Source organism: Methylibium sp. Root1272, from assembly GCF_001425905.1.
Lineage (GTDB): Bacteria > Pseudomonadota > Gammaproteobacteria > Burkholderiales > Burkholderiaceae_C > Methylibium.
Genome location: NZ_LMDY01000002.1, coordinates 1 through 109,915, shown reverse-complemented (window position 1 = coordinate 109,915; position 109,915 = coordinate 1). Strand labels below are relative to the sequence as shown.

The window sequence follows — 109,915 nt, the reverse complement described above, 5'->3', positions numbered from 1 at the left end:
GGCGCTTCGAGGTGGCGCTGGAGCCGTTGGCCGAGCCGCAGCGCCACGGCCGCGAGGCGGCCGAGTTTCGCGTGGCCGGGCACGCCGGCAGCACGCCGCGCGCGCTGGCCAAGGTGGCCTCGGGCGGCGAGCTGTCGCGCATCGCGCTGGCGATCGCCGTCACCACCAGCGAGCTCGGCGAGACCGGCACGCTGATCTTCGACGAGATCGACGCCGGCGTCGGCGGCAGCGTGGCCGACGCCGTGGGGCAGCTGATGCGCCGCCTGGGCCGCGACCGGCAGGTGCTGTGCGTGACCCACCTGCCGCAGGTGGCCGCCTGCGCCGACCACCACTGCGTGGTCAGCAAGGCCGCGCAGGGCGGCAGCACGCGCAGCCAGGTCGACCCGGTCACCGGCGAGGCGCGGGTGCAGGAGATCGCCCGCATGCTGGGCGGCGGCGCGGCCGGCGGCACCAGCCTGGCCCACGCGCAGGCGTTGCTGGCCGCCGCGACATCGGCGGCGCCGGCCGCGGCCGGTGGTGGTGGCCGCAAGCGGCAGCGCGCATGAGCCAGGACACCGTGGCACCGGCCCTGCCCGACGCACCGCGCGAGGTGGTGCTGGTCACCGGCATCTCCGGCTCAGGCAAGTCGGTGGCCTTGCATGCACTGGAGGACGCCGGCTTCTACTGCGTCGACAACCTGCCGCCCGAGCTGCTGCCGCAGTTCCTGCGCCTGGAGCAGGCCCGCACCGACGGCGCGATGCGCCGCATCGCGGTGGCGGTCGACGTGCGCAGCGCCCACTCGCTGCCGGCGCTGCTGCCGAGCCTGTTGCAGCTGGGGAGCGAGGGCGTGAAGGTGCGCGCGATCTTCCTCGACGCCAGCACGCATGCGCTGGTGCGGCGCTTCTCCGAGACGCGGCGCCGGCACCCGCTCAGCACCGGCGCGCCCGGCGAAGCGCTCGACCAGCACCGCGCGCTGACCGACGCGATCGAGCTCGAGCGCGAGCTGCTCGCCGACCTGCGCGAGGCCTCGACCGTGCTCGACACCAGCCAGCTGCGCGCGGCCCAGCTGCGCGCCTGGGTGCGGCAGCTGGTGCAGGCGCCGGCCGGCGCGCTGACGCTGGTGTTCGAGTCCTTCGCCTTCAAGCACGGCGTGCCGCTCGACGCCGACCTGGTGTACGACGTCCGCGTGCTGCCCAATCCGCACTACATCGACGAGCTGCGCCCGCTGACCGGCCGCGACGCGCCGGTCGCCGATTACCTGCAGCAGCAGCCCGAGGTGGGCGAGATGCTGGGGCAGATCGAGGCCTTCCTGGTGCGCTGGCTGCCCGCGTTCGAGCAGGACCAGCGCGCCTACCTCACCGTCGCGATCGGCTGCACCGGCGGCCAGCACCGCTCTGTCTACTTCGTCGAGCAGCTCGCCCGGCGCTTCCGCGGCCGCGGCGCGACGCTGGTGCGCCACCGCGAGCTCGACGCGCTCTGACGCCGCCCGGTCGGCCATCCCGCTTTCCGGCACCCCTCGGCCGCCTTCTCGATGACGGACACCCCCTCCTCTTTCTCCTTCGAACTGCCGCTGTTTCCGCTGCAGTCGGTACTCTTCCCCGGCGGCCTGCTGGGCCTGAAGGTGTTCGAGGCGCGCTACCTCGACCTGGTGGGCGAATGCCTGCGCGAGCGCAAGCCCTTCGGCGTGGTGGCGCTGAAGAAGGGCAGCGAGGTGCGCGGCAACGGCGCGCCCGGGGACGTGGCGCTGGAGGTGATCGGCTGCCTGGCCGAACTGATCGACGTCGACAGCCCGCAATCGGGCATCCTGCAGGTGCGCTGCCGCGGCAGCCATCGCTTCGAGACGGCCGGCACCTCGCAGCAGGCCAACCACCTGTGGGTCGCTCAGGCCCGGCTGCTGCCCGACGACGAGACCGTGCTGCCGTCCGAAGAGCTGGTCGGTTCGGCCCAGGGCCTCGCGAACGCGATCGCCACGCTCAAGCAGCAGGGCAACGTGCCGTTTCTGGAGCCCTACCGCTTCGAGGACGCCGGCTGGATCGCCAACCGCTGGTGCGAGATCCTGCCGATCTCGGTGGCCGCCAAGCAGAAGCTGATGGAGCTGCCCGATCCGCTGGTGCGGCTCAAGCTGGTCGACGAGTTCCTGCGCAGCAAGGGCGTGGTCGGCTAGGTGTCCGTCGCTCACCCGCAGCACGCGATGCCGATCGAGCCTCCCGAGCCCGAGCCGCCGGCGCGCGAGGCCGCGCTGGCGATGGCGCCGGCGCAGTTCCGCGCGCTCGGCCACGCACTGGTCGATCGCATCGCCGACATGATGGCCGCGCTGCCGCAGCGCCCGGTGAGCCACGGCGAGACCCCGGCCGAGCTGCGTGCCCTGGTCGGCGACGGCCCGCTGCCCACCGGCGGGGCCGACCCGGCCGCGCTGCTCGATGGCGCGGCGACGCTGCTGTTCGAGCACTCGCTGCGCAGCAGCCACCCGCGCTTTCACGGCTACATCGCCGCGTCGCCGGCACCGATCGGCGTGCTGGCCGAGTTGCTGGCGGCGGCGCTGAACGCCAACGTCGCGCTCTGGCACGCCGCGCCGGTGGCGAGCGAGATCGAGGCCCAGACCGTGCGCTGGCTGGCCGAACTGGTGGGCTACCCGGCCGGCTGCGGCGGCCTGCTGACGAGCGGCGGCAACCTGGCCAACCTGGTGGCGCTGCTGGCGGCACGGCGCGCGGCACGCCCGGCGGTGCGCGAGCAGGGCCTGTGCGGCGCGCCGCCGCTCGCGGTCTACGCGTCGACGCAGACGCATGCCTGGCTGCACAAGGCGGTCGACATCGCCGGCCTCGGGCTGCAGGCGGTGCGCTGGATTCCGACCGACGCGCGGCAGCGCCTCGACGTCGACGCGCTCGGCGCACGGATCGAGGCCGACCTCGCCGCCGGCGTGCAGCCGCTGATGGCGGTGGGCACGGCCGGCACCGTGAGCACCGGCGCGATCGACCCGCTGCCGGCGATGGCCGCACTGTGCCGTCGGCATGGCCTGTGGTTCCACGTCGACGGCGCCTATGGCGCGCCGGCGGCCTGCCTGGGCGACGCCGCACCAGCCGACCTGCCGGGCCTGCGCGAGGCCGATTCGGTGGCGCTCGACCCGCACAAGTGGCTCTACGCGCCGATCGAGGCCGGCTGCGTGCTGGTGCGCGAGCCGCGCCACCTGCTCGATGCCTTCAGCCAGCGCCCGTCCTACTACGGCGCGCCGCGCGACGACGAGGGCGTGAACTTCCACGAGCTCGGGCCGCAGAACACGCGCGGCTTCCGCGCGCTGAAGGTCTGGCTCGCGCTGCGCATGGCCGGCCGCGACGGCTACCGCCGGATGATCGGCGACGACATCGCGCTGGCCCGGCGGCTGCACGAGCGCGTGCAGGCCACGCCGCGGCTCGAGGCCGGCCCGGGCGGCCTGAGCATCGCGACGCTGCGCTACCGGCCCGAGCCCCGCGGCGCCCATGACGACGCCGCGCTCGACGCGCTGAACCGCCGCCTGCTCGAGCGCCTGCAGCAGGACGGCCGCGCCTGGCTCAGCCCGGCCGTGGTGGACGGCCGCTTCTGGTTGCGCGCCTGCATCGTCAACTTCGGCACCGGCGCGGCCGAGGTGGACGCGCTGCCCGCGCTGGTGCTGGAGCTCGGCGACGCGCTGGGCGCCGGCGCCTGAGTTCGCCCGAGCATGGCCGCCCGGCACGGAGCTTGCGCCGCCCCGCGTCCATGAACACGACCGATCGCAACGACGACGACGACGTCACCCGCCACTCCGCCTTCGAGGACGCGATGGCGCTGCTGCTGGGCACGTCGGCGATGGCGCTGGGGATCGCGATGTTCCAGCAGGCCGGGCTGCTGGCCGGCGGCACCGCGGGCCTGGCCTTCCTGCTGCACTACGCGACCGGCTGGCCCTTCGGCGCACTGTTCTTCGCGATCAACCTGCCGTTCTACTGGCTCGCCTGGCGCCACCTCGGCCACGCCTTCACCTTGAAGACCTTCGTCGCCGTGGCGCTGCTGTCGGTCCAGAGCGAGTTGTTGCCGCGCTGGATCGGCTTCGCGCCGCTGCAGCCGCTGTACGCCGCGCTGATGGGTGGCACGCTGATCGGCATGGGCATGCTCGCGTTGTTCCGCCACCAGGCCAGCGTGGGAGGCATCGGCATCGTCGCCGTGGTGCTGCAGCAGCAGCGCGGCTGGCGCGCCGGCCAGCTGCAGATGGCGCTCGACTGCAGCATCGTCGCGCTCGCGTTCGCGGTCGTCGCGCCCCGGCAGGTGCTGCTGTCGGTGGCCGGCGCGGTGGCGCTGAACCTGGTGCTGGCCATCAACCACCGGCCAGGACGCTACGTGGCCCGCTGAGCCGGTTTGCATCTGGCTGACAAGCACGGGCTCCGGCTCGCCGCCCGTCTTCGCGAGGAGGTCCGAAGTGCCGTGCCAAGCCCTTGCCACGCAAGGCCTTTTCGGCGCTTGTAGGTGATTCACCGGCACGCCAAACCGACTTTCACCTGGGGTCGACGGCCGAGGCGCCGACTCAAGCGCCCGCATCGATCCACCGACATCAGAAGGGTCAGCCGTCTGCCTCGATGCCTTTCCCCAGGGTTGCAGGCCGGCCCGTCCATGGGGCGCACCACCGGTGCGATCGAGGAGTTGGAATGAACCTGAGCCACCTGAGAGTCAAGACCAAGCTGATGCTGGGATTCGCGCTGCTCGCCGCTGTGGTGCTGCTGGTGTCCGGGCTGTCGCTGCGCTCTCTGGGCAACGCCAACGAGCGCTTCACCGCCTATCTGGAGGGCGTGGGGAACCGCGAACACCTCGCGGTCGACATCCGTGGCGCCGCGACGCGGCGCGCCATCGCCGCCCGCAACCTGGTGCTCGTGACGCTGCCGGCCGACCGGGACGCCGAGAAGCTGGCCGTGACCCAGGCCCACGAAGACGTGCAGGCCTCGATCGCCAAGCTGAAGCAGGTCGTCGTCGCGGCCTCCTCCGACGCCACCGACCGCGACCGCGCGCTGCTGGCGGCGATCGAGAAGGTCGAGGCCAGCTACGGCCCGGTGGCGCTGGAGATCGTCGGTATGGCGCTCGACGGTCGCCGTGACCAGGCCGTGACGAAGATGAACGCCGAGTGCCGGCCCTTGCTGGCGGCGCTGCTGCGGTCCACGCGCGACTTCATCGAGTACGAACAGGCCCAGGCGCAGGCCCACGTCCAGACCGCCGAGCAGGGCTATGCGAGCGACCGTGCGGTGCTGATCGGCACCTGCCTGGCCGCCGCGCTGGCCGCGATGGCGATGGGCTGGCTGCTGAGCAACGCGGTGACCCGCCCGTTGACCCGCGCGGTGCATCTGGCCGAAGCCGTGGCGGCCGGCGACCTGAGCACGAACATCATCGTCGACCGCCACGACGAGACCGGCCAGCTGCTCGCCGCACTGAAGAAGATGAACGAGAGCCTGGTCACGATGGTGGACCGCGTGCGCCAGTCGGCGGACGGCATCGCGACCGCCTCGGCACAGATCGCGACCGGCAACCAGGACCTGTCCAGCCGCACCGAGCAGCAGGCCAGCGCGCTGCAGGAGACCGCGGCCTCGATGCAGGAAATGACCTCGACGGTCCAGCAGAACGCCGACAGCTCGCGCCAGGCCAGCCAGCTCGCCAGCTCGGCGGCCGACGTGGCCGGCCGCGGCGGCCAGGTGGTGGAGCGCGTCGTCGCGACGATGGGCGAGATCACCGAGTCGAGCCGCAAGATCGCCGACATCATCGGCGTGATCGACGGCATCGCGTTCCAGACCAACATCCTGGCGCTCAACGCCGCGGTGGAAGCGGCGCGCGCCGGCGAGCAGGGCCGCGGCTTCGCGGTGGTGGCGAGCGAAGTGCGCAACCTGGCGCAACGCAGCGCGCAGGCCGCCAAGGAGATCAAGGGCCTGATCGGCGACAGCGTCGACAAGGTGCAGGCCGGCAGCCAGCTGGTCGGCGAGGCCGGCAGCACGATGAACGACATCGTGCTGCAGGTGAGTCGCGTGACCGACCTGATGGCGGAGATCAACGCCTCGACCAGCGAGCAGAGCACCGGCATCGTGCAGGTCAACCAGGCCGTCGCGTCGATCGACCAGGGCACCCAGCAGAACGCCGCGCTGGTGGAGGAGAGCGCCGCCGCCGCCGAGAGCCTGAAGCAGCAGGCCGCCGGCTTGCTGGAAGTGATCTCCGTGTTCCGTACCGGCGCCGGCCGAGCGGCCCACGCCTGAGCGACCGGGGCCCGCCCCGGCCCTCAAGCCCCGAGGTGCAGCGCCGATAACCCGGCAAGGGACGCAGTCGACCGGCCCATGCCGTGCCGGTGACTGCCATCGCTCACCTCACCACGAGAGATCATGCCGACGGAACTCCTTTCCGACCCAGGACGTCGCGCACTGGCGCGCATCCGGCACTTCGTCCACCTGCACGAACAGGAACTGCTGGATCTGGACGACTTCTTCTCGCAGGCGCTGCCGGTGCTGGCCGAGGGCCTGGGCTGCGACCGCGTCAGCGTGTGGACCTATTCGCAGCGCGGACCGCAACAGGCGCTGCACTGCGAGCGGCTGCACCACGCGGGCCACGACGCCACGCCGCTGCCGCCGCTGATCGAGCAGGAGCACCCCGACTACTTCCGCGAACTCGACCGCTGGGGCATCCTGAGCGCGAGCGACGCACCGAGCCATCCGGCCCTGCACTCGATGCGCGAGACTTACCTGCAGCCCAACGACATCCACTCGCTGCTCGACGTGCCCTTCGCCGTCAACGGCCGGCGCACCGGGCTGCTGTGCGGCGAGCAGACCGGCGCGCCGGTCGAATGGTCCGCGGCGCAGATCTCGCTGATGCGCCAGGCCGGCGTGATCGGCAGCCTCTTCATGCACCGCCTGCAACGGCGAGGCCAACGGTCCGACCCGCTGCGGTTTGCGGGCTGAGGCGCCGAAGCGGCGCTCTGCGTGCCACCGACCTTGAGCGAGCACGGCTGACCCAGGCGCATCAGGCGTCGCGCCGCAACGTCCGCAGCACCTGCTCATGCAGGGCCTCGGCGGCAGCCGAGCGCTGCGAGGCCTTGCTGCGCACCAATGACACCTCGATCGCCGGCAGTGCCGGCAGGCCGTGGCGGGCCTGCAGCACCAGCAGGCCGGGCGGCACGCTGCAGCGCGTCAGCACCGCCACGGCCAGCCCGCTTTCCACCGCCGCCAGGTGCCCGGCGAGGCTGGAGCTGTTGTAGACGATGCGGTGGGCGCGCCGCTGCGCCATCAGCGCGGCCAGCGCCTCGCGGCGGGCGCGGCTGCCGGGCTCGTACACCGCCACCGGCAGCGGTTCGCGCCGCCAGGCCTCGTGCTGCACCGCGCCCACCCAGACCAGCATCTCCTGGAACAGCAGCGTGCCGCGCTGCGGCCGGTCGCGCGTGACCACCGCCAGGTCGAGCTCGCCGCGCTGCACCTTGGGGATCAGCGCGGTGGACTGCTCGCACACCAGCGTGATCTCGACGCCGGCATACCGCGTCGCGAAGCTGCGCAGCACCGGCGTGAGGTAGGTCGCGGCATAGTCGTCCGGCACGCCCAGGCTCACGCGCCCGGAGATCGCCGGGCCGCGCACGGCGGCCAGCGTCTCGGCGTGCAGCTCGAGCATCCGACGGGCGTGGCCCAGCAGTTCGACACCGGTCGGCGTGAGATCCAGGTGCCGCGGGCCGCGGGCGAGGACCGGCCGGCCGACGGCGTCCTCCAGTTTCTTGAGCTGCATGCTCAGCGCCGATTGCGAGCGGTGCAGCTGCGGCGCGGCCGCGGTCAGCGAGCCGGCGTCGACCACGGTCACGAAGGCGCGCAGCCAGTCGAGCTGCAGATCGGCAGTGGCGGGCATGGTCCGTCTCCAGCATTCGAAAAGCGAATGCTAAATCTTAGAACTATGCGCTTTACCGAAGAACGCGGCGTCGGCACAGTGCCGCGATGTCGACCCTGATGCCGTCCGGCCCTGCCGCCGCCCTCCCCGCACCGGCCGCCGCAGCGGCGGCGCGGGCGCGCCAGGGCACGGCGCTCATGGTCGCAGGCGGGCTCCTGCTCGGCACGCTGGGCGTGTTCGTCGAGGAAGGCGGCCAGGATCCGCTGACCACCGTGTGGTTCCGCTGCGCCTTCGGTGCGCTGGCGCTGCTGCTGTGGGGCGTGCTGAGCGGCCGCTGCGGCGAGCTGCGCCTGCGTGGCAGGGCGCTGGGCGCGGCACTCGCCGCCGGCGGGCTGATGATCCTGAACTGGGCGCTGTTCTTCGGTGCGATCACACGCACCTCGATCGGTGTGGCCACCGTCGTGTTCCACGTGCAGCCGCTGTGGGTGATGGCGCTCGGCGCCTGGCTGCTGCACGAGCCGGTGTCGCGGCGGCAGGCCGCGGCCGGGCTGCTGGCCCTGCTGGGTCTCGTGCTGGCCACCGGGCTGTTCGACGACGGTGCGGCCCTCGGCGCCACGAGCCGCACCGCCGACTACGGCTGGGGCCTGGCGATGTGCCTGGGCGGCTCGCTCAGCTACGCCGGCGTCACGCTGATCGCCCAGCGCGCGCAGGCGGTCGGTTCGTTCGCGCTAGCGTGGTGGCAGTGCCTGGTGGGCATGCTGCTGCTGGCGTGGTGGCCGATGCTGCATGGCTGGCCTTCGGCCGGTGCGGCCTGGGCCTGGCCGGCCGGCCTGGGTGTCGTGCATACCGGGCTGGCCTATGTGCTGCTGTACGCCGGGATGGCGCGGCTGCCGACCGGCCGCATCGCGGTGCTGCAGTTCGTCTACCCGGCCGCCGCGGTACTGATCGACTGGGCGGTGTACGGCCGCGCGCTGGAGCCGCTGCAGATCGCCGGCGTGGCGCTGATGGGGTTGGCGCTGGCCAGCCTGCGTCGCAGCGCCTGAGCCGGCGGGCACGGGCGCTGGGACCTCCCTCCCGCTATTCGAGCTTGGCGCGTTCCTCGCCCACTGCCATCGTCTGCGGCAGCTTCTTCCAGCTGCCGGCCCGGATCTCGTCGTGCGTCAGGCGTCGGACCTCCACCTCGCCGAGGCCGCGGATGCCGAGCTTGCGGGCCGCCGCGAAGCTGAGGTCGATCACGCGGCCGTCGATGAAGGGCCCGCGATCGTTGACGCGGACCACCACCTGCCGGCCGTTGACGCGGTTGCGCACCACCGCGTAGCTGGGCAGCGGCATGGTCTTGTGGGCCGCCGTCATGCCGTGCATGTCGTAGACCTCGCCGTTGGCGGTGCGGCGCCCGTGGAAGGGCTCGCCGTACCAGGAGGCCACGCCGGTCTCGAACCACGGCACGTCGCTGTCGTAGGGCTCGTAGGTCTCGCCGCGGATCACGTACGGATGGTTCGGCGCGCCCTGGCGGATGCGCTCGACGCGCGGGACGGCATCCACCGACGGCGCAGGCGCCGGCTTGGCGACGCGTGGAGCCTGGGCCGGCGGCGGCGCCGGGGCCGGACTGGCTGCGGGCTCGACCGGCGGCGCCGGCGGCGGCGTGCCCCCGGGCAGGCGGATCGTGCCGCAGCCGACGACCAGCACGGCCGCCGCCGTGGTCAGGCCCAGACGCAGGCCGCGCAGCACGGCCGACGGCGGAGCGATGCGAATGCAGTTCACCATGTCCGCTGATGTCGGCGGGTGGCGGCTGCGCTTGCGTGTCAAAAGGCCGGCATCGCGCCGTCGACGACCCGCGGGAGCCCTTTCGCGTCGAGTCCGTCACGATCCACCGGGGCCGGGCGACGCCCCCGTCCGACGGGCCGCCTGACATCGTGTTTCAGCGCCGGGGCCGGAGGGTTGTAACCTTTGGGTTTCGCCAACCTGCTCAGACAACACAACACGGATGTCCGGTTCATGAAACCCGTTGCATTTGATCCCTATGGAAGAAGGCGCTCGCGCTGGCGCCTGCCCCGCTGGCTGGTGTTGCTGCTGGTCGGCATCGCGATCGGCGCGGGAGGCGTTGTGCTGATCCAGGAGCGCTACCTGCCGCCGCGGCTGTCGGCCAGCGCGTCGACCGCGCTGCAGGCCTCGTTCAACAAGGCCGAGGCCGAGCGCCTGCGCCTGCAGGGCGCGCTCGCCGACACCACCAAGCAGCTCGAGGCCGCCGTGGCCGACAAGAAGGGCCTGGCCGACGAACTGGGCGCCAGCCGCGACACCGCCGAGCGCCTGCGCAAGGACGTGGCCGCCGTGGTGGCCTCGCTGCCGCCCGACCCGCGCGGCGGGACGGTCGAGGTGCGGGCCGGGCGCTTCAACGTCGACGGCTCGGCACTGGCCTACGACGTGATCCTCACGCGCGACCGCGCCACGGCCGGCAAGCCGCTCGCCGGCGTGATGCAGTTCATCGTGGCCGGCGAGACCGCGCGCGGCACCGAGACCACGATCAGCCTGAAGCCGGTCGCGATCTCGGTGGGCAGCCACGAGAGCCTGCGCGGCAGCGTGCCGATGCCGGAGGGCTTCAAGCCGCGTCAGACCACGATCAACGTGCTCGACCGCCCCGACGGCAAGCTGCTGGGCATGCGCGTGATGTACGTGAAGTAGCCATCGGCCGCCACGGCGGCCGCGGCTCAGCCGCGCGCCGCTTCGGGCAGCTCGAGCTTGACTTCGAGGACCTCGAGGTTGTCCTGCTTCTGCAGGTGGACCTTGATGTCCTCCGGCTTGATCGACACGTACTTCGAGATCACCGCCACCAGCTCGCGCTGCAGCGCCTCGAGGTAGTCGGGCCGGCTGCCGCCGCGCCCGCTGCGTTCGTGGGCCAGGATGATCTGCAGCCGCTCCTTGGCGACGCTGGCGGTCTTCTTCTTTTCTCCGAGCAGGAAGGAAAGCAGGGACATCGGTTCACCTCCCTCCGAACACACGCTTGAAGAAGCCGGGCCGGTCGGCCTCGACGAAGCGCATCGGCGGGTTCTCGCCGCGGAAGCGGCGTACCACGTCCTTGTACGCCTCGGACACCGGCGTGCCGCGCATGTAGATCGCCGGCACGCCCTGGTTGGACGCGTCGAGCACCGTCTCCGACTCGGGGATCACGCCGATCAGGTCGATGCGCAGGATCTCCTGGATGTCCTCCAGCGAGAGCATCTGTCCGCCCACCACGCGGTTCGGGTTGTAGCGCGTGATCAGCAGGTGCTCCTTGATCGGCTCCTTGCCTTCGATCGCCCGCTTGGTCTTCGACGACAGCATGCCGAGGATGCGGTCGGAGTCGCGCACCGACGAGACCTCGGGGTTGGTGACGATCAGCGCCTCGTCGGCGAAGTGCATCGCCATCAGCGCGCCGGTCTCGATGCCCGCCGGCGAGTCGCAGACGATGTACTCGAAGCCCATGTCGGCCAGTTCCTTCAGCACGCGCTCGACGCCGTCCTTGGTCAGCGCTTCCTTGTCGCGGGTCTGGGACGCGGCCAGCACGAACAGGTTGTCGCTCTGCTTGTCCTTGATCAGCGCCTGGTTCAGGTTGGCTTCGTTGTGGATGACGTTGATGAGGTCATACACCACGCGGCGCTCGCAGCCCATGATCAGGTCGAGGTTGCGCAGGCCGACGTCGAAGTCGATCACGGCCGTCTTGTGGCCTTGCAGCGCCAGTCCGGATGCAAAGCTGGCGCTGGTGGTCGTCTTGCCCACGCCTCCCTTGCCGGAGGTCACGACGATGATTCTGGCCATCGGTATCAGATCCTTTCAGAAGATGGGGAGCTTCAGGCCTTCAGGGCCTCGAGCAGGAGCTTGTCGCCTTGCAGCTTCACCTGGGCCGGCTTGCCCAGCACCTCGGCGGGCAAGGGGGTTTCGGTGGTGCGGTAGGTGCCCGCGATGGAGATCAGCTGCGGCTCCATGCAGGTGGCGAAGATGCGGGCGTCGGCATTGCCGCGCGCGCCGGCGATCGCCCGGCCGCGCAGCGGCCCGTAGACATGGATGTTGCCGTCGGCGATGACCTCGGCGCCGACGTTCACCGCCGCCAGCACCACCAGGTCGCAGCCCTTGGCGTAGACCTGCTGGCCCGAGCGCAAGGGCCGGTCGACGATCATCGTGCCGGGACCGGCGACCGGCACCTCGCGGATGATCTCGGTCAGCGTGACCGGCGGTGCCGCGGGCACCGGCGATGGTGCGCGCGCCGGTGGGGCGGGGTTCGCGCCGGCCGGCGCTTCCACCAGCCCGGCCGACAGCGCATCGGCCATCTGCGCCTCGTTGCCGCCCCGCACGGCGAGCGGCAGCATCTGGCGCTCGCGCAGCAGTTCGATCAGCGCCGGGAAATCGATCGCGGCGTCGGCCTCGCGCACCTGCGACAGATCGATCACCACCGGATCGCGCTCGAACAGCCCCGGCGTGTCGGCGATCCGCTCGTCCAGTTCGCGCGCCAGCGCGGCCCGGTCGGTGGTCTTCAGGATCACCGCGACCAGCATCAGCGCGGCACTCTTCAACTCGAAGCTGGCAGAGCTGCCGGTTCTCTGGTCGACGGTCATGGGGCGGGCGGGGGGAAGAAGCGCGACAAAGATCACAGTGTATCGGGCGACCGGTGCATTGCGGCACTGCAACGGGGGCGTTTCAGCGCCCTCACCGCTTCAGCACCGGCGCCAGCGCCACGCCGGTGTGCGTGCCCGCGGCCACCACCTGCTCCGGCGTGCCCGCCGCCACCACCCGACCGCCACCGGCGCCGCCCTCGGGACCGAGGTCGAGCACCCAGTCGGCCTCGGCGATCACGTCGAGGTCGTGCTCGATCACCACCACGCTGTGGCCGCCGTCGACCAGCCGGTGCAGCACGCGGATCAGCTTCTCGACATCGGCCATGTGAAGGCCCACGGTCGGCTCGTCCAGCACGTACAGCGTGTGAGGCGCCTTCTGGCCGCGGCGCCCGACTTCGTCGCGCACCTTGCTGAGCTCGGTGACGAGCTTGATGCGCTGCGCCTCGCCACCACTCAGCGTGGGCGAGGGCTGGCCCAGCGTCAGGTAGCCCAGGCCCACGTCCTTCAGCAGTTGCAGCGGGTGGGCGATGGCCGGCATCGACGCGAAGAAGTCGACCGCCTCGTCCACCTCCATCTGCAGCACGTCGCCGATGCTTTTCCCCCGCCAGGTGACGGCCAGCGTCTCCGGGTTGAAGCGGGCGCCATGGCACAGATCGCAAGGCACCTTGACGTCGGGCAGGAAGGCCATCTCGATGGTGCGCAGGCCCTGGCCCTCGCAGCCCGGGCAGCGGCCCTCGCCGGTGTTGAAGCTGAAGCGACCGGCAGCGTAGCCGCGCGCCTTGGCCTCCAGCGTCTCGGTGAAGAGGCGGCGGATCGTGTCCCAGAAACCGATGTAGGTGGCCGGGCAGGAGCGCGGCGTCTTGCCGATCGGCGTCTGATCGACCTCGAGCACACGGTCGATCGTCTCGAAGCCTTCGAGCTGGCTGCAACCCACCCAGGCCGGTCGCTTGCCGGCGGCCAGCGCATCGCGGCCGGCCTTGGTGGCCTTCATCGCCACCGCTGCATGCACGTTGACCAGCAGCACATCGCGCGCGACGGTGCTCTTGCCCGAGCCGGACACGCCGGTCACCGCGACCAGCCGCCCGACCGGCACGCCGACGTCGAGACCGGCCAGGTTGTGCAGCGTGGCGCCGCGCAGCGTGAGCCAGGGTACGCCCGGCGGCACCGCGCGCCGCGCCTGCAGCGGGTGACGCATCGGGTGCTCGAGCAGGCGGCCGGTCAGCGACTCGGGCGCGCGCAGCAGGTCGGCGGCGGTGCCCTGCGCCACCAGCCGGCCGCCGCGCTTGCCAGCGCCAGGGCCGATGTCGATGATGTGGTCGGCGCGGCGGATGGTGTCCTCGTCGTGCTCCACCACCACCAGCGTGTTGCCCTGCGAGCCCAGCGTGTGCAGCGCGTCGAGCAGCACGCGGTTGTCGCGCGGGTGCAGGCCGATGGTGGGCTCGTCGAGCACGTAGCACACGCCCTGCAGGTTGCTGCCCAGCTGCGCGGCGAGGCGGATGCGCTGCGCCTCGCCGCCGCTCAGCGTGGGCGCGGCACGGTCGAGCGTCAGATAGCCCAGGCCGACCTGGTCGAGGAAGCTCAGCCGCGAGCGGATCTCGGCGATCACGTCGCGTGCGATCGTCGCCTCGCGGCCGTCGAGCTTCTGCGTCTCGATCCAGCGGCGCGCGTCGTTGACCGCGCGCGCCGCCACCTGGGCAATCGACTGTTCACTCCCCGCCCCGTGGCCGAAGCGCACCGCCAGCGACACCGGGTTCAGGCGCGCGCCATGGCAGCTGCCGCAGGGCGCGTCGGCCACGTCCTCGATCTCGGGTTCGGCGAAGGTCTTCTCGCGCCCGCCGGTGTCGTCGTCGCGGACCGAATCGTCGAGCGCCTTGCGCTGCTCGCGCGTGAGCGTGAGGCCGGTGCCCACGCAGTCGGGGCACCAGCCGTGCTTGCTGTTGTACGAGAACATGCGCGGGTCCAGCTCGGGATAGCTGGTGCCGCAGGCGGGGCAGGCGCGCTTGGTGGAGAACACCTTGACGCGACCGATGCGGTGCGTCGGCGCGCCGGCCGCCATCGCCGCCTTCAGGCCGTCCAGCGGCCCCAGCAGGTGCACGACGCCCTTGCCGAGCTCCAGCGTCTTCGCGAGCAGCGCGCGCAGTCCTGCCTCGTTGTCGGGCGTGACGACGATGTCACCGACCGGCAGCTCCAGCGTGTGCTCCTTGAAGCGGTCGATGCGCGGCCACGGCGAGGTCTTCAGGAACTCGCCGTCGACCCGCAGGTGGGTGTGGCCGCGCTGCGCGGCCCACTTCGCGAGGTCGGTGTAGACGCCCTTGCGGTTCACCACCAGCGGCGCGAGCAGGCCGATGTGCTGGCCCTTGTAGTCGCGCAGCAGCTGCGCGGCGATCGACTCCGGCGTCTGCGGTCGCACCGCCACACTGGCGTCGGCCGTGCACTTGGGACAGTACTGCGTGCCGAGCTTGACGTAAAGCAGGCGCAGGAAGTGGTAGACCTCGGTGGTGGTGGCGACGGTGCTCTTGCGGCCGCCGCGGCTCAGGCGCTGCTCGATCGCGACCGTGGGCGGGATGCCATACACCGCGTCGACCTCCGGCCGGCCGGCCGGCTGCACGATGCTGCGCGCGTAGGCATTGAGGCTCTCGAGATAGCGGCGCTGGCCCTCGTTGAAGAGGATGTCGAAGGCCAGCGTGCTCTTGCCCGAACCGGAGACACCGGTGACCACGCTGAACTTGCCGCGCGGGATGTCGACCGACAGGCCCTTGAGGTTGTGCTCCCGGGCGTTGACGATCTGGATCGCGTTGGCCGCGCCGCTGGCCTCGCGTTCGCGCCGGGCGCGTCGCGCCTCGGTCAGCAGTGACTGCAGCGGCAGCCCCTCCTCGACCGCGAGGCCGCCCTGCCCGAGGCTCTTCTCGTAGTCGCGCAGCGCTGCGCCGGTGTGCGAGGTGGGGTGCAGCTTCACATCGTCGGGCGTGCCGAAGCACACCAGCCCGCCGCCGGCCTCGCCGCCCTCGGGTCCCAGGTCGACCAGCCAGTCGGCGGCGCGGATCACGTCGAGGTTGTGCTCGATCACCAGCAACGAATGCCCGGCCTCCAGCAGCTTGCGGAAGGCACGCATCAGCTTGGCGATGTCGTCGAAGTGCAGGCCGGTGGTCGGCTCGTCGAACAGGAACAGCGTGCCCTTCTTCGCCACCGCCTGGCGCGAGCTGCTGCCGTTCTTCGCGGCCTCGGCCAGGAAGCCGGCGAGCTTCAGGCGCTGAGCCTCGCCACCGCTCAGCGTGGGCACCGGCTGGCCGAGCTTCACGTAGTCGAGGCCCACGTCGGCCAGCGGCTGCAGCGCACGCAGCACCTCGCGATCGTCGGCGAAGTAGCGCACCGCGTCGGCGATGGTCAGTTCCAGCACCTCGCTCACGTCGAAGGACTTGCCGCCGCGCTCGACCTTCACCTCCAGCAGCTCGGCGCGGAAGCGCTTGCCGTCGCAGTCGGGGCAGCGCAGGTAGACGTCGGACAGGAACTGCATCTCCACGTGTTCGAAGCCCGAGCCGCCGCAGGTCGGGCAGCGGCCATCCCCCGCATTGAAGCTGAACATGCCCGCGCCGTAGCCGCGCTGCCGCGCCAGCGGCGCCTCGGCGAAGATGTTGCGCAGCGTGTCGAAGGCACCGACGTAGCTGGCCGGGTTGGAGCGCGCGGTCTTGCCGATCGGGCTCTGGTCGACGAACACCGCATCGCTCAGCCAGTCGGCGCCGAGCAAGCGGTCATGCGCGCCCGGCGTCTCGGTGGCCTTGCCGAAGTGGCGCGCCAGCGCGGGGAACAGCAGGTCCTGGATCAGCGTGCTCTTGCCCGAACCGGAAACACCGGTCACCACCACCAGGCGTTGCAGCGGGAACTCGACCGTGATGTCGCGCAGGTTGTGCTCGCGCGCGCCCTCGACGATGAGACGCGGCGTGCCGTCGGTCACCAGGCGCTTGAGACCCAGGCCGATGCTGCGGCGCGCGCCGAGGTAGGCGCCGGTCATCGTGTCGGCGCGTTTCAGGTCCTCGGGCGTGCCGTCGAACACGATGCGCCCGCCCTGGGTGCCGGGGCCCGGGCCCATGTCGAGCACGCGGTCGGCGGCCAGCATCACGGCCGGGTCGTGCTCCACCACCACCAGCGTGTTGCCGGCGTCGCGCAGCCGGTGCATGGCCTGCACGATGCGGTTCATGTCGCGCGGGTGCAGGCCGATCGACGGCTCGTCCAGCACGAACAGCGTGTTGACCAGCGAGGTGCCGAGCGCGGTGGTGAGGTTGATGCGCTGCACCTCGCCGCCGCTCAGCGTGCGGCTCTGGCGGTCGAGCGTGAGGTAGCCGATGCCGACGTCGCACAGGTACTTGAGCCGCGTGCGCACCTCGTCCTGCAGCAGCTCCAGCGCGTCGTCGAGCATCGTGCTCGGCAAGGTGAGGTCGTCGAAGAAGCGCCGCAGCCGCTCGATCGGCAGCAGCATCAGGTCGTGCAGGCTCAGGCCCGGCAGTGCCTCCAGCTGATCGCGTGACCAGGCGACGCCGAGCGGCAGGAAGCGCTGAGCCGCCGGCAACGCCGCATCGGCGCCCTCCTTCGTGCCGATGCGCCACTGCAGCGACTCCAGCTTCAGGCGCGCGCCGCCACAGGTCGGGCACGGCGTATAGCTGCGGTACTTGGACAAGAGCACGCGGATGTGCATCTTGTAGGCCTTGCTCTCCAGGTACTCGAAGAAGCGCTTGATGCCGTACCACTGCTTGTTCCAGTGGCCCTTCCAGTTGGGCGTGCCGTCGAGCACCCAGTCCCGCTGCGCTTCGCTGAGCTGGCTCCAGGCGGTGTCGCGCGGGATGCCCGCCTCGCCGGCGTACTTCAGCAGGTCGGCCTGGATCTCCTTCCAGGCCGGCGTCTGGATGGTCTTGACGACGCCGGTGCGCAGCGTCTTGCGGTGGTCCGGCATCACCAGGCCCCAGTCGACGCCGATCACGCGGCCGAAGCCGCGGCAGGTCTCGCAGGCGCCGAAGGCCGAGTTGAACGAGAACATCGACGGCTGCGGGTGGCTGTAGCGCAGCTCGCTGTCGGGGCTGTGCAGGCCGGAGGAAAAGCGCCAGAGCGCACCCGGCCCCACCCTCACCCCTGCCCTCTCCCGCCCCTGCGGGAGAGGGAGTCGATGCATACACGTTGACCCGCCCGCCGCCACGCTTGAGCGACACCTCCAGCGCCTCGACGACGCGCGACTTCTCGGTGCCTTCCAGACGGAAGCGGTCGGCCACCACGTCGAGCAGCTTGCGCGGCCCGGTCGGCGTGGCGATCTCGCGCTCGGCCTGCACGCGCGTGTAGCCGCTCGCGGCGAGCCATTGCTCCACGTCGGCTGCGGTCGCGCTTGCCGGCAACTCGACCGGGAAGGTGATGACGAGGCGCTGGCCGGGTGCGGCGCGCTGCTGCAACTCGCGGTAGATCGACTCCGGATCGTCCTCGCGCACCGGCTTCGCGGTCTGCCGGTCGAACAACTGCGCGGCGCGCGCGAACAGCAGCTTCAGGTGGTCGTTCAGCTCGGTCATCGTGCCGACCGTGGAGCGCGAGGTGCGCACCGGGTTGGTCTGGTCGATCGCGATGGCCGGCGGCACGCCCTCCACGTGGTCGACCGCCGGGCGGTCCATGCGGTCGAGGAACTGGCGCGCATAGGCGCTGAAGGTCTCGACGTAGCGGCGCTGGCCCTCGGCGTACAGCGTGTCGAACACCAGGCTGGACTTGCCCGAGCCGCTGGGCCCGGTGACGACCGTCAGTTCTCCCGTGTGGAGGTCCAGATCGAGGTTCTTCAGGTTGTGCTGGCGTGCGCCGCGAATGCGGATCACGCCGGGAGGACGTTGACCGTTCGACATGGGGGTCCCGGAGGGTGAGGCCGAAGATTCTGGCAGTCACCGTCGCGGACCGTGCGGCACGCCGGCTTGTCGCAGCCGGGCCTGGGGGCTTGCCAGCCAAGTACGGCCCGAAAAGAAAAACGGCGCGCTGCCGAGGCAGCGCGCCGTTCAACCCGGAGTGCGGAGCGGGTCAGTACCCGCTGGACGAGGCGGCCGGAGCGGCCGGCGGCGGCACCTCGATGCCGTGCTTCTCTCCGCTCAGGTCGATGTCACCGCCGCTCTTCATCAGCACGTACATGGCGACGGCCGCGAAGGCGATGAATCCGAGTGCGATCTTCCACATGGTCTTGGGCTCCTCAGTCCTTGGCGTAGATGTCGACGTCCTTGGTCTCGCGGACGAAGAACAGGCCCACGACGAAGGTGATGCCGGCAATGATGATCGGGTACCAGAGGCCGTTGTACATGTTGCCGGTCTGCGCCACGATCGCGAAGGCGGTGGTGGGCAGCAGGCCGCCGAACCAGCCGTTGCCGATATGGTACGGCAGGCTCATCGAGGTGTAGCGGATGCGGGTCGGGAACATCTCGACCAGCATCGCGGCGATCGGCCCGTAGACCATGGTGACGTAGATCACCAGGATCACCAGGATGCCGACGATCAGCGGCTTGTTCATCTTCGCCGGATCGGCCTTGGCGGGGTAGCCGGCGGCCTTCAGCGTTTCAGCGACGGACTTCTTGAACTCGGCGTCCTTCGCCTTCGCCTCGTCGGGCGGGAGGCCCTTGGAGCTGTAGCTCTGGATGACGGTCTCGCCGACCGTGATGGTCGCGGGCGTGCCCGCGGCGTGGGCCACGTTGTCGTAGCTCACCGAACCGGCGGCCAGCACCTGCTTGGCGATGTCGCAGGAGCTGGTGAACTTGACGGTGCCGGTCGGGTTGAACTGGAACGAGCACTCGGCCGGATCGGCGTGCACCAGCACCTTGTTCTTCGCCTGGGCGGCGGCGAGGTCGGGGTTGGCCGCCCCGGTGAGCGCCTTGAACAGCGGGAAGAAGGTCAGCGCGGCGATCAGGCAGCCGGCCAGGATGATGGGCTTGCGGCCGATCTTGTCCGACAGCGAGCCGAAGACGATGAAGAACGGCGTGCCGATCAGCAGCGAGATCGCGATCATGATGTTCGCGGTGGCGCCATCGACCTTCAGCGACTGCGTCAGGAAGAACAGCGCGTAGAACTGGCCCGTGTACCAGACCACGGCCTGGCCGGCGGTCAGGCCGATCAGCGCCAGGATCACGATCTTCAGGTTCTTCCACTGGCCGAAGGATTCGGTCAGCGGCGCCTTGGAGGTCTTGCCCTCTTCCTTCATCTTCTTGAAGGCGGGCGACTCGTTCATGCTCAAGCGGATCCACACGCTGATCGCGAGCAGGAAGATCGAGAGCAGGAAAGGCACACGCCAGCCCCAGTCGGCGAACGCCGCTTCGCCGATCATCGTGCGGGTGCCGAGGATCACCATCAGCGACAGGAACAGGCCCAGCGTCGCCGTGGTCTGGATCCACGAGGTGTAGGCGCCGCGCTTGCCGTGCGGCGCATGCTCGGCCACGTAGGTGGCGGCACCGCCGTACTCACCGCCGAGCGCCAGACCCTGCAGCAGGCGCAGACCGATCAGGATGACCGGTGCGGCCACGCCGATCGCGGCGTAGTTGGGCAGGATGCCGACGATGAAGGTCGACAGGCCCATGATCAGGATGGTGACCAGGAAGGTGTACTTCCGGCCGATCATGTCGCCCAGACGGCCGAAGAAGATCGCGCCGAACGGTCGCACGATGAAGCCGGCGGCAAACGCCAGCAGCGCGAAGATGAACGCCGAGCCGGCGTCCAGCCCTGCGAAGAACTGCTTGGCGATGATGGCCGCCAGCGATCCGTACAGATAGAAGTCGTACCACTCGAAAACGGTTCCGAGCGAGGAAGCGAAGATGACCTTCTTTTCCTCAGCGGTCATCGGGCGCGCAGCAGCGCTACTGGGTAGAACGGCAGCCATGGGTTGTCTCCTCCATTGAGCTTGGTCGGTCGCCACGGAATGCAGCGTGCCCCGGAGGATGACGGTCGGCTCTGACCCGCTTCTGACGCGAAACCAACCGCAACTGACAACCCGAGGGTGAACCCGCGGCTTTATTTTTGCGATGTGAGAACAGTTCCGAAATTTCTATGGGGGGTTTCACCGAACTCGCTGAACGCCGTCTCCCACGGCGACCGCCGCGCTCCAGCGCTGCTCGAAACCCTCCGCACCGCGCAGGCCGTCAGCCACCATGTCCAGTGCGTCGAAACCCCAGAACAGGCGCGACGGCGCGGCGGCCTCCGGCCCGTGCCCCGGCAGTTCGAGCGTGGGCACCCCGAAGACGCCGCGCGCGATGGCAGCATCGGTGTTGGCCCGCAATTCCTGCTTCACCGTGTCGGAGCGTGGATCACGTGCGGGTTGCAGGCGTGCCTCGAGCTCGGCGAGCCGCCGGGGTTCATCGACCACCGCCCCGCCCGTCCACACGTGGCGCAGCACCGCCTCGCACTGGTGTCGATTCGCCAAGCCGCCCTGACCGCACGCGACCAGCAGGCGCAGCAAGGGCAGCGGGTTGAACGGATGGACCGCCGGCATCTGCAGCTCGATGCCATGGCGGTGCGCCAACCACAGCACCTGGCGGTAGGTCCAGTCGCGCTTCGGGCCGATCTCGGCCGGGCCGAGCTGGCCCCAGCGCTGCAGCAGGCCGGCGAACAGCACCGGCCGGTAATCGACCACGTAGCTGCAGCCTTCGAGCGCCTGCGGCAGGCGCTCGAAGGCGAGATGGGCGTAGGGCGAGATCGGGTCGAACCAGAAGGTGATCGGTGTCATCCTGCAGACTCCTCCGGCTTGCGCCGCTGATCGAGTTGCAGCCAGACGGCACGCTTGCCGGCATCGTCGAGGCGCGACCAGATGGCGATCTCGTCGATCGTCCGGTAGCAGCCCTCACACCAGCCGCTGGCCGCATCGATGCGGCAGATGTCGATGCACGGCGAGGCCACCGGTGATACGTCGTCTTCGATCGGCGTCGAGCTCATGACTGCACCACGTCGGCCACCGGCGCGGCCGTCAGCTGTTCCAGCGCCTGAGGGCTCAGCGCGAACACGCCATTGGGATGGCCGGCCGCCGCCCACACCTCCGCAAAGCGGAACAGTTCGCGGTCGATCAGCGTGACGCAGGGCGAGGCGTGGCCGATCGGCGACACGCCGCCGATCGAGTAGCCGGTGCGCGCCTTCACGAAGTCGGCGTCGGCCCGACCGACCGGACCGACCAGCGCGGCCACCTTCTTCTCGTCGACGCGCCGGTCGCCGGACGTCACGACCAGCACCGCCACATCGTCGGCGCGACGCCGGAAGATCACGCTCTTGGCGATCTGGCCGAGTGCGATGCCCAGCGCATCGGCCGCCTCCTGCGAGGTGCGGGCGGCCACGTCGAGCCAGCGCGGCGTGTGCGCGTGGCCGCGCTCGGCCAGCAGCTGCGTGACACGGCGGAAGCCTTCGGGCCGCTGGTCCAGCGATGCGTGGTCGCTCATGCCGGCACCGCCCGCTTTGCCAGCACCGCGTTCGCCACCCGCGATACCGGCTTGCGACCCAGCACGCCGGAAATGTGGGCTGCGGTGTCCACGAGTGCATCGAGATCGATGCCGGTGTCGATGCCCAGCCCGTGCAACAGGAAGACCACGTCCTCGGTCGCGACATTGCCGGTCGCGCCCTTCGCGTAAGGGCAGCCACCGAGGCCGGCGACGCTGGCGTCGAAGCGGTACACGCCGAGTTCGAGGCAGGCGTAGATGTTCGCCAGCGCCTGGCCATAGGTGTCGTGGAAATGGCCGCTCACCTCGGCGAGCGGGTAGTGCTTCAGCGCACGCTCCATCGCCGCCTGCACCCGCCGTGGCGTGCCGACGCCGATGGTGTCGGCCACGCCGACATGCTGCACGCCGATGCCCTGCATCAGTCGCACCACCTGCTCGACGCGGTCGGGCGACACCTCGCCTTCGTAGGGGCAGGCGAGCGCGCAGGAGATCGCGCCGCGCACCTTGATGCCGGCCTCGCGCGCCGCGGCGACGACCGGCGCGAAGCGCTCGATCGATTCGGCGATGCCGCAATTGATGTTCTTCTGGCTGAAGGCCTCGCTCGCGGCACCGAACACGACGACCTCGTCGGGCCACTCCTTGCGGTCCGGCCGCAGCGCCGCCTCGAGCCCCTTCAGGTTCGGCACCAGGACGCTGTAGCGCACGCCGGGCCGGCGGCGCAGGCCGGCCAGGACCTGCGCGTTGTCGGCCATCTGCGGCACCCATTTCGGGCTGACGAAGCTGGTGACCTCGATCTCGCGCAATCCGGCGGACTGCAGCCGATGCACCAATTCGATCTTGTGCTCTGCAGCGACCGGCTGCTTCTCGTTCTGCAGACCGTCCCGCGGACCGACGTCGACCAGCGTCACCCGGCTCGGCAACATGTGTGGTTCCTCACAAACATTTGACGGTGCATTTCGGTGCACTGACGGGCACCCCGTGAACGAGCGGACCGCTCTCCCCATTGTGCGGGATGGGCGTGACGACACCGGTAACGCACCATGCTCTCAACTTCCGGGGTTCGCCGCGATGTCCACCACCTTCACCCGCCTTCAGCTCGCCACCCGCATCCACTTCACGCTGCTGCGCACGCTGGGCGAAGGCATCGACGTGGCCCGCATGCTGCGTCAGCGCCACTACGCCGACGAGGTGGCGAGCGTGTGCCGCAGCCTCAGCGACTACGCCCTGCATGAACTGGCCGATCGCTTCGAGGACGCCACCGCCGCCGAAGACATCAAGATCCACATGGAAGTGGCTGCGCGAGAAACGCGCGCGGCGCTGGCGCAGATCCCGCGCCGTGCGCCGGTCGCGCAGCAGGAACTCGCGTGGTCGCAGGACACCAGCGGCTTCGGTCTGAGCCGTCCGCTCCCTGCACTGGACAGCGTGCCGGCGCGCAGCAGCCGATTCTCGCCCTCGAACTGGCTGGGCATCGGCCGCGATCGCCAGGACAGCACCGCCCCCTGAGGACGCCGACCGGCTCATGCGGTGGCGGTGCCGGCCGTCGCCGGCTCGAAATCCAGCAGCGCCTCGCCTTCGGCGACCTGCTCGCCGGCAGCGAAGCGCAGGCCCTTGACGACGCCGTCGCTCGGTGCGTTCAGGGTGTGCTCCATCTTCATCGCCTCCATCACGGCCAGGGCCTGACCGCGTCGTACACGTTCGCCGGCACCCACCAGGAAGCCCACCACCTTGCCGGGCATCGGTGCCGTCAGGCGGCCGCCCTCGGCAGCGGCATCGCCCGCGTGGGCGAGCACGTCCACCTCGCGAACCCAGGCCGATCCGTCGGGCGTGAACAGGGCCACGTTCTCGCCGACCGCATAGGCCGACAGGACCAGCCGGCGCTCGCCGAGCAGCACGTCGTGGCGATCGCCGTCGAGCGGCCTCGCTTCGAAGGCATGCGCCGTCGCGTCGACCTGCAGCTGCATCGCACCGTCTCGCGATCGATGCAGCGATGCGCGCAGGTGCGCGCCGGCGTGGTCGATCTCGAAGCGCCGCAGCGCGCTGCCGTGCAGGCGCCAGCCATCGCGGCGTGACCACGGGTCGGCGTCTTCGCCGACACGCTCCTGCGCGAGGGCGTGCGCGACGACGCCGGCAGCAACCAGCGCCGGCGCCAGCGCCGGCGCATCGAACAGCAGCGCGCGCTCGCGCTCGATCAGTCCGGTGTCGAGATCGGCCCCGGCGAACGACGGGCTGCCGACCACGCGGCGCAGGAAGGCCACGTTGTGCTGCGGCCCGACCAGATGGGTGTGCGCGAGCGCCCGGTCCATGCGCGCGAGCGCCTGCTCGCGGTCCCGGCCCCAGACGATGAGCTTCGCGACCATCGAGTCGTAGTGCGGCGTGATCGCGTCGCCTTCGCCGACACCGGCGTCGATCCGCACCGCGGCCGGTTCGGCGCCGGCTTGCGCCCCGCCGGCCGTGCGCTCGAAGGCCACATGCGCCGGCCAGCGCAGCACCTGCAGCCGGCCGGTCGACGGCAGGAAATTCGCATCGGGGTTCTCGGCGCAGATGCGCGCCTCGATCGCATGGCCGTGGATCCGCAGCTCGTGCTGTTGCAGCGGCAAGGGCTCGCCGGCGGCGACGCGCAACTGCCACTCGACGAGGTCGAGCCCGGTGATCGCCTCGGTCACCGGATGCTCGACCTGCAGCCGCGTGTTCATCTCCATGAAATAGAAGCGGCCGTCGGGCTCGGCGATGAACTCCACCGTGCCGGCCCCGACGTAGCCGACCGCCTGCGCGGCCGCCACCGCCGCCTCGCCCATCGCGCGACGGCGCGCCTCGGTCATGCCGGGCGCCGGCGCCTCCTCGAGCAGCTTCTGGTGGCGGCGCTGCACCGAGCAGTCCCGTTCGAACAGGTAGACGCAGTGGCCGTGGGTGTCGCCGAACACCTGGATCTCGATGTGCCGCGGCTTCTGCAGGTAGCGCTCGACCAGCACGGCATCGTCGCCGAAGCTGCCGAGGGCCTCGCGCTGGCAGGAGGCGAGGGCTGCATCGAACGCCGATTCTTCGGTCACCACGCGCATGCCCTTGCCGCCGCCGCCGGCGCTGGCCTTGATCAGCACCGGGTAGCCGATGCGAGCGGCTTCGCGCCGCAGCAGCGCCGGGTCCTGGTCGGCGCCGTGGTAGCCGGGCACGAGCGGCACCCGGGCCGCTTCCATCAGGCGCTTGGACTCGGCCTTCAGGCCCATGGCGCGGATGGCTGACGGGGTGGGGCCGATGAAGACGATGCCGGCCGCGGCGCAGGCCTCGGCGAAGCCGTCGTTCTCGCTGAGGAAGCCGTAGCCCGGGTGCACCGCCTGCGCGCCGGTCGCGATCGCCGCCTCGAGGATGCGGTCGGCGCGCAGGTAGCTGTCGCGCGGTGCGGCGCCGCCGATGCGGACCGCTTCGTCGCAGGCCTTGACGTGCCGCGCGTTCGCGTCGGCATCGGAGTACACGGCGACGGTCGCGATGCCCAGGCGGCGCGCGCTCGTGGCCACGCGGCAGGCGATCTCACCGCGGTTCGCGATCAGGATCTTCTTGAACATCTTGCCCCCGCGGCTCGATCGCCTGCACGCGCTCCGCGCGCCAGGCSATCTGACTTCGTCGCTGCGCCGCTTCGCGGCTGGTCACCSCGRTTCGCGATCAGGATCTTCTTGAACATCAGCGGAACTCCGTCGCCGTGGCCGACGCCGCACCGAGCAGCATCTTCAGCCGTGCCCACACCCGCGCCAGGAACTTCGACAGCACCCACACGAGGATCAGCATGCCGACGAAGGCCACCGCCACGCCGACGATCGCCAGCACCGGGTGCTCGAACGCGAGCCACAGCATCGACGGCACCGCCAGATCACCCAGCAGCGACATGCCGATGTTCGAGAACGGCTCGGGCGAGGTGTTGACCGCCGCGCGCGTGGTCGCCTTGGCGACGTGGCTGGTCGCGGCCAGCGTGCCGCCCAGCAGTGCCGCCAGCGCCGCGGCGGTGGCGTGGTCGGCGCCGAACACCGAGGCGGCCAGCGCCGCGCCGGCGGGGATGCGGATGGCGGTATGGATCAGGTCCCACAGCGAATCGAGCCCGGGGATCTTGTCGGCGAAGAACTCGACGAACAGCATGAAGCCGCTGCCCGCCAGCATGGCCGGGTGCTGCAGCAGTTGCAGGCCGGGCGGCAGTTGCACCCAGCCGGCATAACCCACCAGCCCGGTGATCGCCAGCACCGCGTAGAGCCGCAGGCCGCTGGCCCAGCCCAGCGCGGCGGCCAATGCGATCAGGTGGGTGGTGTCGAGCGCATTCACGGACGGCAGTTCCATCGTCTCGCTCACCCCTGCCAGTGCGGCTTGCGCCTGCCGAGAAAGGCCTGCACGCCCTCGCGGCCGTCGTCCGATGCGCGCGCGTCGGCGATGAACTCGACGGTGCGCCCGATCAGCGCTGCGTCGAGCGGCTGAGCCGTGATCTCGTGCAGCAGGCGCTTGCAGGTGGTCAGCGCCTGCGGGCTGGCGGCGAGCAGCGCCTCGACGAGCGCCTGCACACCCGCATCCAGCCTCTCGGCAGGCACGGCTTCGTGCACCAGGCCCAACCGCAGCGCCGTCGCGGCATCGAAGCGTTCCGCCGTGAGCATGTAGCGCTGCGCTGCGCGTGCGCCCATCGCGCGGACCACGTAGGGGCCGATCGTCGCCGGCACCAGCCCGAGCTTCACCTCGCTGAGGCAGAACTGCGCCGTGTCCACCGCCACCGCGAGATCGCAGGCCGCCACCAGGCCCACGCCGCCGGCATAGGCATCGCCCTGCACGCGCGCGATCGTCGGCTTGCGGCAGGCGGCGATGCTGCGCAGCATCTCGGCGAGGCCGGCCGCATCATCGAGGTTCTGCGCGCGCGTGTAGTCCGCCATGCGGCGCATCCAGTGCAGGTCGGCGCCGGCGCAGAAGGCCGGCCCCTCGGCGGCCAGCACGACGACGCGCACCGCGTCGTCGGCGTCGAGCGCGCGGAAGGCCTGCGTCAGCGCGGTGATCACCTCGTCGTTGAAGGCGTTGCGCACGTCGGGGCGGCACAGCGTCACCTGCGCCACGGCGGCGGCCGGTCGGCTCAGGCGGACGGTCGTGTCGGAGCTCATGCGGCGTGACCCTGGCTGTGCGGCATCGCGGCGCCCTCCATCACATGCGGAACACGCCGAACTTCGCGTCGGGGATCGGCGCGTTCAGGCTGGCGCTCAGGCCGAGCGCGAGCACGCGGCGCGTGTCCGCGGGATCGATGACGCCATCGTCCCACAGCCGGGCGCTGGCGTAGTAGGGGTGACCCTGGGTCTCGTACTGTGCGAGCAGCGGCGCCTTGAAGGCCGACTCGTCCTCGGCCGACCAGGTGCCGCCCTTGGCCTCGATGCCGTCGCGCTTCACGGTGGCCAGCACGCTGGCGGCCTGCTCGCCGCCCATCACCGAGATGCGCGCGTTGGGCCACATCCACAGGAAGCGCGGCGAATAGGCGCGGCCGCACATGCCGTAGTTGCCCGCGCCGAAACTGCCGCCGATGATCACGGTGAACTTGGGCACGTTGGCGCAGGCCACCGCAGTGACCATCTTCGCGCCGGCGCGTGCAATGCCTTCGTTCTCGACCTTGCGGCCGACCATGAAGCCGGTGATGTTCTGCAGGAACACCAGCGGAATCTTGCGCTGGCAGCACAGCTCGATGAAATGCGCGCCCTTGTTGGCACTCTCGGAGAACAGGATGCCGTTGTTCGCCACGATGCCGACCGGCAGGCCCTCGATGTGTGCGAACCCGGTCACCAGCGTGGCGCCGTAGCGCGCCTTGAACTCGTCGAACTCGCTGCCGTCGACGATGCGGGCAATGACCTCGCGCACGTCGAAGGGCTTGCGCGTGTCGGTCGGGATCACGCCCAGCAGTTCGGCCGCGTCGTAGCCCGGCGCCACCGGCTCGCGCTGCATCGGCGCCTGCGGCTTGCGATGGTTGAGGTGGCCGACGATCTGGCGCGCCAGCGCCAGCGCATGGGTGTCGTTGCGCGCCAGGTGGTCGGCCACGCCCGACAGTCGGGTGTGGACATCGCCCCCGCCCAGGTCCTCGGCCGTCACCACCTCGCCGGTCGCGGCCTTCACCAGCGGCGGGCCGCCGAGGAAGATCGTGCCCTGGTTCTGCACGATGATGGTCTCGTCGCTCATCGCCGGTACGTAGGCGCCGCCGGCGGTGCAGGAGCCCATCACCACGGCGATCTGCGGGATGCCGTCGGCGCTCATCGTCGCCTGGTTGTAGAAGATGCGACCGAAGTGGTCGCGGTCCGGGAACACCTCGTCCTGGTTCGGCAGGTTGGCGCCGCCGCTGTCGACCAGGTAGAGGCAGGGCAGCCGGTTCTGCTGCGCGATCTCCTGCGCGCGCAGGTGCTTCTTCACGGTCAGCGGGTAGTAGGTGCCGCCCTTGACGGTGGCGTCGTTGCACACGATCACGCACTCGACGCCGGCGACACGGCCGATGCCGGCAATCACGCCGGCGCACGGCGCCGCATCGCTGCCGTCGACGTCGCGATAGACGCCCATCGCCGCCAGCGGGGCGATCTCGAGGAAGGGCGTGTCCGGGTCCAGCAGCAGCTCGACCCGCTCGCGCGGCAGCAGCTTGCCGCGCGCCACGTGCCGCGCGCGCGCGGTCTCGCCGCCACCCAGCGCGATCTGTGCGAGCTTCGCGCGCAGGTCGTCGACGCCGCGGCGCATCGCGGCCGCATTGGCCTTGAACTCGTCGCTGCGCGGATCGAGGCGGGACACCAGGGTCGACATCGCGGAACTCCTTCGGCCAGGGGTCAGGCCGACTCGGCGAACAGTTCGCGGCCGATCAGCATGCGCCGGATCTCCGAGGTGCCGGCACCGATCTCGTAGAGCTTGGCGTCGCGCCACAGCCGCCCGGCCGGGTACTCGTTGATGTAGCCGTTGCCGCCCAGCACCTGGATGGCCTCGCCGGCCATCCAGGTGGCCTTCTCGGCGGCGTAGAGGATGGCGCCGGCCGCGTCCTTGCGCAGCGAACGGCTGTGGTCGGCGCGATCGCAGGCCTGGCCGACGGCGTAGACGTAGGCACGGCAGGCCGAGAAGGTGGTGTACATGTCGGCCAGCTTGCCCTGCATCAGCTGGAACTCGCCGATGCTCTGGCCGAACTGCTTGCGGTCGTGCACATAGGGCAGCACCAGGTCCATGCAGGCGGCCATGATGCCCAGCGGCCCGGCCGACAGCACCGCGCGCTCGTAGTCCAGGCCGCTCATCAGCACCTTGACGCCGCCACCCTCGAGGCCCAGCACGTTGTCGACCGGCACCTCGCAGTCCTCGAAGAACACCGGGTAGGTGTTGGAGCCGCGCATGCCCAGCTTGTCGAGCTTGCTGCCGAAGCTCAGGCCCTTGAAACCCTTTTCGACGATGAGGGCCGTCACGCCCTTGGCGCCGGCCTCGGGCTCGGTCTTGGCATAGACCACCATCGTGTCGGCGTCGCCGCCGTTGGTGATCCACATCTTGGCGCCGTTCAGCACGTAGCGGTCGCCGCGGCGCTCGGCGCGCAGCTTCATGCTGACCACGTCGGAGCCGGCGTTGGGCTCGCTCATCGCCAGCGCGCCGACATGCTCGCCGGACACCAGCTTCGGCAGGTAGCGGCGCTTCTGCGCGTCGCTGCCATTGCGGTGCAGCTGGTTGATGCAGAGGTTGGAATGCGCGCCGTAGGACAGGCCCACGGCCGCGGAGGCGCGCGAGATCTCCTCCATCGCCACCATGTGCGCCAGGTAGCCCAGGCCGGTGCCGCCGTAGGCCTCGTCCACCGTCATGCCGTGCACGCCCAGGTGGCCGAGCTTGCGCCAGAGGTCGGCAGGGAACAGGTTGTCGCGGTCGATGTCGGCCGCGCGCGGTGCGATCTCCTGCTGGGCGAAGTCGCGCACGCTGTCGCGCAGCATGACCAGCGTGTCGCCGAGGTCGATATCGAGGCCGGTAAAGCTGGACATGGCGGTCGCCTCCGTGACGGCGGAAGCTCGGTGCGACGGGCCGGGGCTCGCGCATTCATGAGTTCCGCTCAATATTGACAATCATCGCCTGCCGACCCGATCGAGCCTTCAGGAAATCAGCGTTCAGTCTAGGTGGTCGACACGATCGAATCAAGTATTAATTGAGCTTTACTCAACATTAACGATCCCCGACAATCCCGCCTGCCCTCCTCCACGCCCCTGCAACCGCGCCGATGAACAGTCCGCCCGCTCTCGCTCCTCCACGCCGACGCGCGCCGGCCAGCGCCAAGTCCGAGCAGCGCGTGCGCGACATCCTGCGCGTCGGCCGCGACGTGTTCTCCGAACGCGGCTACGAGCACGCCACGACGACCGAGATCGCACAGCGCCTGGGCATCTCCGAAGCCACCGTCTTCACCTACTTCCATGGCAAGCGCGAGCTGTGCACGCGCGTGATCGAAGACTGGTACGACGAGATCATCGCCGTCATCGAGGCCGGCCTGCCACGCCAGCGCGACACGCGCGCGCAGCTCGAGTTCTTTGTGCGGACCCATCTGCGGCTGTTCCTGACGCAGGGCACCGGGCTGTGCGCGCTGGTGCTGTCGGAAGGCCGCTCGAAAGGGCAGGAAGCCCTGGGCGACGCCTTCGCGCCACTGCAGCGCCGCTACACCGCGCCGCTGATGGACCTGCTGGCGCGTGGCCAGGCCAGCGGCGAGATCCGCCGTGACGTGCCGCTGCGCCTGCTGCGCACCATGGTGCTCGGGCCGATGGAACACCTGTTGTGGGAGGCCGTGCTGCAGCAAAGGCCGATGGACGCCGACGAGACGGCGAGCGGGCTGCTCACGGTGCTCTACCCGGCCATCCAGGCACCGAAGGCCGAATTGGCCGCGTTGCGGCGTCTGCGCGCCGACATCGAGCTCGCGCTGCAGGGGGCCGGCAGCGCGAGCGCCTGACGGCGCCACCGCTCAGAACGGCCCGCTCGCGAGCCAGCGCTCCAGCTGCCCCCGCCGGTCGTTGCCCCAGAACAGCTCGCCGTCGACGATGAAGGACGGCGCACCGAACAGGCCCGCCGCGATCGCGGCGTCGTTCTCGGCCTTCAGCTTTGCCTTCCAGACCGGGTCGCCCCAGGCAGCCTCGGCCGCGTCGGCGTCGAGCCCGGCTTCGGCACACAGCGCCTTCAGCTGTGCCGGCACGTCGAGCGCCACGCCACGCGTGAAGTAGGCGCGCAGCCCGGCATGCGCCCAGGCCGCTGCTCGCGCGGGGTCGCGGTCGGCGAGCCACCAGAACACGCGCGCGGCGTTCTGCGTCGGGATCGGGAACGGCTCGGGCAACCGGTACGGCACGCCCTCGAAGCGCGCCGATCGCTGGAAATCGACCAGCGCGTACTCGCGCTTGACCGGGTAGGACACCGGACTCTTCAGCTCGGCCGCCTGGAAGGTGGCACCGAGCAGGATGGCGTGCCAGCGCACGGTGCGGCCGTGGCGCGCGGCCACCGCCTCGACCCACTCGCTGGCGATGTAGGAGTAGGGCGAGGAGAAGTCGAAATAGAACTCGACCGGGCTCCTCGCGTTCATCGCCACACCGCCGTGGTGCCGCCGGCGCGCGCCCCCCCGATCACTTGTACAGCACCTGCGGCAGCCACAGGCCGATCGCCGGGAACTGGTACAGCAGGATGATCGCGATGACCTGGATGCCCATGAAGGGCAGCATGCCGGCGAAGATCTGGTTCAGCGTCACGTGCTTCGGTGCCACGCCCTTCAGGTAGAACGCCGCCATCGCCACCGGCGGGCTCAGGAAGGCCGTCTGCAGGTTCAGGGCCACCAGCAGGCCGAAGAACAGCGGGTCGACCCCGAAGTTGTCGAGCAGCGGGATGAAGATGGGCATGAAGATCACGATGATCTCGGTCCACTCCAGCGGCCAGCCCAGCACGAAGATGATCACCTGACTCAGCACGAGGAACTGGGTCTTGGTGAGGTTCATGCCCAGCACCCAGTTCTCGACCAGTTCCTGGCCGCCCAGCAGCGCGAAGGCCGCCGAGAAGATGGCCGAGCCGACGAACAGCCAGCACACCATCGCGCTGGTCTTGGCGGTGAGGAAGACGCTCTCCTTCACCACCGTGAAGTTGAGCTGCCGATAGGCTCCCGCGAGGAGGAAGCCTCCAAGCGCACCGACCGCCGCAGCCTCGGTGGGCGTCGCCAGGCCGAAGACGATCGAGCCCAGCACCGCGATGATCAGCACCAGCAGCGGGAAGAAGCTCGACAGCAGCATCTTGAAGACTTCGAGCCGGTTGAAGCTGAGCAGCGAGTAGTAAGCCAGCATCGCCACCGCCCCCACCGCCAGGCCGATCCAGTAGCCCTGCGGCGCCGGCTTGGTAGTCGACGCGGCATCGCCCGCGGCGGCGGCGGCGGTAGCGGCGGCGGGAGGCGTGGCCACGGGGGACGCAGCGTCGGACGCCGTCGCCGGAGGCGTTTCCAGCGCGGCCCCGCTGGCCGACTCTGCCGCAGCAGCCGCGGGCGGCTCCTGCAGACCTCCGGACGACGGTGGCTCCTGCAGCCCGCTGCCCTCTTCGCTCGGCGGGGGCTGCAAGCCGCCCGTGCCTTCCGATTCGGTGGCGCTGCCGGCACCCATCTGTTGCAGTTCCGAGAAATCGTCGGCCGGTGCGACGCGGGTCACGGTCTGGTAGCTCCAGAGCGACACGGCAGCGAACAGGATCAACGGCAGCAGCGCGATGGTCAGTTGCTTGAGCAGGAAACCCGTGCTCACGGCCTGGTTGCGCTTGCCCTTCAAGGCGCCCAGCAACCACGGCAGCGCACGGCCCTCGCCGCTGGCGCCCGCGCTCTGCAGCGGCTTGGGCAGTGGCACGAAGCGCTGAGCGGCCGTCAGCGGGGGCATCAGCGCCGGCTTGATCTTGGCGAGGATGATCACGTAGAGGATGTACAGGCCGGCCAGCATGATCCCGGGGAAGAAAGCTCCGGCATACAACTGCACCACCGACACGCCGGCGGTCGCGCCGTAGACGATCAGCAGCACCGACGGCGGGATCAGGATGCCCAGGCAGCCGCCGGCGGTGATGGCCCCGGCCGAGACCCGCACGTCGTAGCCGCCGCGCAGCATCTGCGGCAGCGCCAGCAGGCCCATCAGCGTGACGACCGCCCCCACGATGCCGGTCGCGGTGGCGAACACCGCGCAGGTCACCAGCGTGGCGACCGCCAGCGAGCCGGGCACCCGCGCCAGGGCCAGGTGCAGGCTGCGGAACAGCTTCTCGATCAGGTTGGCCCGCTCGACCAGGTAGCCCATGAACACGAACAGCGGGATCGAGATCAGCACGTCGTTGCTCATCACCGCGAAGGCGCGCTGCACCATCAGGTCGAGCGTCTGCTTCATCGCGCCGCCCGTCGTCTGCCCGCCGGAGTGGTAGGCGAAGAAGGCGAACAGCATGCCCATGCCCATCAGCGTGAAGGCGGTGGGAAAGCCCAGCATGATGGCCACGACCACCAGCGACAGCATCAGCAGGCCGTAGTGGCCGTTGGTCATGGTGTCGACGCTCAGCACCATGCCCATCGCCGCCGCGATGATGATGGCCATCAGCGTGAAGCCGAACCACAGTTCCTTGCGCAGCTTCATGACTTGCCGCCTTCCTTGACGACGAACTTGTCGAGCGCTTCGATGTCGGCGTCTTTCACGTGCACCATTTCCTTGAGCTTGTCGACGTCGACCTCCTCGACGTCTTCTTCGCGCGATGGCCAATCGCCGTCACGCAGGCAGATCACGCAGCGCACGATCTCCACCAGGCCCTGCAGCAGCAGCACGCCACCGGCGAAGGGGATCACGAACTTGAAGGGATAGACCGGCAACGGATCGGCGTTGAAGGTCTGCTCGCGGATGGAGAGCGAATCGTTGAAGTAGAACCAGCCGGCCCAGGTGAGCGCCACGATGCCCGGCAGGAAGAACACGAAGTAGAGGACCAGGTCGATCGTGGCCTGGGTGCGCGGCCGGAAGAAGCCGTAGAGCACGTCGCCGCGCACGTGGCCCGCCTTGCTCAGCGTGTACGCGCCGGCGCACATGAAGAGCACGCCGTACAGCATGATCTGGGCGTCGAGCACCCAGGCATGGGGCTTGTTGAGCACGTAGCGGGAGAACACCTCCCAGCTGATCAGCATGGTCAGGCCCACCACCGCCCAGGCAAACAGCTTGCCGATCCAGGTGGAGAAGCGGTCGATCGCCAGCAGCAGGTTCTGCATCAGGCTTCCTAGAAAAAAACGTCCGGACAAACGAGCGGGGGCGCCGCTGCGCGGCGCCCCCGGATTGTCGCTTCGATCGCGAGGGCGCTCAGGCCTTCTTGGCGCTGAAATAGTGGTTGTAGGCCATCTTGAAGTCAACCGTGTAGTCGTTCCACCATTGGCCGGCGCGCGCGGCGAAGGCCTTCTGCGAATCGATCACCTTCTGGAACAGCGCGTTCTCGCCGCCCTTCTTGGCGATGATCTTGTCCCAGGCGGCGAGCTGCGCGCGCAGGATCGCATCGGGCGTCTTGTAGAACTTGACGCCGGCCTTCTTCAGCTCGGCGTAGTCGAGCGAATTGCGGTGCGCGGCCTTCCAGCTCATGTCGGCACTGGCGGCCTGCACGCCGTAGTCGACGATCGCCTTGAGCTCGGCCGGCAGTGCCTCGAGCTTGCCCTTGTTGAACAGGATCTCGAACTGCTCGCCGCTCTGGTGGAAGCTCTGCAGCATGCAGTTCTTCACCACGTCGGGGAAGCCGAGCAGGCGGTCGGAGCTGGCGTTGTTGAACTCGGCGCCGTCGATCAGGCCGCGGTCCAGCGCCGGCACGATCTCGCCGCCCGGCAGCGGGTTCACCGCCGCGCCCATGTCGGTGTACATGTCCACCGCCAGGCCGACGGTGCGGAACTTGGTGCCCTTGATGTCCTCGAGCTTGCCGATCGGCTTCTTGAACCAGCCGAAAGGCTGCGTCGGCATCGGGCCGTACAGGAAGGACACGACGTCCATGTTCAGGCTCTTGTAGATCTCGGCCAGCAGCTCCTTGCCGCCGCCGTAGTTGTGCCAGGCCAGCAGCATGTTGGGGTCCATGCCGAACGACGGGCCCGATCCCCACAGCGCCAGCGCCGAGTTCTTGCCGTAGTGGTAGGCCACGACGCCGTGCCCGCCGTCGAGCGTGCCCTTGTTGACCGCTTCCAGGAGCTGGAAGGCCGGCACCACCGAACCCGCCGGCAGCACCTCGATCTTCAGGCGGCCACCGGCCATGTTGTTGACCTTGGTGGCGAAGTCCTGCGCGTACTCGTGGAAGATGTCCTTCGAGGGCCAGGTGCTCTGGAAGCGCAGCGAGGTCGTCTGGGCGACCGACACCATCGGGGCAGCCATCGCGGTGGCGCCGACGGCACCTGCGGAAGCCTTCTTGAGGAATCGACGACGTTGCGGGGCGGTCTTCTGGGTCATGGGCATCTCCTGATTGGGCACGAAACGACGGGTTCTCGACAGCGAACCCGGGTCTGTTTGAAAGCTTGCCGATGGTAAGGAGCGGCCTCGCAGGGCGCCGCTGTCGTTAACCCCATACGTAGTTCCCGCAACGCAGCCGGGCCGTCCGCGCACAGGAAAAGGGCGTACCTCAGCCTGGGCCGCGGGCAGTCGCGAGGCGCGCCGCGAGCAGTACGAACAGCCCGCCGCCGAGCCCCTGCAGCGCCCGCCGCAGCGATGGCGCGACGCGGCCCCGCACCCGATCCGTCAGCAGGGCGACGAGCAGCAGCCAGCTCACGCCGCTCAGGTTGAACAGCAGGCCCAGCAGCAGGAAGGCCGGCAGCGGTCGGCCCGCGTGCACGTCGACGAACTGCGGCACGAAGGCCAGAAAGAACAGCCCGACCTTGGGGTTCAGAAGGTTGGTCAGCAGCCCGGCGGTGAACGACTGGCGCAGCGTCGGGAGCGGCGCCACCGCCTGGTCCGGTGCCACGGCCGTGGCACCGGACCCACGCCACGCCGCGCGCAGCATCTGCAGGCCCAGCCACGCCAGGTAGAGGGCGCCGGCCCACTTGAGCCCGTCGAAGGCCCAGCGCGATGCGGCCAGCACCGCCGCCACGCCCAGCGCCGCCGCGACCGCATGGCCCATGCAGCCGAGCCCGATGCCGAAGGCGCCCGCCACGCCATGGCGCCAGCCGCCGCGCGCGCTGCGGCTCATGACGTACAGCGTGTCGGCGCCGGGCGTGAGGTTGAGCACCAGGCTGGTCAGCATGAACAGCCCGAGGTCGTGGATGCCGAGGGCGATCAAGGCAACTCGACCGCCAGCGCCGTGGCCTCGCCGCCGCCGATGCACAGCGCCGCCACGCCGCGCTTGAGGCCGCGCCGTCGCAGCGCGCCGAGCAGCGTCACCACGATGCGGGCGCCCGACGCGCCGATCGGGTGGCCCAGCGCACACGCCCCACCGTGCACGTTGACCCGCTCGTGCGGCAGCTCGAAATCGGCCATCGCTGCCATCGTCACCGCAGCGAAGGCCTCGTTGATCTCCCACAGTTCCACGTCCTGCACGGCCCAACCGGTCTTCTGCAGCACCTTGCGGATCGCACCGGCCGGCGCGGTGGAGAACCAGGCTGGCGCCTGCGCATGCACCGCATGCGCGCGCACCACGGCGATGGGTGCGAGGCCGCGCGCGAGGGCGGTGGAGGCACGCATCAGCACCAGCGCCGCGGCGCCGTCGGAGATGCTCGACGAGGTGGCGGCGGTGATCGTGCCGTCCTTGCCGAAGGCCGGCTTCAGCGCCGCGATCTTGTCGAGCTTGGCCTTGAAGGGCTGCTCGTCGCGGTCGACCGCCACGTCGCCCGCCCGGCCGGCCAGCGTGACCGGCGCGATCTCCCAGTCGAAGCTGCCGTCGTTGTGGGCTGCGATCGCGCGCTGCGTCGACGCCACCGCGAAGGCGTCCATCGCCTCGCGCCGGAAACCGTAGGAGCCGACGCACTGCTCGGCGAACACGCCCATCGACTTGCCGCGCTCGTAGGCGTCCTCCAGGCCGTCGAGCGCCATGTGGTCATAGAGCACCGCCGCGCCGTACTTGAGGCCCTTGCGCACGAAGCTCAGGTGCGGCGCATTGGTCATGCTTTCCATGCCGCCGGCCACCACGATTTCGGCCGAGCCGGCCACCAGCATGTCGTGGCCGAACATCATCGCGCGCATGCCGGAGCCGCACATCTTCGACAGGGTCACCGCACCGGCCGCATCCGGCAGGCCGGCCTTGCGCGCCGCCTGGCGGGCCGGGGCCTGGCCCTGGCCCGCCATCAGGCAGTTGCCCATCAGCACCTCGTCGACCGCATCGCCCGGCACGCCGGCGCGCTCGACCGCGGCACGGATCGCGACGGCGCCCAGCTCCCAGGCCGCCAGCGGCGCCAGGTCGCCGAGCAGCCCGCCGATCGGCGTGCGCGCAGCCGACACGATCACGACCGGATCATCGTTGGACATGGCAAGGCTCCTTCACAAGATCAGATGGGGTTGTGGCCCAGTTGAGTGGTCGCCGATGCCGGATGCAGCGACACCGCCTCGGCGTCGAGGCTGCCGAAGCCCAGCCCCAGCGGCCGGCGGAAGCGCTTGTGCGGATCGTAGGGGAAGACGTCGTGCACGTAGCCGCCGGCGATGCGGTCCTTGCGGCCCTGCCAGAACGCCGGGTCCAGCAGTTCGGCGTGGTGCTGCATGAACACCTCGCGCACCGTCGGGTTGCCGAGCAGGAAGGGACCGAAGGTCTCGGGGAACACGTCCTTCGGGCCGACCGAGTACCAGACGTCGCCCGACATCTCTTCCTCCTCGTTGCGCGGCTCGGGCACCTTGCGGAAGTTGCAGTCGGTCAGGTACTCGATCTCGTCGTAGTCATAGAACACCACCTTGCCGTGGCGCGTGACGCCGAAGTTCTTCCACAGCATGTCGCCGGGGAAGATGTTGGCCGCCACCAGGTCCTTGATGGCGTTGCCGTACTCGATGACGGCGTGCTTCATCTGCTCGGACGTGGCCTCCTGCAGGTAGATGTTGAGCGGGATCATGCGCCGCTCGATGTACAGGTGCTTGAGCACCAGGCTGTCCCCCTCCTCCTCCAGCAGGCTGGGGCAGAAGTGGCGGATCTCCTCGATCAGCTCGGGCTCGAAGCGCTGGCGCGGGAAGGCCACGTTGCTGTACTCCAGCGAGTCGGCCATGCGGCCGACGCGGTCGTGCGTCTTCACCAGCTGGTACTTGCTCTGGATCAGTTCGCGCGAGGTGTCCTTCTGCGGCGGATAGAAGTCCTTGATGACCTTGAAGACGAATGGGAAGCTCGGCAGGTCGAACACCAGCATCACCATGCCCTTGATGCCGGGGGCGATGCGGAAGCTGTCCGAAGAGTGGCGCAGGTGATAGAGGAAGTCGCGGTAGAACTGGTTCTTGCCCTGCTTCTGCAGGCCCAGCGCGTTGTACAGCTCCCAGCGCGGCTTGCGCGGCATCAGCGAGCGCAGGAACTGCACGTAGGCCGACGGGATCTCCATGTCGACCAGGAAGTAGGCGCGCGCGAAGCTGAACAGCAGCAGCAGTTCGTCCTCGCCGAACAGTGCGGTGTCGATCGTCAGCAGCTCGCGCGAGTTGTGCAGCACCGGCAGCGCGAAGCCGGTCTCGCGGAAGCCGTTGATCACCTTGCCGACGATGTAGGCGCCCTTGTTGCGGAAGAACAGCGAGGCCAGCACCTGGATCTGGAAGTTGGCGCTGAGCTTGACGTCGCCGAACTGGTTACGAAACGCCTGCAGCACGTAATCGATGTCGCGCCCCAGGTCCTCGAACTCTCGTTGGAGCTGGTAGTTGTCGACGATGCGCAGCAGCGTCTCGCGCAGCCCCTCGGCCGAGCCCGGGCGACTGGGGTAGTAGGCACGGTAGGTCGGCAGCGAGGCCGGTTCCTCGTTCTCGATGTATTCGGTGCTGACCGCCGGGCGCACGAAGATGAAGTCGTTGCGGAAGTAGCTGCGGTGCAGGATCTTCGTCGTGACCGAGTTGAAGAAGGTCTCGGCCAGCTCGGGCTGGTGGTGGTTGATCAGCAGGCCGATGTAGTACAGCTTCACCTGCTGCCAGGTCTCCTCGGACAGCGAGCTGGCGCGGAACTCGTTCTCCAGCCGCTCCGCGGCCTCGTCGACGCGCAGGTCGTAGAACTCGATGCGCTCGCGCTGCGCGCGCTGCTGGCCGTGCCAGTCGGCCATCTCGAAGCGCTGCTTGGCCTCGGCGCTGGTCTGGCGGAACAGCTTGTAGTGGCGGTTGAAACCGTCGAGCAGCGCCTGGGCGATGTCGAAGGCGCGCGGGTCGTTCAGGGTCGTGACGAAGGCGCTGCCGGCCATCAGGCGACCCCCCGGGCGTCGTAGCGCGCCTTCACCGTGGCGAGCGCCCGTGCGTAGGCGGGGGCCACCGCGTCGGCGTTGTCGACCGTCATCGTCAGGTCCTCGAGCAGGCCGTTGTGCAGGCCGTAGAACCAGCCGTGGATGACGACCTGCTGGCTGCGCTGCCAGGCGTCCTGCACGACCGTGGTACTGCACAGGTTCAGCGCCTGCTCGACGACGTTGAGCTCGCACAGCGCGTTGACGCGGTCGACCTCGCGCACCGTGTCGAGCCAGGCGTTGTGCTTGTTGCGCACGTCCTGCACATGGCGCAGCCAGTTGTCGGCCACGCCGACGCGGCGGTTGGCCAGCGCCGCGGCCACGCCGCCGCAGCCGGAGTGGCCGACCACGATCAGGTGCTGCACCTTCAGCATGTCGATCGCGAACTGCACGACCGACAGGCAGTTGAGGTCGGAATGCACCACCACGTTGGCGACGTTGCGGTGCACGAACAGCTCGCCGGGCAGCAGGCCGACCAGGTCGTTGGCCGGCACCCGGCTGTCGGCACAGCCGATCCACAGGTACTGCGGCGACTGCTGCTTGAGCAGCCGCGAGAAGAAGCCGGGTTCGCGCACCTCGGTCTGCTTGGCCCACTCGCGGTTGTTGTCGAACAGCTCTTTCAGGTCGGTGGTCATGCGTCGGCTCCTCGTTTGCCTCAATTTTACGCAGGCGCCCCGTGACGCGTCGGCGACCGACCTGTCCCGGCGTTTGCGTTAACGTGCCACCGGACTTCACGGCGGCGCGGCGCGCCCGACCTGCGATGAACGCACTCGAACACCAGCTCGGCTATCCGTTCGGCGACGACCTGCCGGCGCTGGGCAGCACCCTCGATGTCGCCCCCGGCGTGAAATGGGTGCGGATGCGGCTGCCCTTCGCGTTGGACCACATCAACCTCTGGCTGCTGCGCGACCGGGTCGAGGGCCCGGACGGCCCGGTGGAGGGCTGGGCCATCGTCGACTGCGGCATCGGCGACGACACCACCCGCGCCGCCTGGGAGCAGGTGTTCGCAGACCACCTGGGCGGCCTGCCGGTGCTGCGCGTGATCGTGACCCACATGCATCCGGACCACATCGGGCTGGCCGACTGGCTGACGACGCGCTGGAGCGTGCTCGGGCGCGACTGCCCGCTGTGGATCAGCGCGACCGACTGGAACGCGGCACGGATCGCCTGCCGCAGCACCACCGGCGTCGGCGGCGACGAGGCGGCGAACCACTTCGCGCGCCATGGCGTCACCGACGCCGACGCGCTCCAGAAGATCCGCCGGCGCTCCAATTACTACGCCTCGATGGTGCCGTCGGTGCCGCAGCGCTACCACCGTCTGCTCGACGGCGAGACGCTGCGCGTCGGCGACCACGGCTGGCGCTGCCACGTCGGCTACGGCCATGCGCCGGAGCACATCGCGCTGCACTGCGAGGCGCTCGGCGTGCTGATCTCGGGCGACATGGTGCTGCCGCGCATCAGCACCAACGTCAGCGTGCTCGACTTCGAACCCGAGGCCGACCCACTGCGGCTCTACCTCGAGTCGATCGAGCGGATGCGCGCGCTGCCGCCCGACACCCTGGTGCTGCCGGCCCATGGCCGCCCCTTCACCGGCCTGCACACCCGCGTCGACCAGCTGCGCGATCACCATGCCGAGCGCTTCGCCGACGTGCTGACTGCCTGCGCTGCCGCCCCGAAGACGGCCACCGAGCTGCTGCCGGTGCTGTTCAAGCGCCCGCTCGACCTGCACCAGACCACCTTCGCGCTCGGCGAGGCCATCGCCCACCTGCACGCGCTGTGGTTCGACGGGCGGCTGGTGCGTCAGGTGGACCACGTGAGTGGCGTCTACCGCTTCGCCGTCACCGGCTGACGGGAACGGCCCGACCCGCACCGCCCGTCAGGTGCCGCCGCCGCGGTAGGCGCTGAACACGTCGCGCAGCGCGGGCACCGCCGGGGACGCCAGCTGCGACAGCGAGCGTTCGATCTCGTTGAGGTGGCGGCGCATCTCGGTCGCGGCGGCGCCCGCCCCGTCGCGCTCCAGGCCCGCCAGCAGGCGGCGGTGGCTGTGCGCCACGCACATCGGCTCGCCCGGCGCCTTGTACAGCGCCATCAGCAGCGAGGTGGTCGGCAGCAGTTCCTCCAGCAGCCGCAGGAAGATCGGGTTGCCGCTCAGGCGCGCGAGCTCGAGGTGGAAGCGGCCGGACAGGCGGATCGCCTCCTGCTTGTTCTGCGAGCGCGTCGCGCGCTCCTCCGCCGCCACCAGCGCGCGCAACTCGGCCAGTTGCGCCGCGCTCAGCTTGCCGGCGAGGCGGCGCACCACCTCGCACTCGACGACACGGCGGGCGTCGAACACGTGCTCGCCGTCGCGCCGTGTCGGCTCGGGCACGCGGGCGCCGCGGTTGGGCTGCAGCGTGATGATGCCGTCCTGCGCCAGCTGATGCAGCGCCTGGCGCACCACCGTGCGAGAGACCGCGAAGGCCTGCGCCAGCTCTTCTTCGCGCAACCGCGTGCCGGGTGGCAGGCGCTGGTCGATCACCGCGGCGTAGACGGCCTCGTAGACGCGATCGGTCGGCATGGCCGGCGGCGGCACGTCGGAGCCGGCACCGGCGACGCGTCGCTTCGTCATGCGGACGAGCGCGGGCCGCGTCAGGTGGCGCGCCGGCCGCCGCGGCGGCGCAGCGCGGCCGCGCCGGCCAGCGCCAATCCGACCACCAGCAGCGAGATGCCGGTGGTCACCGTGCCCAGCGCGTAGATCGACGGCGTGGTGACGGTGGTGGTCAGGCCCTGCAGTTCCAGCGGCAGCGTGTTGAGGTCGCCGATCGCCTGCGACGAGCGCGCGATCTCGTCCCAGCTCAGCGTGAAGCCGAACATGCCGATGCCGACCACCGATGGCCCGATCAGCGGCAGCACCACGTGGCGGAAGGTCTGCCATGGCGTCGCGCCCTGGTCGCGCGCGGCTTCCTCGTAGGCCGGGTTGAAGCGGTTGAACACCGCGAACATGATCAGCAGGCCGAACGGCAGCGTCCAGGTCAGGTGGGCGCCGAGGCCGGAGGTGTAGAGGCCCAGCGAGGTGGTGTAGCTCTCGAGCGTGGCGGTCGCGCCGACGGCCTCCAGCAACCACTTGATGCCGCCGTCGAGCAGCCGGAACTGCAGGCCGATGCCGAGCGACACGATGATCGACGGCATGATCAGGCTGGCCACGGTCACGTAGAACAGCGCGTCGGCACCGACCAGCCGCTTGCGGAAGGCCAACCCGGCGGTCAGCGCCAGCAGCACCGTGAGCAGCATCACCACCGCGCCGAGCGCGAGCGAGCGGCGCAGCGCGGCGCCGATGTCGACCACGCCCAGGCCCTTCCACAGCTCGTGGTACCAGTGCAACGACAACCCGCGCATCGGCAGCGTCAGGCCGCCCTCCGGGCCCTGGAAGCTCAGCACGAAGATCGTGATCACCGGCCCGTAGAGGAACAGCACGAACAGGCCGAACACGAGGGCCAGCGGCCAGAAGCCTCTCGAGCGGCGGTCGCGGTTCATCTCAAAGTTCCTTGCGCAGATTCACCAGCCGCGTCAGCGCGACGATGATCATCAGCACCACCGCCAGCAGCACCACGGCGTTGGCCGCGGCCAGCGGGAACTGCAGGTAGGAGGTCTGGACCTGGATCACCTTGCCGACCGAGGCGATCTGCTGGCCGCCCATCACGCCGACGGTCACGAAGTCGCCCATCACGATGGTGATGACGAAGATCGAGCCGATCAGGATGCCGGTGCGCGACAGCGGCACGATCACGTTCCACAGCGTCTGCCAGCCGCTGGCGCCGCAGTCGTCGGCGGCCTCGAGCAGCGATCGGTCGATGCGCATCATCGAATTGAAGATCGGCACCAGCATGAACATCGTGTACAGGTGCACGAAGGCCAGCACCACCGAGAACTCCGAGAACAGCAGCCAGTCGACCGGCTTGTCGACCAGACCCAGCCCCATCAACCCCTGGTTGACCAGCCCGTTGCGGCCGAGCAGCGGCACCCACGAGATCATGCGGATGACGTTGCTGGTCCAGAACGGGATGGTGCAGATGACGAACAGCAGCGTCTGCATGCCCGGCGAGCGCACGTGGAAGGCCAGGAAATAGGCGATCGTGAAGCCGATCAGCAGCGCGGCAGCCCAGGTCAGCAGCGAGAAACGCAGCGTCGACCAGTAGGTCTTCAGCGTCACGCAGGGCTCGGCCAGGTTGCTGCAGCCCTCGAAGATCGACACGTAGTTCTGGCCGGTGAAGCCGGGGATCAGCTCGTAGTCGCTGGTCGGCCAGAAGCTCACCGCGCCGATCAGCAGCAGCGGCGCGATGAAGAAGAACGCGAACACCGCCCCGAACGGCAGCGCCTGCAGCCAAGCGGGCGGCCCCCCTCCGAGCGCCCCGGACTTCATACCGGCGCTCCCCTGCGACGCGCAAGGCGAGCGCAGCGATGCCGTCCCCCCAGCGGACGCCGCGGATCCGGCTCTGCCGGTCCGCCAGCGGCGCCCTAAAGGCACTGAAAGGGCCTCTTCGTGGCCCTTGGGGGAGCGGCGTCAGCCGCAACGGGGGGGAGCGTCATCACGCCGCGACAAATTCGTTCCACTTCTGGACCATGTAGGTGTTCTCGTCCATCAGCGCGTTCCAGCAGGCGATGCCGCCCATGCGCTGCTCGTAGGAGCCGCCGTCGCGCTTGCTGCCGGCCTTGGCGAGCAGGTCGCCGTTGGGCGACTTGATGTCCTTCTCGGCCGCCTTGCCTTCCATCCAGTAGGCCCACTCGTAGGCTTCCATCTTGGCCTTGGCGGTTTCCAGCACGGCGCTGTAGTAGCCCTGGCGGTTCAGGTAGGCGCCGGCCCAGCCGTCGAGGAACCAGTTGATGAACTCATAGGTGGCGTCGAGCTTCTTGCCGCTGGCCGTGGCCGGTACGCCGAAGCCGGCTGCCCAGGCGCGGTAGCCCTCCTTCAGCGGCTGGAACACGCAGTCGATGCCCTTGGTGCGCACCGCGGTCACGGCCGGCGACCACATCGACTGGATCACCACCTCGCCGGAGGCCATCAGGTTGACCGACTCGTTGAAGTCCTTCCACAGCGAGCGGAACTGGCCGGCCTTCTTCGCCTCGATCAGCGTCTTGATCGTGAGGTCGATCTCCTTCTTGGTCATGTTGCCCTTGTCGGGGTACTTGTAGAGCCCCTTGGCCTCCACGACCATCGCCGCGTCCATGATGCCGATCGACGGGATGTTCAGGATCGCGGCCTTGCCCTTGAACTCCGGGTTCAGCAACTCGGCCCAGCTTTCGATCGGGCGCTTGATCAGGTCGGGCCGGATGCCCAGCGTGTCGGCGTTGTAGACCGTGGGGATCAGGCTCATGAACTGCGTCGGCGCCTTGGCGAACACCTTGCTCTTCTCGCCTTCCAGGTAGATCACCTTCTTCGGCGCCGTGCCCTGGTCACCGACCGCCTTGCCGCCCACCACGCCGGTGGTGAACAGCGTGGTGATCTTGTCGGCGTTCTTGATGCGCTTGGTGTCGATGCCCTTCAGGTTGCCGGTCGGCACGATCTTCTTCAGCGAGAAGTACTCGGTGTCGATCAGGTCGAAGCTGTTCGGCGAAGTCACCGCGCGCTTGGTCACCTCGTCGGTGTTGACGGCGATGTACTGGATGGTGATGCCGGTGTCGGCCTTGAACTTCTCGGCGATGGCCTTGTCCTGGTTCACCGCGGTGCCCAGGTAGCGCAGCGTGATCTTCTCCTGCGCGTGGATGGCGGGGAAGATGCCGGTGGCGAGGATGCCGGCGGTGCCCTGGAGCAGTTGGCGGCGACGGAATTCGGACATGGTGGCTTCTCCTGGGGATGAAGGGGGGCCGCTCAGGCGGCCAGCGGATGGACGTCGGCGGCGTCCCAGTGGGCGCAGGCGCTGTCGCCGGGCCGCCAGGGCTGGGCCTCGAAGGCCGCCTCAGGCAGCACGACGTTGAACTCCTCGACCGTCGGGCTGTGCAGCGTCAGCAGCACGTAGGTGCCCTGGTACTCGGTGGCACGCACGGTGGCCGGCAGCACCGTGTCGCCGGCCGGCAGCGGCTCGCGGCTCAGGCGCGTCTTGTCGGCGCGCACGGCCACCAGGCCGCGCGAGGAAGGAATGACGTTGTGCCCGCCCATGAAGCGCGCCACGAACTCGCTGCGCGGCGCGTTGAACACGCTGTGCGGCGAGCCGTCCTGCTCGATGCGGCCCTGGCTCATCACCACCACCTGGTCGGCCAGCGCCATCGCCTCCTCCTGCGAGTGCGTGACGTGGATGAAGGTCATGCCCAGCGAGGTCTGCCAGCCCTTGAGCTCGGCGCGCATCTTGATGCGCAGGAAAGGATCGAGCGCCGACAGCGGCTCGTCGAGCAGCAGCACCTTGGGTTCGGTGATCAGCGCGCGCGCCAGCGCCACGCGCTGCTGCTGGCCACCCGACAGCTCGGCCGGCTTGCGGTGCGCCAGGTGGCCCAGCGACACGCGCTCCAGCAGGTCGGCCGCCTTCTTCTGCCGCGCGGCCTTGTCGACGCCGCGCATCTTCAGGCTGAAGGCCACGTTGTCGAGCGCGCTCAGGTGCGGGAACAGCGCATAACTCTGGAACATCATCGCCGTGCCGCGCTCGGACGCCGGCAGGTTGGTGATGTTGCGGCCGCCGAGCACGATGTCGCCCTCGCTCGCCAGCTCGTGGCCGGCGATCATGCGCAGCGTGGAGGTCTTGCCGCAGCCCGAGGGCCCGAGCAGGCAGCAGTAGCTGCCGGCGGCGATCTTCAGGTCGATCCCGGCTACGGCGACCGCGTCGCCGTAGCGCTTGACCAGGTGAACGAGTTCCAGGTCGGTGCGTGGGTTCATGGCGCAGCCGGCACGCAAAGCATGTGCCAGCCGACGCGTCGACCCCGCCGCCGCGGCCCTGCCGGACGCGACGCCCGGGTGCGGTCCTTGCTCGCACCCCGCAAGGCGCGGGGCGAGCCGCCGTGACCAACCGCAAGCGCGCACCATCGCTGGTCCGCCCCGCGCGTTTTGTATGCAAAACGCACTGATCTTGTTCACGAGACGACGACCATGAAGCTGCTGCTCATCAACCCCAACAGCTCCGCCGGCATGACCGCGGGCATCGCCGACGCGGCGCGCGCGGTGGCCGCCGCCGGCACCGAGGTGATCGCCACCCAGCCCGGCTTCGGGCCGGCCTCGATCGAGGGCCATTACGACGAGGTGTTCGCTGCCGCCGGCGTGGCCGAGCAAGTGCGGCAGGCCGCGCCGCTGGCGCCCGACGCGGTGCTGATCGCCTGCTTCGGCGACCCCGGCCTCGACGCGGCCCGCGAAGCCACCGACGCACCGGTGCTGGGCACCGCCGAGGCGGCCTTCCACGTCGCGTCGATGCTGGCGACCGGCTTCTCGGTCGTCACGACGATGACGCGCACCTGCGTGATCGCCGAGCACCTGGTGCTGAAGTACGGCTTCGAGCGGCGCTGCCGCGGCATCCACGGCACCGACATCCCGGTGCTCGCGCTCGAGGACGCCGGCGACGAAGTGCTGGCGCAGATCGAGGCGAGCGCGCGCGCCGCGCTGGCGCAGGACCGCAGCGGCGCCATCGTGCTGGGCTGCGCCGGCATGGCCGGGCTGTGCGGCACGCTGCAGCAGCGCCTGGGCGTGCCGGTGATCGACGGCGTGGCCGCCGCAGTCAAGCTGGCCGAGGCCCTGGTGGGCCTGGGGCTGCGCACCAGCAAGCACGGCGACTACGCGACGCCGCTGCCCAAGCTCTACCGGGGCTGGGCCGGGCCTCTGGGCTGGTAGCCCTGTCGCCCGGCGGCCGGCGCGACGACCCGTCCGAGCGTCAGTCGAACGCCGGCACCATCTCGTGGCGCAGCGCGCCGCGTGCGGTGTCGAGATCGGGGATGACGGAGCGCACCACGTCCCAGAAGCGCGGGCTGTGGTTCATCTCGCGCAGGTGGGCGAGCTCGTGAGCGACGACGTAGTCGATGGTCGGCAGCGCGAAGTGGATCAGGCGCCAGTTCAGCCGCACCGAGCCGTCGGCGCTGGCGCTGCCCCAGCGCGTCTGGGCGGAGCTGAGCGCCAGCCGCCGCACCTGCACCTTCAGGCGCGGCGCGAAGTGGGTGCAGCGCTCCTCGAACAGGCGTTTCGCCTGGCGCTGCAGCCAGGCCTGCACCACGTCGCGGATCTGCTCGGGCGCCGCGCCGTGCGGCAGGCCGATGTGCAGCGTGAGCCGCGGCACGCCGGGCAGCGCCGCCGCGTCGCTGTTGAGCACCGCGCCGGTGGCGCGCGGGTCGAGCACGAGGATCAGGGTCTCGCCGAGGAAAGGCAGGCTGGCGCCGTCGCGCCACTCGATGCGTGCGGCCGCGTGCTTTTGCGCCCGCTCGTGCTGCTCGACCAGCTTGGCCTGGATCCAGGCCGCCTTCTCGCGCAGCGCGGCGTCGATCTCGCCGCGGCCGACCCAGCGCGGCGCTCGCACGCTCAGCCCCTCGGCCGAGACCACCATGCCGATCGAGCGGCGCCGTGCGCGCTGGAATTCATAGGCGACGACGGCGCGGCCGAGGTCGATCTCGCGCGAGGCACGCGGGTGACGGAACAGCGGCGGGCTCAGCGCCGGCCCGGGCGGTCTGGCGGGCGACGGCGGCGCAGCCGGCACGCTGAGGCGGGGCGCCGGCTCCGGCGCCGCCAGCGCGGCCGCCTGCGGCGCGGCGGATGCGGCAGGCTCGTCCTGCGCGAACAGCGGCAGGTCGAGCTGGCGAAAAGGGGCGTTGGGGTCGGCCACGGCGGCCCGGCGCGTCATGGGGGGCGAGTATAGAAGCCGACCATGGCGCCGCGCCTCCCGCCGGAACTCATCGCGCCGCGGTGGTGGCCGGGTAGGCCTCGGGATCGATGCGGCGCATCTCGGCCTCGATCCACGCCTCCACTTCGCGCATCAGTTCGTCGGGCTGACGGCCGGCGGAGGGAATGGGGGTGCCGATCACGACGTCGATCACGCCGGGCCGCAACACGAAGCTCTTGCGCGGCCAGCACTTCGCGGAGCTCACCGCGATCGGCACCACCGGTGTGCCGGTCGTCACCGCGAGCCGCGTGCCGCCGCTCTTGTAGACGCCCTGGTCACCGCGTGGCGTGCGCGTGCCTTCGGGGAACATGATGACCCAGTTGCCATGGGCCATGTACTTGCGGCCCTGCTCGGCCACGCGGTTCCAGGCTTCGGTGCGCTTGCTGCGGTCGATGTGGATCATGTCGAGCCGACCGATGGCCCAGCCGAAGAAGGGGATGTAGAGCAGCTCGCGCTTGAACACGTAGCACAGCGGGTGCGACATCAGCGTCGGGAACGCGAAGGTCTCCCAGGTGCTCTGGTGCTTGGGCAGCAGGATCACCGGCGAGAGCCGGTCGGCCGGGAGCCGCTCCATGCCCTGCACGCGGTAGCGCACGCCGCAGATCGCCTTGGCGCCCCAGATCGACAGGCGCAGCCAGCTGATGCAGACCCAGTACACCGGATCGCCGCGCACGAAGATCGACAGCAGCAGCGCCGCGATCGCGATCGGCACCACCGTGATCGCCAGCCACGCGATGAAGACCGCGGAGCGCAGCACCGCCACCAAGCGGCTCACCGGACCACCTTCGTGCTGCGCACTCCGGTATTCGCCCTTGGGGCGGCCCGGCGGGCTCATGCCCCCAACGCCCCGGGGTTGCTGTCGGGCACCTCGACCGTGCCGCGCGCGATGGCCCGCTCGTGGCGTTCGCGCTGCACGATGAACTCCGCTGCGGTCGCCAGGTCGGCATGCACCACGGTGCCGGGCACGTGGCGCACGATGTCGGCGATCTGCGCGTCGGTGAGGCCCGCGCACTTGCCGGTGCGCACCAGGTGGGTCTCGCAGCCGACCGCCTGGGCCGCCTGAAGATCGCGCAGGCTGTCGCCGATGGCGGGCACCTTCGACAGCTCCACGCCGTAGCGATCGCCGATCTGCGTGAACAGGCCGGGCAGCGGCTTGCGGCAGGCGCAGGCCTCGTCGGGCGCGTGCGGGCAGAAAAACACCGCGTCGACGCGCCCCCCCACCTGAGCCAGCCCGAGATTCATCTTCGCGTGCATCGCGTTGAGCGTCGACATGTCGAACAGCCCGCGGCCCAGGCCCGACTGGTTGGTGGCGATCACCACGTGCCAGCCGGCATGGTTGAGCCGCGCGATGCCTTCCAGTGCACCCGGCAAGGCCTGCCATTCTTCGGCCGACTTGATGTAGTCGTCGCTGTCGACGTTGATGGTGCCGTCGCGATCGAGGATGACGAGCTTGGGGGGCTGCATGTCAGCTCGCCAGCTTGGAGAGGTCGGCCACGCGGTTCATCGCGGCATGCAGCGTGGCCAGCAGACCGAGCCGATTGGCGCGCAGCGCCGGGTCATCGGCGTTGACCATCACGCCGTCGAAGAAGGCGTCGACCGGCGCCTTCAGCGCAGCGAGCGACTGCAGCGAGGCCGCGTGGTCGCCGCGCGCGAAGGCGGCATCGGCCGCAGGCTTCACCGCCGCCAGCGCCTGTGCCAGTGCGGCCTCGGCCGGCTCCTTCAGCAACGCCGCGTCGACCTTCGGCTCCACCGCACCCTCGACCTTCTTCAGGATGTTGCCGACCCGCTTGTTCGCCGCGGCGAGCGCCGGCGCCTCGGGCAGCGCCGCGAAGGCCCGCACTGCCGCCAGGCGCTGCGCCACCTCGCTCAGCCGCTGAGGGCGCAGCGAGAGCACGGCGTCGACTTCCTGCGCGCGGTAGCCCTGCTCGCGCAGGCTGCCGGCGAGGCGGTCGAAGATGAAATCGGCCAGCGCCGCCGACGGATCGGCGATCAGCGCGCCGAACGCCGGCGAGGCCGTCTTCAGCAGCGCATCGACGTCGAGCGGCAAGGCCTTCTCGCTCAGCATGCGGATCACCCCCAGCGCATGCCGCCGCAACGCGAACGGATCCTTGTCGCCGGTCGGCAGCTGGCCGATGCCGAACAGGCCGACCAGCGTTTCCAGCTTGTCGGCCAGCGCGACCACGGTGCCGACCTCGTTGCGCGGCAGTTCGTCGCCGGCGAAGCGCGGGCGGTAATGGTCCTCGATCGCGAACGCGATGTCGTCGCCCAGGCCGTCGTGCTGCGCGTAGTAGCGGCCCATCGTGCCCTGCAACTCCGGGAACTCGCCCACCATGTCGGTCAGCAGGTCGGCCTTGGCCAGCAGCGCGGCCTGGTCGGCCTTGGCCGCCAGCGCCTCGCCGCCGAGCTGGCTGCCGATCGCCCGCGCGATGGCCCGCACGCGCTCGACGCGTTCGCCCTGGGTGCCGAGCTTGCCGTGGTAGACGACCTTGTCCAGGCCAGCCACGCGATCGGCGAGACGCTTCTTGCGGTCCTGGTCGAAGAAGAACTTGGCGTCCGCCAGCCGCGGGCGCACCACCCGCTCGTTGCCACCGACCACGGCGCTGGCGTCGTCCGGACTGATGTTGCTGACGATCAGGAACTTGTGGGTGAGCCGGCCCGCCGCGTCGAGCAGCGGGAAGTACTTCTGGTTGGCCTTCATCGTGAGGATCAGGCATTCCGGCGGCACCGCCAGGAAGCTTTCCTCGAACTGCCCGAGCAGCACGTTGGGCCGCTCGACCAGCGCGGTCACCTCGTCCAGCAGCGCCGCGTCGTCGATCGGCACCAGGCCTTCCTTCGACGCCGCGGCCTGCAGCTGGCGCGCGATCTCGCCGTGGCGCGCCGCGAAGCTGGCGATCACCGCGCCCTGGTCCTGCAACTGCTGCGCGTAGTGGTCGGCGTGCTGCAGCACCACCGGATCCATCTGCGCCTCGAAGCGGTGGCCGTGCGTCTCGCGGCGCGACTCGAGCCCGAGCGCGGCCACCGGCACCAGGTCGGCGCCGTGCAAGGCCACCAGGCCGTGGGCCGGGCGCACGAACTGCACGCTGGCCCAGCCCGGCAACTCGCCGGTCTCGAGCTGGTAGCTCATCAGCTTGGGGATCGGCAGCTTCGCCAGCGCCTCGAGCAGCGCCTTCTGCAGCCCGACGGCCAGCATCGCGCCCGGCACCAGGCTGTCGAAGAACAGCGCCTCGGCCTTGCCGTCCGGGCGGCGCTCCAGCCGCGGCAGTGCCAAGGCATCGGCGCCCAGCGCGGCGAGCTTCTTCAGCAGCGCCGGCGTCGGCTGGCCGTCGGCCGTCAGGCCCACGCTCACCGGCATCAGCTTCTGCGACACCGCCTTGTCGGGCGCAGCCGGCAGCACCGCACTGATGTGCGCCGCCAGCCGCCGCGGCGAGGCAAAGGGCGTGGTGGCCGAGTGCTCGGTGGCCAGGCCCTGGGCCTTCAGGCTCTCGGCCAGCGTGTGGGCGAAGGACTCGCCGAGCTTCTTCAGCGCCTTCGGCGGCAATTCCTCGACGAACAGCTCGACGAGCAGGTTCTTGGTGTCGCTCATGCCCGGGCCGCCTCTTCCGCGTTCGCGGCCTTGGCCGGCTTGCGGGCGGCTTCGCCCGCCTTCTCGATCTCGGCCACCCACTCGCGCGGCGCCATCGGGTAGCCCAGCCGCGCGCGGCTGTCGACGTAGCTCTGCGCGACCGCGCGCGCCAGGTTGCGGATGCGGCCGATGTAGGCGGCCCGCTCGGTGACGCTGATCGCACCGCGCGCGTCGAGCAGGTTGAAGGTGTGCGCGGCCTTCAGCACCTGCTCGTAGGCCGGCAGCGCGAGCTGCTGCGTCATCAGCTGCTGCGCGTTACCCTCGTGGGCCGTGAACGCGGTCAGCAGGAAATCGACGTTGCTGTGCTCGAAGTTGTAGGCGCTCTGCTCCTGCTCGTTCTGCAGGTAGACGTCGCCGTACGTCAGCCCCTCGGTCCACTGCAGCTTGTAGACGTTGTCGACGCCCTGCAGGTACATCGCCAGGCGCTCCAGGCCGTAGGTGATCTCGCCGGTGATCGGCCGGCAGTCGATGCCGCCGACCTGCTGGAAGTAGGTGAACTGCGTGACTTCCATGCCGTTGAGCCAGACCTCCCATCCCAGGCCCCAGGCGCCCAGCGTCGGATTCTCCCAGTCGTCCTCGACGAAGCGGATGTCGTTGACCTTCAGGTCGAAGCCCAGCGCCTCGAGCGAGCCGAGGTAGAGCTCCAGGATGTTGCTCGGTGCCGGCTTGAGCACCACCTGGTACTGGTAGTAGTGCTGCAGGCGGTTGGGGTTCTCGCCGTAGCGGCCGTCCTTCGGCCGCCGCGACGGCTGCACGTACGCCGCCTTCCAGGGCTCGGGGCCCAGCGCGCGCAGGAAGGTGGCGGTGTGGCTGGTGCCGGCGCCGACCTCCATGTCGTAGGGCTGCAGCAGGGCGCAGCCCTGGTCGGCCCAGTACTGCTGAAGACGCAGGATGATTTGCTGGAAGCTCAGCATCGTGATGAGGTGGGAGGTGGGGCCGAGGCGCACGCGCCGGGCCGGACCCCGGATTCTAGGTGGCGCCTCCGCGCCCGGCCCCGGCGGCTCAGTGCATGCGGCGCTCGGTCAGCCGCATTTGCAGGCCGACCGGGAACATCGTGAAGGCCATGCGCTCCTGCGGTGGTGCGCCGCTCGCGGTGCCGACGTACTGCAGCTCGAAGTTGCGCGCCAGCATCGCCAGCACCATCTTCATCTCCAGCAGCGCAAGGTAGCGGCCGGGGCACAGGCGCGGACCGGCGCCGAACGGCATCGACGCCTTCTGCGTGGCCCGTTGAGCGCCGTCGTGCCAGCGGCCCGGCCGGAAGTCGGCCACGTCCTCGGCCAGCCGGGCATCGAGCGCCGCGCGCCGCATCAGGCAGAACACCACCGCGCCGGGCGGCAGGCGAAAGCCGGCCAGCGCGGTCTCGCGGTTGGCCTCCATGAACAGCAGCGGGGCCACCGGCTTGAGGCGCATCGCCTCGCTGACACTGGCCTCGATCGAGGCCAGGCCGCGCGCGGCGTCGAAGCTCGGCGGCAGCAGCGCGTCGCCGAGCGCGGCATCCACCTCGGCGACGAGGGCCTGCCAGTCGTCGGGGTGCTCGTGCAGCAACCAGATCGCCCAGCTCAGCGTGTTGGCGGTGGTGTCCTCGCCGGCCAGCAACACGGTCAGCACGTTGCCGGCCAGTTCTTCCTCGGTCAGCGCGCTGCCGTCGACATCCTGGGCGGCCAGCATCGCCTCCAGCAAGTCGGACGGGCGCTCGCGGCGCGACGGGTCGTCCTGCAGGCGCTGCCGCGCCGCGCGGATGAAGCCGCGCACCGCCTCGTGCACGTGGGCCAGATGGCGGTCGTGCTCGCGGTCGATCGGCAGCCTCAGGTAGCGCCAGTACGCAAAGGGCAGGTTGATGCGACGGAACAGCATCGGGAACAGCTTGTCCAGATGCTGCTGCAGCGGATGCGGCGCCTCGAGGGTGTTGACGTCGGCGCCGAAGGCCAGGCCGGCGGTCACGTCGACCGTGTAGCGCATCAGCGAAGCCTGCAGGTCGATGGGCTCGCCACGCCGCGCCGCCTGGCGCCACGACGCCATCAGGCGCTCGGTCACCCGCAGCAGCGAGGGATAGAAGCGCTTCAGGTGGCCGGGGTCGAAGGCGCCCATCACCAGCCGGCGCTGGCGCCGCCAGTCGTCGCCCTCGGCGGAGAACACGCCGTGACCGCCGGTCTCGCGGATCACCGCCTCGATCGGGCGCATGCGCCGCCAGGTGTCGGGTCGGTCGCGCAGCGCGCCGGCGATCGTCTGCGCGTCGGAGATCACCAGGACCTCGCGCCGGCCGAGGCGCAGCCGGTAGGTCGGGCCATGGTGTTCGGCCCAGGCCTCGAACTGCTGGTGCAGGCGCGGCAGGTCGAACTGCAGCAGGTTGCCGATCAGCGGCCAGCCACGCGGCCCCGGCAACTCGGCCACCGACCGCAGCGGCGCTGCGGCCGCAGGGCCGGCACGGACATCGGCATCGGTTTCGGTCGGCATGCGCATCGTCTCTCCACGGTCAGCGGACCGCCAGAGTGTGCGCGAAGCCGACCGGAGAGCCTCGCCTCAGAACGGAACCATCGCCTGCAGCCGCAGCGTGGCGCGGGGAGCCGCTCCACCGGTGCCGAACAGCAGGCCGGCCTCCACTTCCGGGTCCTCGTCGTCGTCGCCAAGCCGGGCGAACACCGCCGGGCCGAGGATGTGCGATTGCTGCGATCGCGGCGCCCAGTGGTCCCAGCGCCCCAGGTGCCCGAAGCCCTGGGCGCCCCAGTCCACGGCCGAATCGCCATGCACGCGCACCTGCCATTGGTAGCCGAACTCGGTGGGCGTGCCCCCTTCGTCGGCATGCAGGCGGCGCTCGAACAGCAGGTTCAGGTTGCCCTGCACCGCGCCCCAGCTCGCCTGCAGCAGCGGCCCGTAGCGCAGTTCGTAGCCTTCGGAGGACTCGCGCTCGCGTTCGACCTCGATCAGCAGGCCGATCTCGTAGGGCTGCTCGCCGGTGTCGGTGAACTGGAAGCGGTTCTCCCATTCGAGCGAATGCACGCGGGTCGACTCGCCGAGTTCTCGCCCGAAGTTGACCGTGGCCTCGCTCGACCACCACGGCGTGAAGCCGTACTCGACGCCGAGCTTGCCACCCCAGAAGCTGCGTCCGTGGCGGTCCTGGGCGATGCCGGCCTTGCTGTCGATCTCGCGCTCGCCGTGCTCGACGACCGGGCTGAAGATGTAGTCGGCCGGGTCGGCATGGGCCGCCGAGCCCACGAACGCAGAGATCAGTACCGCAGAAAACTTCAAGCGCAAGGTCATGGGAATTTCTCCTGACTTTGCACTGTAGTCGCGCCCCGGGGCGCCGCGCACCGCAGCAGTGCGCCGTTCAGCCGCGGTTCAGACCCGATTCAGATTCAGGCCGGATCACCCTCGCAACTGCGGCGCCCACGCCACACCGCAAGGGCCACGATCGCCAAAGCCAGACCCAGCGGCGGCCACAGCCCGAAGCGCCCGGCCCACCACGCGAAGGGCGTGAGCCCGCTGCGGCCCTGCACCGTGCCCTCGAGCACGCCGCGTGTGTGCGGCGCCAGCCAGTGGGTGACCTTGCCGCGATGATCGATGATCACCGTGGCGCCGGTGTTGGTGGCGCGGATCATCGGCCGCTGCAGCTCGAGCGAGCGCATCCGCGAGATCTGCAGATGCTGGTCGATCGCGACCGATTCGCCGAACCAGGCGATGTTGCTGACGTTGGCCAGCACGGTCGGTGCGTCGCCCCCCGCGCCGTAACGCGCCGCGAGCTCCTCGCCGAACAGGTCTTCGTAGCAGATGTTAGGCGCCACCCGCTCGCCCTTCACGGCGAACGACGGGGCCACCAGCGGCCCGCGGTTGAAGTCGCCGAGCGGCATGTTCATCAGGTCGACGAACCAGCGGAAGCCGAGCGGGATGAACTCGCCGAACGGCACGAGGTGGTGCTTGTCGTAGCGGTAGACCCCGCCGGGCGCAGCGGCCGCCTCGCGCGACAGGCCGGCGACCGAGTTGGTGTAGCCGGCCTGCGGGTCGCCCAGTGGCAGGCCGACCAGGGCCGCCCGCTCACCATCGGCGAAAGCCGCGCGCAGCCCGTCCCACAAGCCCTCGGGCAGCTGCGAGGGCAGCAGCGGGATGGCGGTTTCCGGCGCGATAACGAGGTCGGCACGCGCTTCGACCATCGCCCGCAGCGTCCACACCAGGTCTTCGGGTTGGCGCTCGGGCGCGAACTTCTCGTCCTGCGCCACGTTGCCCTGCAGCAGCGCGACCGACAGCGTGCCGGTAGGTTCAGTGAAGTGCCGCGGCAGCGCCGTCGGCAGCCACCACAGCGCCAGCGCGACGCCCGCCAGCACCCAGCGCGTCCGCCCTGGCGCGGCGAGCGCGGCCGCGGCCAGCGCAGCGAGGCCCGCCGACACCGCGCCGATGCCGTAGACGCCGAGCCAGGGCGCCAGCCCGGCGAGCGCGCTGTCGCTGTGCGCATAGCCGGCCGCGACCCAGGGGAAGCCGGTGAAGATCACGCCGCGCGCCAGTTCGGCCAGCAGCCACAGCACGGCGAACAGCACCGCGCCGCCCCAGGGGTTGCCGGGCCGCCAGCGCTGCCACGTGGCCATCGCCGCGGCGACGTAGAGCGACAGGAAGGCGCACAGCAGCCCGATCGCCGCCACCGCCAGCCAGGCCGGCAGACCGCCGTAGCGGTGCAGGCTGATGAACAGCCACCAGGTGCCGCCGACCAGCCAGGCGATCGAGAAGCTGCCGCCCAGCCAGGCCGCGCGCGCCGGCGTCCGCGCCGCGCCGACCCGCCACGCCAGCCAGGCCACGGCCGCCAGCTGCAGCCAGCCGGCCTCGTGCGGCGCGAACGCGAAGGCGTGCAGGCCGCCGGCCGCCGCCATCAGCAGCAGGTCGGCCCACAGGGGCCACGGCGCCCCGCGCGCGCCTGCGGCGGACGGGGCGGACAGCGGGTTCAAGCCTCGGGCGGCGACGCCGGCGGCGGGCCGTCCGCGCGGGTGACCTTGAACCAGCGCACCGCGCCGCCGCGCGCCAGCATCACGGCGAAGCGCAGCCCGCCGACATCGACCGTCTCGCCGCGGCGCATCACGCGGCCGAGTTCGTGCGCCACCAGGCCGCCGATGGTGTCGAAGTCGTCCTCCGGCAGCGCCGTGTCGAACACGGCGTTGACCTCGGCGATGCCGGCGTCGCCGGCGACGCGCTGGCTGCCGTCGGCCAGCGTGAACACGCCGGAGTCGTGGTCCTTCTCGTCGAACTCGTCCTCGATCTCGCCGACGATCTCCTCGAGCACGTCCTCGATGGTGATCAGGCCGGCGGTCTTGCCGAACTCGTCGATCACGATCGCCAGGTGGTTGCGGTTGGAGCGGAAGTCGCGCAGCAGCTCGTTCAGGCCCTTGGTCTCGGGCACGAACACCGCCGGGCGCAGCAGCGCGCGCAGGTTCAGCTCGGGCGCCCGGTGCAGCTTGAGCAGGTCCTTGGCCATCAGGATGCCGATGACGTTGTCGCGCTCGCCGTCGTACACCGGGAAGCGCGAGTGGCCGGTGTCGATCACCACCTCCAGCAACTCGTCGTAGGGCGCGTCGATGTCCAGAAGGTCCATCCGCGGCGCCGCCACCATCACGTCGCCGGCGGTCATGTCGGCCATGCGCAGCACGCCCTCGAGCATGATGCGCGACTCAGGTTCGATCAGCTCGCGCAACTCGGCGTCGGCCAGCGTCTCGATCAGTTCGTCCTTGGAATCCGGGCCGGGCGAAAGGAACTCGACGACGCGTTCGAACAGGCTGCGTTTGTCGCCCGCCTTGACGGCGTGGGGCGCGGCCTTGTCGCCTGCACGGGCAGGTCGACCTGGTTGAGGCTCGGACACGGGCGGTGCCAAGAGTGGAGGTCCTTCAAGAATACCCCAGCGCCATGACGGGCTCGCGCTGCAGCTACCATCTCGCCCCCGGTCGGGCCTGCGGCTTGCTTGACAGCCCCGGGTCCTTGATCGACAGTCGCCCACCCTCATGTGTGTGAGTCTCCTCACACGGCCGAGCGTCCACCATGTCACTGATACCCGCCACGATCCTCACGGGCTTTCTCGGCTCCGGCAAGACCACCCTGCTCAAGCGCGTGCTCTCCGAGGCCCACGGCCAGAAGATCGCCGTGATCGAGAACGAGTTCGGCGAGGAGAACATCGACAACGACATCCTCGTGACCGACAGCAAGGAGCAGATCGTCCAGATGAGCAACGGCTGCATCTGCTGCACGATCCGCGAGGACCTGCGCGCCACGCTGACCGACCTGGCCGCGAAGAAGCGCAAGGGCGAGCTCGACTTCGACCGCATCGTGATCGAGACCACCGGCCTGGCCGACCCCGGCCCGGTCGCGCAGACCTTCTTCATGGACGACGAGATTGCCGAGAGCTACCTGCTCGACTCGATCCTGACGCTGGTCGATGCCAAGCACGCCGGCCAGCAGCTCGATGACCGGCAGGAAGCGCGCCGCCAGGTGGGCTTTGCCGACCAGATCTTCCTGTCCAAGACCGACCTGGTCGCCAAGGACGAGACCGACGCGCTGATCCACCGCCTCAAGCACATGAACCCGCGCGCGCCGCTGCAGGCGGTGCACTTCGGCGAGGTCCCGCTGAAGGACGTGTTCGACCTGCGCGGCTTCAACCTGAACGCCAAGCTCGACATCGACCCCGACTTCCTGAAGGCCGACGACCACGAGCACCACGACCATGATCACGGCGAACACTGCGACCACCCGTCGCACGCGCACGGCCATCACCACGCGCATGACGACGACGTGAAGAGCTTCGTGTTCCGCTCGAACCGCCCGTTCAATCCGGCCAAGCTGGAGGACTTCCTGGGCACCATGGTCAACGTCTACGGCCCGCGGATGCTGCGCTACAAGGGCGTGCTGCGGGTGCAGGGCTTCGACAAGAAGGTCATCTTCCAGGGTGTCCACCAGCTGATGGGCAGCGACGTGGGCCCGCTATGGGCCGCCGGGGAGACCCGGGGCAGCAAGATGGTGTTCATCGGCATCGACCTGCCGAAGGACGTCTTCCTCCAGGGGCTGGAGCAATGTCTGGCCTGAAGCGGCCCCTGGTGCCCGGCGCGGCACGTGGCATCGACACCACGTCGCTACAATGCGCGGCGCTTGACCCGGGCACGGCATCCACAGAGCATGCCCGGGTGAGGAAGACGTGAAGCCGCCGTGAGGAGATCCCCGCTGTGAGCAAGACCCCGGCCAAGGCCGCCCCCCGCCCCACCGCCAAGAAGGCGGCAGCATCGCCGCCCGCCAAGAAAGCGGCAGCGTCGCCCCCCGCCAAGAAGGGCGTTGCGGCGAAAACGCCCACGAAGGCGGCGGTGAAGCGCCCGCCGCCGGCCAAGTCCGCCGTCAAGCAAGCTCCGAAGAAGACCGCCGCTCCGGCTGCCGCCGCCAAGACTCCGAAGCGGGCTCCCGCCCCGCCCCCTCCTGCCGTGAAGGCAGCTGCCAAGCCGGCAGCGCCCCTCCTTGATAAGAAAGCGACGCCCCCGTCCGTGAGCCAGCCGATCCCTCCCAAAGCGCCCCCTCCACAGGCACCGGCGAAGCCGGTCACCCGGCTGCGCGCTTCCAAGTCCGTGGCCGCCCCGGCCGACATCCATCCGCCGTCGATCCCTCTGCCCCCCCCGAACCGGCCGCCGCCCAGCAATGTCATCGACCTGCCGCGCCCGCCGCGCAAGATCGACCCGAAGCTCGCCAATGTCTGGAAAACCAAGGCCGGACGTGACCTGACCGAGGATGAACTGCTGTCGATGCCCGACAGCGAGTACATGAACGACAAGCAGCTGGAGTTCTTCCGGACCCGGCTGATGCAGCAGCGCAACGACCTGCTCGACAACGCCGGCGAGACCACGGAGCACCTCCGCGAGGACACGTCGATCGTGCCCGATCCGGCCGACCGGGCGACGATCGAGGAAGAGCACGCGCTGGAGCTGCGCACCCGCGACCGCGAACGCAAGTTGCTGAAGAAGATCTCGCAGTCGATCGCCCGCATCGAGGCCGGCGACTACGGCTTCTGCGACGAGACCGGCGAGCCCATCGGACTGGGCCGCCTGCTCGCCCGGCCGACTGCGACGCTCTCGCTCGAGGCGCAACAGCGTCGCGAGATGAAGCAGAAGATGTTCGGCGACTGAGCGAACCCTCCCCTCGTTCTTCCTTCCCGAACCCGAGCTCGCTGCCGCAATGGCCGACATCGAACCCGATCCCAAGGCCGGAGGCACCAGCTTCTTCCGCAAGGTGGTGAAGTTCGTCGCCAACCCGGCGACGGACTGGACCGAGCTCAACACGCCCGGCGGGACCGAGGAGCCTCTGCAGAGCGGCTACGCCAAGAGCGAGCTCAAGGCGATGATCGAGCGCAAGCGGCGCAATGATTTTGTGCGCAAGCGCGAGTTCGACATGCTGCGCAAGATCCGCCGCGAAGGCCTGCCGGCCGATGGCCTGGCCGGCCTGCAGATCTCCGACCTGGACGACTCCGACCAGTCGCGCTCCAACAGCGTGGCGCGCCCGGACGACGCGGCGGTCAAGGCCAAGATCGACGAGATCGAGCAGCAGATGGAAGGCGAGGTGATCGCCCGCCGCGCCAACCCGACCAAGCCCCCGGGGTTCTACACCGCCTCGACCGTGCAGGGCACGCTCGACGAGCAGGCCGCACCGATGAACGAGCCGTTCAACGTCGACGGCGCGGCAGCGGCGCCCCCGCCCGATGCGGACCCCGTCAGCGTGCCGTCGATCCCGGTGCTCGACGCCGCCGTCACGACACCGCCGCAAGACGGCCACATTGCCTGGGACGCGGCCCCCGCCGCCGCCCCGGCCTCACCGCCGGCGCCGGCCATGGCGCCGACGGCCTCCGGCGCACCCACTGCTGCGCCCGCGGCACCTCCCGCGGTACACCTGGGGCGGCCGGGCATGTCCGATTTCGGCAACCCGTTCGCCGTCGAGGTCAACGAGATCGCCCACGATCCCGAGCTCGACGAGGCGGTGATTTCCTTCGCCAATGCCGAGTTCGAGGGCTGCGAGCGCTCGATCCGCGGTCTCATCTCGGATGACGGCGAACGCTCGAACCACGCGGAGACCTGGCTCGTGCTGTTCGACCTGTACCGCGCCACCGGGCAGCAGCCGCCGTTCGAGAGCCTGGCGCTCGACTACGTGCAACGCTTCGGCTGGTCGGCGCCGCAGTGGTTCTCGATCCCCCAACTGGTGGCCGCCGAGAACGCGGCAGCCGCCAGCAGCGGGCCGGCAGCTCGCAGCGAGGGCCACATCGGCTGGGCGGCACCGGCACGGCTCGATGGCGAAGGCGTCGCGCAGCTGCGCGCCAGGACGCTGCAGCTGCCCATGCCGTGGGTGATCGACTGGAGCCCGCTGCGCGCGATCGACGCCCAGGCGTGCGGCGAGTTGAGCCAGCTGATGCACCACTGGGGCACGCAGAAGCTGCAGATGCGCTGGATCGGCGCCGAGCAGCTGCTCTCGGTGCTGGCCGAGGCCGCGCCCACCGGCGTGCGCGATGCCGACCCGGCCTACTGGCTGCTGCGCCTGGCGACGCTGAGGCTGTGCAACCGGCCCGACCAGTTCGACGAGATCGCGATCGACTACTGCGTGACCTACGAGGTGTCGCCGCCGTCGTGGGAGTCGTCGTTGTGCGTCGTCAAGATGGCCGATGCCGGCGGCATGACCCTCGCGTCGCGCTCGATGGTGACCAGCGACGCGACGAGCGGCTTCGCGGAGTCTCAGGTGCTCGAGGAGGCCGGCGGCGTGCGCACCGCAGCGGTCGACCTGTCGGGCCAGCTGGTCGGCGACATTGGCAGCGTGCTGCAGCGGCTCGAATCCCAGCTCGGCAACTCCACGGTCGTCAGCGTCAACTGCGCGCGACTGATCCGCATGGATTTTGTGGCGGCCGGCGACCTGCTCAACTGGGTGCTGCACCGCCGCAACGAGAACCGCCTCGTCCATTTCGAAGACGCCCACCGCCTGCTCGGCCTGTTCTTCAACGCGATGGGCATCAACGAGCATGCGCGCGTGAAGGTGCGCAACATCTGAGCGTCACGCCCGTCGGGCGGCTCGAACGCAGTCCGGCGCCACGGATCGATGCGCGCCGGCTCCCGGGCTTGAAGCCCCCGCTCCTGCCTTCAACTGCTTCCCCATGGATTCCTACCACGGCACCACCATCCTCAGCGTGCGCCGCGGCCGCGAGGTCGCCCTCGGCGGCGACGGCCAGGTGACGCTCGGCAGCATCGTCGTCAAGGCCTCGGCGCGCAAGGTACGCCGGCTCTACAAGGAGCAGGTGCTGGCGGGATTTGCCGGCGCGACGGCCGACGCCTTCACGCTGTTCGAGCGCTTCGAGGGCAAGCTCGAGAAGCACCAGGGCAACCTCGTGCGCGCCGCGATCGACCTGACCCGCGACTGGCGCACCGACCGCGTGCTGCGCCGGCTCGAGGCCATGCTGGCGGTGGCCGACCGCGACACCTCGCTGATCATCACCGGCAACGGCGACGTCCTGGAGCCGGAACACGGCATCGTCGCGATCGGCTCGGGCGGCGCATACGCCCAGGCCGCGGCGCGTGCGCTGCTGGAGCACACCACGCTCGGCCCGGCGGAGATGGTCAAGAAGTCGCTCGAGATCGCCGGCGACCTGTGCATCTACACCAACCAGCACCACACGATCGAGGTGCTGACCGACGCGGAGCCTGTCAGCAAGTGAGCGCGATGACCCCGCAGGAGATCGTGTCCGAGCTGGACCGCCACATCGTCGGCCAGCAGGACGCCAAGCGCGCCGTCGCGATCGCGCTGCGCAACCGCTGGCGCCGCCAGCAGGTGGACGACAAGCTGCGCCCGGAGATCACGCCGAAGAACATCCTGATGATCGGCCCGACCGGCGTCGGCAAGACCGAGATCGCCCGCCGGCTCGCGAAACTGGCCGACGCGCCCTTCATCAAGGTGGAAGCGACCAAGTTCACCGAGGTCGGCTACGTCGGCAAGGATGTCGACTCGATCATCCGCGATCTGGTCGACCTGGCCGTCAAGCAGACGCGCGAGGCCGCGATCCGGGCCCACCGCGCCCGCGCCGAGGACGCCGCCGAGGAACGCATCCTCGACGTGCTGCTGCCGCCGCCCGCCCACGCCAGCGCCGGCTTCGGGCTGAGCACCGCCTCGCCGGCCCCCGCCCCGGCCGACAGCACGGCGCGCCAGACCTTCCGCAAGCGCCTGCGCGAGGGCACGCTCGACGACAAGGAGATCGAACTCGAACTCGCCGAACCGCGCCCCGCCGTCGAACTGCTGGGCCCGCCCGGCATGGAAGACATGGCCGAGCAGCTCAAGGGCATGTTCGCCAGCCTGGGCCAGACGCGGCGCAAGACACGCAAGCTCAAGATCGCCGAGGCGCTGAAGCTGCTGGTCGACGAGGAGGCGGCCAAGCTGGTCAACGAGGACGAGATCAAGACGCAGGCGCTGGCCAGCGCCGAGCAGAACGGCATCGTCTTCATCGACGAGATCGACAAGGTCACGTCGCGCGGCGACGGCGCCAGCGGCGCCGAGGTCTCGCGCCAGGGCGTGCAGCGCGACCTGCTGCCGCTGGTCGAAGGCACGACGGTCAGCACCAAGCACGGCACGGTCAAGACCGATCACATCCTGTTCATCGCGTCGGGCGCCTTCCACCTGGCGCGCCCGAGCGACCTGATCCCGGAGTTGCAGGGCCGCTTTCCGATCCGTGTGGAGCTGGGTTCGCTGCGGGTCGAGGACTTCGAGGCGATCCTGACGCAGACCCACGCCAGCCTGGTGCGCCAGTACCAGGCGCTGCTGGGTACCGAGGGTGTCACGCTCGACTTCCGGCCCGAGGGCGTGCGCCGGCTGGCGCAGATCGCCTTCGACGTCAACGAGCGCACCGAGAACATCGGCGCGCGCCGTCTGTCGACGGTGATGGAGCGCCTGCTCGACGAGGTGAGCTTCGACGCGCCGAACCTGGGCGGCCAGACGATCGCGATCGACGCGGCCTACGTGGACCGCAAGCTCGGGGCGCTGGCGATCGACGAGGACCTGTCCCGCTTCATCCTCTGAGCACCCCCAGGGCCGGCCTGCGCCCAGCCCGCCCCCCCGCGGGTCTCAAGGAAACCTGGGGCGGCCCGGCGTTTCCTTGAGACCCGGACGGCTCAGCCGCGCTGCGCGGCGATGGTCAGCAGGCCGTCGAAGATCAGGGTGTCGATCAGTTCGTGATCGATCGTCAGCGCGGGCACCACCTTCCAGCCCGCGCCGCCGGTGACGATGCACAGCGGTGGCTCGCCGCAGCGCTGCTGCAGATGGCGGTGCATGCGCTCGATCGCGCCGGCGATGGCGAAGTTGCCGCCACTGGTCAGCGCGTCGCTGGTGTTGGTCGGGAACTCGCGCACCTCCCCGGTAGGCACCCGCAGGCCGGCCGTGCCGGCTTCCAGCGCGCGCAGCATGATGCCGTGGCCGGGCAGGATGAGCCCGCCGAGGAAACGGCCGTCGGCATCGAGCGCGTCGACCGTGACCGCCGTGCCGGCCATCACCACCAGCACCGGCCGGCGCGCGCCGGCGGCGAGCACGCGCGCGCGGGCACCGATCAGCGCCACCCAGCGGTCGCTGCCCAGGCGCATCGGGTGGTCGTAGCCGTTGGTCACGCCGGCCTCGGCCGCGCCCGGCACCACCCAGCGCGGCGCCACGTCCCACAGCTCCAGTTGCTCCTCGACGCGGTGGCGCACCGAGTCGCTGGCGACGCAGCAGCCGAGCACATGGCGCGGTGGCGGCGCCAGGCCGGCCCATTCGGTCTCGCCGAGCTGGTCGATGGTCTCGAGGAAACGCGCACCGTGGGCCACGGGCTCGCTGCCGGGCACGGGCGAGGGATACAACGCCCACTTCAGACGCGTGTTGCCGATGTCGATCGCGAGCAGGGTCATGGCCGAGGCGGGCTTCGTCGTCAGTGGGTGCTGGAACCGGGCTTGGTGTCTTCTTCGACGATGGTATTGCCCAGGCCCAGCAGTTCGCGGGCACGCCGCAATCGGCTCAGCGCCTCGAGGGGCCGGCGCGCCTCGACCAGGGCGCGCTCGATCTGCCAGACCAGGCCGATCAGTTCGTAGCGATCGCGCGCACGGCCGACGCGCAGCACCGTGAGCGAGCTGCTGACCGGGCCGTCCATCAGCAAGGTGCCGATCAGCAGGCTGCGCACCTCGGCGAGCAATGGCTCCTCGTCGATGGGCGCCGGCTTCGGTTCGTCGCGCAGCACGCCGCCGTCCGCGGCGCGCTGGGCAAGCTGCGACGGCCCCGGCGTCAGCCGGGGCGTGGTGGTCCGATGCGATGCGGCCGTGCGTGGCGGCGGCTGGTACAGCGGCGCGGCGAACTTTACTCGGGCGGGCCGCACGGGCAGCGCTTCGGCGCTGGCGGCCGGCAGCACGAGCGGCACCGGCACGCTGTCCTCGAAACTCGGCTCGGTCCGTATCGCGCCGCCGCCGACCGCGGCGTCCGCAACCTTGGCCACCTCCGGCGTCTCCGGCACCTCGACCCCCAGCACCACGTCGTGGAACACGGCCAGGTCCAGATCGGCGCGATCCGTCGGTGGCGGATCGGCGACCGTCGCGTCCGCTGGCGCAGACTCGGGCGCATCCTCGGAGATGGCCTCGGGCTCGGCCGCGAAGGGCTCCGGCGGCGCCTGGAGGTCGACCAATCCGGCAGCCACCAGCTCGTCGAAGCAATTCGGCGCCGCCCCGGCCTTCAGCGCCAGCGCGAGCACCTCGTCCCGCTGGCGCTTGCCGTCGACGAGCAGCAGCACTGTGCGGTGGCGCTGGCTGAACGTGCGCGTGCGCTGGCGCAGTTCTTCGTGACCCAGAGCGGTCTTGACGGGGGGCGGTGGCGTCGAACTCATCGAGGACCAGGTTGGTCGCGAATTGTGGCTCGGTTCTTCGGCGGTTCGCTGCCTGCCGAGGCGCGAAGGTCCGACGGAGCGTGGTTTGTAGGCGCCGTCCGACAGTGCGTCGCTACGGCGGCCGATGGCGACCGCCCCGGCGCGCCGCCACCATGCTGGCGCTGGAGGGAGCTGGCAGCCGCCGCGACCAGCAAGGAGATCGACATGACCACCCGTACATCCGGCGTCTCTCGCGGCAGCCGCCCCGCGCCCGACCGTCGCGGCGGCATGCCGGCATGGCTGCACCGTGTCACCGCCGCCATCGGCGCGCTCTCCATCGGTCTGTTGTCGGCGTTCGTGATCGCCGTCGGTGGCTCGCGCCCCACCGAGGCGTCCCCCGGGATGAAGGAAGGAACACCGACGCCGAGCGGCGAACTTGCGCGTTGCGGCGAGCACTCCGACAAGGCGGAGCGGCATTGGTGTCTGGCGCGATGGACGGCAAATGCCCCGGCGGCCCTGTCCACCGGGCTGTAGGCCTCGTCCTACAGCGGCCCGCTCTGTCGGCCGATTGCCGCTCGGGCCATGCTGACCGACGATCTTTCCAACGGCCCGGCGTCCCGGGCGATGCCGGAGCTGCGTGATGGCGAGCGATGACGAGTGGGTGGCGGACGTACGGCGTTGGTGCCAGCGTGGCGGAATCGACGGCTCGGCCAGCGGCACGTCGCCGCGTGGCGACGACAGCGACCATGCGATGCTCGGCTACGAGGCCGCGCTGCCTCCGCTGCAGGCCCGACATTGGCCCGACGCTGCGTTCAGCAAGAAGGGCGAGGGCTCGGCTTGATGCAGAGCGTGGCCCCTGCGCAGCGCAGCGCCCAGTGGACCGCGCTGCGCGACGCAGCGAAACGTCGCTGGTGCGCGTTGCCGCCGGCGCTGCGTGCACACCGCGCGCTGATCGTGCTGGGCTTGAGCCTCGCAGCGGTGTTCCTGATCGCCTTCTATGCCGTCGTCGACGGCGCTGTGCAGCGCAGCAGTGCCGCACAGCAGGTGCACGATGCTGGTTCCCGGCCGATTTATTTGCGTTCAGCCTCGGGCAACCCCTAGTGTCTGCGCCATTCTGAGTCAGGCGGGTCCACCCGAACGAGATCGGTCAGGGTCTGTCCTAGGTACTCGGTACCTCACGTCGGGACTACAAAAGAGTCGGGGAGCGCTACGGAGCAAACCCAAAGCTGTACCCACTCATTCCAACTACGGAGACGACGATGAAAGTTTCTAAGCATTCGGGTTGGCGCCTGATGCGCCCCCTCGGATTGGCGCTGCTCGCGGTACCTGCAGTCGTGCAAGCGAATGCGGACGTCGAGAAGAACATTGCCAATTCCAAGAACTGGGCAATGCAGGCTGGTGACATGTTCAACCAGCGCTACAGCAAGCTCGACCAGATCAACAAGGGCAACGTCGGCAAGATGCAGGTCGCGTGGACCTTCTCCACCGGCGTGCTGCGCGGCCACGAAGGCTCGCCGCTGGTCATCGACGGCACGATGTACCTGCACTCGCCGTTCCCGAACAAGGTGTTCGCGATCGACCTGAACACCCAGAAGATTCTCTGGAAGTACGAGCCGAAGCAGGATCCGGCGGTCATCCCGCAGATGTGCTGCGACACCGTGAACCGCGGTCTGGCCTATGCCGAAGGCAAGGTCATCCTGCAGCAGGCCGACTCCAACCTCGTGGCCCTGGACGCCAAGTCGGGCAAGGTGGTGTGGAGCGTGAAGAACGGTGATCCGAAGCTCGGCGCCGTGAACACCAACGCCCCGCACGTCTTCAAGGACAAGGTCATCACCGGCATCTCCGGCGGTGAGTGGGGTGTGCGCGGCTTCATCGCCGCCTACAACCTGAAGGACGGCAAGCCGGCGTGGAAGGGCTACAGCGTGGGCCCCGACGCCGAGATGCTGATCGACCCGGCCAAGACCACCACCTGGACCGACGGCAAGGTCGCTCCGGTGGGCGCCGACTCGTCGCTGAAGACCTGGAAGGGCGATCAGTGGAAGATCGGTGGCGGCACCACCTGGGGCTGGTACAGCTACGACAAGGCGCTGAACGCCATGTACTACGGCACCGGCAACCCGTCGACCTGGAACCCGAGCCAACGCCCGGGTGACAACAAGTGGTCGATGTCGATCTGGTCGCGTGATGTCGATTCCGGCAAGGTCAACTGGGTCTACCAGATGACGCCGTTCGACGAGTGGGACTTCGACGGCATCAACGAGATGATCCTCGCGGACATCAATGTGAAGGGCAAGCCGACCAAGGCGCTGGTGCACTTCGACCGCAACGGCTTCGCGTACACGCTGGATCGCACCAATGGTGCGCTGCTCGTGGCCGAGAAGTACGACCCGAAGGTGAACTGGGCGACCCACGTCGACATGAAGACCGGCCGTCCCCAGGTCGTGAAGCAGTACTCGACGGCCCAGAACGGCCCCGACGTCAACACCAAGGGCGTCTGCCCGGCGGCGTTGGGCTCGAAGGACCAGCAGCCGGCCTCGTTCGACCCGAACACCAAGCTGTTCTACGTGCCGACGAACCACGTCTGCATGGACTACGAGCCGTTCAAGGTCGAGTACACCGCGGGCCAGCCGTACGTCGGCGCGACGCTGTCGATGTTCCCGGCTCCGGGCAGCCATGGTGGCATGGGTAACTACATCACCTGGGATGCGGGCACCGGCAAGATCGTGCAGAGCAAGGCCGAGAAGTTCTCGGTGTGGAGCGGTTCGCTCAACACCGCGGGCGGCCTGAGCTGCTACGGCACGCTCGAGGGCTACCTGAAGTGCGTCGATGCCAAGGACATCAGCAAGGAACTGTTCAAGTTCAAGACCCCGTCCGGCATCATCGGCAACGTGTTCACCTACGAGCACAAGGGCAAGCAGTACCTGGGCGTGTTCTCGGGCATCGGCGGCTGGGCCGGCATCGGCATGGCAGCGGGTCTCGAGAAGGACCAGGACGGCCTGGGTGCTGTGGGCGGCTACAAGGAGCTGAACCAGTACACGGAACTCGGCGGCTCGCTGACGGTCTTTGCACTGCCGAACTGATCTGCAAGCGTTAGCTTCGTGATGGGGCATGAGCCCCTCACGAAAGGTGTGTTGCGGGGATGGTGAACGGTCAACGCTCGCCATCCCCTTGTCGTTCAATGAGAGTCTTTTACTTCCCTGAGTTGATCATGATGTTCCGACTGAATAGCCTGCTTGTCTCTTTTGCTGCCGTTGCCCTGGGCAGCGTGGCCCCGTTGGCGTCCGCGCAGGACAAGCCGCTCTACAAGGTCGTCGATGGCTACAAGGTCGATGCCAACACGATGAAGGGTTTCCGCACCTGGCGTGCCGCCGCCTGCGACCGTTGCCACGGCGCGAACCAGGAAGGCATGGTCGGCCCGTCGCTTATTGCCAGCCTCAAGACCTTGAGCAAGGAAGATTTCGTCAAGACGGTCCGTGACGGCCGTCTCGACAAGGGCATGCAGAGCTTCGGCAGCAGCCCGCAGGTGATGGACAACATCGATCACCTCTACGCGTACCTCAAGGGCCGTTCGGACGGTGCCATCACCCGTTCCAAGGTCGAAGAGATCCAATGACGCGCACCGCACGACGCGAAGCCGTCGCCGCCGGCGTGCTGGCCCTGGCCGCGCTGACCGGCGCGGCCTTGCCGGCCGTCGCGCAGGAGGCGCCGCCGCCGCGCAAGGCCTTCCGCGTCTGCCAGGACCCGAACAACCTGCCGTTTTCCAGCCTCGACGGGCAGGGCTACGAGAACAAGATCGCCGAACTGTTCGCCAAGGAACTCGGCCTGCCGGTCGAGTACTACTCGTTCCCGCAGCGGCTGGCCTTCGTGCGCAACACGCTGCGCTACAAGCTGCCGGGCGAGGATTTCCGCTGCGACATCATCATGGGCGTGCCGGCCGGCTATGACCAGGTATCGGCCACCAAGCCGTACTACCGATCGACCTATGCGCTGGTCTACGCGCCGGGCAAGGGTCTCGATGGTGTGAAGTCGATCGACGACTTTCTCGCACTCGATCGCGCGCAACTCCAGAAGCTGCGCATCGGCCTCTACGACCGCTCGCCGGCATCGGAGTGGCTGAACAAGCACCAGTTGGTCGAGCAGGGCGTGCCCTACCAGATCATGAACGCGGACCCGAAGCAGTATCCGGGGGAGATCATCGAGAAGGACCTCGCGAGCGGCAAGATCGATGCCGCCATCGTGTGGGGGCCGATCGGCGGCTACTTCGCGAAGAAGGTGCAGCAGCCGCAGCTGGTGGTCGTGCCGATGCGCTCGGAGCCGGGCGTCAAGTTCGATTTCCCGATGGCGATGGGCGTGCGCTATGGCGAACGCGAGTGGAAGCAGCAGATCGAGACGCTGATCGAGAAGCTGCGACCCGAGATCACGGCTATCCTGCGCGACTTCAACGTGCCGTTGCTCGACAACGACCCGGCCGCGACCGCGCGGCAGTGAGCCGTCCATCCCGCCGCCGAGTGCAGTCGCAGGCTCCATGCGTCGGATTCCCCACCTCCTCGCAGCGGGTTTGCTGCTGGGCCTCGGCCTGCCGCTCGACGTGCGGGCCGACATCGACCGGGCCGCCCTGATCCGGCTCGCGCCGAGCGTGGTGAAGATCGAGGCCGTCAGCCCGTCGGGGGGCTTCCAGCTGGGTTCCGGCGTGATCGTCGGCCCCGGCAAGGTGGTGACCAATTGCCATGTGACGCGCCATGCCGAACGCGTACAGGTGGTCAAGGGTGGCGTGCGCTGGAGGGCCAACCTGCAGGCCGCCGACATGCTGCGCGACCTGTGCCTGCTGCGAGTGCCGCGACTGGAGGGCGATGCCGTCACGATCGCACGCGCGGCGACGCTGCAGCCCGGTCAGCAGGTGCTGGCCATGGGCTACACCGGCGGCGTGGGCATCCAGCTCAGCGAGGGTGACGTGGTGGCGTTGCACCGCTGGTCCGGCAGCCAGATCGTGCAGAGCAGCAACTGGTTCAGCTCCGGCGCGAGCGGCGGCGGCCTGTTCAATGCGGACGGCGCGCTGGTGGGCATTCTGACCTTCCGGCTGCGCGGCGGCGCCAAGCACTACTTCGCCGCGCCGGCCGACTGGCTGCTCGCGCAGTTGAACGACGAGCTGCCCTACAACGCCGTGGCCCCACTGCCCGGCAAGAGCTTCTGGGAACAGCCGGACGCCGAGCAGCCCTACTTCCTGCAGGCGGCCGCGCTCGAGCAAAGCCAGCGGTGGACCGCCCTCGCCGAGCTCGCCGAACGCTGGCAGCAGGAGATCGGCGACGATCCGGAGGCGCCCTACGTGCTCGGCGTCGCGTTCGAGGCCCTGCACCAACCCGAGCCCTCCATCCGCGCCTTCCGGCGCAGCGTGGAGATCGATCCGAACTACGACCGCAGCTGGGCTCGGCTCGCCCAGGCCTACAAGCGGCAGGGCCAGTTGCGCGAATCACGACATGCCGTGGCGCGCCTCGCCACGCTCGACCCGAAACAGGCCCGCGAACTCGCGGCCGAACTGGAGAAACCATGATTCCGGCGCAAGCCCCCTTCCAGCGCAGCGCTCTCGCCACGCTGCTGCTGTCGGCGATCGTCTGCACGACGACGCTTCCCACCCTCGCCGCCGATCCGAGCGAGTTCTCGCGCGCGGAGAAACTGGTGTTCGTCGAGCACCAACTGGCCAACGTCAAGGCCCCCGCCTCGATACGCTACACCTTCGTGAAATCGGGCTCGCTCGAGCCGGGCTTCGAGGACGAGGTGCGCATCGACGTGAAACGCAAGGGCAAGGTGTGCTGCACGGTGCAGGGCAGTTTCCTCAGCGGCGAACGCAAGATGAAGTTGCCGGAGATCGAGGAGGCCCAGGCCAACCCGGTGATCCTGTACTTCCTCGAGCGCGACATCCGCGAGATGGAGCGCCTGACCAAGGGCAAGTCGGGCTACTTCCGCAAGCGCATCCGCATGACGATGGTCGACGAGGCGAAGGTGCGCGACACCAAGGTCAGCTACGACGGCCGGGAGGTCGATGCGCAGGAGGTGAGTCTCAACCCATACGAAAGCGATCCGCTGCGCGCCCGCTTCGAGAAGTATGCGCAGAAGCGCTATACCTTCGTGCTGGCCAGCGGTGTGCCCGGCGGCGTGTACCAGGTGCGGACCGCACTCCCCGGCGCGCTGCCGAGCGACGCGCCGGTGCTCGAGGAAGTCATGACCCTCGCCGGCCCGGTGGCCGTCGACAAGCAACCCAGCAAGAAGTGATGCCCATGAAACTCCTCTCCTCCCTGCGTCGCCCGGCCTCGCTGCGGTCGGCCGCTGCGGCCTGCGCTCTGCTGTCCGTCGCCGCGACGCCCGCCGCTGCGCACGACTACCCGACCGCCGATCGCGTGGTGTACGTCCAGGAATGCATGAAGCAGAACCCCGGGCACCACTACGAGATGCTCAACAAGTGCTCCTGCGTGCTGGACAAGCTGGCGAGCCAGATCTCCTTCGACGACTTCACGACCATGAGCACCGCCACCAATGCCAACAGCATGGGCGGCGAGCGTGGCAACAGCATCCGGGACGTCGAGGCGATGCAGGTCGAGATCAAGCGCTTCCGTGAACTGCAGGCGGCCGCGCGCAAGAGCTGCTTCTTCGACGTCGGCATCAAGGAGTAGGCCGTCTTTGCGCGGAGCCGGCCGGCGCGACGGTCATCCCACGGAGTCCGCCGCGCGCTGCGCCGTGCAGCGGTGGTGCTGCTGGCCGGCGCGTCCGTCTGCGCAGTCCGCGCGGCGGCGCTCGATCCCATCGCTCCGGGCGTCTACCTGCACCGCGGCGTGCTGGAAGACTGGGGCGCCACCAACCAGGGTGATGTCTCGAACAGCGGCATCGTGGTCGGCAGTCGCTGCGTTGCCGTCATCGACACGGGCGGCAGCGCGGCGGTCGGCCAGCGCCTGCTGGCCGCCGTGCGGAACGTGACGCCGCTGCCGGTGTGCTACGTGATCAACACCCACGCGCACCCGGACCATGTGCTCGGCAACAGCGTGTTCGCGGATGCCGCGCGGCCGGCCGATCAGGCGGCACCGCAGTTCGTCGGCCACCGGCGCCTGCCGGCCGCGCTGGCTGCACGCGGACCGTTCTACCTGAACGCGCTGAAGCGCGACTTCGGTGCCGACTTCGCCGACGGCGCCCGCATCGTGCCCCCGACCCGGCTGGTCGACGACACGCTCGAACTCGACCTCGGCGGGCGTCGCCTCAGCCTGCGCGCCTGGCCGACTGCCCACACCGATGCCGACCTCAGCGTGCTGGACGAGACCAGCGGCACGCTCTTCCTCGGCGACCTGCTGTTCGTCGACCACACGCCGGTGGTCGACGGGCGGCTCAAGGGCTGGCTGGCGGCGCTGGCGCAACTGCGCGGTTGGCAGGGCATCGTCACCGTCGTGCCGGGCCACGGCGCGCCGAGCCGGGCCTGGCCGGCGGCGCTCGATGCCGAGCAGGCCTACCTGACCCGGCTGCAGTCCGATGTGCGCGCGGCCCTCAAGGCCGGGCTGACGCTGCCGCAGGCGGTGGCCCGCATCGCCCCCGATCGGCCCGACTGGAGGCTGCTGGACGTCTTTCACGCCCGCAACGTGACCGCGGCCTACGCCGAGCTGGAGTGGGAAGACTGAAGACCGCAGCCGCGGGAGGCCTCAGCGCGGCGAACCATCGCGGACCAGCAAGGGCCGCAGGCCCCACAGGCCGAGCAGCGGCCCGAGACCGAGCCACGGCAGCAGCAGCGAAAGATCGTAGTGCTGCGCCAGCGCCACGAAGCCCTGGATGCTCAGGATCGAGATCGAGAAGCCGATGCAGTTGACCAGCGTCAGCACGCTGCCGACCGCCTCGCGCGGGGCATGCGTCGCCGTCAGCGCCGAGAACTGCGGCGAATCACCCGCCACGCTGATGCCCCACACCAGCAGCCAGGCCGCGAACACCGCATCGGGTGCGGCCATCGCGAGCGGCGTCAGCACGCAGCACAGGCCGCTCAGCGCCAGTTGCATCGCGGCCACGCGCGCACTGCCGTGGCGCTGCGCCAGCCAGCCACCCGCGACGCACCCGATCGCGCCTGCGCCGATGACAGCGAACGCACCCACCGAGATGGCGGCCCCGTGGAGCCGCGTGGCCAGCAGCGCCGGCAGCAGCACCCACAGCGTGTAGAGCTCCCACATGTGACCGAAGTAGCCGAGCACCGGCGCGCGCAGCCGGCGATCCACCAGCACGGCACCGAAGGCGCGCCACTGCAGGCGCGTGGACCGCGGCAGATGGTCGCTTTCGGGCACCCACCGCCACACCATCCATCCGCCCAGCACCGCGAGCGTCGACACCCCCAGCATCACCTGCTGCCACGGCCAGTGCGCACCCATGGCCCGTAGCGCGTGCGGCGACGCCGTGCCCAGCACCAGCGCGCCGATCAACCAACCCAACGCGCGGCCGAGCCCCTGCGGGTACCAGCCCGCGGCGATCTTCATGCCCACCGGGTAGATGCCGGCAAGGGCGAAGCCGGTCAAGGCCCGCAGCACCCACAGCGTCGGCAGGTCCAGCGCGCCGGGCGGCCAGGCCACGGGAGCGGCGTTGCACAGCGCGCCTGCGATCGCGCACAGCAGGAACACGAGCCGCGGCGAGTGGCGGTCGGCTACCGATCCCAGCGCGAACACCAGCGTGCCGGCGATGAAGCCCAGTTGCACCGCAGAGGTCAGGGAACCGACGGCCGCCGGCGCCAGCCCGAGCGCGTGCTGCAGGTCGGGCATCACGGCGTTGACGGCGAACCACAGCGAGGTGCTCGCGAACTGGGCGGCCACGATGACCGGCAGCACGTGGCGGGGAGCGATCGGCATGGCGCGACCTTATTACACGGTCGGGCCGGCGTCGACCCGCTCGCAGACGGACGGAGGCGACACGCCACAGACGTCGCCTCGCTCAGGCCGCAGAATGCCGTCATGACGACGACAACGACGACGCCTCCCCCGGACGACGGCCCTCGGCGCTACACCGATGCGCAGGCCGCCCTCGACGCCGCGCGCGGCCTCTACGACGCCAGTCTGGCGCGGCTGCGCGACCACCTGCAGCGCTTCCTGGCAGGCGAGGACTTCCCGCAGCGGGTGCGCGCCTGCTACCCCCGCGTGGCCGTCCACGTCGACACCGTGGCGCGGGCCGACACGCCGCTCGCCTACGGCTTCGTCGCCGGCCCGGGCCGCTACGAGACCACGCTGACGAGGCCCGATCTGTTCGGTGACTACTACCTCGAGCAGTTTCGCCTGCTGCTGCGCAACCACGGCGTCGCGCTGGAGATCGGCAGCAGCACGCAGCCGATCCCGGTGCACTTCTCGTTCGCCGAGCACGACCATGTGGAGGGCACGCTGACGCCCGAACGGCGCACGCTGATGCGCGACCTGTTCGACCTGCCCGACCTGGGCGCGATGGACGACGGCATCGCCAACGGCACGCACGAACCGGCGCCCGACGCCAGCGGCGCGGCGGTGCACCCGCTGGCGCTGTTCACCGCGGCGCGCGTCGACTACTCGCTGCACCGGCTGCGCCACTACACCGGCACCACGCCAGAACATTTCCAGAACTTCGTGCTGTTCACGAACTACCAGTTCTACATCGACGAGTTCATCAAGCTCGGCCACGAACTGATGCACCTGCCCCGCGGCCAGGCCTCGCTGTTCGAGGGTGGCAGCGGCGACGGGCAGGACGACGGCTACGTGGCCTTCGTCGAGCCCGGCAACGTGGTGATGCGGCGCAGCGGCTGCACGCTGGAGGCCGGCGACTTTCTGGGTACGCCGCCGCCGCGGCTGCCGCAGATGCCCGCCTACCACCTGGTGCGCCACGACCGCGCCGGCATCACGATGGTGAACATCGGCGTGGGCCCCAGCAACGCCAAGACCATCACCGACCACATCGCCGTGCTGCGCCCGCACGCCTGGATCATGCTGGGCCACTGCGCCGGCCTGCGCACCACGCAGCAACTCGGCGACTACGTGCTGGCCCACGGCTATGTGCGCGAGGACCATGTGCTCGACGAGGAGTTGCCGCTGTGGGTGCCGATCCCGCCTCTGGCGGAGATCCAGGTGGCGCTGGAAGCCGCGGTGGCCGACGTGACCCAGCTCGAGCGCAGCGAACTCAAGCGCGTGATGCGCACCGGCACCGTCGCCAGCACCGACAACCGCAACTGGGAGCTGCTGCCCTTTCACCACAGCCACAGCACGCCGGAACGCCGCTTCAGCCAGAGCCGTGCGATCGCGCTCGACATGGAGAGCGCCACCATCGCCGCCAACGGCTTCCGCTTCCGCGTGCCCTACGGCACGCTGCTGTGCGTGAGCGACAAGCCGCTGCACGGCGAGATCAAGCTGCCCGGCATGGCCAACCACTTCTACCGCGAGCGCGTGAACCAGCACCTGCGCATCGGGTTGCGGGCGGTCGAGCTGCTGCGGCGCAACGGCATCGACCAGCTGCACAGCCGCAAGCTGAGGAGCTTTGCGGAGGTGGCGTTTCAGTGAGCGCTGGGGCGGCGGAGCCCCGACGCTCGAGGTGCCCAGCGCTCCAGCGAGGTCGAGGGGTCAGGTCGTCGTGACGTCGTAGGTCGTCGTGACGCCGTTGACGGTGAGAACGACACGGAAGGTGTTGGCACTCAACCGCGTGACCGAGGCCTCGCCATTGCTCGCATAGACATAGGCAGCGCCAGAGGTCGCGCCGAAGTCGTCGAACAGCACGTTCCATGTGCCATTGCCACAGTCGCACTGGTGGCTACCGTTCGCAAGGCCAGCGCTGTAGCTCGCGTCGTTGCCCCACACGTAGCCCCCGAGGGTGGTGATGCACGACACGCTGCTCGTTCCCGGCGTGCAAACCGAAGAGCCCGTCAAGGCCGTGTTCGGCGCGTTCGTGCCCGTCACGGTCACGTTACTGAAGTCGAGGTCGTATTCGGTCACCGTGCTCGATACCACGGTTGGAGAAATGACGCTGCTGCCGGTGAAGGCGTAGCCGGCGTTGGCGCACGCGTTGTAGGTGTAGTTGAAACCCGCACCGTTCGTCGCGAACGTGATGGTGCCGCTTCCGCCCGGGCAAGCATAGGGCGAAGTGGACGCGTCGAGCACGCCGGGTGCCATTTCGACCAGTTGCTGTGCGGCAGCTGCCTCGTCGGAGAGCTGATAGGTGAGCACCATCTCCTGCGCCAACGAAATGGCCGTCGGTTGATTCTGCTGCAGGGTCAAGGACGGATCACTGAGGCCCGCCGCCGGCCGCGGTGGAGCATTCGTTCCCGAATCACCGCCACCGCCACCGCCGCCGCCACCGCCGCATGCGGTCAACAAAACGACCAGGCCACAAGCCGCCAGCGTAACGACACGAGCCTCAGGGTTCAACTTGGAGAGCGCTTTGAGCATGGTGTGATGGTTCCGTCTCGATAGGGGTCAGCATGCGATCTTAGTGGCTTCCAGCGCGCGCAAGGACAGATGTCCTCCCGCGTCTGCGGGCCTCCAACGCGCTAGGGCCCGATCAAGCGTGAAGTCTGTGGCACCCGCCCGATGTCGCCCTGGAGATGAGCCGACGGCCGCACACAAAGTTCCATGGCCCGCTTGTGGCTTGCCGATCGATCTTCTACGCTCGGGCCATCCCACTCGATGCCGATCCGGCCGAAGGAGAGTGCCATGCCGCAGGGGATGAACGCACTGGACCCGCACGCGATCCGCACGGTCGCCCTGATCGGCGCCGTCGCTGCCGGCAAGACCACGCTCGTCGAGGCGCTGCTGCACCGGGCCGGGGCGATCGGTGTCCCCGGCAGCGTGGAGCGCGGCAGCACCGTCAGCGATCACGACCCGCTGGAACGACAGTTCCAGCATTCGCTGAACACCTCGCTCGTGCACCTGCGGCACCGCGACACGCGCATCCATCTCATCGACGCCCCCGGCCATCCTGACTTCAGCGGACCGGCGCTGGCAGCGCTGGAGGCCGTCGAGACTGCCGCGATCTTGATCGATGCCGCCAGCGGCGTGGACGCCGGCACGCAGCGCCTGATGGAAACGGCCGCAAGCCGCGGCCTGTGCCGGCTCGTGATCGTCAACAAGATCGACGCGCAGGATGTCGATCTGGCGGCGCTGGTCGAGCAGTTGCGCGCCACCTTCGGCAAGGAATGCCTGCCGCTGAACCTGCCGGCGCGCGGAGGCAGCGAGGTGGTCGACTGCTTCTTCCGCCCCGAGGCCGCGGCCGGGCACGAAGCGGACTTCTCCTCGGTCGCCGCGGCCCACCGCGCGCTGGTCGAGCAGGTGGTGGAGATCGATGCGGCGCTCGTCGAGCGCTACCTGGAGAGCGGCGACGTCGATCCGCGCGAACTGCACGCGCCGCTCGAACAGGCGCTGCGCGAGGGGCACCTGATCCCGATCTGCTTCGTCTCTGCCCGCCACGGCGCCGGCGTGAGCGAACTGCTCGACATCCTCACCGCACTCATGCCGAACCCGGCCGAAGGCAACCCGCCGCGCTTCCTGCGCGGCGAGGGCGCGCAGGCGACGCCCATCACCGCGCGGCCCGACCCGGCACTGCACGTGCTGGCGCACGTGTTCAAGCTGACCGTCGATCCGTACGTCGGCAAGCTCGGCATCTTCCGCATCCACCAAGGCACCGTCACCAGCGACAGCCAGCTCTACGTGGGCGATGGCCGCAAGCCTTTCAAGGTCGGGCACCTGTTCCTGTTGCAGGGCAAGAGCCTGATCGAGGTGGAACGGGCTGGGCCGGGAGAACTGTGCGCAGTGGCCAAGGTCGACGACATCCACTTCGACGCGGTGCTGCACGACGCTGCCGAGGACGACCACATCCACCTGGCGCCGCTCGACTTTCCGGTGCCGGTGCACGGCCTGGCCATCGAGCCGCAGCGCCATGGGGACGAGCAACGGGTGTGGGACATCCTGCAGAAGCTGGTGGCCGAAGACCCATGCCTGCGCATCGAACAGGTCGCGGCGACGCACGAGACGGTGGTCTGGGGCCTGGGCGAGCTGCACCTGCGGGCGCTGCTGATGCGCCTGCGTGAATTGCACCGACTCGAGGTGACGACCCGACCACCGCGGATCGCGTACCGCGAGACCGTCACCGCGCCGGCCGCCGGCCAGCACCGCCACAAGAAGCAGACCGGCGGCGCCGGGCAGTTCGGCGAAGTGCACCTGCGCATCGAGCCGCTGCCGCGCGGGGCCGGCTTCGAGTTCATCGACGCCGTGAAGGGTGGCGCGATCCCGTCGAGCTTCATGCCGGCGGTCGAGAAGGGCGTGCGCCAGGCCATGGCCGAAGGCGTGATCGCCGGCTACCCGGTGCTCGACGTGCGCGTGGTGGTGCACGACGGCAAGCACCACAGCGTCGACAGCAAGGAGATCGCGTTCGTGACCGCGGCGCGCAAGGCCTTCGTCGCCGCGGCACGCGCGGCACAGCCGATCGTGCTGGAGCCGGTGGTCGACGTGGAGATCACCGCCCCCGAGACCCACATGGGCGACCTGACCGGCGACCTGGCATCACGACGCGGGCAGGTGATCGGCAGCAACGCGGCCCGACCGGGGCAGATGGTGGTGCGGGCGCTGCTGCCCTTGTCGGAACTGGCGAACTACCAGTCGCGCCTCCATGCGCTGACCGGCGGCCAGGGACGCTACATCCTGCGCTTCAGCCACTACCAGGCGGCGCCGGCGGGCGTGCAGCAGGCGCTGGCGGCGGCGCACGTCGGGGAAGAGGTGTGAGGCCGGGCAGCGCGGCGTAGCCGCAGGCAGTGCTTCTCCCGGCGGGCCGGCGTGACGGCGGTGCGACGCTCGCCGACCGTTCATCGACCGCAGACGGCACTTCGTCCGGTTGCCATCCAGCACCCCACGGAATGCGTGACATGCTTCATGGGCACGCGCGGCGCCACCACCCATACTGCTTGCAAGCGGATCCGCGGCCTGCCATGAGGCGGCGGCTCTCCGACCAACGAATTCGAGTCGGCCTGCGCTATCCAGGCCTTCAAGCCAGCGAACCGGAACGGGAAAGTCACATGCGACGATTCACTTTCAAGCGACAGTCGGGCTTCACGCTCATCGAGGTGATGATCGTCGTCGCGATCATCGGCATCCTGGCAGCGATCGCGTATCCGAGCTATCGCGACTACATCCTGCGCGGACGACTGGTCGACGGGACCAATGGTCTCGCGTCGATGCGCGCCGAGATGGAGCGCCATTTCCAGGACAACCGGACCTACGCGACGGTCGGCGCCTTCACCACGCCCTGCGCACGTGCTGCCGCGGCGCGGACGTTCGGCAACTTCGTGGTGAGCTGTTCCGCGGGTCCGACAGCGACGACCTACACGCTGCTCGCGACCGGCAACGGTCCGGTGGTCAATTTCGGCTTCACCGTCACCGAGGCCGATGTGCGTGCGACCACGACGACTGTCACCGGCTGGACCACGGGTGGCGCCTGCTGGCTCGTCAAGAAGGGGCAGTGCTGATGCTTCCGGGCCGCCGCGCTCGCGGCTTCACGCTGGTGGAGCTGATGGTCTCGGTCACATTGCTGGCGATCCTGCTGGCTGTTGCGGCCCCGTCGTTCGCGAGTTGGATCCGCAACACGCGCGTACGCACCACGACCCAGGTACTGCAGGACGGCCTGCGGCTGGCGCAGGCCGAGGCCGTGCGGCGCAATCGGACCGTGAGTTTCTTCCTGACCAACGTCGCGAACCCCACAGCAACCTCGGCCGCTGCAGCCAACGGCAGCAACTGGGGCGTCCGCACGCTGACGCTGATCACCGGCGAGACGGCAGAACTCGTTCGCAGCGGTGCGCTGGCCGGCGTGGTCGCGGGCGTCAACATCACCGGGCCCAGTGCGGTGTGCTTCAACGCCGCCGGCCAGCAGGTGGCGAATGCGACCGAGGGCTGCGCCATCGATCCCACCTCACCCACGGTGACCTATGACGTCGCGCACGGCAGTGCCGTGGCAGGGGTCGACCGGTCGCTGCGTGTCACCGCTTCGTTGGGGGGTCGCGTGCGCATGTGCGATCCTGCCAAGACCCTGTCCGCCACCAATCCCGATGGGTGTTGAGTGATGAATCTCTTCGTGAAACCCTCTTCTCCCCCGCGACCGTCACAACGGCAGCGTGGAAGCACGCTGCTCGAAGTGCTGGTGTCGGTACTGATCTTCTCGTTCGGCATTCTCGGCCTCGTGGCGATGCAAGTCCGCGCGACCCAGTACTCGGTCGATGCAGAAGACCGCAATCGTGCAGCATTGCTGGCTGATGACCTCGCCGCGCAGATGCGTCTGGCCCGCACGGTCACGCTGCCCACGGCTCAGATCACGGCGTGGCAGACGCGGGTCGCCGACGCCACGACACAGGGACTGCCCAGCGGTACCGCCACGATCACGGTCGCCGGCAACACGGCACTGATCACGATCACGTGGCAGCAACCCCGTTCGACGCTGACCAGTCAATTGGTGACCGAGGTCGTTCTGACGACCGAGGAGGTGACATGAGCATGTCTAGCGCCTCTCGAGGCCGCCTGTCGAGGTCGCGCGGTGTGCGGGGCTTCTCGCTCGTCGAACTGCTGGTTGCGGTCGCCATCGGCCTCGTCGTCACGCTCGCGGTCTTCGGCGTGCTGGCCGCCAGCGAAGGACGCAAGCGAACGTCGGTGTCGCTCAATGACGCCAACCAGTCTGGTGCCTATGCGGCCTACACCCTCGACCGCCTGATTCGCAGTGCCGGCTCGGGATTTGCCGACGGGTGGACCCGTGTCGGGGCTTGCCGTTTGAATGCTCGGCTGCCCGCCAGCCAGGCATGGCCCCGCACGGCCGCGCTGCCCGCACCATTTGCCGGCGTGCCCCAGACATTGCGTCTTGCGCCGATCGTGATCTTCCAGGGGGCGTCGGCCACCGGCTCGGATGTCGTGATGGTGATGAGCGGATCAGCAGGCTTCGGCGAGTCGCCTGCCTCGCTGCTGCCGCGCACCGGCACCGATGTGGCGGCCAACCAATGGCGCCTCAACAACACGATCGGCTTTCGCGGTGGCGACCTTGTGATGCTGTCGGGTGCAGGCGAATGCCTGCTCACGCAACTGACGGCCGGATTCGCCGGTGGCGCAACGCAGGCCCTGCCCTTTGACACAGCGGGGGCTTACTACACCGCGAGCGGCACGAACACGTCGCTGGCCACCTTGGCATCGCTGTCGAGTGCCGACGCGTTTGCCATCGGAAACATCGCGAACAACACCCCCCAGTTCCAGTTGTTCGGCGTCGGCGACAACAGCACGCTGTTCAGCTACGACCTGCTGCTCATCAACGGCCAGAACACACCGCTGCCGCTGGCCGAAGGCGTGATCGCCCTGCGCGCGGTTTACGGGGTCGACACCAACGACAACGGCGTGATCGATGACTGGGTCGCGCCCTCGGGCGCGACCTGGGGCGGCACAGCCTTGATGGACGGCTCTGCGGCTTCGACCACGAATCTGCGGCGCATCGTGGCCGTGAGACTCGGTCTGGTCATGCGATCTTCCCTGGTTGAAAGGGAAGACGTGGCACCCGCGTCCGTCAGCCTCTTTGCCGACCTGAGCAGCGGCGGCACGCCAGGAGCGCTGACGCGCACCGTGGCCATTGCCACCGCCGATCGCACGATGCGCCACCGCACCATCGAGCTCACGGTCCCCGTCCGCAACCTGCTGCTGCGTCCCTGACCATGAACCACCGACACACGCTTGCTGTCTTGCGCTCCGCCCACGATCGCGGGCAGCGCGGCGCCGTCCTGATCATCAGCCTCATCGTGCTGGTGGTGATGCTGATCTCGGCCGCGGCGCTGATGCGGTCGTTCGACATCTCGCTGACGACCGCCGGCAATCTGGCCTTCAAGCGCGATCTGGCGCAACAGAGCGAGCAGGCGGCCGAGACCATCCTAGCCCGGTTCCGCGCGGGCGGTGCGCTGATCGGTGCGGCAGCAAGAGAAGCCAACTCGCCGGCACTGAACTACAGCGCCACGGTGCTGCCCAGCAACCCGCAAGGCATCCCGAACACCTTGCTGGCGAACGACGCCACGTTCACCGGCGCCTGGACTGGCGCCGACATCAACGCCGGCCAGGGGATCACCCTGCGCTACGTCGTCGACAGGATGTGCGCGACAGCCGGCACGGGATCCGAAACACCCGACAACTGCTCGGTCGCCGATGCCAGCCTGCAGCCCGGCGGCAGCGCCTCGGAGTGGCAGCGCGCAGAGCGCGCCAGCGTGGGAGGGGCCCGCGGTGCGGTGGCGCAGCCGGTGGTCTACCGGCTCACCATCCGCGCGACCGGGCCTCGCAACACGCAGTCCTTCTTCCAGAGCACGTTCTCCTGCTGCGACAGCTGAAGAACGCTGCCGTCTGCCCGGATATCGTCTTCGATGCGCGCCCCAGAACTCTTCGTGAATCCGCGTGAGGTACTCGTCATGACCACTCGACCCCCCCGAAATCGTCCCGCTCCGGAACGCAAGGTTCTGCGGCGACTTGGCGCTGCGGCACAAGCCTTGGTGGTCGGCTCGACGCTGGCGTGGACGCTTCAGGCGAGTGCCGCCACGACCCTGGCCGATTCGCCGGTGTTCGCCACCAGTGCGGTTCCTGGCAACGTGGCACTGGCGCTCTCCGTGGAATGGCCCACCGCAGTGCGCTCCGCGCACACCACAGCCTATGTGAGCACCGAGACCTACCTCGGATATTTCGATCCGAACAAGTGCTACCTCTACCAGTACTACGCAACCGAGACAGCGACTGAACTCCGCCACTTCTATCCCAATGGGGTCAACACAGCGCACAACTGCACCGGCGCCAACGAGTGGAGCGGCAACTATCTGAACTGGGCCTCCACACCGACCATCGACCCGTTTCGTTGGGCGATGACCGGCGGATACCGGATCATCGACACGACCACGACGACTATCCTCCAGAAGTCGCGCGACACGGGTCAGGGCCTTGCGCCTGACAAGAGCATCACGGCGGCAGCCACGGTGGCCGAGGCGTCACCGCTCGGCTTCAACAACCTCCATACGCGCATCCAGAGCCAGGGCATCAACATGCTCTTCGCCTCGTCGTCGGCAGCGCTTGGCGGCGCCGTAGCCGACTACAACCCGGCTGTCGCTCCTGTGGTTGGCACCGTCTACCGCGCGGTGATGCGGGTCAAGGTGTGCGACACGGCCACCGCAGCAGGTGGGGTCGAGGCCAACTGCAAGCAGTACGGCAGTAATTGGAAGCCGGAAGGATTGATCCAGAAATACTCGAACCGCATCCGTTTCAGTGCGTTTGGCTATCTGAACCACAGCGACTTCCTGCGCGACGGTGCGGTGCTGCGCGCGCAACAGAAGTTCGTCGGCCCCACGCGTCCCGTTCCCGGCGAGCCCGCAGTCACGAATGCTGCGACCGAATGGGATGCAACGACAGGTGTTTTCTACATCAACCCCGATGCGACCGACGCGACGCAGACCAATACCGACTTCACTCCCAGCGTCTCGATCACCAACAGCGGGGTGATGAATTATCTGAACAAGTTCGGTCAGCTCAATACCAATGACTACAAGAGCTACGACCCCGTCAGCGAGCTTTACTACACCGCGCTGCGCTACTTCAAGAATCAGGGCAACGTCCCGGAATACACGACCATGGGGGCCGCCAATGCGGCGACCCGCACGACCTACCTCGACGACTTCCCGGTCATCACCAATTGGAACGACCCGATCCAGTACTCGTGCCAGCGCAACTTCATCCTGGGCATCGGCGACATCTACACCCACCGCGACAAGAACCTGCCCGGCAATACCGGACGCACCGACGAACCTGCCGTGCCGGCCCTGGTCTCCGGTGACAACACCTTTGGCGCGGGAGCCAGTGTCACCACATGGACCAACAACGCCTTTACGCTGCAGGGTTTGGCCAACCCGAACTGGAATGACTACAGCGGCCGAGCCAACTCGGCGGGCATCGTCGGAATGGCGTATTACGCCAACACCACGGACATCCGCCCGACCGTGACGGGCAATGTAGCAACCGAAGGAAAGCAGACCATCCAGACTTACTGGGTCGACGTTCTGGAGCAGCCTTTCGTTGCCGACAATCAGTTCTATCTTGCCGCCAAGTACGGCGGCTTCGATGTGCCGGACGACTACAACGCCGCCACCCGCACCGCAGCGCTGCCGAACGAGTGGTGGTCCACGACAGGTCAGACCGTCGGTGCCCAGAACCGCCCCGACAACTATTTCACCGCGGGCCGACCCGACACGATGGTGGTGGGCCTCACTACGGCATTCGAGAAGATTGCCGCGGCGCTGGAGGCCTTCACGACCTCGTTCTCGACCTCGGTGCCGCAGGTGGCCGTGTCCGGCAACGGCAGCTATAGCGCGCAATACGACCCGAACAACTGGACCGGCCAGGTGCAGGCCAGCGAACTGTCGTTCAATGCCGTTGGCGATCCGACCTTGACCGCTCAATGGACTGCGACGAGCAAGCTCGCCGCGCAGCTGGCAGGAACGGGCTGGGACACCAACCGCAATGTGGTGACCTGGGATCCGCTGGCCGCGACGCCTACCGGTGTGGCCTTCCGTTCGACCAGCACGGGCGCGGGGCGCGTCAACGCCACGCAACTGGGTCTGCTCGACACGACCTATCGCGCCGACAACGACAGCGCCGACTACCTGAACTACCTGCGGGGCGATCGCACGCACGAGCAGGCCTCGACGGTCACCGGGAGCACACGCGCCTACCGCACGCGCACGCAGTTGCTCGGCGACATCGTCGGCTCGCGGGCACGGCCGGTCGGCCCGCCTTCGCTGCCGCTGTCCGACGCGACCAATCCCGGCTACAGCACGTTCAGGACGACCTGGAGAACGCGCCCGACGGTCGTCTATGTCGGCGCAAACGACGGCATGCTGCATGCGTTCAACGGCGCGCTCACCGGCGCCGACGCCGGCCGCGAGGTCTTCGCGTACGTGCCCAACGCCGTGTTCAATGGGCCCGACGGTACGCCGGGTGTCAGCGGCCTGGCCTCGCTGGGCCGCTCGCCGCTGAACCATCGCTATCTTGTCAATGCCACCCCGACGTCGTATGACGTCGACATGGGCAAGACATGGAACGGCTCCGGTGTGGGCACCTCGACCAACTGGCGCTCGGTCCTGATCGGAGGCCTGGGCAAGGGAGGGCGGGCCTACTACGCGATCGACGTCACCAACCCTGCCGGCATCACCAACGAGGCGACGGCTGCCGCCAATGTGCTGTGGGAGTTCACGGCACCCCAGATGGGCTATACCTTCGGCGAACCGGTCGTCGTGAAGACGCGCAAGTACGGCTGGACGGTGATCCTGCCGTCGGGCTACAACACGCCGGATGGTCAGGGCTACCTGTTCTTCGTGAACCCGAGCACCGGGGCCTTGCTGGAAACCGTCGCGACCGGCGTGGGATCTGTCGCCAACGATGCAGGTCTGGCGCACGCGAATGCCTACGTCGTCGACTTCACCGACGGCTATGCCGATGCCGTCTACGCCGGCGACCTGCTGGGCAACCTGTGGCGCTTCGACGTCACGGGCGCCAGTGGTACCTACCCCGCGCCTTTGCGCCTCGCAACGCTCAGTCACCCGACCGATGGCGCTCAACCGGTGACCTCGCGGCCCATCATCGAGTTGCACCCGCGCACGAAGCAACGCGTGGTGATGGTCGGGACAGGCCGCTTGCTGGCCGACACCGACATTGCCTCGACGCAGGAGCAGACCTTCTACGCGATCGCCGATGGCAACTCGGTGTCTTTCAATACGACGGCCATGCTGCCGACCGGCATTACCTTCCCCATCACTCGGACTCAGTTGGTAGCGAACACCGACCTGCTGACAGGCTACACCGCCACCACGGCGAAGCCGATGGGTTGGTTCGTCGACCTCGGCAAGAACGCCGGGAACAACGTCGCCTGGCGACTGGTTTCCGATCCGACGACCTTCTTCGGAACGGTGGCCTTCGCACCGACCTTGCCGAACGGAGATGCCTGCAGCCCCTCCGGTATGAGCCGAATCTACGGCACGGACTTCTCGAACGGACTCTCGAAGCTGACCCAGAACACCACGGTGGTCTCTTACATTTCCGGCGGCACGGGGGTCATCACCGATCTTCGCTTCCTCAGCGTCGACGGCAAGGTTCGCCTCGTGTCGGGCAGTGACCGCGGCGCGGTTCAACGTGTCCCCGGCAACTTCGGCACCACGATCGGGCTGAAGCGACTCAACTGGCGCGAACTGCCGCTCTCCAACTGACAGAAGCGCCAAACGACGACTCACACCACCACACCAAGGCCCGCTGCAGGAAACTGCAGCGGGCCTTGGTACTTCACAAGCGCATGAAGTCTCGAGCCAAGAGCCCCAGCTGGCTTTCGCGGAACTCGGCGAACTTCAGGTTCTCGTCCTCAAGCCGATAACTGCGCATCGCTCCCATCCCTCCCCCATGCTCACCCACGCCCTGCCCGACCTGCCCGCCTGGACCCGCTGGTTCAGCGATGCGCCGATCCCGGTGCTGGCGGCCACGGCAGAGGAGCTGGAATTGCTGGAACGGGTGGAGGCGACCCGGGGCGATGTCGACGCGCACCAGCTCGCCGATCCGGTTCGGCAGGATCCCTTGATGACCCTGAAGCTGCTCGCGGCGGTCGCCCAGTTGCGCCGCAAACGGGGCGGCGGCGACAGCGGCGGGCCCGAGACGGTCACGGCCGCACTGGTGATGATGGGCATCGGTCCGTTCTTCCACACCTTCAGCGGCATGACCCAGGTCGAAGTGCACCTGGCCAGCCAGCCCGAGGCCCTGGCCGGCCTGCAGCGGGTGTTGCGGCGTGCGCACCGAGCTGCCAACTTCTCGCTCGGTTTCGCGGTCCACCGCATGGACGACGACGCCGAGGTGCTGCAACTGGCGGCGCAGTTGCACGACTTCGCGGAAATGCTGCTGTGGTGCCACGCTCCGGCGCTGGCCCTCGAGATCGCCAGCCGCCAGCGAGCCGATCCCACGCTGCGCTCCGACCACGCACAGCGCCAGCTGCTGAACATCGACCTGCTCGCGCTGCAGCAGGCCTTGATGCACACCTGGGCGCTGCCCGAGTTGCTGGTGCGCATCGCCGACGACAACAGCCAGGCCGCCCAACCCCAGGTGCAGAACGTGGTGCTGGCCATCCGCCTGGCCCGCCACACCGAGGATCCGGCGCGCGGCTGGGACAACCCGGCGGTGCCCGACGACTTGGCGGCGATCGCACGCCTGCTCAACCTGTCGCTGCCGGCGACCGAGACGCTGGTGCGCGCGATCGACGGCTGACCGAACCACCGCCCAGCTTTCGCCGAGACGGCTCGCCTCGACCACCGCGACAGGCCCTAGACTGCTCAGCATGAGCGGTCCCGATATCCCCTTCTGGCAGCAGCGCTTCGACACAGGGCAGCTGCCCTGGGATCGCGGGGCGCCGAGCCCACAGCTCCAGGTCTGGCTGGGCGACGGCAGCTTGATGCCCGGGCGCATCGCGGTGCCCGGCTGCGGCAGCGGCCACGAGGTCGTACCGCTGGCCCGCGGCGGTTTCTCGGTCACCGCCATCGACTACGCGCCTGGCGCCGTGCGTCTTACGCAGGCCCGCCTCGCCGCCGCCGGCCTGGTTGCCGAGGTCGTGCAGGCGGACGTGCTGGCCTGGGAGCCCGAGGCGCCGTTCGACGCGATCTACGAGCAGACCTGCCTGTGCGCCTTGCATCCCGACCACTGGGTGGCCTATGCGGCCCGGCTGCACGCGTGGTTGCGTCCGGGCGGCACGCTCGCCCTGCTGGCCATGCAGGCACCGCGCGAAGGGGCCGCCCAGGGACTGATCGAGGGTCCGCCTTACCACGTGGACGTGAACGCGCTGCGGGCCGTGCTGCCGGCCGATCGCTGGGCCTGGCCCCGCCCGCCCTACCGCCGTGTCCCGCACCCGGCCAATGGCTGGGCGGAGCTGGCCATCTTGCTGACTCGGCGCTGATCATCGTGCGGGGCCGGAGGCCCGGAAACCCGTTTTCGCTCGCTGCGGGTTGCCCCGCGCCGACAAAGTGGCCCAGAGCCTGAGACAATAGCGGTATGGCCTCACGCAAAGACACCACGACCCGCATCCAGCAGGACGGACTTCGCTACACCAGCAAGGCCCCGGGCTCGCCGTTCTCTCCGCGCCCTGGCGCGTTCTCGGGGGCGACGAACACCATGTCCTGCTTCTTCTGCGGCGCTCACCAGCCCCCCAACCGACGCACCATGCAGAAGGTGCTCGGGCGCAGCCAGCCGGTCTGCGAGCCGCTGTGCGAGAAGAATCCGCGCAGCAAGAAGCTCGCGGCAGCCGCCGCAGCGGCTGCGGCCGCGGAAACCAGCGAAACCAGCAGCGCGGACTGATCGTCCGCGGGTGCACGCCGCGGGCCGGTCCCCGCGTCGCGACGGGCGGGGTGAACCGAGCGCCCGCCCCTTCGCCGGACGCCCAAGTGTGGCGTCAGCGGACTGCCACCTCGCTCACGACATCCCCGCCTGACAAGCCCCGACATCGGCGCGGGTCTGCGCATGCGGCGATGATCATGCCTCGCTCCAACGGTGTGACGCTGCTCCCTTGCTCGCACCCTGGCCGCCCGACCCGCCAGATCCTCACCGGCCCGAGTTCACGATGGACAGTCTCGACCTGCAAGTGCTGACGGAGGCGCGCCGCTGGTTCGCCGACGGCCGGCGTGTCTGGCTGGTCACCGTGCTGGAGACCTGGGGATCGGCGCCCCGCCCGCCGGGCGCGCTGCTGGCCCTGCGCGACGACGGTCAGGTGGTCGGTTCGGTGTCGGGCGGCTGCGTCGAGGACGACCTGATCGACCGCGTGCGGCATGGCGAGCGCGTCGACACCCCTGCACTGGTGAACTACGGCGTGAGCAAGGAGGAGGCCGCTCGCTTCGGCCTGCCTTGCGGCGGCAACCTGCGCCTGCTGCAGGAGCCGCTGAGCTCAATCGCCTGGATCGATGAACTCCTGGCGCGCACCGCACGCCACGAGCTGGTGGCGCGCCGGCTCGACCTGCCCAGCGGCACCGTGACCCTGGAGCCGGCCTCGCGCGGCGAGGCCTTCAGCTTCGACGGCCGCACGCTGCGCGCGCTGTTCGGCCCCCGCTGGCGCCTGGTGATCATCGGTGCCGGCCAGCTGTCGCGCACCTTGGCACAGATGGCGCTGGCCCTGGACTTCGAGGTCGTCTGCTGCGATCCGCGCGAGGAATACCACCTGGGCTGGGATCTACAGGGCAGCCGCTTCAGCACCGCGATGCCGGATGATCTGGTCGTCGAGCTGCAGCTCGACCCGCACAGCGCGGTGGTGGCGCTGACGCACGATCCCAAGCTCGACGACCTGGCGCTGCTCGAGGCCCTGAAATCGCCCGCGTTCTACGTGGGTGCGCTGGGTTCACGGGGCAACACCGCGCGGCGCAAGGAGCGGCTCGCGCTGTTCGATCTGACACCCGAAGAGATCGACCGGCTGCACGGCCCGATCGGCCTGCACCTGGGTGCCAAGACGCCGGCCGAGATCGCGGTGTCCATCCTGGCGGAGGTGATCGCAGTTCGTCACGGGGTCGACCTGGCGCAGAAGAAGTCCGGATCGGCCGTCCCGTCGCCGCGCGCTGCCGAATCGCCGCAGGCGTGAGGGCCGAGGCCAAGCCCAGCGGCACGGGCTTGGCGACAATGGCCCGTGACTGTGCCGTGCCCAACCCGGATGAACACTGCTGAAGCTTCGCCGTTGCTGCTGAGCCTGCGCGAGGTCGGTCTGCGCTACCCCAACGGCGGCGTGGCACTCGACCGGCTGAGCTTTGAGCTGCGCGAAGGCGAGTTCCTCAGCGTGCTCGGCCCCTCGGGCTGCGGCAAGAGCACGGCACTGCGGCTGATCGCCGGCCTGGAGCGTCCGGGGGCCGGCACCGTGGTCTGGGCCGGCGGCAGCATGCCAGAGCTCGGCTTCGTGTTCCAGGAACCGACGCTGATGCCTTGGGCAAGCGTGGCCGACAACGTGTTCCTGCCGCTGCGTCTGCAAGGCCGAACACGGGCCTCGGCCGCCGCCACGATCACCGCTGCGCTGGAGCGGGTCGGCCTGACGGATGCAGCACTGGCCTACCCTCACGAGTTGTCGGGTGGCATGAAGATGCGTGCATCGATCGCGCGAGCCCTGGTGCTTCGGCCGCGATTGCTGCTGATGGACGAGCCCTTCGGCGCCCTCGACGAACTGACGCGCCAGAAGCTCAACGACGACCTGCTCTCGATCCAGGCCGAGCAGGGCTTCGCCGTGGTGTTCGTGACGCACAGCGTCTACGAATCGGTCTACCTGGCAGACCGCGTGCTGTTGATGGGCCGCTCTCCGGGTCGCATCCACGAAGAAGTCCGCATCGATCCACGCGGACCGCGCGGCGAGGCCTTCCGCGCTGCGGCGCACTATGGCGATCAATGCGTCGCCGTCTCGCGAGCCTTGCGCCGTGCCGTCGACGGCGTTGCCGCTCGAACGGCCTGATCTCCGACGATGGCCTCGGTTTCCGCTCGACACCGCGCCGATTCGGCCCCACGGCCCGCGGCATGGGTAGAGCGCGCCTTGCGCGTGATCGTGCCGGCGGCGCTGATCGTCGCGCTGTTGGTGGCGTGGGAACTGATCGTGCGGATTCAGCAGGTGCCCCACTACATCCTGCCGGCGCCGTCCTTGATCGTTCGAACGCTGGTCGAGCACTGGGGATCGCTCGGGCCGTCGCTCTGGTTCACCGTCAAGCTGACGTTGCTGGCGCTGAGCGCCGCCGTGCTGGGCGGCGTGTTGCTGGCGGTGGCGTTCGCGCTGTCGCGCTGGATCGAGGTGGCGTTGTTCCCGATCGCGGTCGTTCTGCAGGTGACGCCGATCATCGCCATTGCGCCGCTGATCCTGATCTATGTCGAGAACACGACGCTGGCGTTGCTGTTGTGCGCGTGGATCGTCGCCTTCTTTCCGATCCTGGCGAACACCACCGTCGGCCTGAAGAGCGCCGATGCGCGCTTGCGCGACCTGTTCACGCTGTACAGCGCGACACGCTGGCAAAGACTGCGCTTCCTGCTCGTGCCGAGCGCGTTGCCCTATTTCATGGCCGGCCTGAAGGTCGCCGGCGGCCTGAGCCTCATCGGCGCCGTGGTGGCCGAGTTCACCGCCGGCACGGCCGGCCGCGAGACCGGCCTGGCCTCGCGCATTCTCGAGGCGAGTTTTCGCACCGAGACGCCCTTGATGTTTGCCGCGCTGCTGCTGGTATCGCTGCTGGGCGTGGCGATCTTCCTGGTGTTCTCGGGCCTGTCGAAGTGGCTGCTCGGCCGCTGGCACGAGAGCGAGATGCCGAGACATGATCGGATGCGATGAGCAGGTCGACGGAGCATTTGCCAGTGCGCTGCACAAAGCAAAATGCCCACCGACTGGTGGGCATTTCGATAGGCTCGCGCCTCGTGATTTTTGGTTGCGGGGGCTGGATTTGAACCAACGACCTTTGGGTTATGAGCCCAACGAGCTACCAGACTGCTCCACCCCGCGACTGAGACAAAAATTATAGCACGCGCGGGCTGCTTTGCGTCAGTTCACAGGCCCGCCGACTGCAGGCTCTGCTGAAAGCGCTCTGCGTTCTGGAAGCCGATGACACGCGTGTCGAGCTCGCGACCCCCGGCGTCGAAGAACACGATGCCGGGCGGGCCGAAGAGCTGGAAACGCTTGAGCAGCGCCCGGTCCGCGTCGCTGTTGCGCGTCACGTCGGCCTGCAGCAGCAAGGCCTTGTCGAGCCGCGCCTGCACCGCCGGATCGGTGAACGTGAAGCGCTCCATTTCCTTGCAGCTCACGCACCAGTCGGCGTAGAAGTCGAGCATCACAGGTCGGCCGGCACCGCGTACTGCAGCATCGAGTTCCTCGATCGAGGCGACGCGCCGGAAGCTCATACCCGTGTGCGGCGCGGCGAGACCGTCGACCGACGCAGCCCCGGCAGCGGACGGGCCGCCAGCGACGACGAACGGCTGCAGTGGCCTGAGCGCGTCCTGTGCGCCCGCCGCGGCGCCAACGATCTGCGTGGCGCCCGCCACGGCCAGAGCAAGACCGATCCCCTTGACCAACCGACGGTCCGCGCCTGCAATCTCCGGCAGGCGGTCGAAGGCATGCAGGAACACCGCGGCACCGATCAGCAGCACGCCCCAGCCAGCGACCACGAGCGCCCCAGGAATGACCGGGCTGAGCATCCACCAGGCAACGGCCAGCAGCAACAGACCGAAGAAGCGCTTGACGCTCTCCATCCACGCGCCTGCGCGCGGCAGCAAGGCCCCGGCCGAAGCGCCGAGCAGCAGCAGCGGCACGCTCATGCCGGCCGCTAGCGAGAACAGAGCGCTGCCTCCCAGCACCACGTCTCGCGTCTGGCTGATGTACAGCAAGGCGCCGGCCAGCGGCGCGGCAACACAGGGGCTGACGATCAGAGCCGATACCCCGCCCATCGCGAACACGCCCGCCAGCCGCCCGCCCTGCAGACGGCCCGACGACGCAGCGAGACGGTCGCGCAGAACGGCCGGCAACTGCAACTCGTAGGCGCCGAACATCGACAAGGCCAACAGCGCCAGCAACAGAGCAAACGTACCGAGCACCCAGGCGTTCTGCAAGGCCGCCGCCAGGCCCTCGCCGGCCAGCCCGGCAGCGACGCCGAGCGCGGTGTAGACCAAGGCCATGCCGAGCGAGTACGTGCCGGCCAGCAGCAGGCCACGCGAGCGCGCCACGGACTGCCCACCCTGTCCGACGATGAGAGACGACAGGATCGGCAGCATCGGCAGCACGCACGGCGTGAACGACAGCAGGAGCCCCGCCACGAAGAATGCGACGACCACCAGCCAGAAACGGCCGCTGCGCAACGCGCTGTCGATGCCGGCGTCACCGCTGCGGCTCGACGGCGAAATGGCCAACGATGAACGTGACGCGGCAAGGGCGCCGTCCACCCCGCCACCGCCCCCTTGCACCCGAACGCTGCCGTCGCCGCCGAAGCCCGCCAACTGCACGTCCGCAGCGCTTTGCATCGGCGGATAACAAAGCCCCTGGTCAGCGCAACCCTGGCTGGTGACGATGAGACGGAAGGACGCCGGCGCGGTGTCGACCGGCAGGCGGATCGCCACGCGACCGCGATACGTCTCGACATCCTTCTGGAAGGTCTCGTCGAACTTGACCTTGCCCGGCGGAATCTCCGGCGCGCCGAGCGCCACCGCCTCACCTTCGGCAACGAACTTGAAGGGGTCGCGGTACAGGTAATAGCCGTCCGCGACGGTAAACCCGATCTCGACCGTCTTGTCGTCGAGCACACGCATGTCAAACCGAAACGCCTGCTCCGGTGGCAGGAAGTCCTCGGCTGCCGGCGCAAGCACGGGAAACAGCGAGGCCATCCACAGCAGCAGGGCACGCAGGAACAGAGAGGGCATCACGGGCAGGCGGTCATGTCGAAGATCGAGATGATCGGTGCGCAAGCACCGACCCTTGCAGCGTAGCGTGCCATGGCCGCCGACGCCGTACCGGAACGTCAGACTGTGCGTCATTCCTGACGGTTCCAAGTCGATCGCATCGGGCCCGCCACCAGAGGCACAAAAGACAAAGGCCAGCACGAGGGCTGGCCTTTTGCAGAACCGCGGGGCGGGAGCCGGGCAGGTCCACCTGCCCGCACCCCCGGCGCACGCTTTACTCGGCCTTGTCGGCCGTGGCTGCTTCCGCCGCGGGCTCCGGACGGTCGACGAGTTCGACGAAGGCCATCGGTGCGTTGTCGCCGACGCGGAAGCCCATCTTCAGGATGCGGGTGTAGCCGCCCGGGCGCGCCTTGTAGCGCGGACCGAGGTCGTTGAACAGCTTGGCAACGACATCGCGGTCGCGCGTGCGGTCGAAGGCCAGGCGGCGGTTGGCCAGCGTCGGCTCCTTGGCCAGCGTGATCAACGGCTCGACGACGCGGCGCAGTTCCTTGGCCTTGGGCACGGTGGTCTTGATGGCTTCGCTCTGGATCAGCGAGTTGGCCATGTTGCGCAGCATCGCGAGACGGTGCTCGGAGGTGCGATTGAGTTTGCGAAGTCCGTGACGGTGACGCATGGTGAAGTCCTTTCGACTTGCTTTCTGACTTGCTAATGACCGCCAGCCGGATCAGGTACTGGTGGTTGCGTGATCGAGCGCGCCAGGCGCGTTCGTCATCCGATGACGGCCTTCATCAGGCCGGGTTTTCTGCTCGCCCAGCGTTACCGCTTGTCGAGACCTTGCGGCGGCCAGTTCTCCAGCCGTCCGCCGAGCGTCAGCCCGCGCGAGGCCAGCACTTCCTTGATCTCGTTGAGCGACTTGCGGCCCAGGTTCGGTGTCTTCAGCAGCTCGGTCTCGGTACGCTGGATGAGGTCGCCGATGTAATAGATGTTCTCGGCCTTCAGGCAATTGGCCGAACGTACGGTGAGCTCGAGCTCGTCGACCGGACGCAGCAGGATCGGGTCGAACTGCGTGCTGCGCTGCGCAGGCTGGGCGTCGAAGATGTCGTTGATCTGGCCTTCGAGCTGCGCGAACACGGCGAGCTGCTCGACCAGGATCTTGGCCGAAGCGCGGATCGCCTCTTCCGGCGTGATCGCGCCGTTGGTCTCGATCTCCATGACCAGCTTGTCGAGGTCGGTACGCTGCTCGACACGCGCGCTCTCGACCGTGTAGCTGACGCGGCGCACCGGCGAGAACGACGCATCGAGAACGATGCGACCGATCGACTTGGTCGGTTCGTCGCCGAAGCGGCGCATCGTGCCCGGCACGTAGCCGCGGCCCTTCTCGACCTTGATCTGCATGTCGAGCTTGCCGCCTTGCGACAGGTGCGTGATCACGTGGTCCGGATTGATGATCTCCACGTCGTGCGGCGTCTGGATGTCGCCGGCCTTGACAGGGCCTTCACCTTCCTTGCGCAGCACCAGCGTCACTTCATCGCGGTTGTGCAGGCGGAACACCACACCCTTGAGGTTCAGCATGACGTGAACCACGTCTTCCTGGACGCCATCGATGGCCGAGTACTCGTGCAGGACGCCGGCGATCGTGACCTCGGTCGGCGCATAGCCCACCATCGACGACAGCAGCACGCGGCGGAGGGCATTGCCCAGCGTGTGGCCATAGCCGCGCTCGAAGGGTTCGAGCGTGACCTTGGCGCGGTGGGCGCCCTTGGCGGCGCTCAGCGGCTCGACGTTGATGGCTTTGGGCTTCAGCAGATTGGTTTGCATCAGGTCTTCCTGTCATTACCCTCGGCTCGTTACACCGATAAGGCTGATGGAGCACCGGGAACGACGCGCCTGGCGGCGACGTTGAACCCGGACCGGGAAAGCGCTTGCGCGCCGGGCGGTGCAGGCCGAAGGCCGGGCACCGCTGCAGCGCGCTGGAAATTCAACGCGAATAGAGTTCGACGATCAGGGATTCGTTGATGTCCGAACCGAACTCGTCGCGGTCGGGCGACTTCTTGAACACGCCCTCGAGCTTGGCCGCATCGACCTGCACCCAGGCGGGCAGACCCATCGACTCTGCGAGCTTGAGCGACTCGGTCACGCGCAGTTGCTTCTTGGCCTTCTCGCGCACGGCGACGACGTCACCCGTCTTGACCAGGTAGGAAGCGATGTTCACGACCTCACCATTCACGGTGATGCCCTTGTGCGACACGAGTTGGCGGGCCTCGGCACGGGTCGAACCGAAACCCATGCGGTAGACCACGTTGTCCAGGCGCGATTCGAGCAGCAGCAGCAGGTTCGCGCCGGTGTTGCCCTTGCGGCGCTCGGCCTCGGCGAAGTAGCGACGGAACTGGCGCTCGAGCACGCCGTACATGCGCTTGACCTTCTGCTTCTCGCGCAGTTGGAGACCGAAGTCGGAGGTGCGCGAGCCGGAGGTGCGGCCGTGCTGGCCGGGCTTGGTTTCGAACTTCGACTTGTCCCCGATCGGGCGGCGGGCGCTCTTCAGGAACAGGTCGGTGCCTTCACGGCGGGACAGTTTGGCCTTGGGGCCGAGATAACGTGCCACGTTGCTTCCTTGGTTCTCTGACGTGGGGAGCGGCTGGGAGCCGCGCCTCACGCAAGTCTGGCCGGGGGTTCGAGCGCTCTAGGGTCGCTCTTCGTTGTCAACCAGACGGTGGGCTTAGCGAAGCCTTGCGGCTTCAACGAAAACCGCCGGCGCGCACTGGAGTGCCCACCGGCGAATCGGGTAACTGCGTATTGTAGCCCGGTCACCCGGGTCACACACGCATGCTCAGATGCGACGACGCTTCTGCGGACGACAGCCGTTGTGCGGAACCGGCGTCACGTCGGAAATCGACACGATGCGGATGCCGAGCGCAGCCAGGGCGCGCACCGACGATTCGCGACCCGGGCCGGGACCCTTGATCTCGACCTCGAGGTTCTTGATGCCCTGGTCCTGGGCGGCACGGCCAGCGACTTCCGCAGCCACCTGGGCAGCGAACGGCGTCGACTTGCGCGAACCCTTGAAGCCCTGGCCACCGCTCGACGCCCACGCCAGCGCGTTGCCCTGGCGATCGGTGATCGTGATGATGGTGTTGTTGAACGACGCGTGAACGTGCGCAACGCCGTCCGACACATTCTTGCGGACCTTCTTGCGCACGCGCTGTGCGGCGGTATTAGGTGCTTTGGCCATGCTTGACTCTCTTCAATCTGAGCGGTTCGTCGGACGGGGGCGTCGCGGCGGGTTTGCTTACTTCTTCAGCGCGGCGGCCGACTTGCGCGGGCCCTTGCGGGTGCGGGCATTCGTGCGCGTGCGCTGACCGCGCATCGGCAGGCCGCGGCGGTGACGGAAGCCGCGATAGCAGCCCAGGTCCATCAGACGCTTGATGTTGATCGTGGTCTCGCGACGCAGATCGCCCTCGATCGTCATGCGGCCGACTTCCTCGCGGATCTTCTCGAGGTCGCCGTCCGTCAGATCCTTGATCTTCTTGTCACGGGCAATGCCGCAGCTGTCGCAGATCTTCTGCGCGGTCGTGCGACCGATGCCATAGATCGCGGTCAAGCCGATCTCGGCGTGCTTCTGCGGGGGAATGTTGATACCAGCAATACGTGCCATGTTCGTCCTCTAACTAGTCGCGTCGCCGAGCGATCAGCCCTGGCGCTGCTTGTGGCGCGGGTCGGTGCAAATCACGCGCACCACACCCTTGCGACGGATGACCTTGCAATTGCGGCACATCTTCTTGACGGATGCAGCTACCTTCATGACCTTCTCCTTGACCTCTTGCGCTCTTCCGGGTGTTGCTCTGTTCTCACTTCGCCCGGAAGACGATGCGAGCACGACTCAAATCGTAGGGCGTCAGTTCCACGGTCACCTTGTCACCGGGCAGGATGCGGATGTAATGCATGCGCATCTTGCCGGAGATGTGACCGAGCACAACGTGCCCATTCTCCAGCTTCACACGGAAGGTCGCGTTGGGCAAGTTCTCGAGGATCTCGCCCTGCATCTGGATGACGTCATCTTTCGACATGTGTTCTCGTCAACCGTTCCTGTTCAGCTGGCCTTGAAATTGGCCTTCTTCAGCAGCGACTCGTACTGCTGAGACATCACATAAGACTGCACCTGGGCCCAGAAGTCCATCGTCACGACGACGATGATCAGCAACGAGGTGCCACCGAAATAGAACGGCACGTTGTACTTGAGCACCAGGAACTCGGGCAGCAGGCACACGGCGGTGATGTACACCGCGCCGCCGAGCGTCAGACGCCCGAGGATGCGATCGATGTGCTTTGCGGTCTGCTCACCCGGACGGATGCCCGGGATGAAGGCGCCGCTCTTCTTCAGGTTGTCGGCCGTCTCGCGGCTGTTGAAGACGAGCGCCGTATAGAAGAAGCAGAAGAACACGATCGCCGCGGCATAGAGCATCACGTAGATCGGCTGGCCCGGCGACAACAGCGCGGCCAGATCCTTCAGCCAGCGCAGGCCGTCGCCGGTCGCGAACCAACCCACCACGGTGGCCGGCAGCAGGATGATCGACGACGCGAAGATCGGCGGGATCACGCCCGACATGTTGATCTTCAGCGGCAGGTGCGACGACTGCCCGCCGTAGACGCGATTGCCTACCTGGCGCTTCGCGTAGTTCACCAGAATCTTGCGCTGGCCTCTCTCGACGAACACGACGAGATAGGTCACGGCGATCACGATCGCGATGATGAACAGCGCTGCCACGATGCTCATCGCGCCGGTGCGCACCAGTTCGAACAGTCCGCCGATCGCGCTCGGCAAGCCGGCGGCGATACCCGCGAAGATGATGATCGAGATGCCGTTGCCCAGGCCGCGTTCGGTGATCTGCTCGCCGAGCCACATCAGGAACATCGTGCCGGCGACCAGGCTCACCACCGCGGTCAACCGGAAACCCATGCCCGGGGAGATGACCAGCCCCGCCGAACTTTCGAGCGCGACCGCGATGCCCAGCGACTGGAAGATCGCCAGACCCAGCGTGCCGTAGCGCGTGTACTGCGTGATCTTGCGACGCCCGGCTTCGCCTTCCTTCTTCAGCGCCTCCAGGGTCGGCACCACGTAGGTCATCAGCTGCATGATGATCGACGCCGAGATGTACGGCATGATCCCTAGGGCGAAGACCGTGAAGCGCGATAGCGCACCCCCCGAGAACATGTTGAACAGGCTCAGGATGCCGCCCTGCTGGCCCTTGAACAACTGCTGCAGTTCGTTCGGGTCGATGCCCGGGACCGGAATGTGCGCACCGATGCGGTAGACGACGAGCGCCAGCAGCAAGAAGACGAGCCGGCGACGCAGGTCGCCGAACTTGCCGCTCTTGGCCAGTTGATTCGCGTTGGTTGCCACGCAGGAATCCTAGAGTCGTCCGGACACGCGGGCTCAGGCCACCGAGCCGCCGGCAGCTTCGATCGCCGCCTTCGCACCCGCCGTCGCGCCGACGCCCTTGAGCACGACCTTCTTGCTCAGTTCGCCCGACTTGATGACCTTGACCACCTTGGCGCGCTCGCCCACCAGGCCAGCCTGCTTGAGCGTGGGGACGTCGACCTCGTCAGCCGCCAGCACTTGCAGGTCGGCCAGCGTGATCTCGGCGTTGTACTTCAGCGTCAGCGACTTGAAGCCACGCTTGGGGAGGCGACGTTGCAGCGGCATCTGACCGCCTTCGAAGCCCACCTTGTGGTAGCCACCGGCACGCGACTTCTGACCTTTGTGGCCACGGCCCGCGGTCTTGCCCAGGCCGGAGCCGATACCACGGCCGACACGGCGCTTGGCATGCTTGGCGCCCGAGGCGGGCTTGATCGTGTTGAGTTCCATCGTCTTCTCCAGGTCCGTCCGCGCCTTACAGCACTTGAACCAGGTAGCTCACCTTGTTGATCATCCCGCGCACCGCGGGCGTGTCTTCGAGCACGCGCTCGCTGCCGATCTGGCGCAGGCCGAGACCGCGCACCGTGGCGCGATGCGATTCCTTGGTGCCGATCGGGCTGCGCACCAGCTTCACCTTGACCGTCTTCTTGTCCGTCATGTCGTTCCCCTGCCGGCTCAGTTGAAGATCTCTTCGACCGACTTGCCGCGCTTCGATGCGACCTCCGACGGCGTCGTCGAACGACGCAGCGCATTGAAGGTCGCGCGCACCATGTTGTAAGGGTTGGACGACCCTAGGCTCTTGGCCACGATGTCAGTCACGCCCATCACTTCGAACACCGCGCGCATCGGACCGCCGGCGATGATGCCGGTCCCCGGCGCCGCCGGCGCCAGCAGCACCTTGGCCGCACCGTGCTCGCCGGTCACGTTGTGGTGCACGGTGCCGTTCTTCAGGCTGACCTTCACCATGTCGCGGCGCGCCGCGTCCATCGCCTTGGTCACCGCGACCGGAACTTCCTTGGCCTTGCCCTTGCCCATGCCGACACGGCCATCGCCGTCGCCGACCACGGTCAATGCCGCGAAGCTCATGGTGCGACCGCCCTTGACCACCTTGGTCACGCGGTTCACCTGGATCATCTTTTCCTTCAGACCGTCGTCACGACCGTCGTCAGCGATCCGGGGTTGAAACTTTGCCATGTCAGATTCCTTCGATGTGCAGTGCAGTCAGGGTGCGCAAACGCACTCAGAACTGCAGGCCGGCTTCGCGCGCCGCTTCGGCCAGGGCCTTCACGCGACCGTGATAGGCGAAGCCACCACGGTCGAACGCGACCGACTCGATGCCTGCCGCCTTGGCGCGCTCGGCAATGCGCTTGCCGATCAGGGCCGCGGCTTCGGTGTTGCCACCCTTGCCTGCGGCGCCGAGCTGGGCGCGCACTTCCTTCTCGGCGGTCGAGGCGCTGGCCAGGACCTTCGAGCCGTCGTCGGAAATGACGCTGGCGTAGATGTGCAGGTTGGAGCGGAACACCGTCAGGCGCGCCACCTTCTGCAAGGCGATGCGCACACGGGTCTGCTTGGAGCGACGCAGGCGCTGATCTTTGCGGTTCAACATCGAGCTGCTCCTTACTTCTTCTTGGTCTCTTTGAGCGAGACCTTCTCTTCGGCATACCGGATGCCCTTGCCCTTGTACGGCTCGGGCGGACGGATGGCACGCACTTCAGCCGCGATCTGACCGACCACCTGGCGATCCGATCCCTTGATCAAGATCTCGGTCTGTGTCGGGCATTCGACCTTGATGCCGGCCGGCATATCCTTCACCACCGGATGGGAGAAACCCACCTGCAGGTTCAGCTTGGCGCCTTGCGCCTGGGCCCGGAAGCCCACGCCCACCAGCGTCAACTTGCGTTCGAAGCCCTTGCTGACGCCGTTGACCATGTTGGCCACCAGCGCGCGCATCGTGCCGCTCATTGCATTCGCGGCCGCCGACTCGTCGGCCGGCGCGAAGCTCAGCTTGCCGTCTTCGTTCTTGACCGAGACCAGTCGGTTCACCGGACGCACCAGCGTACCGAGCGAGCCCTTGACGCTGATCTGTTCAGCATTGATCGCCACGTCCACACCCTTGGGGACGGCGATCGGCATCTTTCCAACGCGAGACATTCTTCAGTTCCTTCGCGTCAGGCGACGTAGCACAGGACCTCGCCGCCGATACCGGCAGCGCGGGCCTTGCGGTCCGTCATGACGCCCTTGGGCGTCGTCACGATCGCCACGCCCAGGCCGTTCATGACCTGGGGAATCTCGTGACGCCCCTTGTAGACGCGCAGGCCGGGACGGCTCACGCGCTCGATGCGCTCGATCACCGGGCGACCGGCGTAGTACTTCAGGCCGATCTCGAGTTGCGGCTTCTCGGCCTCGCCCTTGACGGCGTAGGCATCGATGTAGCCCTCGTCCTTCAGGACCTGGGCGATCGCCACCTTCAGCTTCGACGACGGCATCACCACGACAGCCTTCTCCACCATCTGCGCGTTGCGGATGCGGGTCAGCATGTCGGCGATGGGATCACTCATGCTCATGGGTTTTCTCCTGTACGTTCGCGTGCCGGCTTACCAGCTGGCCTTGACGACGCCGGGGATGTCCCCCTTGAACGCCAGTTCACGGATCTTGTTGCGCGCCAGACCGAAGGTGCGGAAGGTGCCGCGGGGGCGGCCGGTCAGTTCGCAGCGGTTGCGCAGGCGCGACGGGTAGGCGTTGCGCGGCAGCTTCTGCAGCGCCAGGCGCGCGGTATAGCGCTCTTCGTCGGACTTGCCCGCGTCGTTGATGATGGCCTTCAGCTCCGCGTACTTCTTCGCGAACTTGGCGACCAGCTGCTCACGCTTGAGCTCACGCTGCTTGATCGAAAGTTTTGCCACAGGCCACCTCAGTTCTTGAACGGGAACTTGAATGCGGCGAGCAGCGCCTTGCATTCGTCGTCGGTCTTCGCGGTCGTCGTGAAGCTGATGTTCATCCCACGCAGCGCGTCGATCTTGTCGTACTCGATCTCGGGGAAGATGATCTGCTCTTTGACGCCGATGTTGTAATTGCCGCGACCATCGAACGAGCGACCCGAGATGCCGCGGAAGTCGCGCACGCGGGGCAGCGAGATCGTCACGAAGCGATCGAGGAACTCGTACATGCGCACGCCACGCAGCGTGACCATGCAGCCGATGGGCACGCCGTCACGGATCTTGAAGCCGGCGATCGCCTTCTTCGACTTCGTGACCACGGGCTTCTGGCCGGCGATCTTGGTCAGATCGCCGACGGCGTGATCCATGACCTTCTTGTCCGACACGGCCTCGCTCACACCCATGTTGAGTGTGATCTTGGTCAGGCGCGGGACCTGCATCACCGACTTGTAGCCGAACTTGGCCACCAGATCGGCGACGACCTTGTCGCGGTAGTGCTGCTGAAGACGAGCTGTCTGTTGTTGAGCCATTGCTTACCTCGGCCTCAAGCCTTGATCTCGTCGCCACTGGACTTGAAGACGCGCACTTTCTTGCCGTCAGCCAGGAGCTTGATACCCACGCGATCGGCCTTGCCGCTCGCCGGGTTGTAGATCGCCACGTTGGACTGGTGGATCGGCATGGTCTTGTCGACGATGCCGCCGGTCGAACCCTTCAGCGGATTCGGCTTCACGTGCTTCTTCACGATGTTGACGCCATCAACCAGCAGGTGGTCGGTGTCGACACGCGACGCGACGGCGCCGCGCTTGCCCTTGTCGCGCCCGGTCAGCACGATGACCTGGTCGCCCTTGCGAATCTTGTTCATGGTGTGTTCCTCGCAGTCGCTCAGAGGACCTCGGGGGCCAGCGACACGATCTTCATGAAGCGCTCGGTCCGCAGTTCGCGGGTCACCGGGCCGAAGATGCGGGTGCCGATCGGCTCGAGCTTGGCATTCAGCAGCACGGCGGCATTGCCGTCGAACTTGACCAGCGAACCGTCCTGACGGCGCACGCCCTTGGCCGTGCGCACGACCACGGCGCTGTAGACCTCGCCCTTCTTGACACGACCACGCGGCGCAGCCTCCTTGATGGAGACCTTGATGACGTCGCCGATGCCGGCATAGCGACGCTTGGAGCCGCCGAGCACCTTGATGCACATGACGCTTTTCGCGCCCGTGTTGTCCGCGACATCGAGCCGCGATTGCATTTGAATCATTGTCTGTCCCCAACTTGTCTCGCGCCCGACCCACCATGGGCCGCTTGTGAGCAGTCTTGGGCCCGTCATCGGGCGCCTGCGTTGCCGCGAGGCACCCTCTGCTTAGGGCGAGACCGAGGCCGTCTTGGGCGATTCGGGTCAGCGACCCGGCGAAGCCTTTTCAGGCCCCGCAATCCCAAGCCGACGATCGGCGAAGCTTAGTAGTATCTGCGAACGCGAACCACGTGTCAAGCGCTGAAGACTGGCCGTCGGCGGTTCGCGCTGCGCTCGCTCACAAGGCCTTGGCCTGAGCCAGGAGCGTCTCCGCATTGCTGACCTCGAACTTGCCCGGCGCCTCGACATTCAGCGTCTTGACGGTGCCGTCGACCACCAGCATGGAGTAGCGCTGCGAGCGCAGCCCCATGCCGCGGGCGTTGAGGTCCAGCGTCAAGCCAGTCGCCTGCGCGAACGCCGCGCTGCCGTCCGCCATCATGCGGACCTTGCTACCGGTCTTCTGCTCGCGCCCCCAGGCTCCCATGACGAAGGCATCGTTGACCGACAGGCACCATATCTCGTCGACGCCCGCCGCCTTGAACGCCTCGGCATGCTCGACGAAGCCGGGCACGTGCTGGGCGGAACAGGTGGGCGTGAACGCGCCCGGCAAGGCGAACACGGCAATCTTCTTCCCAGCGGTCAACTTGCCGACCTCGAAACTGTTCGGGCCGAGCGAGCAGCCGTCGCCTTCGACCTCGATGAACTCCTGCAGCGTGCCCTCAGGCAGCTTGTCGCCGACTTTCAGCATCGTGTGTCTCCTGGTGATGGACGGAAAAGCGCCGAAAAAAAACGACCGGTCGCCAGCATGCCAGCGTACCGGTCGCCTTCGTCACAGGCTGATCAAAGCCCTCGACGGCGAGTCAAGCTCAGACCACGCGAGCCTTCTCGACCAGCCGGGTCACGACCCACGCCTTGGTCTTGGAGATCGGGCGGCCTTCCGAGATCTCGACGACGTCGCCGAGCTTGTATTCGTTCTTTTCGTCGTGCGCGTGGTACTTGCGCGAGCGGGCCACGATCTTGCCGTAGAGCTCGTGCTTGACGCGACGCTCGACCAGCACGGTGATCGTCTTCGAACGCTGGTCACTGACCACGCGACCGACCAGGGTGCGCGTGTTCTTGACGGTCTCTTGAGTCGTCATTGCGCGGCTCCCTTCTTCTTCTCGGCCAGGATGGTCTTGGCGCGAGCGATGTCACGACGGGTCAGGCGCAGCGTGGCGGTATTGCCCAGCTGCTGCGTGCCCTTTTGCATGCGCAGGCCGAAGTGGGCCTTGAGCAGGTCCTTGACCTCCTGCTCGAGGGCCGCCACGTCCTTGGCGCGAAGTTCAGATGCTTTCATGTCGATTACTCCGAAGCGTCAAGCGCCGATCTGACGCGCGACGAAGGTACAGCGCAGCGGCAACTTGGCAGCGGCCAGCGTGAACGCTTCGCGTGCGAGTTCTTCGGGGACGCCGTTGATCTCGTAGAGCACCTTGCCGGGCTGGATCTCGGCCACGTAGTACTCGGGGTTGCCCTTGCCGTTGCCCATGCGGACTTCAGCCGGCTTCTGCGAGATGGGCTTGTCGGGGAAGATGCGGATCCAGATGCGGCCGCCGCGCTTCACGTGACGAGAGATCGCGCGACGCGCGGCCTCGATCTGGCGCGCCGTCAGGCGGCCACGCTCGGTGGCCTTCAGGCCGAAGTCGCCGAACGACACGTTCGCACCGCGGGTGGCGATGCCCGTGTTGCGGCCCTTCTGTTCCTTGCGGAACTTGCGACGAGAGGGTTGCAGCATGTTTATTCTCCTTTGGCGTCGCCAGGGGCAGCGCCCGGGGCGACGGCCTTGCGCACGCGCTTCACGGCGGCCTTCGGGCCGTCTGCAGCAGCGGGCGCAGCACCTTCGGCCGGCTTGTCCGTCGCGGTAGTAGCACCGGCGTCGGCACGCGGACCGCGCGGGCCCGGGCGCGCACCGTCGCGCGACGGCGGACGGCGGTCACCCGCCGGACGGTCGCTGCGCGGACCACGGCGATTGCGGCGGTCGTCCTCGCGTTCGTCGGTCTTGATGACCGGCGCCTCGCCATTGGCGAGACGGTCACCACGGTAGACCCAGACCTTCACGCCGATGATGCCGTAGGTGGTCTTGGCTTCCGAGAAGCCGTAGTCGATGTCGGCGCGCAGCGTGTGCAGCGGCACGCGGCCTTCGCGGTACCACTCGGTGCGAGCGATCTCGATGCCGTTCAGTCGACCGGCCGACATGATCTTGATACCCTGGGCCCCCAGGCGCATGGCGTTCTGCATCGCGCGCTTCATCGCACGGCGGAACATGATGCGCTTCTCGAGCTGCTGGGTGATCGAGTCGGCGATCAGCTGTGCATCGATCTCGGGCTTGCGCACCTCTTCGATGTTCACGGCCACCGGCACGCCCAGGCGGCGCGTCAGTTCGGCCTTCAGGTTCTCGATGTCCTCGCCCTTCTTGCCGATCACCACGCCCGGACGGGCCGAGTAGATGGTGATGCGGGCGTTCTTGGCGGGGCGCTCGATCAGGATACGCGAGACGGCCGCGCTCTTGAGCTTGGCCTTCAGGTACTCGCGGACCTTCAGGTCTTCGGCCAGCATCGTCGCGAAGTTGCGATTCGACGCGTACCAGCGCGAGGACCAGTTGCGGGTGACGGGCAGGCGGAAGCCGACCGGATGAATCTTCTGTCCCATGGTCTTCTCTGCCTTTAGTTGCCGACGGTGACGAAGATGTGGCAGGTCGGCTTGCTGATGCGGTTGCCGCGGCCCTTGGCGCGCGCGGAGAAACGCTTCAGCGTCGCACCCTGCTCGACGTGGATCGTCTTGACCTTCAACTCGTCGATGTCGGCACCGTCGTTGTGCTCGGCATTGGCGATCGCCGATTCCAGCGCCTTCTTGATGATGACGGCGGCCTTCTTCTGCGTGAATTCCAGGATGTTGAGTGCCTGGTCCACCTTTTTGCCGCGGACCAGGTCAGCCACCAGCCGACCCTTGTCGACCGACAGGCGCACGCCGCGAACGATTGCTCGGGTTTCCATCGTCATCCCCTTACTTCTTCGCCTTCTTGTCCGCCGGGTGACCCTTGAACGTGCGGGTCAGGGCGAACTCGCCGAGCTTGTGGCCGACCATCTGGTCGGTCACGTACACGGGGACGTGCTGCTTGCCGTTGTGCACGGCGATCGTCAGTCCGATGAAATCGGGCAGGATCGTCGAGCGGCGCGACCAGGTCTTGATCGGCTTCTTGTCCTTGATCGCCACGGCCTTCTCGACCTTGGCCACCAGGTGGTGGTCCACGAACGGACCCTTTTTCAGTGAGCGTGCCATCGAGCGTGCCCCTTACTTCTTGCGACGCGAGACGATGAACGTCTGCGTACGCTTGTTGCTGCGAGTGCGGTAGCCCTTGGTCATCGTGTTCCAAGGCGACACCGGCACCTGGCCCTCGCCGGTGCGGCCTTCGCCGCCGCCGTGCGGGTGGTCCACCGGGTTCATGGCCACGCCACGAACGGTCGGGCGGATGCCCTTCCAGCGGATCGCACCGGCCTTGCCGTACTGACGCAGGTTGTGTTCTTCGTTGCTCACCTCGCCGATCGTGGCACGGCACTCGATGTGAATGCGGCGCACCTCACCCGAGCGCAGGCGGACCTGAGCGTAGGTGCTTTCGCGCGCCAGCAGCGTCACCGACGTACCGGCCGAGCGCGCGATTTGCGCACCCTTGCCGGCCAGCAACTCGACGCAATGCATCGTCGAGCCCACCGGGATGTTGCGGATCGGCAGCGTGTTGCCGGCCTTGATCGGCGCTTCCGAGCCGCTCAGGATGGTGGCGCCGACTTCCAGACCGCGCGGGGCGATGATGTAGCGACGCTCGCCATCGGCATAGCACACCAGCGCGATGTGGGCGGTGCGGTTCGGGTCGTACTCGATACGTTCGACCTTCGCCGGGATGCCGTCCTTGTCGCGCTTGAAATCGACCACACGGTAGTGGTGCTTGTGGCCACCGCCCTTGTGACGGATCGTGATGTGGCCGTTGTTGTTGCGGCCCGCATTCTGGATCTGCGGCTCGAGCAGCGACGCTTCGGGCTTGCCCTTGTGCAGGTGCGAATGCACCACCTTCACCACGGCACGGCGGCCGGGGGACGTGGGTTTGACTTTGACGACGGCCATTACGCGGCCTCCCCGGAGAAGTTGAGCTCCTGACCCGCCTTCAGGCAGACATAGGCCTTGCGAACGTTGTCGCGGCGGCCCACGCCCTTGCCGAAGCGCTTGGTCTTGCCCTTGGTGTTCACGACCGACACCTTGTCGACCTCGACCTTGAACAGCAGCTCCACGGCCGCCTTGATCTCGGGCTTGGTCGCGTCCTGCAGCACCTTGAACAGCACCTGGTTGTGCGACTCGGCGACCGCCGTGGCCTTCTCGGACACGATCGGCGCGACCAGCACCTTCATCAGGCGGCCTTCATCGAACTTGAGAGCGCTCATGCCAGCATCTCCTTGAGCTTCTCGATCGCGCCCTTCGTCACCAGGACCTTCTTGTAGAAGACCAGCGACAGCGGATCGGCGTAACGCGGCTCGATCACCAGCACGTTGGCGAGGTTGCGCGACGCGAGGAACAGGTTCTCGTCCACCTCGTCAGCGATCACCAGTACCGACTCCAGGCCCATGGCCTTGAACTTGGCGGCCAGTGCCTTGGTCTTGGGCGACTCGACCTTGATCGAGTCCACCACGGCCAGGCGGCCTTCGCGGGCGAGCTGCGAGAAGATGGCGGCCATGCCGGCGCGGTACATCTTCTTGTTGACCTTGTGGCTGAAGTTCTCTTCCGGGCTGTTCGGGAAGATCCGACCGCCTCCGCGCCACAGCGGCGACGAGGTCATGCCAGCACGAGCCCGGCCGGTGCCCTTCTGGCGCCACGGCTTCTTGGTCGAGTGCTTGACCGTCTGACGGTCCTTCTGGGCGCGCGTCCCTTGGCGAGCATTCGCCTGGTAGGCCACCACCACCTGGTGCACCAGCGCTTCGTTGTAGTCGCGGCCGAACACGGTGTCCGGCGCGTCCACCTTCGAGGCGGCCTGGCCTTGTTCGTTCAGGAGCTCGAGTTCCATCAGTTCGCTCCCTTCTTGGCCTTGACCTTGACGGCCGGGCGCACGGTCACGAAACCGTTCTTCGCGCCAGGAACCGCGCCGCGCACCAGCAGCAGCTGGCGGGCTTCATCGACACGCACGATGTCGAGGTTCTGGGTGGTCTTGGTTACGTCGCCGCGGTGGCCGGACATCTTCTTGCCCGGGAACACGCGCCCCGGGTCCTGCGCCATCGAGATCGAACCCGGCACGTTGTGCGAACGGCTGTTGCCGTGCGACGCGCGCTGCGAGCCGAAGTTGTGACGCTTGATGGTGCCGGTGAAGCCCTTGCCGATCGACGTGCCCTGCACGTCGACCTTCTGGCCGGCGGCAAACAGGCCGACCGGCAGCGTGCCGCCCGGCTTGTACTCGGCCGCCACCTCGGCGCTGACCGCGAACTCCCGCAGGATCTCGCCGGCCTCGACACCCGCCTTGGCGAGGTGCCCGGCTTCGGGCTTGGTGACGCGCGACGCCTTGCGTGCGCCGAACGTCACCTGGATGGCGCTGTAGCCGTCGGTTTCGACGGTCTTGACCTGGGTGACGCGATTGTTGGACACGTCGAGCACCGTCACGGGCACGGCATCGCCGTCGTCCGTGAAGATGCGCATCATGCCCACCTTGCGGCCCAGCAAGCCGAGGCGATCGCCCGGATTGGCTGTAGTCATGGTTCTTCTCCAATGTCCGACATCGATTGGCCGGACTGACTTCACTGAGGTGACCGAAAGCATTGCCCCGGGTCACCACGATGTTTTGCCCGCGACACCAGAGTGCCGAGGGCAGAAAAGCCTGCGATTGTAGCAGCAGCAGCCGAAGCCGCAACCACCCGGGCCCGCAGCGGGCCCGATCAGGACTTACTGCAGCTTGATCTCGACGTCCACGCCAGCCGGCAGGTCGAGCTTCATCAGCGCGTCGACGGTCTTGTCGGTGGGGTCGACGATGTCCATCAGGCGCTGGTGGGTGCGGATCTCGAACTGGTCGCGAGAGCTCTTGTTGACGTGCGGCGAACGCAGGATGTCGAAACGCTGCATGCGCGTCGGCAGGGGCACCGGGCCCTTGACGATGGCGCCGGTGCGCTTAGCGGTATCGACGATCTCGAGGGCCGACTGGTCGATCAGCTTGTAATCGAATGCCTTCAGGCGGATGCGGATCTTTTGCTTTTGCATGACGGTTCCTTCAAAGAGCGGTGCGGCGGGCAGCGCCCGCAGCGGGGTGGTGAAAGGCGGGGCGGGACACGTGCCCGCCCGCCGTCATGCATTACTCGATGATCTTGGCGACGACGCCTGCGCCGACGGTGCGGCCGCCCTCACGGATGGCGAAGCGCAGGCCTTCTTCCATCGCGATCGGGTTGATC

General features: G+C 68.7%; 117 protein-coding genes, 1 tRNA gene and 2 pseudogenes (1 of these 120 cut by a window edge). 43 read left to right on the top strand and 77 right to left on the bottom strand.

Annotated elements, in window-relative coordinates; all coding sequences use genetic code 11:
• The 7 genes from recN to ASC67_RS03895 all read left to right on the top strand — a co-directional run.
• Positions 1 to 545, top strand: the final stretch of a protein-coding gene (recN, locus tag ASC67_RS03925; protein WP_056315332.1) for a DNA repair protein RecN. Its footprint begins 1,168 nt before the window's first position; 545 of the gene's 1,713 nt are visible here — the last part of the coding sequence; the start codon falls outside the window, past its left edge; its stop codon occupies positions 543 to 545.
• A complete protein-coding gene (rapZ, locus tag ASC67_RS03920; RefSeq protein WP_056315330.1) occupies positions 542 to 1,459 on the top strand; it encodes an RNase adapter RapZ in 918 nt (305 codons plus the stop codon). Before recN ends, rapZ begins: the two co-directional genes overlap by 4 nt.
• 51 nt (positions 1,460 to 1,510) lie before the next feature.
• Positions 1,511 to 2,143 carry an LON peptidase substrate-binding domain-containing protein gene (locus ASC67_RS03915; RefSeq protein WP_056315328.1) on the top strand — a complete coding sequence of 211 codons (633 nt, stop codon included), beginning with the start codon at positions 1,511 to 1,513 and terminating at the stop codon, positions 2,141 to 2,143.
• A 27-nt stretch (positions 2,144 to 2,170) separates the two neighbouring features.
• Positions 2,171 to 3,658, top strand: coding sequence for an aminotransferase class V-fold PLP-dependent enzyme (locus ASC67_RS03910; RefSeq protein ID WP_056315424.1), 1,488 nt, complete (start codon positions 2,171 to 2,173; stop codon positions 3,656 to 3,658).
• Positions 3,659 to 3,708: 50 nt separating this feature from the next.
• A complete protein-coding gene (locus ASC67_RS03905; RefSeq protein WP_056315326.1) occupies positions 3,709 to 4,335 on the top strand; it encodes a YitT family protein in 627 nt (208 codons plus the stop codon).
• Positions 4,336 to 4,628: 293 nt separating this feature from the next.
• Complete coding sequence (locus tag ASC67_RS03900; RefSeq protein ID WP_056315325.1) at positions 4,629 to 6,212, top strand: methyl-accepting chemotaxis protein; 1,584 nt, start codon at positions 4,629 to 4,631, stop codon at positions 6,210 to 6,212.
• A 123-nt stretch (positions 6,213 to 6,335) separates the two neighbouring features.
• Positions 6,336 to 6,908: a GAF domain-containing protein gene (locus ASC67_RS03895; protein ID WP_056315323.1), complete on the top strand. Its 573-nt coding sequence runs from the start codon at positions 6,336 to 6,338 to the stop codon at positions 6,906 to 6,908.
• 61 nt (positions 6,909 to 6,969) lie between these two features.
• Here the strand turns inward: ASC67_RS03895 and ASC67_RS03890 are convergent, their stop codons facing one another.
• Complete coding sequence (locus tag ASC67_RS03890; protein ID WP_056315321.1) at positions 6,970 to 7,836, bottom strand: LysR family transcriptional regulator; 867 nt, start codon at positions 7,834 to 7,836, stop codon at positions 6,970 to 6,972.
• 86 nt (positions 7,837 to 7,922) lie between these two features.
• On the opposite strand from ASC67_RS03890, the gene ASC67_RS03885 reads away from it, so the two are divergent.
• Positions 7,923 to 8,858 (top strand): DMT family transporter, encoded by a 936-nt coding sequence (locus tag ASC67_RS03885; RefSeq protein ID WP_056315319.1) that lies wholly within the window; start codon positions 7,923 to 7,925, stop codon positions 8,856 to 8,858.
• 34 nt (positions 8,859 to 8,892) lie between these two features.
• Here ASC67_RS03885 and ASC67_RS21175 read toward each other — a convergent pair whose 3' ends face one another.
• Complete coding sequence (locus ASC67_RS21175; protein ID WP_056315316.1) at positions 8,893 to 9,579, bottom strand: septal ring lytic transglycosylase RlpA family protein; 687 nt, start codon at positions 9,577 to 9,579, stop codon at positions 8,893 to 8,895.
• Between the two features lie 231 nt (positions 9,580 to 9,810).
• Between ASC67_RS21175 and ASC67_RS03875 the strand changes: the two genes are divergently transcribed.
• The gene (locus tag ASC67_RS03875) at positions 9,811 to 10,494 is read left to right on the top strand and encodes a hypothetical protein (protein WP_056315314.1); all 684 of its coding nucleotides are present in this window, start codon (positions 9,811 to 9,813) and stop codon (positions 10,492 to 10,494) included.
• 26 nt (positions 10,495 to 10,520) lie between these two features.
• Here the strand turns inward: ASC67_RS03875 and minE are convergent, their stop codons facing one another.
• The 5 genes and pseudogenes from minE to ASC67_RS21240 all read right to left on the bottom strand — a co-directional run.
• Positions 10,521 to 10,787: a cell division topological specificity factor MinE gene (gene minE / locus ASC67_RS03870; protein WP_011830917.1), complete on the bottom strand. Its 267-nt coding sequence runs from the start codon at positions 10,785 to 10,787 to the stop codon at positions 10,521 to 10,523.
• 4 nt (positions 10,788 to 10,791) lie between these two features.
• Positions 10,792 to 11,607, bottom strand: coding sequence for a septum site-determining protein MinD (gene minD / locus ASC67_RS03865; RefSeq protein WP_056315312.1), 816 nt, complete (start codon positions 11,605 to 11,607; stop codon positions 10,792 to 10,794).
• Between the two features lie 32 nt (positions 11,608 to 11,639).
• Positions 11,640 to 12,401 (bottom strand): septum site-determining protein MinC, encoded by a 762-nt coding sequence (gene minC / locus ASC67_RS03860; RefSeq protein WP_056315309.1) that lies wholly within the window; start codon positions 12,399 to 12,401, stop codon positions 11,640 to 11,642.
• Between the two features lie 91 nt (positions 12,402 to 12,492).
• Positions 12,493 to 17,520 (bottom strand): excinuclease ABC subunit UvrA, encoded by a 5,028-nt coding sequence (locus tag ASC67_RS03855; RefSeq protein ID WP_404932830.1) that lies wholly within the window; start codon positions 17,518 to 17,520, stop codon positions 12,493 to 12,495.
• A gap of 100 nt (positions 17,521 to 17,620) precedes the next feature.
• Positions 17,621 to 17,833 (bottom strand): annotated as a pseudogene (locus ASC67_RS21240) (hypothetical protein); the annotation flags it as partial.
• Between ASC67_RS21240 and ASC67_RS21235 the strand changes: the two are divergent.
• Complete coding sequence (locus ASC67_RS21235; RefSeq protein WP_404932829.1) at positions 17,744 to 18,286, top strand: hypothetical protein; 543 nt, start codon at positions 17,744 to 17,746, stop codon at positions 18,284 to 18,286. The pseudogene ASC67_RS21240 and the gene ASC67_RS21235 sit on opposite strands and share 90 nt — an antisense overlap.
• A gap of 151 nt (positions 18,287 to 18,437) precedes the next feature.
• Here the strand turns inward: ASC67_RS21235 and ASC67_RS20850 are convergent, their stop codons facing one another.
• The 6 genes from ASC67_RS20850 to ASC67_RS03830 all read right to left on the bottom strand — a co-directional run bounded on the left by ASC67_RS20850 (position 18,438) and on the right by ASC67_RS03830 (position 22,737).
• Entirely contained in the window at positions 18,438 to 18,590 is a 153-nt protein-coding gene (locus tag ASC67_RS20850; RefSeq protein ID WP_164481703.1) for a hypothetical protein, read from the bottom strand.
• Between the two features lie 13 nt (positions 18,591 to 18,603).
• A complete protein-coding gene (locus tag ASC67_RS03850; protein WP_235566214.1) occupies positions 18,604 to 20,235 on the bottom strand; it encodes an MFS transporter in 1,632 nt (543 codons plus the stop codon).
• A gap of 216 nt (positions 20,236 to 20,451) precedes the next feature.
• A complete protein-coding gene (locus ASC67_RS03845; RefSeq protein WP_056315305.1) occupies positions 20,452 to 21,117 on the bottom strand; it encodes a 2-hydroxychromene-2-carboxylate isomerase in 666 nt (221 codons plus the stop codon).
• The gene (locus ASC67_RS03840) at positions 21,114 to 21,323 is read right to left on the bottom strand and encodes a DUF1289 domain-containing protein (protein WP_056315303.1); all 210 of its coding nucleotides are present in this window, start codon (positions 21,321 to 21,323) and stop codon (positions 21,114 to 21,116) included. The genes ASC67_RS03845 and ASC67_RS03840 overlap by 4 nt, the downstream gene beginning before the upstream one ends.
• Positions 21,320 to 21,817: a YbaK/EbsC family protein gene (locus tag ASC67_RS03835; protein WP_056315301.1), complete on the bottom strand. Its 498-nt coding sequence runs from the start codon at positions 21,815 to 21,817 to the stop codon at positions 21,320 to 21,322. Before ASC67_RS03835 ends, ASC67_RS03840 begins: the two co-directional genes overlap by 4 nt.
• Positions 21,814 to 22,737, bottom strand: coding sequence for a hydroxymethylglutaryl-CoA lyase (locus ASC67_RS03830; RefSeq protein WP_056315300.1), 924 nt, complete (start codon positions 22,735 to 22,737; stop codon positions 21,814 to 21,816). Before ASC67_RS03830 ends, ASC67_RS03835 begins: the two co-directional genes overlap by 4 nt.
• Before the next feature lie 145 nt (positions 22,738 to 22,882).
• Between ASC67_RS03830 and ASC67_RS03825 the strand changes: the two genes are divergently transcribed.
• Complete coding sequence (locus ASC67_RS03825) at positions 22,883 to 23,317, top strand: hypothetical protein (RefSeq protein ID WP_056315298.1); 435 nt, start codon at positions 22,883 to 22,885, stop codon at positions 23,315 to 23,317.
• A 14-nt stretch (positions 23,318 to 23,331) separates the two neighbouring features.
• Here the strand turns inward: ASC67_RS03825 and ASC67_RS03820 are convergent, their stop codons facing one another.
• From ASC67_RS03820 to ASC67_RS03800, 5 genes are all read right to left on the bottom strand, one after another.
• Positions 23,332 to 25,371, bottom strand: coding sequence for an acetyl/propionyl/methylcrotonyl-CoA carboxylase subunit alpha (locus tag ASC67_RS03820; RefSeq protein ID WP_056315296.1), 2,040 nt, complete (start codon positions 25,369 to 25,371; stop codon positions 23,332 to 23,334).
• Positions 25,372 to 25,486: 115 nt separating this feature from the next.
• Entirely contained in the window at positions 25,487 to 26,131 is a 645-nt protein-coding gene (locus tag ASC67_RS03815) for a DUF4126 domain-containing protein (protein WP_056315422.1), read from the bottom strand.
• A gap of 8 nt (positions 26,132 to 26,139) precedes the next feature.
• Complete coding sequence (locus ASC67_RS03810; protein ID WP_056315294.1) at positions 26,140 to 26,931, bottom strand: enoyl-CoA hydratase/isomerase family protein; 792 nt, start codon at positions 26,929 to 26,931, stop codon at positions 26,140 to 26,142.
• Positions 26,932 to 26,971: 40 nt separating this feature from the next.
• Entirely contained in the window at positions 26,972 to 28,594 is a 1,623-nt protein-coding gene (locus ASC67_RS03805) for a carboxyl transferase domain-containing protein (protein WP_056315291.1), read from the bottom strand.
• Between the two features lie 23 nt (positions 28,595 to 28,617).
• Positions 28,618 to 29,793, bottom strand: coding sequence for an isovaleryl-CoA dehydrogenase (locus tag ASC67_RS03800; protein ID WP_056315289.1), 1,176 nt, complete (start codon positions 29,791 to 29,793; stop codon positions 28,618 to 28,620).
• 233 nt (positions 29,794 to 30,026) lie between these two features.
• On the opposite strand from ASC67_RS03800, the gene ASC67_RS03795 reads away from it, so the two are divergent.
• Positions 30,027 to 30,743, top strand: a complete 717-nt coding sequence (locus ASC67_RS03795) for a TetR/AcrR family transcriptional regulator (RefSeq protein WP_056315287.1) — start codon at positions 30,027 to 30,029, stop codon at positions 30,741 to 30,743.
• A 12-nt stretch (positions 30,744 to 30,755) separates the two neighbouring features.
• Here the strand turns inward: ASC67_RS03795 and ASC67_RS03790 are convergent, their stop codons facing one another.
• The 8 genes from ASC67_RS03790 to can form a co-directional block, all read right to left on the bottom strand.
• A complete protein-coding gene (locus ASC67_RS03790; protein WP_056315285.1) occupies positions 30,756 to 31,364 on the bottom strand; it encodes a 2-hydroxychromene-2-carboxylate isomerase in 609 nt (202 codons plus the stop codon).
• Between the two features lie 40 nt (positions 31,365 to 31,404).
• A complete protein-coding gene (locus ASC67_RS03785; RefSeq protein WP_056315283.1) occupies positions 31,405 to 33,414 on the bottom strand; it encodes a TRAP transporter large permease subunit in 2,010 nt (669 codons plus the stop codon).
• Positions 33,411 to 34,031 (bottom strand): TRAP transporter small permease subunit, encoded by a 621-nt coding sequence (locus tag ASC67_RS03780; protein ID WP_056315280.1) that lies wholly within the window; start codon positions 34,029 to 34,031, stop codon positions 33,411 to 33,413. Before ASC67_RS03780 ends, ASC67_RS03785 begins: the two co-directional genes overlap by 4 nt.
• Before the next feature lie 88 nt (positions 34,032 to 34,119).
• The gene (locus ASC67_RS03775; protein WP_056315278.1) at positions 34,120 to 35,238 is read right to left on the bottom strand and encodes a TRAP transporter substrate-binding protein; all 1,119 of its coding nucleotides are present in this window, start codon (positions 35,236 to 35,238) and stop codon (positions 34,120 to 34,122) included.
• A gap of 169 nt (positions 35,239 to 35,407) precedes the next feature.
• Positions 35,408 to 36,061, bottom strand: coding sequence for a LysE family translocator (locus tag ASC67_RS03770; RefSeq protein WP_235566213.1), 654 nt, complete (start codon positions 36,059 to 36,061; stop codon positions 35,408 to 35,410).
• Positions 36,058 to 37,242 carry an acetyl-CoA C-acyltransferase gene (locus ASC67_RS03765; protein WP_056315275.1) on the bottom strand — a complete coding sequence of 395 codons (1,185 nt, stop codon included), beginning with the start codon at positions 37,240 to 37,242 and terminating at the stop codon, positions 36,058 to 36,060. The genes ASC67_RS03770 and ASC67_RS03765 overlap by 4 nt, the downstream gene beginning before the upstream one ends.
• Before the next feature lie 20 nt (positions 37,243 to 37,262).
• Positions 37,263 to 39,122, bottom strand: a complete 1,860-nt coding sequence (gene aceK, locus ASC67_RS03760) for a bifunctional isocitrate dehydrogenase kinase/phosphatase (RefSeq protein WP_056315274.1) — start codon at positions 39,120 to 39,122, stop codon at positions 37,263 to 37,265.
• Positions 39,122 to 39,793, bottom strand: coding sequence for a carbonate dehydratase (can, locus tag ASC67_RS03755; protein WP_056315272.1), 672 nt, complete (start codon positions 39,791 to 39,793; stop codon positions 39,122 to 39,124). Before can ends, aceK begins: the two co-directional genes overlap by 1 nt.
• Before the next feature lie 125 nt (positions 39,794 to 39,918).
• Between can and ASC67_RS03750 the strand changes: the two genes are divergently transcribed.
• Positions 39,919 to 41,007 carry an MBL fold metallo-hydrolase gene (locus ASC67_RS03750; RefSeq protein WP_056315270.1) on the top strand — a complete coding sequence of 363 codons (1,089 nt, stop codon included), beginning with the start codon at positions 39,919 to 39,921 and terminating at the stop codon, positions 41,005 to 41,007.
• Positions 41,008 to 41,034: 27 nt separating this feature from the next.
• On the opposite strand, the gene ASC67_RS03745 is transcribed toward ASC67_RS03750, so the two are convergent.
• From ASC67_RS03745 to ASC67_RS03725, 5 genes are all read right to left on the bottom strand, one after another.
• The gene (locus ASC67_RS03745; protein ID WP_056315268.1) at positions 41,035 to 41,763 is read right to left on the bottom strand and encodes a GntR family transcriptional regulator; all 729 of its coding nucleotides are present in this window, start codon (positions 41,761 to 41,763) and stop codon (positions 41,035 to 41,037) included.
• Between the two features lie 20 nt (positions 41,764 to 41,783).
• Positions 41,784 to 42,668: an ABC transporter permease gene (locus ASC67_RS03740; RefSeq protein ID WP_056315265.1), complete on the bottom strand. Its 885-nt coding sequence runs from the start codon at positions 42,666 to 42,668 to the stop codon at positions 41,784 to 41,786.
• Between the two features lies 1 nt (position 42,669).
• Positions 42,670 to 43,554, bottom strand: a complete 885-nt coding sequence (locus ASC67_RS03735) for an ABC transporter permease (RefSeq protein WP_056315262.1) — start codon at positions 43,552 to 43,554, stop codon at positions 42,670 to 42,672.
• A gap of 166 nt (positions 43,555 to 43,720) precedes the next feature.
• On the bottom strand, positions 43,721 to 44,968 hold the full coding sequence (locus ASC67_RS03730; protein WP_056315260.1) for a PotD/PotF family extracellular solute-binding protein: 1,248 nt from the start codon (positions 44,966 to 44,968) through the stop codon (positions 43,721 to 43,723).
• Between the two features lie 32 nt (positions 44,969 to 45,000).
• On the bottom strand, positions 45,001 to 45,996 hold the full coding sequence (locus ASC67_RS03725) for an ABC transporter ATP-binding protein (protein ID WP_056315259.1): 996 nt from the start codon (positions 45,994 to 45,996) through the stop codon (positions 45,001 to 45,003).
• A 210-nt stretch (positions 45,997 to 46,206) separates the two neighbouring features.
• Here ASC67_RS03725 and ASC67_RS03720 point away from each other — a divergent pair, with 210 nt between their 5' ends.
• The gene (locus tag ASC67_RS03720) at positions 46,207 to 46,938 is read left to right on the top strand and encodes an aspartate/glutamate racemase family protein (protein ID WP_056315257.1); all 732 of its coding nucleotides are present in this window, start codon (positions 46,207 to 46,209) and stop codon (positions 46,936 to 46,938) included.
• A gap of 40 nt (positions 46,939 to 46,978) precedes the next feature.
• Here ASC67_RS03720 and ASC67_RS03715 read toward each other — a convergent pair whose 3' ends face one another.
• From ASC67_RS03715 to ASC67_RS03675, 9 genes are all read right to left on the bottom strand, one after another.
• Complete coding sequence (locus ASC67_RS03715; protein WP_156466648.1) at positions 46,979 to 47,935, bottom strand: M48 family metallopeptidase; 957 nt, start codon at positions 47,933 to 47,935, stop codon at positions 46,979 to 46,981.
• Positions 47,936 to 47,984: 49 nt separating this feature from the next.
• A complete protein-coding gene (locus ASC67_RS03710; protein WP_056315416.1) occupies positions 47,985 to 48,749 on the bottom strand; it encodes a 1-acyl-sn-glycerol-3-phosphate acyltransferase in 765 nt (254 codons plus the stop codon).
• Between the two features lie 56 nt (positions 48,750 to 48,805).
• Positions 48,806 to 49,438: a D-glycero-beta-D-manno-heptose 1,7-bisphosphate 7-phosphatase gene (gene gmhB, locus ASC67_RS03705; RefSeq protein ID WP_056315255.1), complete on the bottom strand. Its 633-nt coding sequence runs from the start codon at positions 49,436 to 49,438 to the stop codon at positions 48,806 to 48,808.
• 1 nt (position 49,439) lies between these two features.
• Entirely contained in the window at positions 49,440 to 51,557 is a 2,118-nt protein-coding gene (glyS, locus tag ASC67_RS03700; RefSeq protein ID WP_056315253.1) for a glycine--tRNA ligase subunit beta, read from the bottom strand.
• Positions 51,554 to 52,510, bottom strand: coding sequence for a glycine--tRNA ligase subunit alpha (glyQ, locus tag ASC67_RS03695; protein ID WP_056315414.1), 957 nt, complete (start codon positions 52,508 to 52,510; stop codon positions 51,554 to 51,556). Before glyQ ends, glyS begins: the two co-directional genes overlap by 4 nt.
• An 88-nt stretch (positions 52,511 to 52,598) precedes the next feature.
• Positions 52,599 to 54,050, bottom strand: coding sequence for a cytochrome P450 (locus ASC67_RS03690; protein WP_056315412.1), 1,452 nt, complete (start codon positions 54,048 to 54,050; stop codon positions 52,599 to 52,601).
• A gap of 66 nt (positions 54,051 to 54,116) precedes the next feature.
• A complete protein-coding gene (locus tag ASC67_RS03685) occupies positions 54,117 to 54,854 on the bottom strand; it encodes a hypothetical protein (RefSeq protein WP_056315252.1) in 738 nt (245 codons plus the stop codon).
• Between the two features lie 95 nt (positions 54,855 to 54,949).
• A complete protein-coding gene (gene lnt, locus ASC67_RS03680; RefSeq protein ID WP_082535805.1) occupies positions 54,950 to 56,524 on the bottom strand; it encodes an apolipoprotein N-acyltransferase in 1,575 nt (524 codons plus the stop codon).
• On the bottom strand, positions 56,521 to 57,429 hold the full coding sequence (locus ASC67_RS03675; RefSeq protein WP_056315408.1) for an HlyC/CorC family transporter: 909 nt from the start codon (positions 57,427 to 57,429) through the stop codon (positions 56,521 to 56,523). Before ASC67_RS03675 ends, lnt begins: the two co-directional genes overlap by 4 nt.
• Positions 57,430 to 57,605: 176 nt before the next feature.
• Here ASC67_RS03675 and ASC67_RS03670 point away from each other — a divergent pair, with 176 nt between their 5' ends.
• From ASC67_RS03670 to hslU, 5 genes are all read left to right on the top strand, one after another.
• On the top strand, positions 57,606 to 58,643 hold the full coding sequence (locus ASC67_RS03670) for a GTP-binding protein (protein ID WP_056315250.1): 1,038 nt from the start codon (positions 57,606 to 57,608) through the stop codon (positions 58,641 to 58,643).
• A gap of 137 nt (positions 58,644 to 58,780) precedes the next feature.
• Positions 58,781 to 59,725 (top strand): RNA polymerase-binding protein DksA, encoded by a 945-nt coding sequence (gene dksA / locus ASC67_RS21230; protein WP_235566212.1) that lies wholly within the window; start codon positions 58,781 to 58,783, stop codon positions 59,723 to 59,725.
• 49 nt (positions 59,726 to 59,774) lie between these two features.
• The gene (locus tag ASC67_RS03660) at positions 59,775 to 61,625 is read left to right on the top strand and encodes an STAS domain-containing protein (protein WP_056315248.1); all 1,851 of its coding nucleotides are present in this window, start codon (positions 59,775 to 59,777) and stop codon (positions 61,623 to 61,625) included.
• Between the two features lie 103 nt (positions 61,626 to 61,728).
• Positions 61,729 to 62,286 (top strand): ATP-dependent protease subunit HslV, encoded by a 558-nt coding sequence (gene hslV / locus ASC67_RS03655; protein ID WP_056315246.1) that lies wholly within the window; start codon positions 61,729 to 61,731, stop codon positions 62,284 to 62,286.
• Positions 62,283 to 63,638 (top strand): ATP-dependent protease ATPase subunit HslU, encoded by a 1,356-nt coding sequence (gene hslU, locus ASC67_RS03650; RefSeq protein ID WP_056315244.1) that lies wholly within the window; start codon positions 62,283 to 62,285, stop codon positions 63,636 to 63,638. The genes hslV and hslU overlap by 4 nt, the downstream gene beginning before the upstream one ends.
• Positions 63,639 to 63,730: 92 nt before the next feature.
• On the opposite strand, the gene ASC67_RS03645 is transcribed toward hslU, so the two are convergent.
• Complete coding sequence (locus ASC67_RS03645; protein ID WP_056315241.1) at positions 63,731 to 64,495, bottom strand: type III pantothenate kinase; 765 nt, start codon at positions 64,493 to 64,495, stop codon at positions 63,731 to 63,733.
• A gap of 20 nt (positions 64,496 to 64,515) precedes the next feature.
• On the bottom strand, positions 64,516 to 65,457 hold the full coding sequence (locus tag ASC67_RS03640) for a hypothetical protein (RefSeq protein ID WP_056315239.1): 942 nt from the start codon (positions 65,455 to 65,457) through the stop codon (positions 64,516 to 64,518).
• 204 nt (positions 65,458 to 65,661) lie between these two features.
• Here ASC67_RS03640 and ASC67_RS03635 point away from each other — a divergent pair, with 204 nt between their 5' ends.
• From ASC67_RS03635 to ASC67_RS03590, 10 genes are all read left to right on the top strand, one after another.
• The gene (locus tag ASC67_RS03635; protein WP_056315237.1) at positions 65,662 to 65,970 is read left to right on the top strand and encodes a hypothetical protein; all 309 of its coding nucleotides are present in this window, start codon (positions 65,662 to 65,664) and stop codon (positions 65,968 to 65,970) included.
• Positions 65,971 to 66,076: 106 nt separating this feature from the next.
• Complete coding sequence (locus ASC67_RS03630) at positions 66,077 to 66,277, top strand: hypothetical protein (protein ID WP_056315235.1); 201 nt, start codon at positions 66,077 to 66,079, stop codon at positions 66,275 to 66,277.
• Positions 66,277 to 66,537, top strand: coding sequence for a hypothetical protein (locus tag ASC67_RS03625; RefSeq protein ID WP_056315234.1), 261 nt, complete (start codon positions 66,277 to 66,279; stop codon positions 66,535 to 66,537). Before ASC67_RS03630 ends, ASC67_RS03625 begins: the two co-directional genes overlap by 1 nt.
• 158 nt (positions 66,538 to 66,695) lie before the next feature.
• Positions 66,696 to 68,516: a methanol/ethanol family PQQ-dependent dehydrogenase gene (locus ASC67_RS03620; protein WP_056315232.1), complete on the top strand. Its 1,821-nt coding sequence runs from the start codon at positions 66,696 to 66,698 to the stop codon at positions 68,514 to 68,516.
• 128 nt (positions 68,517 to 68,644) lie between these two features.
• Positions 68,645 to 69,049, top strand: coding sequence for a cytochrome c (locus ASC67_RS03615; protein WP_056315231.1), 405 nt, complete (start codon positions 68,645 to 68,647; stop codon positions 69,047 to 69,049).
• A complete protein-coding gene (locus tag ASC67_RS03610) occupies positions 69,046 to 69,924 on the top strand; it encodes a substrate-binding domain-containing protein (RefSeq protein WP_056315229.1) in 879 nt (292 codons plus the stop codon). The genes ASC67_RS03615 and ASC67_RS03610 overlap by 4 nt, the downstream gene beginning before the upstream one ends.
• A gap of 37 nt (positions 69,925 to 69,961) precedes the next feature.
• Entirely contained in the window at positions 69,962 to 70,984 is a 1,023-nt protein-coding gene (locus ASC67_RS03605) for a tetratricopeptide repeat-containing serine protease family protein (protein ID WP_082535804.1), read from the top strand.
• Positions 70,981 to 71,703 (top strand): hypothetical protein, encoded by a 723-nt coding sequence (locus ASC67_RS03600; RefSeq protein WP_056315225.1) that lies wholly within the window; start codon positions 70,981 to 70,983, stop codon positions 71,701 to 71,703. Before ASC67_RS03605 ends, ASC67_RS03600 begins: the two co-directional genes overlap by 4 nt.
• A 5-nt stretch (positions 71,704 to 71,708) precedes the next feature.
• Entirely contained in the window at positions 71,709 to 72,101 is a 393-nt protein-coding gene (locus tag ASC67_RS03595) for a hypothetical protein (protein WP_082535803.1), read from the top strand.
• 72 nt (positions 72,102 to 72,173) lie between these two features.
• A complete protein-coding gene (locus ASC67_RS03590) occupies positions 72,174 to 73,091 on the top strand; it encodes a quinoprotein relay system zinc metallohydrolase 2 (RefSeq protein WP_235566211.1) in 918 nt (305 codons plus the stop codon).
• A 21-nt stretch (positions 73,092 to 73,112) separates the two neighbouring features.
• On the opposite strand, the gene ASC67_RS03585 is transcribed toward ASC67_RS03590, so the two are convergent.
• Positions 73,113 to 74,294 carry a nitrate/nitrite transporter gene (locus ASC67_RS03585; protein WP_056315221.1) on the bottom strand — a complete coding sequence of 394 codons (1,182 nt, stop codon included), beginning with the start codon at positions 74,292 to 74,294 and terminating at the stop codon, positions 73,113 to 73,115.
• Between the two features lie 102 nt (positions 74,295 to 74,396).
• Between ASC67_RS03585 and ASC67_RS03580 the strand changes: the two genes are divergently transcribed.
• Positions 74,397 to 75,959 carry an AMP nucleosidase gene (locus tag ASC67_RS03580; RefSeq protein ID WP_056315219.1) on the top strand — a complete coding sequence of 521 codons (1,563 nt, stop codon included), beginning with the start codon at positions 74,397 to 74,399 and terminating at the stop codon, positions 75,957 to 75,959.
• A 60-nt stretch (positions 75,960 to 76,019) separates the two neighbouring features.
• Here the strand turns inward: ASC67_RS03580 and ASC67_RS03575 are convergent, their stop codons facing one another.
• On the bottom strand, positions 76,020 to 76,841 hold the full coding sequence (locus ASC67_RS03575) for a hypothetical protein (protein ID WP_156466647.1): 822 nt from the start codon (positions 76,839 to 76,841) through the stop codon (positions 76,020 to 76,022).
• Between the two features lie 264 nt (positions 76,842 to 77,105).
• Between ASC67_RS03575 and fusA the strand changes: the two genes are divergently transcribed.
• From fusA to ASC67_RS03510, 13 genes are all read left to right on the top strand, one after another.
• The gene (gene fusA / locus ASC67_RS03570; protein WP_056315405.1) at positions 77,106 to 79,169 is read left to right on the top strand and encodes an elongation factor G; all 2,064 of its coding nucleotides are present in this window, start codon (positions 77,106 to 77,108) and stop codon (positions 79,167 to 79,169) included.
• A 290-nt stretch (positions 79,170 to 79,459) separates the two neighbouring features.
• Positions 79,460 to 79,909, top strand: a complete 450-nt coding sequence (locus ASC67_RS03565) for a type IV pilin protein (protein ID WP_056315215.1) — start codon at positions 79,460 to 79,462, stop codon at positions 79,907 to 79,909.
• Entirely contained in the window at positions 79,909 to 80,496 is a 588-nt protein-coding gene (locus ASC67_RS03560; protein WP_056315403.1) for a GspH/FimT family pseudopilin, read from the top strand. The genes ASC67_RS03565 and ASC67_RS03560 overlap by 1 nt, the downstream gene beginning before the upstream one ends.
• 3 nt (positions 80,497 to 80,499) lie before the next feature.
• Entirely contained in the window at positions 80,500 to 80,925 is a 426-nt protein-coding gene (gene pilV, locus ASC67_RS03555; RefSeq protein WP_056315212.1) for a type IV pilus modification protein PilV, read from the top strand.
• Entirely contained in the window at positions 80,922 to 82,118 is a 1,197-nt protein-coding gene (locus ASC67_RS03550; protein WP_082535802.1) for a PilW family protein, read from the top strand. The genes pilV and ASC67_RS03550 overlap by 4 nt, the downstream gene beginning before the upstream one ends.
• 29 nt (positions 82,119 to 82,147) lie before the next feature.
• Positions 82,148 to 82,780, top strand: a complete 633-nt coding sequence (locus ASC67_RS03545) for a hypothetical protein (RefSeq protein WP_056315209.1) — start codon at positions 82,148 to 82,150, stop codon at positions 82,778 to 82,780.
• Positions 82,781 to 82,858: 78 nt separating this feature from the next.
• A complete protein-coding gene (locus ASC67_RS03540; protein WP_056315400.1) occupies positions 82,859 to 86,689 on the top strand; it encodes a pilus assembly protein in 3,831 nt (1,276 codons plus the stop codon).
• 187 nt (positions 86,690 to 86,876) lie between these two features.
• Positions 86,877 to 87,728 (top strand): HDOD domain-containing protein, encoded by an 852-nt coding sequence (locus ASC67_RS03535; RefSeq protein ID WP_056315207.1) that lies wholly within the window; start codon positions 86,877 to 86,879, stop codon positions 87,726 to 87,728.
• A gap of 70 nt (positions 87,729 to 87,798) precedes the next feature.
• Complete coding sequence (locus ASC67_RS03530; protein WP_056315205.1) at positions 87,799 to 88,410, top strand: methyltransferase domain-containing protein; 612 nt, start codon at positions 87,799 to 87,801, stop codon at positions 88,408 to 88,410.
• 95 nt (positions 88,411 to 88,505) lie between these two features.
• On the top strand, positions 88,506 to 88,808 hold the full coding sequence (locus ASC67_RS03525) for a hypothetical protein (protein ID WP_231497657.1): 303 nt from the start codon (positions 88,506 to 88,508) through the stop codon (positions 88,806 to 88,808).
• Positions 88,809 to 89,070: 262 nt separating this feature from the next.
• On the top strand, positions 89,071 to 90,075 hold the full coding sequence (locus tag ASC67_RS03520) for an XdhC family protein (protein ID WP_056315203.1): 1,005 nt from the start codon (positions 89,071 to 89,073) through the stop codon (positions 90,073 to 90,075).
• Positions 90,076 to 90,144: 69 nt separating this feature from the next.
• Positions 90,145 to 90,927 carry an ABC transporter ATP-binding protein gene (locus ASC67_RS03515; protein ID WP_056315200.1) on the top strand — a complete coding sequence of 261 codons (783 nt, stop codon included), beginning with the start codon at positions 90,145 to 90,147 and terminating at the stop codon, positions 90,925 to 90,927.
• Between the two features lie 9 nt (positions 90,928 to 90,936).
• Entirely contained in the window at positions 90,937 to 91,785 is an 849-nt protein-coding gene (locus ASC67_RS03510; RefSeq protein ID WP_056315198.1) for an ABC transporter permease, read from the top strand.
• Between the two features lie 91 nt (positions 91,786 to 91,876).
• Here the strand turns inward: ASC67_RS03510 and ASC67_RS03505 are convergent.
• The 33 genes and pseudogenes from ASC67_RS03505 to ASC67_RS20130 form a co-directional block, all read right to left on the bottom strand.
• Positions 91,877 to 91,953: transfer RNA gene (locus tag ASC67_RS03505), tRNA-Met, on the bottom strand.
• Positions 91,954 to 91,997: 44 nt separating this feature from the next.
• On the bottom strand, positions 91,998 to 93,857 hold the full coding sequence (dsbD, locus tag ASC67_RS03500; protein ID WP_082535801.1) for a protein-disulfide reductase DsbD: 1,860 nt from the start codon (positions 93,855 to 93,857) through the stop codon (positions 91,998 to 92,000).
• A gap of 253 nt (positions 93,858 to 94,110) precedes the next feature.
• On the bottom strand, positions 94,111 to 94,509 hold the full coding sequence (gene rplQ, locus ASC67_RS03495) for a 50S ribosomal protein L17 (RefSeq protein ID WP_056315197.1): 399 nt from the start codon (positions 94,507 to 94,509) through the stop codon (positions 94,111 to 94,113).
• A 143-nt stretch (positions 94,510 to 94,652) separates the two neighbouring features.
• Positions 94,653 to 95,654, bottom strand: a complete 1,002-nt coding sequence (locus ASC67_RS03490) for a DNA-directed RNA polymerase subunit alpha (protein ID WP_011830991.1) — start codon at positions 95,652 to 95,654, stop codon at positions 94,653 to 94,655.
• 160 nt (positions 95,655 to 95,814) lie between these two features.
• On the bottom strand, positions 95,815 to 96,438 hold the full coding sequence (gene rpsD / locus ASC67_RS03485) for a 30S ribosomal protein S4 (protein WP_056315195.1): 624 nt from the start codon (positions 96,436 to 96,438) through the stop codon (positions 95,815 to 95,817).
• A gap of 225 nt (positions 96,439 to 96,663) precedes the next feature.
• Positions 96,664 to 97,065 (bottom strand): 30S ribosomal protein S11, encoded by a 402-nt coding sequence (gene rpsK / locus ASC67_RS03480; protein ID WP_011830993.1) that lies wholly within the window; start codon positions 97,063 to 97,065, stop codon positions 96,664 to 96,666.
• A gap of 57 nt (positions 97,066 to 97,122) precedes the next feature.
• On the bottom strand, positions 97,123 to 97,488 hold the full coding sequence (gene rpsM, locus ASC67_RS03475; RefSeq protein ID WP_011830994.1) for a 30S ribosomal protein S13: 366 nt from the start codon (positions 97,486 to 97,488) through the stop codon (positions 97,123 to 97,125).
• A 33-nt stretch (positions 97,489 to 97,521) separates the two neighbouring features.
• Complete coding sequence (rpmJ, locus tag ASC67_RS03470; RefSeq protein ID WP_011830995.1) at positions 97,522 to 97,635, bottom strand: 50S ribosomal protein L36; 114 nt, start codon at positions 97,633 to 97,635, stop codon at positions 97,522 to 97,524.
• A gap of 46 nt (positions 97,636 to 97,681) precedes the next feature.
• Complete coding sequence (gene infA / locus ASC67_RS03465; protein ID WP_011830996.1) at positions 97,682 to 97,900, bottom strand: translation initiation factor IF-1; 219 nt, start codon at positions 97,898 to 97,900, stop codon at positions 97,682 to 97,684.
• Between the two features lie 23 nt (positions 97,901 to 97,923).
• Positions 97,924 to 99,234, bottom strand: a complete 1,311-nt coding sequence (gene secY / locus ASC67_RS03460; RefSeq protein WP_056315193.1) for a preprotein translocase subunit SecY — start codon at positions 99,232 to 99,234, stop codon at positions 97,924 to 97,926.
• A gap of 33 nt (positions 99,235 to 99,267) precedes the next feature.
• Positions 99,268 to 99,699, bottom strand: a complete 432-nt coding sequence (rplO, locus tag ASC67_RS03455; RefSeq protein ID WP_056315191.1) for a 50S ribosomal protein L15 — start codon at positions 99,697 to 99,699, stop codon at positions 99,268 to 99,270.
• 25 nt (positions 99,700 to 99,724) lie between these two features.
• Positions 99,725 to 99,907, bottom strand: a complete 183-nt coding sequence (rpmD, locus tag ASC67_RS03450; protein WP_011830999.1) for a 50S ribosomal protein L30 — start codon at positions 99,905 to 99,907, stop codon at positions 99,725 to 99,727.
• A 17-nt stretch (positions 99,908 to 99,924) separates the two neighbouring features.
• Positions 99,925 to 100,443 (bottom strand): 30S ribosomal protein S5, encoded by a 519-nt coding sequence (gene rpsE, locus ASC67_RS03445; RefSeq protein WP_011831000.1) that lies wholly within the window; start codon positions 100,441 to 100,443, stop codon positions 99,925 to 99,927.
• A 46-nt stretch (positions 100,444 to 100,489) separates the two neighbouring features.
• Entirely contained in the window at positions 100,490 to 100,855 is a 366-nt protein-coding gene (gene rplR / locus ASC67_RS03440; protein WP_056315189.1) for a 50S ribosomal protein L18, read from the bottom strand.
• A gap of 11 nt (positions 100,856 to 100,866) precedes the next feature.
• Positions 100,867 to 101,400 (bottom strand): 50S ribosomal protein L6, encoded by a 534-nt coding sequence (gene rplF / locus ASC67_RS03435; RefSeq protein WP_056315187.1) that lies wholly within the window; start codon positions 101,398 to 101,400, stop codon positions 100,867 to 100,869.
• Positions 101,401 to 101,417: 17 nt separating this feature from the next.
• Entirely contained in the window at positions 101,418 to 101,813 is a 396-nt protein-coding gene (gene rpsH, locus ASC67_RS03430) for a 30S ribosomal protein S8 (RefSeq protein WP_011831003.1), read from the bottom strand.
• A gap of 30 nt (positions 101,814 to 101,843) precedes the next feature.
• Positions 101,844 to 102,149 (bottom strand): 30S ribosomal protein S14, encoded by a 306-nt coding sequence (rpsN, locus tag ASC67_RS03425; protein ID WP_011831004.1) that lies wholly within the window; start codon positions 102,147 to 102,149, stop codon positions 101,844 to 101,846.
• 8 nt (positions 102,150 to 102,157) lie between these two features.
• Positions 102,158 to 102,712: a 50S ribosomal protein L5 gene (gene rplE, locus ASC67_RS03420; protein WP_056315185.1), complete on the bottom strand. Its 555-nt coding sequence runs from the start codon at positions 102,710 to 102,712 to the stop codon at positions 102,158 to 102,160.
• 14 nt (positions 102,713 to 102,726) lie between these two features.
• Positions 102,727 to 103,044 (bottom strand): 50S ribosomal protein L24, encoded by a 318-nt coding sequence (gene rplX, locus ASC67_RS03415; RefSeq protein ID WP_056315183.1) that lies wholly within the window; start codon positions 103,042 to 103,044, stop codon positions 102,727 to 102,729.
• A gap of 20 nt (positions 103,045 to 103,064) precedes the next feature.
• A complete protein-coding gene (gene rplN, locus ASC67_RS03410) occupies positions 103,065 to 103,433 on the bottom strand; it encodes a 50S ribosomal protein L14 (RefSeq protein ID WP_011831006.1) in 369 nt (122 codons plus the stop codon).
• Positions 103,434 to 103,704: 271 nt separating this feature from the next.
• Positions 103,705 to 104,214 carry a peroxiredoxin gene (locus tag ASC67_RS03405; protein WP_056315181.1) on the bottom strand — a complete coding sequence of 170 codons (510 nt, stop codon included), beginning with the start codon at positions 104,212 to 104,214 and terminating at the stop codon, positions 103,705 to 103,707.
• 118 nt (positions 104,215 to 104,332) lie between these two features.
• Positions 104,333 to 104,605: a 30S ribosomal protein S17 gene (rpsQ, locus tag ASC67_RS03400; RefSeq protein ID WP_056315179.1), complete on the bottom strand. Its 273-nt coding sequence runs from the start codon at positions 104,603 to 104,605 to the stop codon at positions 104,333 to 104,335.
• Positions 104,602 to 104,802 carry a 50S ribosomal protein L29 gene (rpmC, locus tag ASC67_RS03395; protein WP_056315176.1) on the bottom strand — a complete coding sequence of 67 codons (201 nt, stop codon included), beginning with the start codon at positions 104,800 to 104,802 and terminating at the stop codon, positions 104,602 to 104,604. Before rpmC ends, rpsQ begins: the two co-directional genes overlap by 4 nt.
• Before the next feature lie 18 nt (positions 104,803 to 104,820).
• A complete protein-coding gene (rplP, locus tag ASC67_RS03390; protein WP_056315175.1) occupies positions 104,821 to 105,237 on the bottom strand; it encodes a 50S ribosomal protein L16 in 417 nt (138 codons plus the stop codon).
• A 2-nt stretch (positions 105,238 to 105,239) separates the two neighbouring features.
• Positions 105,240 to 106,151 carry a 30S ribosomal protein S3 gene (gene rpsC / locus ASC67_RS03385; protein WP_056315172.1) on the bottom strand — a complete coding sequence of 304 codons (912 nt, stop codon included), beginning with the start codon at positions 106,149 to 106,151 and terminating at the stop codon, positions 105,240 to 105,242.
• A 14-nt stretch (positions 106,152 to 106,165) separates the two neighbouring features.
• Positions 106,166 to 106,495, bottom strand: a complete 330-nt coding sequence (gene rplV, locus ASC67_RS03380) for a 50S ribosomal protein L22 (RefSeq protein WP_036235754.1) — start codon at positions 106,493 to 106,495, stop codon at positions 106,166 to 106,168.
• 10 nt (positions 106,496 to 106,505) lie between these two features.
• Entirely contained in the window at positions 106,506 to 106,781 is a 276-nt protein-coding gene (gene rpsS, locus ASC67_RS03375; protein ID WP_011831013.1) for a 30S ribosomal protein S19, read from the bottom strand.
• 12 nt (positions 106,782 to 106,793) lie between these two features.
• Entirely contained in the window at positions 106,794 to 107,618 is an 825-nt protein-coding gene (gene rplB, locus ASC67_RS03370) for a 50S ribosomal protein L2 (protein ID WP_056315170.1), read from the bottom strand.
• Positions 107,618 to 107,932: a 50S ribosomal protein L23 gene (rplW, locus tag ASC67_RS03365; protein ID WP_011831015.1), complete on the bottom strand. Its 315-nt coding sequence runs from the start codon at positions 107,930 to 107,932 to the stop codon at positions 107,618 to 107,620. Before rplW ends, rplB begins: the two co-directional genes overlap by 1 nt.
• Complete coding sequence (gene rplD, locus ASC67_RS03360; RefSeq protein WP_056315168.1) at positions 107,929 to 108,549, bottom strand: 50S ribosomal protein L4; 621 nt, start codon at positions 108,547 to 108,549, stop codon at positions 107,929 to 107,931. The genes rplW and rplD overlap by 4 nt, the downstream gene beginning before the upstream one ends.
• On the bottom strand, positions 108,549 to 109,229 hold the full coding sequence (gene rplC / locus ASC67_RS03355; RefSeq protein WP_041929744.1) for a 50S ribosomal protein L3: 681 nt from the start codon (positions 109,227 to 109,229) through the stop codon (positions 108,549 to 108,551). The genes rplD and rplC overlap by 1 nt, the downstream gene beginning before the upstream one ends.
• 186 nt (positions 109,230 to 109,415) lie before the next feature.
• Entirely contained in the window at positions 109,416 to 109,727 is a 312-nt protein-coding gene (gene rpsJ, locus ASC67_RS03350) for a 30S ribosomal protein S10 (RefSeq protein WP_011831018.1), read from the bottom strand.
• Between the two features lie 91 nt (positions 109,728 to 109,818).
• Positions 109,819 to 109,915: pseudogene (locus ASC67_RS20130) on the bottom strand (elongation factor Tu); the annotation flags it as partial.

Coding starts and splice junctions, on each gene's coding strand:
- rplB (WP_056315170.1), bottom strand. CDS start 107,618: ATGGCCGTCGTCAAAGTCAAACCCACGTCCCCCGGCCGCCGTGCCGTG.
- rplC (WP_041929744.1), bottom strand. CDS start 109,229: ATGACTACAGCCAATCCGGGCGATCGCCTCGGCTTGCTGGGCCGCAAG.
- ASC67_RS03905 (WP_056315326.1), top strand. CDS start 3,709: ATGAACACGACCGATCGCAACGACGACGACGACGTCACCCGCCACTCC.
- rpsK (WP_011830993.1), bottom strand. CDS start 97,065: ATGGCCAAAGCACCTAATACCGCCGCACAGCGCGTGCGCAAGAAGGTC.
- ASC67_RS03510 (WP_056315198.1), top strand. CDS start 90,937: ATGGCCTCGGTTTCCGCTCGACACCGCGCCGATTCGGCCCCACGGCCC.
- ASC67_RS03540 (WP_056315400.1), top strand. CDS start 82,859: ATGACCACTCGACCCCCCCGAAATCGTCCCGCTCCGGAACGCAAGGTT.
- ASC67_RS03575 (WP_156466647.1), bottom strand. CDS start 76,841: ATGCTCAAAGCGCTCTCCAAGTTGAACCCTGAGGCTCGTGTCGTTACG.
- ASC67_RS03640 (WP_056315239.1), bottom strand. CDS start 65,457: ATGAGTTCGACGCCACCGCCCCCCGTCAAGACCGCTCTGGGTCACGAA.
- aceK (WP_056315274.1), bottom strand. CDS start 39,122: ATGGCCGGCAGCGCCTTCGTCACGACCCTGAACGACCCGCGCGCCTTC.
- rpsH (WP_011831003.1), bottom strand. CDS start 101,813: ATGAGCATGAGTGATCCCATCGCCGACATGCTGACCCGCATCCGCAAC.
- ASC67_RS03780 (WP_056315280.1), bottom strand. CDS start 34,031: ATGCAGAACCTGCTGCTGGCGATCGACCGCTTCTCCACCTGGATCGGC.
- ASC67_RS03550 (WP_082535802.1), top strand. CDS start 80,922: ATGAGCATGTCTAGCGCCTCTCGAGGCCGCCTGTCGAGGTCGCGCGGT.
- ASC67_RS03560 (WP_056315403.1), top strand. CDS start 79,909: ATGCTTCCGGGCCGCCGCGCTCGCGGCTTCACGCTGGTGGAGCTGATG.
- ASC67_RS03890 (WP_056315321.1), bottom strand. CDS start 7,836: ATGCCCGCCACTGCCGATCTGCAGCTCGACTGGCTGCGCGCCTTCGTG.
- ASC67_RS03405 (WP_056315181.1), bottom strand. CDS start 104,214: ATGCTGAAAGTCGGCGACAAGCTGCCTGAGGGCACGCTGCAGGAGTTC.
- rplR (WP_056315189.1), bottom strand. CDS start 100,855: ATGTTGAACCGCAAAGATCAGCGCCTGCGTCGCTCCAAGCAGACCCGT.
- rplE (WP_056315185.1), bottom strand. CDS start 102,712: ATGGCTCAACAACAGACAGCTCGTCTTCAGCAGCACTACCGCGACAAG.
- ASC67_RS03845 (WP_056315305.1), bottom strand. CDS start 21,117: ATGACACCGATCACCTTCTGGTTCGACCCGATCTCGCCCTACGCCCAT.
- rplW (WP_011831015.1), bottom strand. CDS start 107,932: ATGAGCGCTCTCAAGTTCGATGAAGGCCGCCTGATGAAGGTGCTGGTC.
- ASC67_RS20850 (WP_164481703.1), bottom strand. CDS start 18,590: ATGTGGAAGATCGCACTCGGATTCATCGCCTTCGCGGCCGTCGCCATG.
- pilV (WP_056315212.1), top strand. CDS start 80,500: ATGAATCTCTTCGTGAAACCCTCTTCTCCCCCGCGACCGTCACAACGG.
- rpsE (WP_011831000.1), bottom strand. CDS start 100,443: ATGGCAAAGTTTCAACCCCGGATCGCTGACGACGGTCGTGACGACGGT.
- ASC67_RS03595 (WP_082535803.1), top strand. CDS start 71,709: ATGAAACTCCTCTCCTCCCTGCGTCGCCCGGCCTCGCTGCGGTCGGCC.
- ASC67_RS03765 (WP_056315275.1), bottom strand. CDS start 37,242: ATGTCCAACGATGATCCGGTCGTGATCGTGTCGGCTGCGCGCACGCCG.
- fusA (WP_056315405.1), top strand. CDS start 77,106: ATGCCGCAGGGGATGAACGCACTGGACCCGCACGCGATCCGCACGGTC.
- ASC67_RS03725 (WP_056315259.1), bottom strand. CDS start 45,996: ATGAACCCACGCACCGACCTGGAACTCGTTCACCTGGTCAAGCGCTAC.
- rplD (WP_056315168.1), bottom strand. CDS start 108,549: ATGGAACTCGAGCTCCTGAACGAACAAGGCCAGGCCGCCTCGAAGGTG.
- ASC67_RS03840 (WP_056315303.1), bottom strand. CDS start 21,323: ATGAGCTCGACGCCGATCGAAGACGACGTATCACCGGTGGCCTCGCCG.
- ASC67_RS03580 (WP_056315219.1), top strand. CDS start 74,397: ATGACGACGACAACGACGACGCCTCCCCCGGACGACGGCCCTCGGCGC.
- ASC67_RS03730 (WP_056315260.1), bottom strand. CDS start 44,968: ATGTCCGAATTCCGTCGCCGCCAACTGCTCCAGGGCACCGCCGGCATC.
- can (WP_056315272.1), bottom strand. CDS start 39,793: ATGACCACCGACCTGAAAGAGCTGTTCGACAACAACCGCGAGTGGGCC.
- ASC67_RS03565 (WP_056315215.1), top strand. CDS start 79,460: ATGCGACGATTCACTTTCAAGCGACAGTCGGGCTTCACGCTCATCGAG.
- ASC67_RS03690 (WP_056315412.1), bottom strand. CDS start 54,050: ATGCCGACCGAAACCGATGCCGATGTCCGTGCCGGCCCTGCGGCCGCA.
- rapZ (WP_056315330.1), top strand. CDS start 542: ATGAGCCAGGACACCGTGGCACCGGCCCTGCCCGACGCACCGCGCGAG.
- ASC67_RS03645 (WP_056315241.1), bottom strand. CDS start 64,495: ATGACCCTGCTCGCGATCGACATCGGCAACACGCGTCTGAAGTGGGCG.
- ASC67_RS03815 (WP_056315422.1), bottom strand. CDS start 26,131: ATGGAACTGCCGTCCGTGAATGCGCTCGACACCACCCACCTGATCGCA.
- ASC67_RS03785 (WP_056315283.1), bottom strand. CDS start 33,414: ATGAAGCTGCGCAAGGAACTGTGGTTCGGCTTCACGCTGATGGCCATC.
- rpsJ (WP_011831018.1), bottom strand. CDS start 109,727: ATGCAAAAGCAAAAGATCCGCATCCGCCTGAAGGCATTCGATTACAAG.
- rpsC (WP_056315172.1), bottom strand. CDS start 106,151: ATGGGACAGAAGATTCATCCGGTCGGCTTCCGCCTGCCCGTCACCCGC.
- ASC67_RS03850 (WP_235566214.1), bottom strand. CDS start 20,235: ATGACCGCTGAGGAAAAGAAGGTCATCTTCGCTTCCTCGCTCGGAACC.
- ASC67_RS03610 (WP_056315229.1), top strand. CDS start 69,046: ATGACGCGCACCGCACGACGCGAAGCCGTCGCCGCCGGCGTGCTGGCC.
- rpmC (WP_056315176.1), bottom strand. CDS start 104,802: ATGAAAGCATCTGAACTTCGCGCCAAGGACGTGGCGGCCCTCGAGCAG.
- ASC67_RS03830 (WP_056315300.1), bottom strand. CDS start 22,737: ATGTTGCCGAGCCGGGTGACGCTGGTCGACGTCGGTCCGCGGGACGGT.
- ASC67_RS03895 (WP_056315323.1), top strand. CDS start 6,336: ATGCCGACGGAACTCCTTTCCGACCCAGGACGTCGCGCACTGGCGCGC.
- infA (WP_011830996.1), bottom strand. CDS start 97,900: ATGTCGAAAGATGACGTCATCCAGATGCAGGGCGAGATCCTCGAGAAC.
- ASC67_RS03910 (WP_056315424.1), top strand. CDS start 2,171: ATGCCGATCGAGCCTCCCGAGCCCGAGCCGCCGGCGCGCGAGGCCGCG.
- ASC67_RS03795 (WP_056315287.1), top strand. CDS start 30,027: ATGAACAGTCCGCCCGCTCTCGCTCCTCCACGCCGACGCGCGCCGGCC.
- ASC67_RS03600 (WP_056315225.1), top strand. CDS start 70,981: ATGATTCCGGCGCAAGCCCCCTTCCAGCGCAGCGCTCTCGCCACGCTG.
- ASC67_RS03605 (WP_082535804.1), top strand. CDS start 69,962: ATGCGTCGGATTCCCCACCTCCTCGCAGCGGGTTTGCTGCTGGGCCTC.
- ASC67_RS03520 (WP_056315203.1), top strand. CDS start 89,071: ATGGACAGTCTCGACCTGCAAGTGCTGACGGAGGCGCGCCGCTGGTTC.
- rplV (WP_036235754.1), bottom strand. CDS start 106,495: ATGGAAACCCGAGCAATCGTTCGCGGCGTGCGCCTGTCGGTCGACAAG.
- ASC67_RS03900 (WP_056315325.1), top strand. CDS start 4,629: ATGAACCTGAGCCACCTGAGAGTCAAGACCAAGCTGATGCTGGGATTC.
- ASC67_RS03750 (WP_056315270.1), top strand. CDS start 39,919: ATGAACGCACTCGAACACCAGCTCGGCTATCCGTTCGGCGACGACCTG.
- rplO (WP_056315191.1), bottom strand. CDS start 99,699: ATGGAACTCAACACGATCAAGCCCGCCTCGGGCGCCAAGCATGCCAAG.
- rpsS (WP_011831013.1), bottom strand. CDS start 106,781: ATGGCACGCTCACTGAAAAAGGGTCCGTTCGTGGACCACCACCTGGTG.
- ASC67_RS03885 (WP_056315319.1), top strand. CDS start 7,923: ATGTCGACCCTGATGCCGTCCGGCCCTGCCGCCGCCCTCCCCGCACCG.
- ASC67_RS03820 (WP_056315296.1), bottom strand. CDS start 25,371: ATGTTCAAGAAGATCCTGATCGCGAACCGCGGTGAGATCGCCTGCCGC.
- rplQ (WP_056315197.1), bottom strand. CDS start 94,509: ATGCGTCACCGTCACGGACTTCGCAAACTCAATCGCACCTCCGAGCAC.
- ASC67_RS03625 (WP_056315234.1), top strand. CDS start 66,277: ATGCAGAGCGTGGCCCCTGCGCAGCGCAGCGCCCAGTGGACCGCGCTG.
- ASC67_RS03810 (WP_056315294.1), bottom strand. CDS start 26,931: ATGAGCTCCGACACGACCGTCCGCCTGAGCCGACCGGCCGCCGCCGTG.
- minE (WP_011830917.1), bottom strand. CDS start 10,787: ATGTCCCTGCTTTCCTTCCTGCTCGGAGAAAAGAAGAAGACCGCCAGC.
- ASC67_RS03525 (WP_231497657.1), top strand. CDS start 88,506: ATGGCCTCACGCAAAGACACCACGACCCGCATCCAGCAGGACGGACTT.
- rpmD (WP_011830999.1), bottom strand. CDS start 99,907: ATGACGGACAAGAAGACGGTCAAGGTGAAGCTGGTGCGCAGCCCGATC.
- ASC67_RS03715 (WP_156466648.1), bottom strand. CDS start 47,935: ATGACGCGCCGGGCCGCCGTGGCCGACCCCAACGCCCCTTTTCGCCAG.
- ASC67_RS03490 (WP_011830991.1), bottom strand. CDS start 95,654: ATGCAAACCAATCTGCTGAAGCCCAAAGCCATCAACGTCGAGCCGCTG.
- ASC67_RS03530 (WP_056315205.1), top strand. CDS start 87,799: ATGAGCGGTCCCGATATCCCCTTCTGGCAGCAGCGCTTCGACACAGGG.
- gmhB (WP_056315255.1), bottom strand. CDS start 49,438: ATGCAGCCCCCCAAGCTCGTCATCCTCGATCGCGACGGCACCATCAAC.
- glyS (WP_056315253.1), bottom strand. CDS start 51,557: ATGAGCGACACCAAGAACCTGCTCGTCGAGCTGTTCGTCGAGGAATTG.
- ASC67_RS03915 (WP_056315328.1), top strand. CDS start 1,511: ATGACGGACACCCCCTCCTCTTTCTCCTTCGAACTGCCGCTGTTTCCG.
- ASC67_RS03875 (WP_056315314.1), top strand. CDS start 9,811: ATGAAACCCGTTGCATTTGATCCCTATGGAAGAAGGCGCTCGCGCTGG.
- rpmJ (WP_011830995.1), bottom strand. CDS start 97,635: ATGAAGGTAGCTGCATCCGTCAAGAAGATGTGCCGCAATTGCAAGGTC.
- ASC67_RS03825 (WP_056315298.1), top strand. CDS start 22,883: ATGTCCACCACCTTCACCCGCCTTCAGCTCGCCACCCGCATCCACTTC.
- rpsM (WP_011830994.1), bottom strand. CDS start 97,488: ATGGCACGTATTGCTGGTATCAACATTCCCCCGCAGAAGCACGCCGAG.
- ASC67_RS03535 (WP_056315207.1), top strand. CDS start 86,877: ATGCTCACCCACGCCCTGCCCGACCTGCCCGCCTGGACCCGCTGGTTC.
- minC (WP_056315309.1), bottom strand. CDS start 12,401: ATGACCGTCGACCAGAGAACCGGCAGCTCTGCCAGCTTCGAGTTGAAG.
- hslV (WP_056315246.1), top strand. CDS start 61,729: ATGGATTCCTACCACGGCACCACCATCCTCAGCGTGCGCCGCGGCCGC.
- ASC67_RS03790 (WP_056315285.1), bottom strand. CDS start 31,364: ATGAACGCGAGGAGCCCGGTCGAGTTCTATTTCGACTTCTCCTCGCCC.
- ASC67_RS03615 (WP_056315231.1), top strand. CDS start 68,645: ATGATGTTCCGACTGAATAGCCTGCTTGTCTCTTTTGCTGCCGTTGCC.
- ASC67_RS03745 (WP_056315268.1), bottom strand. CDS start 41,763: ATGACGAAGCGACGCGTCGCCGGTGCCGGCTCCGACGTGCCGCCGCCG.
- ASC67_RS21175 (WP_056315316.1), bottom strand. CDS start 9,579: ATGGTGAACTGCATTCGCATCGCTCCGCCGTCGGCCGTGCTGCGCGGC.
- rplP (WP_056315175.1), bottom strand. CDS start 105,237: ATGCTGCAACCCTCTCGTCGCAAGTTCCGCAAGGAACAGAAGGGCCGC.
- rplN (WP_011831006.1), bottom strand. CDS start 103,433: ATGATTCAAATGCAATCGCGGCTCGATGTCGCGGACAACACGGGCGCG.
- rpsQ (WP_056315179.1), bottom strand. CDS start 104,605: ATGACGACTCAAGAGACCGTCAAGAACACGCGCACCCTGGTCGGTCGC.
- rplX (WP_056315183.1), bottom strand. CDS start 103,044: ATGAACAAGATTCGCAAGGGCGACCAGGTCATCGTGCTGACCGGGCGC.
- dsbD (WP_082535801.1), bottom strand. CDS start 93,857: ATGCCCTCTCTGTTCCTGCGTGCCCTGCTGCTGTGGATGGCCTCGCTG.
- ASC67_RS03735 (WP_056315262.1), bottom strand. CDS start 43,554: ATGAAGTCCGGGGCGCTCGGAGGGGGGCCGCCCGCTTGGCTGCAGGCG.
- ASC67_RS03670 (WP_056315250.1), top strand. CDS start 57,606: ATGTCACTGATACCCGCCACGATCCTCACGGGCTTTCTCGGCTCCGGC.
- glyQ (WP_056315414.1), bottom strand. CDS start 52,510: ATGCTGAGCTTCCAGCAAATCATCCTGCGTCTTCAGCAGTACTGGGCC.
- ASC67_RS03585 (WP_056315221.1), bottom strand. CDS start 74,294: ATGCCGATCGCTCCCCGCCACGTGCTGCCGGTCATCGTGGCCGCCCAG.
- ASC67_RS03800 (WP_056315289.1), bottom strand. CDS start 29,793: ATGTCCAGCTTTACCGGCCTCGATATCGACCTCGGCGACACGCTGGTC.
- ASC67_RS03620 (WP_056315232.1), top strand. CDS start 66,696: ATGAAAGTTTCTAAGCATTCGGGTTGGCGCCTGATGCGCCCCCTCGGA.
- rplF (WP_056315187.1), bottom strand. CDS start 101,400: ATGTCTCGCGTTGGAAAGATGCCGATCGCCGTCCCCAAGGGTGTGGAC.
- ASC67_RS03685 (WP_056315252.1), bottom strand. CDS start 54,854: ATGACCTTGCGCTTGAAGTTTTCTGCGGTACTGATCTCTGCGTTCGTG.
- ASC67_RS03805 (WP_056315291.1), bottom strand. CDS start 28,594: ATGTCGACCCTGGTGTCCCGCCTCGATCCGCGCAGCGACGAGTTCAAG.
- ASC67_RS03660 (WP_056315248.1), top strand. CDS start 59,775: ATGGCCGACATCGAACCCGATCCCAAGGCCGGAGGCACCAGCTTCTTC.
- ASC67_RS03775 (WP_056315278.1), bottom strand. CDS start 35,238: ATGACCCAGAAGACCGCCCCGCAACGTCGTCGATTCCTCAAGAAGGCT.
- ASC67_RS03635 (WP_056315237.1), top strand. CDS start 65,662: ATGACCACCCGTACATCCGGCGTCTCTCGCGGCAGCCGCCCCGCGCCC.
- ASC67_RS03835 (WP_056315301.1), bottom strand. CDS start 21,817: ATGAGCGACCACGCATCGCTGGACCAGCGGCCCGAAGGCTTCCGCCGT.
- ASC67_RS03630 (WP_056315235.1), top strand. CDS start 66,077: ATGGCGAGCGATGACGAGTGGGTGGCGGACGTACGGCGTTGGTGCCAG.
- ASC67_RS03515 (WP_056315200.1), top strand. CDS start 90,145: ATGAACACTGCTGAAGCTTCGCCGTTGCTGCTGAGCCTGCGCGAGGTC.
- minD (WP_056315312.1), bottom strand. CDS start 11,607: ATGGCCAGAATCATCGTCGTGACCTCCGGCAAGGGAGGCGTGGGCAAG.
- ASC67_RS03740 (WP_056315265.1), bottom strand. CDS start 42,668: ATGAACCGCGACCGCCGCTCGAGAGGCTTCTGGCCGCTGGCCCTCGTG.
- ASC67_RS03720 (WP_056315257.1), top strand. CDS start 46,207: ATGAAGCTGCTGCTCATCAACCCCAACAGCTCCGCCGGCATGACCGCG.